The sequence below is a fragment of the Geobacter sp. FeAm09 genome, assembly GCF_008330225.1.
In the GTDB taxonomy this organism is placed as follows: Bacteria; Desulfobacterota; Desulfuromonadia; order Geobacterales; family Pseudopelobacteraceae; genus Oryzomonas.
Genome location: NZ_CP042466.1, coordinates 2,006,676 through 2,122,018 on the forward strand (window position 1 = coordinate 2,006,676; position 115,343 = coordinate 2,122,018).

Consider the following 115,343-nt stretch of genomic DNA (forward strand, 5'->3'; position numbering starts at 1 on the left):
GGAGGAGAGCGGGAAAAAGAGGCCGGACATGAAGATCAGCGGCATGATGAAGACCGCCTCGACCTTGCCGATGGTTTCGGGCTTGTCCATGACCGTGCCGCAGATCACGCCGGCGCAGGAGAACAGGGCCGAACCGGGTATCAGAAAGGCCAGGTACGCCAACAGGTGAAGCGGCGAGAAGCGGAACGGGGTGATGGCGAAGATCACAAGCCCCACGGCCAGCCCCTTGACCAGGCCGTGGGAGAAGCCGGACATGATCTTGGCGATCACGATCTCCGGGACCGCGATGGGGGTGACCCGGTAGGATTCGATGGTGAACTGTACCTTGCGATGGAACCAGAGGCTCCAGGTACTCTCGCTGTAGGCGGCGTTGACCGCGGTCATGGTGATCAGCCCCGGCGCGATGAACAGGCTGTAGGGCACGCCGTCCACCAGACCGATGTACCCCTTCATGCCGATGCCGAACGCCAGGTAGATGGTGAGCGGATAGGCCACCACCGCCACCATCTCGGAAAGGATGCTGCGGCGCAGGACCAGCATGTCGCGCCGCCAGATGGCAAAGGCCCCTTTGAACACTACTCCCTCACCTTTCCGCCGGTCAGGCTGATGAAAACATCCTCCAGGCTCCGTTCCCGCAGGGCGATGCGCCGCACCGGGGCACCGTTCAGGGCGGTAACCACCTCGGAGAGGCATTCCCAGCTATTAAGCCCCACGCAGACCGTGCGCCCGCTCACCTCGATCTCCCGCACACAGGCCATTGCCCTGAGAATGGCCCCGTACCGCCCGGCGTCTTCCCCGAATTCTATCAGGTAGAAGGTTCCTCCGGCCAGACGGTCCTTCAACTCCTGGGTGCTGCCCAGGGCGATCAGTTTGCCGTGATCCATGATGGCGATCCGGTCGCACAGTTGTTCAGCCTCTTCCAGGTAGTGGGTGGTCAGAAAGATGGTCATGCTGCCGGCGATGGATTTGACATAGTCCCACACCGCCCGCCGCGACTGGGGGTCGAGCCCGGTGGTCGGTTCGTCCAGAAACAGCACCCGCGGCTCGTGCAGGAGCGCTCGGGTCACCACCAGCCGGCGCTGCATGCCGCCCGAGTAGGTATCGGGAAAATCCTTCTGCCGGGCAGCCAGCCCCATCAGCTCCAGCAGTTCGTCGATCCGTTTCCGGTAGTGCCGCGGTTCCATACCGTGCAGCCGGGCGTGCAGTTCCAGGTTTTCCCGCGCCGTCAGGTAACGGTCCAGGCTGTTTTCCTGGGATACCACCCCGATCAGACGGCGGATTTCACGGCCGCTCGTGCGGGTGTCCAGCCCCTCGACAAAGGCCTCCCCCGAGGTCTGGCGCATCAAGGTCGTCAGGACGCGGATCAGGGTGGTTTTGCCGGCACCGTTCGGCCCCAGCAGGCCGAAGATCCCCCCTTGGGCCACCTCCAGGTCGAAGCTGTCCAGGGCGGTCAGATCGCCGTAACGTTTGGTGAGGCTATGGGTGGTTATGGCTGCGGGCATAATGATGGCCTTATATCAGGGGAAACGTGCCGGTGAGGCACCACTGTTCAACCGCGGGCCAGGGGCCATAGCCCGCCGCCTCGTTGATGTGTCCGGCTTCCGGGGCAATGGTGACCGTCTCCACACCCAGGGGCCGGCCATAGAATTGGGCGGCCTGTTCCGGACAGCAGGGGTCGTTGTCGGTGCATACCAGCAGAATCTCCCGGGCCGACCGTTTGAGGGGCGCGTTGTCCAGGGGGGGCGGAAAAAAACTCGCAACCTCCGGCACGCAGAGCGCCGGGCCCGGCGGCGCCACCAGAAGCAGACGGTCCACCGGCGCTGCGGCCGAGGCCGCGGCATGGTGCAGCCAGAGCAGCACCGCCAGGGAGTGGCAAACCACCACCCGCTCGTCCCTGCCGTCGAGCGCCGCCAGTTCCGTATGCAGCGTTGCCAGCCATTCATCCAGCCGCGGGGTGTGGAAGTCGGGCAGCACCGGATAACGGACCTGTTCTCCGGCGTCCCTCAACCGGTTCGCCAGCCAGGTTTGCCAATGATTCCGGCCTGAACCATGCCAGCCGTGGACAATGAGATACCCCCTCGTTACGTTCCCTGTACCCATGAAACCTCGCTGTATGTCAAAGTTGGCATATCAAAACAAACCCTTTAACGGCCCGTTGTTGGCCGCCAGTTCTTCAATCTTTCGTTCAACTTCAGGATCGTCCTCCAGCACCGGAGCGTGGAACGGCTTGGTCCGGGCGTCGATCACCAGCGATCCGCTGCATCCCCAGTGTTTCGCCCGCAGCGCAGCGCCGATGCCGTAGATGTCCGTGGCCGGGTTGGAGCGGGTAAAGGTCACCCAGAGGAAATTGTTGAGGGTTGCCGCCGCGAAGGAGCTGTCGTCGCAGATCACGATCAGGGGGAACCCGTCGAAACAGGCCCGCTCACCGTAAAAACGGCAGAACTCCTCGACGACAGGGTCGCTTTCCCCCCTCCCCTGCCCCGACCGTGGTCCCCCCACTGCCAGGACACCGGGCAGGCACACTGCGGCGGGGCCGAAACCGGACGGCAGTTCCAGGCCGGGCGGCACCTCGGCTGCCAAGGCGCGCCGCTTCGGTCCGGCGGCGGCGACCACCACCTTGGACCCTTCGTTCAGGCCGTTGCCGCTGTAATCCAGGGTATCGATGGTGGTGGCGGTCTGGAAGTGCAGATCGCTACGCCAATCGGCCCGCTCCAGCACATGGCGGAAAAAGGCGGCTACGTCGTGGGTATGGAGGCCGGGGGTATCTTCATGGGCTGCGATGAACAGGTATTTGGCCAGGGAAAGCTGCCCCTGGCCGAGGATAGCATTGGCGATGGTCAGAAGTTCCTGGGGCCGGCGCTCCGGGGCATAGGGGACGTACCGTTCGCTGGCCACGGCCAAAAGAAGCGGATGCACGCCGGCGGCGTCAACGGCGTGCACCTCTTGCACACCGTTGACCACGGAGGGTATCAGGGGACCGGTCAATTCGTGGATAAAGGCGCCGAAGCTGGTGTCCTCCTGGGGGGGCCGCCCCACGGTGGTGAAGGGCCAGATGGCGTCACGGCGGTGATAGACCGCCTCAACCTGGATAAAGGGAAAATCGTGGGCCAGACTGTAGTAGCCGAGATGGTCGCCAAAGGGGCCCTCCGGCAGGGTCTTTCCGGGGTCCACCACGCCGCAGATGCAGAAATCGGCCTCGGCCGAGACCGGCAGGTGCCCCGGCAGCGGGGTCATGGGGATGCGATGCCCCCCCAGAAGCCCGGCAAAGGAAAGTTCCGGCATCCCCTCCGGCAACGGCATGACCGCCGCCACGGTCATGGCGGGGGCTCCCCCCACAAAGACGTTCACCCGCAGCAGGTCGCCCCGTTCGATGGCCGCGGCGTGGTGCGCCCCGATGCCCCGCTGGATCTGGTAGTGCAGGCCGGCCTGCCGGTCCGGGACATAGCTGTTGCCGGAGACCTGCACCCGGTACATCCCCAGGTTGGACGCGCCGAAGCCCGGTTTGGCCGGATTTTCGGTGTAGACCTGCGGCAGGGTGATGAAGGCCCCGCCATCGTTGGGCCAGGATACGACCTGGGGCAGCCGGGACAGGGTGGTGCGGCATTCCAGCACCGGCGCCCGGGAGACGGTCTTGGGCAGGAGCCGGTATGCGGCAAAGGGGGTTTTCAGGGCATCCAGGGGATGCTTGATCAGGGAAAACGGGTTGATCTTGGCGTCAACAAGGCGACGGATGCCGGCCAGGCTGTCGCGGAAGATGAAGCGGGTACGCTCCAGAGTCCCGAACAGGTTGCCCAGCAGGGGGAAATCACAGTTGAGCGGGTTGGTGAAGAGCAGCGCCGGCCCGCCGGCCTGGTAGACGCGTCGTTGGACCGCCCCGATTTCGAGGCGCGGGTCGAGTGGCACCTCGATGCGCAGCAGCATGCCGCGGCGTTCCAGGTCGGTGACGCATTCCTGCAGATTACGGTATCCCATCGGCCACCCGCCTACTGAAGCTTTTTGATGATCATTTCGGTCTGGCGCAGCTTCTCCTGCATCGCCAGGATCTCCTGGCGCGACGGCTCATCCGTGATCCGCTCCAGTCCCTGGCTAAGCAGGCTCTGCGCTTCGTCGAAGTGGCCGGCCTTGTGGCGCATCCGCGCCAACGCCACAAGGTACTGGGCGTTCCCCGGATCAAGGGCCACCGATTTGCGCAACGAAACCTCGGCCTCTTCCCCCTTGTCGTTTTGGGCATCCTTCAACGCCTTTTTGAAATACACCAGGGCGATGACATCGTTTATTTCCTTGCGGTCGGCCGGTTCCTCCAGCTTGCCTGCCGCCTGTTCGAGAAAACCAACCGCCTCACCGTAACGGCCGCTGCGGATATACACCGCCATCACGGTATGAATGATCTCCTTGCTCTGGGGGTTGAGTTGATAGGCCTGCATCAATGTCTTCAGCGCCCCTTCATACTCCCCCTGGGTAAGCAGCATGCGCCCGTCCTGGGTCAGCGCGCTGATGCGCAGCCGGGTAAGCGCCGTCTTGAGGGATTCGTCGGAGATGGTGGAAATCCGTTTGTCGTAGAGCTCATTGAACTCCTTGGCGCGGCCGAGCTTGGCGTAGCAGTTGGTGACCCCCCTGATGAAGTGGGTAAGCCCGGGAGCCCCCGGCGCGAAAACCGAATCGGCCAGACCGAGGGCCTTCTCGAAGAGGGGGAGCGCCTCCTCGCAACTGCCGTTCTGGGTAAGGGAAAAGGCCTGGTAAAGCGTGGTCTGGGCTTCGAACAGGTTGGACAGCCGTTGGAGACCGGCTTGTGCGCTGTTCTTGTCATCCACGAGGTTCAGCGTCAGGCGTCCGAGATCGAAGGTGCAGTGATTGACCGTGGTGGCGCCGTTCAGCTCACCGATGAGCGTCACGCCGGAGCGGGTCAGGGAGATGGGGTTTCCGCTGCCTGTCTGGCCGGGATAGGTGACCCTCAGATGGGCCAGATCCGAACCGACAACCGTACCGATAAAAACCCCTTCGCTTTCCAGGTAGCCACTCAGCCCCCCCTGGCCCCCCTCTTCGGTTATCACAAAGGTAGCGGGGTGTTTTCCCAAAACCCCCTCGCAGGACTTGCTGGGGGCGGTCACCGCCTCCATGGTCCCACGGTAAAGCTGTGTTCCCGAAAAGGCGGGCACAGCGGCCACCAGCGCGAGAACAAGGGATAACATCGGGACACCGACAAATTTCATGACTCCAGCACCTCTCACCTCAAAAAATAGAACACATTTGGGTAACTCAGATTATCATTGTAATCAAACAAACACAATCAGGATTGCTGCGACTGAACCCCATATGCTGCGTCAACAAGCGCCTTCACTTCACCCAGCGGCCCGGAGACCCCGCGAAACAACGGCTGGTATGCGCCGCCCAACAAACGGCGTTCCCGGTGACAATGCCCCCGTGCAGCAGCATGAAGAGAATGCTGACCCATCATCCATCGGACAGGCTTTTGCCGCCATCCCCATTGGTGTATCCCACCAGACAAACAAAACATTCAATGCAACACTAATATTGCATTCATCCCAACCTATGGTATACTGACTACATGAAAATAAAACGCCATATCACATATGGGCAAACATCCATGAGGCCCGTATGTTAACCCCACGAGCACAAGGAGGTTGAGTATGTTCGGAAAGATTCAGGCGACAGCGCTGGCCCTGATCCTGGCATTACCGATGGCAGCACAGGCCGCCAAGGTAAAAATCGGTTTCGTCAACTCGATCACCGGCCCCGAAGCCCCCATCGGAGAGAACCTGACAAACGGCGTTACGTTGGCCCTGGAGGATCTGAAGAAAAAGGGGATCGATGTGGAACTGGTCAAGGAGGACGACACCGGCAAGCCGGAGAAATCCATGGCTGCCTTTGAAAAAATGGCCACCCGCGACAAGGTGGCCGGCATCGTGGGGCCCTACAGCTCCAAATGCGCCAACGCCATAGCCAAGCTGGCCGAGAAGTATAAAACCCCCTTGCTCATCCCGGTGGCGTCGAAAGAGGAGATTACCCGGCAGAGCCTGAAGTGGACCTTCCGCCTGAGCGCCACCACCTACGATTACGCCACGATCCTGCTCGACATGGCGACCAGCCTGGGCAAGCCCAAGACCATCGCCATCATCAACGAGAACACCGATTTCGGCACGTCGGGAGCCAAATCGGCCAAGGATTATGCCGGCAAAAAAGGCATCAGGGTCGTGGCTGAAGAAGCCTATGCGCCGGGATCCCCCGACTACCGCTCCACCCTGACCAAGATCAAATCGAAAAAACCGGACCTGGTGTTCATGGTCTCCTACGTGGCTGACGCCATCCTGCTCATGCGCCAGTCCCGGGAAATCGGCATCACGCCCCAGGCCTTCCTCGGCGCCGGGGCCGGCTTCGCCACCGTGTCGTTCGCCAAGGAAAAAGCCATCTCCAACAACGTCTTCTCCAGCACCCAGTGGACCGGCGACGTGAACTGGCCGGGCGCCAAGGATTTCAACGCGCGCTATATCGCCAAATTCGGCAAGGAGCCGACCTACCACGCCGCTACCGCCTACGAGTCCATGATGATCATGGCCGAAACGGCGGCCAAGGCCGGCGGCAACCAGGAAAAAATCCGCGGCGCGTTGAAGGGTGGCAAGTGGAACGGCATCATGGGCGAGGTGAAATTCGCCGATTACGAGGGCTACACCAACCAGAACAAGCACCAGATGCTGGTGGAGCAGATCCAGAACGGGATACACCAGACGGTCTATCCGCCCAAATATGTTTCCAAGAAACCGGTCTACCCGTTCCCGGGCTGGAAGTAACCGCTTGAGAAACCCGTGGGGGGCGGGCTTGCCCCGCCCCCGCACCCATTCGGAGACTCGCCCATGACCATCTTCCTGCAATCCCTGATCAGCGGCATCCTGGTCGGCGGCGTCTACGCCCTGATCGGCATCGGCCTGACCATCATCTTCGGCGTCATGCGGGTGATCAACTTCGCCCACGGCGACCTCTTGATGGTCGGCATGTACGGAACCTTCTACCTGTTCACGCTGTTCAATATCGATCCCTTCATCTCGATCGTCATAACCATGCCGCTCATGTTCCTCTACGGCGGCTTCCTGCAAAAGGTGTTCATCAACCGCATCATAGGCTCCCTGCCCCAGAACCAGATCCTGCTGACCATCGGCATGGGGCTGGTCATGAGCAACGGCATCATGCTGGCCTTCACGTCGGACTACAAGATCCTTTCCACCACCTATTCCTCCAGCAGCTTCGACATCCTGGGCATATCCATCTCCACTCCGCTGTTGATCTCATTCGCCATCACGGCAGGCATCACGGCCGTCCTGTACTGGTTCCTGCTGAAAACCGATACCGGCCAGGCCATCCGGGCCACGGCCCAGGACCGGGAAGCGGCCCAATTGATGGGAATCAACGTCAAGCGCATGTCCATCATCGCCTTCGGCCTCGGCGCCTCCCTGGCCGGCACCGCGGGCGCCCTGATCTCGCCCACCTACTACATCTTTCCCCAGGTGGGGAGCACCTTCACCCTCAAGGCCTTTGTCATCACGGTCCTGGGGGGCATGGGGAGCATTGTCGGCGCCACCCTGGGCGGCATCCTGATCGGCGTTGCCGAGTCCATCGGCGGGGTCTACTTCGGCTCCGGCTGGAAAGAGGTGGTGGTGTTCGTGCTGTTCCTGCTGGTGCTGCTGTTCAAGCCCTCCGGTCTGATGGGCAAATCCAACGCGTGACGGGGGCCGATACGACCATGAAACCACTCTTCGGAAATACCAGGGGCATCGGCGCGCTGTCGGCCATAGCGGGCCTGGCGGTGATTACCCTGCTCTTCCTCTTCCCCCGCTTTGTGGAGAGCACCTATGCGCTGCACATCATGATCCTGATCTTCATCAGCATCGTCATGGGATCAAGCTGGAATCTCCTGGGCGGCTACACCGGCCAGTACTCGGTCGGCCACTCCGCCTATTTCGGCATGGGGGCCTATACCACCATGATACTGATGCAGTTCCGCCAGGTCCCGCCCTGGCTCGGCATCTGGTGCGGCATGGCCGCAGCCCTGGTGGTGGCGCTGGTCATCGGCAGCATCTGTTTCCGCCTGCGGGGGCCGTACTTTGTCCTGGCATCCATTGCCGTGGCCGAGATATTCCGGGTATCGGCCCTGAACCTGAAAAACGTCACCAACGGCGCCGAAGGCATCCTGACCACGGAGGTCCCGCCGCTGAAGATCGGCGCGACCCTCATCACCGACTTTTCCTCCAAGGTGCCGTTCTACTACACCGGCCTGGCGTTCGTGCTGCTCGTCATCCTGGTCACCTGGCTGATACAGAACTCGAAACTGGGATACTACTTCCAGGCCATCCGCGAAGATCAGGATGCAGCCCATTCCCTGGGCATCAGCCTGACCTTCTATAAAAACGTCGCCCTCTCCCTGTCGGCGGTGCTCACCTCACTGGCCGGCAGCCTGTACGCCGTCTACGTCGGCTTTATCGATCCGTCCACGGTCCTGGCGCTGGACCTGTCGGTACAGATCGTCCTGATCTGCATCATCGGCGGTATCGGCACCATTTTCGGGCCGGTGATCGGCGCGCTGGTGCTGGTGCCGCTCTCGGAGGCCCTGCGCAGCAACATGATCGGTGGCTTTCTGATCAGTTCGGGCATCGTCAAGGCCGATTCGGCGTTCGGCAGTTTTCTGACCGAAAACCTGTCCCATGCCCATGTCCTGATCTACGGCATCCTGGTGGTGGTGGTGATCCTCTTCATGCCCGACGGCGTGCTGGGGTTCGCCAAGGCAGTGGCGGCCAGAAAACGGAAGGAGGTCGCCTGATGGCCATCCTTGAGATCAAGCATGTCAGCAAGTTCTTCGGCGGCCTGTCGGCCAACTCCGACGTTTCCTTCGAGATGCAGCAGGGGATGATCATGGGCCTGATCGGGCCCAACGGCGCGGGAAAAACGACGCTGTTCAACTGCATCACCGGCTACTACCCGCCCTCCAAGGGGGATGTGGTCTTCGACGGGCGCAGCATGCACGGCCTCCAACCGGACAAGGTCTGCAAGCTGGGCATGGCCCGGACCTGGCAGAAGGTGCGGCCGCTGGCCAAGATGAGCGTGGTGGACAACGTCATGGTTGGCGCCCTCTGCCGGACCGGTTCGTTGAAAAAAGCCCGCGGCATGGCCATGGAGCAGATCAGGGTGGTGGGCCTGGAGCACCGTTCCAACTTCCTGGCCGGCGGTCTGCCCATCGGCGAGCGTAAGAAGCTGGAGGTGGCCCGCGTCCTGGCAACCCAGCCCAAACTGCTGCTTCTGGACGAAGTCATGGGCGGCCTCAATCCGGCGGAAAGCGAAGATATCATTCAACTGATCCTCGCGATCAAGGGACTGGGCATCACCCAGATGGTCATCGAGCACGACATGAAGGCCATCATGCGCATCTCCGACCGGATCGTCGTTTTGAACTCGGGGGAAAAGTTGGCCGAGGGGTCTCCCCAGGAGGTCGTCAGCAACCCCGACGTGGTCGCGGCCTACCTGGGCAGTGAGTAGTAACAAAACAACAAACATCTGCCACTGAGGCGCACAGACGCAGAGATCCACAGAGAAAAACAAAACATTTTTGAGGTAAACCTGAAAATGAGCCGTTGTTCTCCGTTTGCCTTCCTCCCGTCTTTCTCCGTGTCTCTGCGTCTCTGTGGCAGATGTTAAAAAGAGGTCCCATGCTCACCATCGACAAGCTCAATTTCAGCTACGGCGACCTGAAAGTCCTCTGGGACATCGACCTGGAGGTCCATGAGGGAGAGATCGTCACCGTGGTCGGCGCCAACGGCGCCGGCAAATCCACCACCCTCAAGAACATCTCCCGCTTGGTGAAGCCGACCTCGGGCAGTATCACCTTCCAGGGAGAGGATCTCGAAAAACTCGAATCCCACCAGGTGGTGGAACGGGGCATCGTTCAGGTCCCCGAAGGACGGAAGATCTTTCCCGAGATGTCGGTCCTGGAGAATTTGCGCATGGGATCGTACATAAAGAGCGCCAGAAAGGAACGCGAGGCGAATGTGGAACGGGTGTTCGGCATGTTCCCCCGCTTGAAGGAGCGCGAGAAACAACTGGGGGGCACCATGTCGGGCGGCGAACAGCAGATGTTGGCCATAGCCCGCGGCCTGATGGCCAATCCGAAGCTGCTCCTGATGGATGAACCGTCCCTGGGCCTTTCACCGCTGTTTGTCAAAATCATCTTCGAAATCATCCTGGAGATCAACCGGCAGGGGGTCACCATCCTGCTGGTGGAACAGAACGTCTTCCAGTCCCTGAAGATCGCCCACCGCGCCTATGTCCTGGAAACCGGCAGGGTGGTACTGACCGGCGAGGGAAAAGACCTGCTCGATAACGAGCACGTAAAAAAGGCATTTCTGGGGATGTGACCTGTCAACTGGATACGAAAGGAAATCGCCATGCAAACCGTCGAACAATGGATGACTCCCAACCCGATCACCATCGAGGAAAGCGCCTCCATAATCGAGGCGATCCACCTGCTGAAGGAAAAGGACATTCGCCGCCTGCCGGTTACCTGCAAAGGCAAATTCTGCGGCCTGATCACCGACCGGATGATCAAGGAATATGCACCCGGCAAGTCAACCCCCCTGGATACGTGGGAGGTGCACTACGTGCTCTCCAAGGCCACGGTGCGGGATGCCATGAACCCGACCCCCTATACCATCCAGCCCGATGCCCCCCTCTGCCAGGCCGCACAACTGGTCCACGACAAAAAACTCTACGGCCTGTGCGTAACCGACAAGAACGGCGACCTGGTGGGGCTTTTGACCACCACCAACTTCATGGAAGCCCTGATTGCCATATGCACGATGGCGTGACGTCCCGGTGCGTGATGAAGCGGAAACGGATTTTCCAGGAAAAACATCGGCACCGCCAGAACGGGTGCCGCAGTATGCCGACGTCGTTGCGAGACGGGGGGTACGGTTGCGGGTCATGACTCCCGGAGCCGTGTTTGCATCTGGCCGGGAAGCGGTTCCCCCGCGCGCTCCTCAACCATCTTCAGCAAAAACGTCTCGGTCTCCCTGATTACCCCCATATCCTCGAAGATGCGGGGACCCAACCGGCAGATCATATCCCTGGCAAAAGCGCGGTATGCCTCGTCGGTTCCCAACCGCACGGCGATGGACACGTACTCCCGCGGCGAGTCGGCCACGCAATCCATAAACCCCATCCTCCGATACCAGGCATAGGTCAGCCGCCCTCGCAGATAGGGCGAAGGAAGCGTCACGATCGGCACCCCGACGGCAAACGCCTCGGCAGAGGAGTTGCCCCCACCGAAATGGATGGGGTCCAGCAGGACGTCGCTTACGGCGATCAGGTTCAGGTAGTCCTCTTCGCCCATGCGGGGCACGAAGATAATCCGCTCGTCCTGATCCGGGATGAGCCGCGCGAGGCGTTGCCGCAGCAGGTGTTCATGCTCCGGGATGCTTCCCTGGATGAACACGATATGCCCCTTCGGATCGCCCGCCAGGATGCCGGCCACAATGGCGTCAAATTCCGGGTGAATTTTGTAGATGGACTGCGGGCATGCGTAGACATGGCCATCTGCGGGGAGGCGAAAATCCGCGCGCCCCTTGTTCATGATCGGCAGCATGGGGCGGTAGTAATATGCCAGGGCGCGGTCGCGGCCGAGACAGAACAGGCGTTCGGTATACTGCTCCCGGGGGCTCCCCATCTCGCAGAGTTCATGGGATATGAAACAGTCCACGGCCGGTATGCCGGTGGTCACGGGGTGCCCCCAGGTCGCGCACTGGAACGGCGCGAGCCGGGCAAAGGCGAGAAAGTAGGTGAGCGGTTCCATGCCGATGTCCGTATAGTAGACGACATCCGGTGCCCACGAGGCGATGGTGCCCCTCAGTGTCGCCAGATCCCCCGTGCAGCAGGTGAAATGATCGGCGCTGCGCTCGATGAGGTCGCTCATCCAGTCCCGTGGTCCCAGGTGAAAGACATGTACCTCGAAATGCCGTCGGGAGAGATGCTCGATGAGCCCCCGGTTCAGCTTGGCAATGGTGTGGTTATGGAAAAAGCGTGAGACAAAGGCGATCCGCACCCTGCCATCCCCTGCCCGCGCCCGCCGTGTGGCGCAGTGGGGCGCGACCCAGGCCAGATCGGGGTAGGCCTGCAGGTAGAGAGCGGCCAGCCGCTCCTGGAACTGCCGGTCGTTATAGCCGTGGTAGGCGAGATAGAAGAATACCCGGCCATGGTGCAGAGGGTTGCCGGCCGACCATTGCGCCGGGTCGATCCCTTGGAGGTTGCGCAGGATGTCCGCCCTGGCGGCCTCTATTTCGTCGCCGCCCGCGGGAATGACCGGAAGGAGCGTGGCGGCCTGCACGGCGCTGCCGAAGTCCCGGGAGCGTTCCAGGGCCTGGCCGTAGGCGCGGCGGGCCTCGGCAAGCTGCCCCCGGTCCTCGTGGATCTCGGCGCAGCGCAGATGGGGCTCGGCCAGGTCCGGAGCCATCCCCATGACGTGCCGGAAGCAGGAAAGCGCCAGGTCGTACTGTTTGGTCCGCTTGAGCAGGTTACCGAGTTCCAGCCAGGCGTCCGTGAGCCCCGGCTCCTCTTCGAGAAGCGCGGCATAACAGGCCACGGCATCGCCGTGCCGGTTTACCTGGGAGGACAGCAGGCGGGCCTCTTCCAGTCGGCTGGCCGGATTACGGGGGGGCGTGGCCGGTAAGGGGCCGCTGCCGGGTGTCATGGTCAATGGGCCTTTCTCACCGATGTGGCGATGCTCTTCGGGAATTGGGGGGCGAATCCGCGGATCACCGTTTGATGCGGGGGTCCAGGGCGTCCCTGATCCCCTCTCCCAGCAGGTTGTAGGCCAAAACGGTCACCAGGATTGCCAGGCCGGGAAACAGGGAGAGCCACCAGGCGAATTCGATGTAATCCTTGCCGGAGGTGAGGATGTTGCCCCAACTGGGGGTCGGCGGCTGGACGCCGATGCCGAGGAACGAGAGGGCCGATTCGGTCAGAATGGCGCCCGCTATCCCCAGGGTGGCGGCCACCAGGGCCGGCGAGACGGCATTGGGCAGGATATGGCGGAAGATGATGCGCTGGTCGGAGCAGCCGATGCAGCGGGCGGCCATGATGTAGTCCATCTCGCGGATGGAAAGGGTCTCGGCCCGCACCAGTCGGGCAACCCCCATCCAGCCGGTCAGGCCGATGACGATCATGATGTACCAGATGGAGGGGCGCAGGAAGGTAATGACCGCCAGGATCAGGAAAAAGGTCGGAAAGCAGAACATGATGTCAACGACCCGCATGAGGCAGTTGTCGATCCAGCCGCCATAGAACCCGGCCACGAGCCCCAGGATGGTGCCGATCACCACGGCGATCCCGGCCGCCGCAAAACCGACCAGCAGAGAAATCCGCGCCCCGTAGACGATCCGGCTGAACACGTCGCGTCCCAGGTCGTCGGTGCCGAACCAGTGTTTCAGCGAAGGAGGTTCCAAAACGGCCCAGGCGTTGATCTCGTTGGGGCCGAAGCGCACGATCAGGGGGGCCAGGAGGGCGACCGCCAGCATCGCCAGCACCACCATGGCGCCGGCCACGGCAAACCTGTTGCGCATGAGGCGGGGCCAGAAAACGGCACGAACATAGGAGTGCGGTCCGATCACTGCGCGCCCCTCCCCTCTCTGATGCGCGGATCGGCCACGGCGTAGCAGACGTCGGCCACCAGATTGCCGATCAGGGTCAAAAGGGCGCCGATGATCACGATTCCCATGACCACCGGGTAGTCACGGGCCATGACCGCCTGGTAGAAGAGCTGCCCCATGCCGGGAATGGCGTAGATGGTCTCGAAGATGACGCTCCCGCCGATCAGGCCAGGAATGGCCAGGCCCGCCTGGGTGATCAGGGGCAGAAGGGCGTTGCGCAGGGCATGCTTGTAGATGACGACCCGCTCCGAAAGCCCCTTGGCCCGGGCGGTGGTGATGTAATCCTGGCCGATCACGTTCAGCATGGAGGAGCGCATGTAGCGTGACAGCCCCGCCAGGCTGCCGAAGGAGGCCACCAGGATCGGCATGCACAGGTGCCGGGCCATGTCCCCCACATAGCGCAACAGGCCGTAGCTGTCACTCCCCAGGGTATGCAGGCCCGAGATGGGGAGCCAGTTCAGCTTGACGCCGAACAGGTACATCAGAAGCAGCGCCAGCCAGAAGGTCGGCACGGCAAAGCCGACGAAGACAAAGACCGTGATCCCCTTGTCCAGCCAGGTATCCCGGTGGGTGGCGGCCATAATGCCGATGGGGATCGCCAGGCCGAACTCCAGCACCAGGGCGATGATGTTGAGTGCAAGGGTAATGGGGAGGCGCTCGGCGATCTTGTCTTTCACCGGCCGGTTGTCGGAGGAAAAGGAACGCCCCAGGTCCAGCCGCGCCAGCTTGCCGACCCAGGTGACATACTGCTCGGCCAGCGGCTTGTCCAGGCCGTAGAACTTGCGCAGCCGCTCCCGGGCCTCCTTGCCCACCTTGGGGTTCATGGCCATCTGCATCTCCACCGGTTCCCCCGGCGCCAGATGGACCACCGAAAAGGTGATCAGGGTTATGCCGACCATGAGCGGGATCAACATCAGGATGCGCTTTAAAAGATAACGGGTCATATCAGTATACCTGCTCGGCCTTGGGCACGTACCACTGGATCTGGTTGTAGCCGATGCCGGCCGGGGCCGGCTTTACGCCGCGAATGCGGGCGCTGACCACCGGCAGGGCGTCCGGCACGTAGAGGAAGGTGTAGGGCTGCTCGTCGGCCATGATTTCCTGGATGCGGAAATACGCCTTCCTGCGCTGTTCCAGGTCAAAGGTGCTGCGCCCCTCCACCAGCAGGCGGTCCACCTCGGCGCTCTTGAAGCCGACGAAGTTCAGTTCGCCCGGATTAGTCTTGCTGGAGTGCCAGACATCGAACATGTCCGGGTCCGGGGTGGTGGTCCACCCCAGCATGACCGCCTCGAAGTTCCCCTTGTCCACGAACTCCTTGAGGAAGGTGGCCCACTCCACGATGCGGATCTTCACGTCGATCCCCACGTACCGGAGCCGTTGCTGAATGATCTGGGCCGTCAGAAGCCGCTGCTGGTTTCCCTGGTTGGTCAGGATGGTGAAACTGAACGGCTTGCCGTCCTTCATCAGGATGCCTGCACTGTTCTTTTCCCGCCATCCGGCCTGGGCCAGGAGTTCGGCCGCATGTTTGGGGTCGTAGGCGATATCCCTGACGTTGGGGTTGTAGGCCCAGCGGCCGGGAGGAATCGGCCCCACCGCCTTCTGTCCCATGCCGAACAGCACGCCGTGGATCAGTTCGTCCTTGTCAATGGCCGCGGTCAGGGCCTGGCGGATGCGTTTGTCCTTGAAAAGCGGGTGGCGCAGGTTGTAGCCCATATAGACATAACTCGACGAGGGATAACGGTATTTATTGAACTGCGAGGTAAAGCGGGTCCCGGTGGTCTGGCGGGCATACTGGACCGGCGTCAGCCCCATCATGTCGATGGCTCCTGCCTTGAGCTCCATGTACATGGTGGAGGTATCGGGGATGATACGGTAGATGTAGCGGTCGATCCACGGCCTGCCCTCGAAGTAGTCGTGGTTGGCTTCCAGCACGATCTTCTGGCCGGCGACCCATTCCTTGAAGCGGTACGGTCCGGTGCCGACCGGCGCCCGGGCCAGGGGGCTCTTGGTGATGTCCTTCCCCTCCAAAAGGTGCGCCGGCAGGATGGCGGTCCCCCACGAGGCCAGAGCCGGTGCAAAGGGGGCGCCGTAGGTCACCCGGACGGTGTAATCGTCGGGCGCGGCGATACCCTTGACCTGCTTGAAGTCCTCGGCATAAGCGGTGGGGGTCTTGGGGTCGATGACGACCCGGTAGGTGTAGAGCACGTCGCGGGCGGTAAAGGGGGCGCCGTCGTGCCATTTCACCCCCCGGTGCAGGTGGAAGGTAATGGTGAGCCCGTCGGGAGAGATTGTAAAGGACTCGGCCAGATCGCCGACGATCTTCAGGTCCTTGTCGTATTTCACCAGGCCGTTGTAGATCTGTCCGGCCACGGCATGGGACGAGGTGTCGGTTGCCAGGAGCGGGATCAGGGTGGAGGCGTCGCCGATGGTACCCTCCACCAGGGCGTCGCCATAGGCGGGCTTGACGTCGCCGGCGCCCCGGGGGGGCGCCGGCGATTGGGTGCATGCGGTAACGGCGAGGAGCAGGGCCGGGAAGAGCAGCCTGAGACGGCGCGGCCCGCTCATCGATCGCCCGGCTCCCCTTTGAGTTTGCGCAGCTTGTTCGCCAACTCCTTGCGCTCCGGCTCGATCTTCAGCGCACGTTTGTAAAGCTTCAACGCCTTGTGGTATTCCCTCTTGGCGTAGTAAGCGTCCCCCAGGTGCTCGGCAATGGTGGAGTCCTCCTCCACCAGGCGGTTGGCCTGTTCCAGGTAATTCACCGCATCGTCGTACTTCTTCATCTTGAAGTAGACCCAGCCGAGACTGTCCAGGAAGAAACCGTCATTGGGGCGGATGGCAACGGCCAGTTTGAGGTACTCCAGCGCCTGCTCCAGGTTGATGCCCAGTTCCGCATAGGTGTAGCCCAGAAAGTTGAGCGCCTGGGCATCCTTGGGATTGATGGCGAGCACCTTTTTCATCTGTTCGATGGACTCGCTCTTTTTGCCCTGCTTGTCGTACAGAACGCCGATGCGGAAAAACAGGCGGGGCTCGTTCGCGAATTCCTTTTCCGCACCCTGCACCAGGCTCAGAGCGTCATCGGTCTTGCCGAGCGACTCGTAGAGCGTCGAGAGGTTGAGATAGAGATCGAGCTGGCCCGGATTGCCGGCAATGGCATCCTTGAGCATCCCCACCGCCTGGTCGGTCTTGCCTTTTTCCTTGAGGATGAAGGCGATGTGACCTATGGCGTCCAGGTAGACGGCCGAGGCGCGGGGTATCTTGACGTATTCGTCGTAGGCCCGGTCCATGTCCCCCTTCTCCTCGTAGGCCATTCCCAGATAGAAGCGGATCTGGTCGGCGCCCGGCTCCTTTTCGAGCATGCCGTTGAAGACCTTGATGGCGTCGTCGTACTGTTCCAGTTCCAGATGGAGCAGCCCGATCTTGCGCATGGTTTCCGGGCCGGAAAGCCCGGAATCCGCCGCCCGCTTCAGGAGTTCGAGGGCATCCTCGAAGCGCCGCTGCTGGATGAGAAGCTGTATCAGGCGCTGCAGGACCGCAACCTTGCTGTCATCGTCGTCGAGGATGCTCCGGTAGATCTCGATCGCCTGGGAATAGTCGCCCAGGGCCTCATAGGAGGCGGCCATGTCGAGGGTGGCCTGCTCGAATTCGGGGCGCAGCTCAAGTGCCTTCTGGAAGTACCCCACCGCTTCACGGTACAGTTTCATCTGGCTGTAGGATCTGCCGAGATAGTAGTATCCCAGCATGGAGTCGGGATTGATCTTGATCAGCGACTTGAGGGTGGCAACGGTCTCCTCGTACTCGTTGAGCCGCGACAGGGCCAGAGCCAGGTGCAGATAGGCATCTTCCCTGGCGGGATCGAGCTTTACCGCCTTGCGCAGATAATCGAGCGCTTCCCGGTCCTTGCCGATGGACGACAGGGTCGTGCCGGCCATGATATAGGGCTCACGGTAGGCCGGATCGATCTTGATGGCCTTGTCGAAGTATTCCAGGGCTTCCTGTGCCTGGCCGATTTTCAGCTTGACCTCGGCAACGGCGTTGTTGAGGAAGGCGGAAGTCGGGTCCAGTTCAAGAGCATCCCTCAGAATGGAGAGGGCGGTGGGAAAATCGCCGTCATAGGCCGACAGACGGGCTCGGGAATAGAGATACAGGGCCCGGGACTGGTTGCCGTATGCCAGACGGGACGGCGCGGGCTCGATATGCGTCGGGGAACCGGTTGTCGCGCAGGAGGAGAGCAGAATGGCGGACAGTGCTATCAATAGAAAACAGGGCTTCACAGCGGCATTCCTCGTTGTCGGAAAGTGTGATAAAACCTAGCATGAAACCTAATCACCGTCAAATGAATATCAGACCGGCCAGCAGCTTGCGGAAGCGTTGTTTTAATGGTAGTATTTTTATCTAAGAGAGACAGCGCCATGCAACGTAATATATTAAAATCACTATTAAAATCAAGCGCCTATCCCGAGGCGGCCGATAGCGTCGAGCTGATTCAGACGCACGTTTCCTGGATATTCCTGGCAGGCGACATGGCCTACAAGGTCAAAAAGCCCGTGGATTTCGGGTTTCTCAACTTCTCGACCATTGACCGGCGCCGCTTTTACTGCCATGAGGAGGTGCGGCTCAACAGCCGCCTCTGTCCGGATATCTACCTGGGCGTCGTGGAAGTGCGGGAGGCCCCCGGCGGTGCCGCCTTTTTCGGGGACGGCCCGGTTATCGATTACGCCGTCAAGATGAAACGCCTCCCGGCGGAGCGGATGCTTGACCGCCTGGTGGCACGGGGGGAGGTGACCGCTGACGACATGCGGGCAGTGGCCCGGGTCATCGCCGCATTCCACCTCGCTGCCGCCACCTCGCCCGCCATCGGCGAATACGGCCGGCGGGAACGGATCATGGCCAACTGGCAGGAAAACTTCGCCCAGAGCACGGCCGGTTCCCGGACGCCGCTCTCACCCGACGAACTGGAGGTGATCCGGGAGTGGGTATCCTCGTTTGCCGAAAGCCGGGGTGAACTCTTTGAAAAGCGCGTTGCCCAGGGGTTCATCCGGGAATGCGATGGCGACATCCACTTGGAGAACATCTGCCTGAGCGACGGCAGGATTTGCATCTTCGACTGTATCGAGTTCAACGAGCGCTTCCGCTACTGCGACACCGCCGCCGACATCGCCTTTCTCCTCATGGATCTGGACTACCACCGCCGTCGCGACCTGGCGGAGGCGGTGCTCGACGCATACCTGGCAGCTTCGGGCGATGCCGGCCTCCCGGAGATCGTCGATTTCTACAAGCTGTACCGCGCCTTTGTGCGGGGCAAGGTGGAAAGTTTCCGCCAGAGCGACAACGGCATCGAAACGCAGGAACAGGAACGCGCCGGTGCACGGGCGGCCGGATATTTTCGCCTGGCGCGAGGCTACATCGAGCGGCAACGCCTGGGAACCACCCTGTTCATCACCTGCGGCCCGACGGGAAGCGGCAAAAGCACCCTGGCGGCACAGCTGGCCTTTGAACTCGGCATCGCAACCTTCAATTCGGATAGGGTGCGCAAACAGATGGCCGCCCTGCCGCCGGATACGGCCATGCGTGTGCCGTTCGAGACCGGGCTTTACTCGGCCGCCGCCAGCGAAGCCACCTACGCCGAGCTGCTGCGCCTGGCTGAAGCCGAACTCGGGGCGGGGCGTTCCGTCATCATCGATGCCTGCTTCATCAGCCGCGGGCAGCGCCGTCCCTTCAGCGACCTGGCCGAAAGGCTCGCGGTCCGCTGCGTCGTGCTGAATTGCGTCTGCCCGGAGGCGGAGCACCGTCGCCGTCTGGTCGCACGGGAAACGGCCGGGGAGAGCATTTCCGACGGCCGCCTGGAGATCCTCGAATTGCAGTGCGCCAACTTCCAGCCGCCGGATAAATCGGAAGGACTCGTGGTAAACGTTGCCACGTCTGCCGCGCCCGAGGCCCTCGCCAGCCCGATCTACGCGAGGCTCGCCCCATGACGAAGCACCTGCGCCACAAACTCCTGCGCCGACTCCAGTTCCGGGAGTCATGGGTCATTTTCTTCGTGGTGGGCTTCATCATGATGAATTTTCTCTTTTTGCACATCTTCAACAAACCAGGCACCATCTTCGGCTACCCGGTCATGTTTCTCTATTTTTACCTCGGCTGGGCGGCCTCCATCTTCATAATCTATCTCTTCACCCTGGCCGTAGGCACCCCTCCAGCCACCAAATCACCGGAGAACAGACCATCGTGAGCTCCGGCTTTGCCCACGCGGCCATCATATCGACCCTCTACACGGCACTGATCTTCCTGATCGCCTGGCATGCCCATCGCCGCATGGGGGCCGGCCGGAGCATCGTCGGCAATCCCTACGTCTACTCCCTGTCCATAGCGGTCTACTGCACGTCGTGGACCTTCTACGGCAGCGTCGGCAAAGCGGCCACCACCGGCCTGGACTTCCTGATGATCTATGTCGGGCCGTCGCTCACCGCCTTTTCCTGGTTTTTCCTCCTGCGCCGCATCGTCCAGATCAGCAAGGAGAACAACATCACCTCCATCGCCGACTTCATCAGCCTGCGCTACGGCAAGTCGCTCTGGCTGGGTGCCCTGGTGACCCTCATCTCCGCCTTGGGCGTCATGCCCTATATCGCCCTGCAGATAAAGGCGGTCTCCACCAGCTTCTACCTGATCAGCGGCTTCCGGGCCAACAGCATCCACCTCCCCCACGGCGGCGCGGATCTGGCGGTACCGACCGGCCTTTTGCTGACCATCATCCTGTCGATCTTCAGCATCATCTTCGGCGCCCGCAGGCTGGTATCGAGCGAGCGCCACGAGGGGCTGATCGCCGCCGTGGCCTTCGAATCGCTGGTCAAGCTGGTCAGCCTGCTCGGAGTGGGCATCTTTGTCACCTATTACCTCTTCGACGGCTTCGGCGATATTTTTACCCGTTTCCACGCCGCCCGGCCCGAACTGTTCGAACGGCTTTTCACCTTTGGCGGCGCCAGCAACGACCCGGATTACATCCCCTCCTTCACCATGCTCTTCATGTCCATGGCCGCCATCATGCTCCTGCCGCGCCAATTCCACGTCATGGTGATCGAAAACTCGAACGAAAACCACATCACCAAGGCCATGTGGCTCTTTCCCGCCTATCTCTTTCTGATCAACCTGTTCGTCATGCCCATCGCCCTGGGCGGCATCCTGACCACCGGCAGCAGCAACGGGGCCGATTTTTTCGTCATCAACGTCCCGCTCCTGCACGGAAACAGGACCATCGCCCTCTTGGCCTTTCTGGGAGGAGTGTCGGCCGCCGCCGGCATGGTGATGGTGGAATCGGTCGCCATATCCACCATGCTGCTCAACAACATCTTCATGCCGGTCATCGTTCGTTTCACCCCTCAACCCTGGTTCCCCTACCTGCTGATCAATCTGAAACGGCTCGGCATCTTCCTGGTGATCTTCCTGGGGTATTTCTACTACCGGATCGTGGGCGACTCCTACATGCTGGTCAACATGGGGCTGATCTCCTTCTCGGCCGCCTGCCAGTTCCTGCCGGCCATGCTGGGCGGCCTGTACTGGAAACGGGGCAACAAGTCCGGCGCCATTACCGGCATCCTGTTCGGCTTTCTCACCTGGACCTACACCCTGCTGTTCCCTTCGTTCAGCAAATCCGGCTGGCTTGGGATGGAACTGCTCACGAACGGTCCCTTCGGTATCGGGCTCCTCAAGCCGACCGAATTGTTCGGCCTCAGCAACATGGACCTGTGGAGCCATTCCCTGTTCTGGAGCATGCTGTTCAATGTGGGCGCCTATATCTTCTGTTCGATTCTGCTGCGCCAGGACGAACCGGAGCGTGAGCAGGTGCGGCGTTTCATCGGCACCTACGAGCAGGAGCGTTCCTACCATCAGGCCGAGACCAAGCGCCTCTCCAAACCGGTGACCATCGGCCAGTTCGTCAACCTGATGGCCAAGTTCATCGGGGAGGCGGATGCGCACCATGCCATCAGCAGTCACCTGGGCGACCGGGAGATGGATGCGGAGGGCAACGTCCCCGAGTTCGAACTGCCCAACCTGAAACGGTTCACCGAGAAAACCCTGGCCGGATCGGTCGGGGCCGCCGCCGCCGGGGCCATCGTGGACAGCTTCCTCTCCGACATGGGGTCGCGCATGGAATCGGTCTACGACATCTTCAGCTCCGTGCGCACCTCCCTCGACCAGAGCCGCGAAGCCCTCTACGTCCGCCTGAAGGCGTCAGAGATCATCAATCGCACCCTTGATCTCCAGATCATCATGGATGACCTGCTCAACCTGCTCCTGAAGGAATTCAAGCTGGATGTGGCCATCATCCAACTGCGCAACGACAACGGCACCCTTATGGTCAAAAGCTATCAGGGGAGCAACCGGCGCCCCATGAACCCGCAGCACTGGTTCACGGAAAGCGCCCCCTACCGGGATATGGCGCTCCTGGACCGCAAACCGCACTTCGTCAACGACACCAGCCAGATCGGAGGGACCGTCAACCTGGAACAGACCCTGGCGGAGGGGATCGTCTCCTGCGCCTATCTCCCCATCTTCCGCGAGGGCGAACCGTCCCTGGGGGTCCTATCGGTCTTTTCCAAGTCGATCACCGGCATCTTCACCGAGGAGTTCATCAGCCTGTTGTGCAGCCTGGCGGGCCAACTGGCCCAGGCGGTCACCATTGTCCGCGAGATGGAGGCCAAGGAGCGGGAACGCAACGAGAAGGAACTGGCGCTCCTGAAAAGTGCGCGGGTCACGCGGGACATGGAGATCGCCCAGCAGATCCAGATGTCGCTTTTGCCCGACACCGCCCCGGAAACCTTCGGGATCGACATGGCCGGGCGTTGCATCTCGGCCGCCCATGTGGGGGGGATTACTACGATTTTTTCAAGCGCGACGATCACACCATCGACCTTTTGATCGCCGACGTTTCAGGGCACAGCGTCGGCGCGGCCCTGATCATGGCCGAGGTGCGCACCCTGCTGCGCGCCCAGGTCAGTTCGGCCCACAGCGCCAGCGCCATCCTGCAAATCCTCAACAGCCAGCTGTACGACGACCTGACCCGCTCCGAACTGTTCATCACCATGTTCTACGCCAAGTACAACTCCGCCACCGGCCGCCTCTCTTTCGCCAACGCCGGCCACAACCGCCCCATGATCAGCCGTGACGGAGAGTACTCGTGTGTCGAGCTGGACGCGGAAGGCCTGATCCTCGGCGTCAAGACCTCGGTGATCTTCGAGGAGCGCAGTTTCGAGCTCAAGACGGGGGACGTACTGCTCTTTTATACGGACGGCCTGACCGAGGCGCGCAACGAACGGGACGAATTGTTCGGGACCGGACGGGTATGCTCTCTCCTGGGCACACTGCGTTACCTGCCGGCCAAGGAGATCATCGATGCATTCTACACGGCGGTAAGAGACTTCACCGCTTCGGAAACCTTCCAGGACGACATCTCCCTGGTTGTGCTCAAAATCCTGTAAAAACCACTACACCGTTCCCCGGCCATGGTGCTGCGGGGACACATGACGAAAGGAGTTGCCCATGCAGTTGAAAATCGAAGAGAACGGGGCCGTCAGGGTCATCTATGTGAAGGAGGAACGCCTTGACGCCCATAATTCCGACGAGCTCAAGGCCGAGTTGAACCGGCTGTTCGATGGCGGGACAAAAGACCTGGTGATCGACCTCAAGGAGGTGCGCTTCATCGACAGTTCCGGGTTGGGGGTCCTGGTGTCCGGGTTCAAGAACGCATCCGCGCGCCAGGGGAGCCTCAAGCTCTCCGCGCTCCAGAGCCAGGTCAAGTCGATGTTCGAACTGACCCGCCTGCACCGGGTTTTCGATATATTCACGACCGTGGACGACGCGCTGGAGAGCTACTGACCGAGCCTCATTCACGCACCAGCAGCTTCCTCACACGCGAGGTTGTCATGAAGAACACCATCGACATCGAGATCGTTGTTCCCAACCAGACCCGCTACCTGAGCATGATTGGCAAGATCGGCGAAAATGTGGTGCGGGAACTGGACCGCTTCACCGGGGACCGGGAGGCCTTGGCACATCACCTCAACGTGGTGCTGACCGAGGCCATGGTAAACGCCATCAAGCACGCCAATGCCGCCGACCCCAGCAAGGAGGTACTGATCCGTATCAGTGCCTCCGACCAGGAGATCTGCATCAAGGTCTATGACAGCGGGCAGGGTTTCGACCTCACGAGCGTCCCCGATCCCGACTTTGAAGTGGATCAGCTCGGCGAAAAGGGGCGCGGCATCTTCATCATCCGCTCATTGATGGATTCAGTGGAATACAAGAGGACAAACGGCGGAAATGTGCTGGAAATGAAAAAATCCCTCGTACCCCGTGCGGTTGGCCGCGAGAAGTAATGCCGCGATATTTTGCCCGATGCCGGGGCGCAACAACGCAGGCGCGGCAGGCCTTCATCAGGGAACCGCTACGGCGGCTGCGGCTACGAGAGTCGGAGCAAGCGCACGGGGCGCGCAGCTAGGCAGGGCACGTTTCGACCCCCCATTCACGCAATTCCGCCAGCACGTTGCCAATCATCTCCTCCAGCTTTTCGGCAACATTCCGGGAAAGTTCGGCCCCCATTTCGATATTGGCCGGTTGGACACCGATCAGCACCATTTCGCGGGGGGCGTGACCCAATAGCTCCGCCACGGCAAGAAGATCCTTGAGCCCCATCTGATGGGGCGAAACCTTGGTTTGCAGGGCAACCGGCAGCTCCCGGCCCGACAACCGCACCAGCGTTCCCGGCTTGCCCCCCGTTTCGACCGCATCCACCACCAAAAGCCGCCCGCCCCCCTCCAGTTTGTGCAGAAGATCCAGCCCCAGGGTGCCCCCGTCCATGATCTCCACATGGGGCGGGAAGCGGTAGCGTTTCTGGAGTTCCTGCACAACCCGCACCCCCGCCCCGTCGTCGCTCATCACCAGGTTGCCGATGCCGAGCACCAGGATGGAGGGGGCTATGCCCTCAGACGTAGTCATGGTCGCCCCGCTGTAAAAAAAGAGAGGCGCAGCCCTGTGCGGCCATTGTCGTGGCAGTGAACGGCATGGATCAATCCTCTTTCTTCACCGTGAACTTATAGCCGCAGAACATGCTGGAGATCTCGCTGCCGTGCTCCTTGATGTCCATCAGCCAGGCGCTGTAGATATGGTTGACGACAAAACCGGCGATCAGCCACATGCCGACATGATGGGTAAGGCGCATCCCCTGGTTGCTGAACAGGGCATACATGAAGCCTAAGGCCCGGTGCATCGGGGATCCGGGGGCATGTTCGGCGTACAGCGCAAAGCCGGTCAGGATCATGGTGGAGTAAATGCAGAACAGGGCGATATAGGCCGTGGTGGCCAGGGGGTTGTGCCCAACGGTTTCAGGCACATCCTTGTCGATCAGCAGATAGTAGCGCAGCATCCTGAGCAATTTGTGGCGGCCCCGGGCGGTGGCGAGCGGAAAGAACTCCTTCCACCCCGAATACTTGTTGCCGATGAATGACCAGAGAACCCGGGAGATCACGCTGACGGCAAACAGGTAGGCAGCGGTGAAATGGACGAAACGAATCCAGCCCATCGTAAAATCGGATGCGGAACGGCCGAACGAGAAAGGGGTGCCGATGAAAAAGCCGGTCATCGACAGCACGGCGATGCAGATCACGTTGATCCAGTGGCACCAGCGCACCGGCAGTTCCCATATGTAGTTTTTGAATTTGCACTGTTCACTCATAGCCGGCCCCCTTTCTAGGAAACCTTCACCCTGATCACTTCGTTTCCGGCCGCATCCGTCACATGAACGGCGCAGGCCAGGCACGGGTCAAAGGAATGGACGGTGCGCAGGATCTCCAGCGGCTTGGCGGGATCGGCCACCGGGGTTCCGACCAGGGATGCCTCGTAGGGGCCGCGCTGCCCCTTGGCATCCCGGGGGGAGGCGTTCCAGGTGGAGGGAACAACCGCCTGATAGTTGAGGATCTTCTGGTCCTTGATCCTGATCCAGTGCCCCAGGGCGCCGCGCGGCGCCTCGTGCCAACCATAGCCGCTGGCCTCGGCGGGCCATTCGCCGGGGTCCCACTTCTCGTTGGCGTGGATGCGGTAGTCCCCCTTGGCGATATTGGCGATCAGTTCGTCCAGCCATGCGGGGGTCTGGCGGGCGATGAGCAGACAATCGATGCCGCGGGCGCCGGTCCTCCCCAGGGTGGAAAAGAGCGCCTCGGGGCCAACCCCCAACTTGTTCAGCACCATATCCACCGCCCCCTTGGCCTCCTTGTGGCCGGAGGCGTACGCCACCAGCACCCTGGCCAGGGGGCCTACTTCCATGGCCTTTTCATCGTAGCGGGGGGCCTTGACCCAGGAGTATTTTTTGTCCGTATCCAGATGTTCGTAGGGCGGTTTGGGGCCGCTGTAGCGCGCCTCGGATTCGCCCTCCCAGGGATGGAGCCCCTTTTCCGGGCCGTTTTTATATTCGAACCAGGAGTGATCCACATACTCGGCCACCTTTTTCTGGTCCACCGGCAGCACCTTGGAGATATCCTTGCCCAGGATGGCCCCCTGGGGCAACCACTGGTTGCCGGCAGCATCGGGGAATTCGCCGTAGCAGAGGAAGTTGCCCACCCCGCCGCCGATGGCGGCCCAATCCTTGTAAAAAGAGGCAACCGCCAGGAGATCCGGGATATAGACCTTTTCCACGAAATCCTGTGCCTTCTTCAGCAGGCGCTTGATCTCCATCAGCTTGTCGGCGTTGAGGGCGTTCTGGGAGTCGGGATCGATGGGGATCGCCATGCCGCCCACCAGAAAGGTCTGGGGATGGGGATTCTTGCTCCCCAGGATGGCGTGGATCCTGATAACGTCCTTCTGCCATTCCAGGGCTTCCAGATAGTGGGCCGTCGCCATCAGGTTCGCCTCGGGGGGGAGTTTGTAGGCCGGATGCCCCCAATAGGCGTTGGCAAAGGGGCCGAGGCGCCCCGATGCCACGAAGGATTTGAGCCTGTCCTGCACCGACTTGAAGTAGGTCGGGGAGTTGTTGGGCCAGTCGGAAAGGGAGGCGGCCAGGGCAGAAGTCCCGGCCGGGTCGGCCTTGAGGGCCGAGGTCACGTCCACCCAGTCCAGGGCGTGCAGGTGATAGAAATGGATGACGTGATCCTGCACGTTCTGGATGCCGATGATGATGTTCCTGATCAACTGGGCATTGGGTGGGATCTTGATCTTGAGGGCATCCTCCACGGCCCGGATGGAGGCGATGGAATGCACGGTGGTGCAGACGCCGCAGAAACGCTGGGTCCAGAACCAGGCATCCCGGGGGTCGCGTCCCTTGAGGATCTTCTCGATGCCGCGGAACATGGTGCTGGAGCTCCAGGCATCGGTGATCCTGCCGTTGTCGATCTCGGCCTCGATGCGCAGGTGTCCTTCAATGCGGGTAATCGGGTCAACCACTATCTTGGCCATTGCCTATCCCTCCCTGGTCTCGTCGCTGGGTTCTTTATCTCTCCGAATGGCGTTCAGCGCACCGTGGACGGCAAAGGCCGCGGCGGCGCCGGCCGCCAGGCCGATGCCGATCTTGTCGACGGTGTGTTCAATGCCGAAGCCGGGCACATGGGGCAGGCGTTTGTACAGGGGGCCCATGGTATCCCAGAAGGCCGGTTCCGAGCAGCCGGCACAGCCGTGGCCGCTGCCCACCGGCCATCCGGTCTTTTCGTTGTAACGCTGGGTGGGACAATTGTGGAAGGTGGCCGGCCCCTTGCATCCCATCCGGTAAAGACAGAACCCCTTGCGGTGGCCGTCGTCGCCCCAATGCTCCACGTACTGGCCGGCATCGAAATGGGGACGGCGCTCGCAGTTGTCGTGGATGCGCTTGCCATAGGCAAACAGTGGCCGACCATGGCCGTCCAGGGCCGGGATCTTGCCGAACACCAGATAATGGACCACGGTGGCGGTCAGGTTGTCGGCATTGACCGGGCAGCCGGGCAGATTGATGACCGTTGCGCCGGGAACCGCTTCCTTGACGCCGACGGCGCCGGTTGGGTTGGGCACGGCCGCCGGGATGCCGCCAAAGGATGCGCAGGTGCCCACCGCAATGGTTGCCAGGGCGCCGCCACAGACCTGACGCGCCCGGTCCAGATGCGATTTGCCCCCCACACAGCCGTAGACGCCGCCGTCCTTCATGGGGATCGATCCTTCGACGACGCAGAGGTATTTGCCCCGGTAGTCGGCAATGGTTTTTTCCAGCGCCGCTTCGGCCTGATGCCCGGCGGCGGCCATGATGGTTTCATGGTAGTCGACCGAGAGGATGTCGAGGACGATCTCCCCCACGGTCGGGTTGGCGGAGCGCAGCAGCGCCTCCGTGTCCCCGGCGCAGTCCTGAAACTCCAGCCAGACCAGGGGTGGCCGCTTGACCTCGTCCAGGGCCTGGGCGACCTTGGGGGCAAAGGTGGCCGGCAAGGCCATGGCAGCGGTCATGGCGGAGCAGAATTTCAGGAAATCCCGCCGGGAAACCCCCCGTTCCCTGAGGATTTCGCCTACGGAGTATTCCCGACCAATGTAATCGCGTTCTATCATACCGTTTTCAGCGTCACCATTTTGATTATTCATTCGCAACCCCCTTTTGGTTGGAGTGACCTAACATCAATCATTATGGGTATATGAAAAAACGATTATTGCCATTTAGTATAATATAAAATTGTTTTATTGCAACAATTTTATAAAGATCAACCCGGAATGCCCCTCTCAGAGATAACGGCTGCCGAGGCAGCCGTTATCCGGGGGTATCTGGAAAAAATCAGGATTTTGCTTTGGTCTTTTTCTTTTGTTTGAGCGACTCCCTGAGACGCCGGGAAGCTTGTTCGATCATCAGGTGGTGGCTGCCATGGGGTGAGGATTCCCCGGTGGGCATGCGCTGGACATAGGTGCCGTCCGGGTGCATGTCCCAGACCGAGCATTGGTCGGCGAGATGTATGTCGAAGATGGTCCGTAACTCCCTGGTCAATTCCGGGGAGTCGATCGGGCAGAGGACTTCCACGCGAGCCTCCAGGTTGCGTTTCATGGCATCTGCCGAGGCGAGGTAGTACTCGTCGGCCCCGCCGTTTCTGAAATAGTAGAGGCGCGAATGCTCCAGGAAGCGTCCGACGACGCTCATGACCCGGATATTCTCGGAAAGCCCGGGGATACCGGGACGCAACCGGCAGGTATCGCGCACCACCAGGTCGATCTTCACCCCGGCCTGGGACGCCCGGTAGAGCGCCTTGACGATGTCGCCGTCTTCCAGGGCGTTCATCTTGAACTGGATCAGTCCGCCCCCCTTTTGGCGGTGCGACTCGATCTCCCGCTCGATCCCCGCCAGGAGCGCCTTCTTGAGCATGCGGGGCGCCGGCACGATCCTCTGGTAGTTGCGTTTCGCCATGAAGCCGGTGGTCAGGTAGTTGAACAGTTCCGTCACATCCTGGCCAATGGTCTGGTCGCAGGTCAACAGCCCCAGATCGCTGTAGACGCGTGCCGTTTCGGCGTGGTAGTTGCCGGTGCCGATATGGACGTACCGCCGCAGTCCGTTGTAGTCCTGGCGTACCACCAGAATGACCTTGCAGTGGGTCTTGAGGCCGACGACCCCGTAGGTCACATGGATGCCTGCCTCCTCCATCCGTTCCGCCAGGCGGATATTGGCCGCCTCGTCGAAACGTGCCTTGAGCTCCACCACCACCGCCACCTGCTTGCCGTTCTGGGCGGCCAGCACCAGGGAATCGATGATGCGCCCCTGGATCGAGGTGCGGTAGAGGGTCATCTTGATGCCGCGTACCTTGGGGTCGATGGCCGCTTCGCGCAGAAAGCGCTCCACCGACGTGGAGAAGGACTCGTAGGGGTGTTGCAGCAGGATGGAGCCGCAGTCGCGGATGATATGGAAAATATTGCGCGTCGCCTGCAACTGGGGGTGTTCGATAGGGTAATGGGGCGGATCGTGCAGCCGGGCATAATCGAGACCGGCCAATTCGAACAGGTCACGCATGGCCAGTAGCCCCGGCACCTCGAAAACGTCGTTTTCCTCGTCCAGTTCCAGCTCGGCCGCCAGCCGGCCCCGATGGACCGGGTCCATGCCGGTGCCGATCTCCAGACGCACGATCGGGGCGAACTTCCGCTCCTTCAACTCGGACTCGATCATGGCCATCAGATCGTCGGCCTCTTCCTCGTCCCGCTCGGTATTGGCATTGCGGGTCACGCGAAAGATCTCGCAACTCACGATATTCATGCCGGGAAAGAGCATGTCCAGGTTATTCATCATCACGTCTTCCAGGCAGACGAAATGGTCCCCCTTCCCCACCCGGATAAAACGGGGCGTCCCCAGGCCGACCGGCACCTTGACCCGCGCCAGGGACACCTCCCGCGCCCTGGGGTAGCGCAGGGTCACCAGCAGGTTGAGCGACAGGTTGGAAATGAACGGGAACGGATGGGCCGGGTCGATGGACTGGGGGGTCAACAGGGGAAAGATGTTGGTGTAGTAGTGTTCCCGGAGCGCTTTTTTCTCCTTGGCGGTAAGCTCGCCGTAGGACTCTATGGCGATGCCCTTCTCCTCCAGCAGGGAGCGGATTTGCCGGAAAAGCTGGTCCTTGCGCGCCTCAAGACTGCGAACGACGAGGTGGCATTCCTGCACCTGCTGGCGCGGCGTGCGGCCATCCAGGGTCAACTCCCGCATGCCGGCGCCGATCTGCTGCTTGAGGCCGCCGATCCGCTTCATGAAGAACTCGTCCAGATTGGAGCTGACAATGGCGATGAATTTCAGGCGTTCCAGCAGGGGGGGCCGGCTGTCCTCGGCCTCGTGCAGCACCCGCTGGTTGAACTCCAGCCAGGTCAGCTCCCGGTTGAGATACCATTCGCTGTCGCCCAGGTCGAACTCGGGCGCTGCCGGAGCCCCGTCCTCTCTGGCCTCGGACGGTTTCTGCTGCTTCGATGCCTTGGCCTTGGGGGCCTTTTCCGCTGTTGGGCCTGCCTTGTCCACCTTGCCTCGCTTGGTCTTAGTCCGGGATTGTTTTTTGATATGAGGGGTTGCTGTCACCATGGTCTCCAGGGTGCGATTTTGTTCTACCTTATAAATGTTACATTTTTTTTACACCGTAGCAACAAGCGTGAAACAGATTTGCGTCGTCAGCGCTGTTTGTGGTACACCTGAACACCTATGAAACGACTCAACACTCCGCAGCAGCAGGCGGTCAACCACACCGAAGGCGCCCTGCTGATCCTGGCCGGGGCCGGTTCCGGCAAGACCCAGGTCATTACAACCCGCATCGTTCATCTGCTCAAGGACAAACACATCTCCGCCGACAACATCCTGGCGGTGACCTTCACCAACAAGGCCGCCCGGGAGATGAAGGAGCGCGTCGGCGCCATGGCCGGCAGGATGGCGGACGGGATCATCATCTCCACCTTCCACTCCCTGGGGGTGCGCATCCTGCGCCGCGATATCCGGGCGCTGGGCTACAAGCCAAACTTCTCGATCTACTCCTCGTCGGACCAGGCCGGCGTGCTGCGTCAGGCCATGCGGGAACGGGACATCGACCCGAAGCAATGCGACCCGGACCTGATGCTCTGGAAGATCTCCGGCCTCAAGAACCGCCTGATCAGCCCCGCCGCATTCAAACCGGCCCACGACGACAAGCTCGAACTGGCCACGGCCGCCGTGTATCCCCGCTATCAGGAACTGCTCAAGGGGTTCAACGCCATCGACTTCGACGACATCATCATGCTCTCGGTCGGGCTGTTGCAGTCCAATGCCGCCATCCTGGGGCACTGGCAGGAGCGTTTCCGTTACATCATGGTGGACGAATACCAGGACACCAACGCCTCCCAATACCTGCTCATCTCGCTTCTGGCACAGAAGTCCGGCAACATCTGCGTGGTGGGGGACGACGACCAGTCCATCTATGGCTGGCGCGGGGCAGAGGTGCAGAACATCCTCAATTTCGAACAGGATTATCCCGGCTGCCGGGTGATCAAGCTGGAGCAGAACTACCGCTCCACCAGCTCGATCCTGGATGCGGCCAACAGCGTCATAAGGAACAACCCGGTCCGCACCGACAAGGCGCTCTGGACGGCCGGCGGCCAGGGGCGCGGGATCGACCTGTTCGTTGCGGCCGACGAGGAGGAAGAGGCCGCCCGGGTGGTTGACAGCATGATGCTGGAACAGTTCCGCGGCAAACTCCCATGGTCCGATTTTGCCGTGCTCTACCGCTCCAACGCCCAAAGCCGGGCCTTTGAGGAGAAAATGCGCCTGGAACGCATCCCGTACATCGTGGTGGGGGGACAGCAGTTCTACGAGCGCAAGGAGGTCAAGGACGCCGTGGCCTACCTGCGGGTCATCGACAATCCGGGTGACGAGGCATCCCTGCTGCGCATCATCAATTTCCCCCGCCGGGGCATCGGCGACAACACCCTGCTGCATCTCAACCAATGGTCCCTGGCGCACAACGTCCCGCTGTTCGAGACCCTGGGCCGGGTGGCGGAGATCGCCGACATTTCCGAGTCGTCGAAAAAGGCGGTAAACGCCTTCCACCGGATGATGACGGAAGTCATTGCCGGGTTCGGCCGCACCGATCTGGGCGCCCAGGTCAACGCCCTTTTCAACCGTCTGCGCATCGAGGACGAGCTGTACCGCACCTTGAACGACGCCTCCCAGGCCCGCAAACGGATCGAGAACATCGAGCAGGTGGTCAACTCCCTGGCCCTGTTCGAGGCCCAGACCCCCAGGGCCACCCTGTCGGCGTTTCTGGAACGGATATCGCTGATGGACGAGGAAAAATCGGAAGACGACAAGGAACACGGCCACAACGCCGTCACCCTCATGTCGCTGCATTCGAGCAAAGGGCTGGAATTCAATCATGTTTACCTGGTGGGGTTGGAGGAGGAACTGCTCCCCCACAAGCGATCCATGGAAGAAGACCCGACCTGTGCCGAGGAGCGGCGGTTGTGCTATGTGGGCATAACCCGCGCCCGCCAGCACCTGACCATATCCCGCTGCCGGACCCGCAGGAAGTACGGTGCCATCGAAGAGCGCAAGCCGAGCCGTTTTCTGGCGGAGATACCGGAGCACCTGTTGATCGACACGCCAGGCGATGGCGGCGAGGATGCACAAGGGGAACCGGTGGATCTGGCGGCGGCCTTCTTTGCGCAGATGCTGGGGGAGTAAGCTGAATCGGAACGGTCTCTCACTCGCTCGCTATAGTTCGCTCAAGCTCACAGAGGCACAGAGGACAACAAAAAAAATCACCACCCCTAACCCTTTAGGCCCCACTGGGCCGGGGTGGTTGATACCAAATAGTGTGTTTCCTCTGTGTCTCTGTGAGAGATAGCCTTTATCCCGCCATGATCACCAGGAACCGGTCATCGAAGTAACGTTCCAGGAGTGGGCGCACATCATGCCACGCCAGCCCCCCTCCCCCGCAACCGGGCCGCGGCACCACGACCGTTGCCCACCCCGCCCTGTCGGCCAGTGCGGCCAATTCACGGGCAGAGCGCTCGATCAGCCCCAGGTCGGGGACTTCATAGGGGGACTGTTCCACTGGAAAGCTCACCAGGTTATCGCCCAGGTGGTGGACATGGTTGCCGTCCTTGGCGATGCAGGCGCCGAGCCTTCCGGGAAACCAGGGAAACAGCCGGGCCGCCTGGGCAGCCACTCCCCGCCCCATGACGGCCTTGCCGCCTTTCGCCACCTGACCGTTGGTGGTGACGGCAACGACGGCGGTTTTCTGGTAGTCCCAGATATTGCCCTGAATCTCGCGCATCGTAAAATCACCTCGGAAAAAGCCCGCATCCGACGGCAACGCGGGCGGTGTAAGCCATCAATAGAGCTTGTGGATGAAGTTGGCGATCTCTTCGCCCTCGTCCGTGGCCTGGACCGGCATGACCCCCCTGATACGGCCCAATCCCCCCCCCTCGCCGCCGGAGCGGGTATCGCTGAAGGTTGCCAGTTCCTTGCCGGTTTTGGCATCGACCAGACGACCCGAGACCGAGATATTGGTCTTGCCGCTCTCCGGGGCCATCCACCCCAGGAAAAACTTGGCCGCGCCAATGCCGCCGTTGAATTTGGTGAACTTACCCTCGACGATTATGGCCTTGCCCTTCGGGGTGCCACCGGCGAGCACGTTCTTGAATTTGCCTTCTTTTTTCAGGTATTTGACGAGGCTCTCCTGCAGGTTCTTCACGATGGTCGGCTTGATTTCCTCCACGGTCTTCTTTTCCTCGTCGTCGAGATTGGCCATTTCAGCCCCCTCGGTGGCAAACGCCTTGACGACTATCGTGTCGTAGGCGGCCAGGCGCTCACTGGTAAAAATAGATTCCTTGCCCAGCACATCAGGACTGGGTAGCGTATCCCTGGCAAATACCGTGAATGCGCCGCACAGCAAAAAAATGACAAGCAAAGAAACTTTTTTCATAACCCCTCCCCATATAATTGTTACAATCAACTATAGCAACCGCCACGTCATTGTCAATAATAAAGTTTCATTATTTCGAATACTTATAAATGTGCGCCCATAATTCCCGCCCTGCACAGGAAAGGTACCCCATGGCAGACACAAGGCTTGACACCGCCGCATACATCGCCCGGCTCAGGGTTCTGGACAAGAGCGTCCTTCCGCCGGACGGCGGCCAGGGCTTCAATCGCCTGATCTTTGCCCGCAGCCCTTACCTGCTGCAACACGCCGAAAATCCGGTGGCTTGGTACGAATGGGGCGACGCGGCCTTTGAGAGAGCCCGCGACGGGAACCTGCCGATCCTGCTCTCCATCGGCTATGCCACCTGCCACTGGTGCCACGTCATGGCCCACGAGTCGTTCGAGGACGAACAGGTCGCCGCGCTGCTGAACAGTCATTTCGTCTGCATCAAGGTGGACCGGGAGGAACGCCCGGATATCGACGACTTCTACATGACCGTGTCCCAGGTGCTGACCGGCAGCGGCGGCTGGCCGTTAAACGTCTTCATGACGCCGGACAAGCGCCCCTTCATGGCCGTCACCTACCTCCCGCGGCAGGGGCACGCCGGCCGGAGCGGCCTGATGGAACTGCTCCCCAACATTGCAGCACTGTGGCATCAGCGCCCCGATCTGATCGAAAAAAACTGCCGCGGCATCATGGATGCCATGGGCAACCTCTCCCCTCAGGACACAACAAATACAAGCCTTAATTTACAAGAGCTTGCATACATATCGTTCAATCAGTTGAGCAGCATATACGACCCACTGCACGGCGGGTTCGGGACCGCTCCCAAGTTCCCCATGGCCATCAACCTGAGTTGGCTCATCAGGCAGGGGACGGCGGAGAACCACCGGGCGCTGGAGATGGCGCTCCACACCCTGAAAAAGATACGCGGGGGCGGGATATGGGACCAGGTGGGGGGCGGTGTGCACCGTTACGCCGTGGACCGGGAGTGGCTCGTGCCACATTTCGAAAAGATGCTCTACGATCAGGCCATGGTCGGGCTGGCGGCGCTGGAGGCGAACCAGGCGACGGGGGACGGCGCGTATCTGCACATGGCCGAAAACATCTTCGGCTTCGTCGCCCGCGAACTGACCTCGCCCGAAGGAGGTTTCTATGCAGCCCTGGATGCCGATTCGGAAGGCGTGGAAGGCAAATGCTACGTCTGGGACAAAGGAGAGATCGAGGAGTGCCTCGGCGAAGATGCCCCCCTGTTCTGCCGGTTTTACGGCGTGACCGACGGGGGTAATTTTGAAGGACGAACCATCCTGAACACGCCGCTCGGCCTGGAAGAATTCTGTATCCGGGAGGGACTGGAGCCGACCGAAGCCGGCCGACGGCTGGAACACGGCCGGGAGCTGGTGTTGGCGCAACGGGAACGGCGCATCGGACCCTTCAGGGACGAGAAGGTCATCACCGCCTGGAACGGCCTGATGATTGCCGCCCTGGCCCGCGGCGGAGCGGTGTCCGGCAATGCCGCGTTCCTTGATGCGGCCGGCCGCGCCGCATCGTTTTTGCGGGAGCGGTTGCGCCGCAGGGATGGGCGCCTCCTGCGCAGTTTTCTGGGGGATGCGGCCGATGTCCCTGGGTTTCTGGAGGATTACGCTTTCCTGGCGTTCGGCCTGCTGGAACTGTTCGAAGCGACCCTGGATACGGCCTGGCTGGAGCGGGCACTGCAACTCGCCGACCAGATGCTGGAAATCTTCCTGGACCCCGACAGCGGCCGCTTTTTGAAAACCGGCCGTGATGCCGAGCCCATGCCCCTGGCGGCAACCCAGGAACATGACGGGGTCATGCCGTCACCTTTCTCCCTGACCGCCCAGATATTTATCCGTCTGGCCCGCGCAGCCGCACGGCCCGATCTGCTGGATCACGCCCGCCGCTTGCTGGAAAGCCGTGCCGACGATGTGCAGCGCCAACCCTCGATCCACCTGGGAAGCCTGTATGCCATGACCCTCCTGGAGGAAGAGCCGTTCGAGGCCCACTTTTCCGGACAACGGCACCATCCCGCCATGCAGGGCCTGCTGCATGGCTTGAAAGCACGCTACTGCCTCAACTTGGCACTGTCCTTCGAAGCGACCGACAGTGCCCCCACCCTCACCATCTGTGCCCTGGGGACCTGTTACCCGGCCGTCCGCAACGCAAGCGAACTGGAACCCATCCTGGAACGCGCCGCGCCGCGCTTCAAACCTTCGATAACACTGGGCTAGTGCCGCCGAGACGCCCCGATCATCCCGGCATCGAGTACCAGCGCCGCCGGGATGAAGGTATCCAGTTCATTGACCGCCTCCCCCAGCAGCTTGCGGGTAAGTTCCCGAAACAGGAGCAGTTCCTGGGCGAACAGCTCCAGGAAAGGATGGCGGAGGTCCTCAAGTCGCCCCATATCCACACCGCGGAAATTCAGGGTGCACCACTCGTCCATCAGTGCCTCGCCCGAGGTATCCCAAAGCGGGATGCCGTTCAGACGACAGGTCATGGGGCGCTGTTCGTAGACCAGGCAACTCCCGTCTTCCGCCAGGAGCAGGCACGGGGTTTCATCCTCTTCCGGCATCAGCTCCTCCCATTCCTCTTCCGGGATATGGTTGAGAATCCACGGCTCGACAAAGGCGGGATTGCAGGCGGTCAGCGATGCCAGGCGGTCTGCCGCCTTCAGGCGCAGGGATTGCTGGACGGCTTCGGGCAGGGCGTCGATCCCGCTGCGCAGGTAGAGGGCGTCGAGAACCGTGATATCGAACAGTCCCCGGCAACAGGCCGAACAGCCCAGGTGGCAGGCAATCTGATCCCCATGGCGCTGGATGCAGCCGCCAAACCAGCGATCCACCTCCCGCAGCAATTCCCCATATCGTCCCAACAGTTCCTTCATGGCATTGCACCTCCCGGAGCGGATGAACTGGCCACCTTGTCGTTGTGGGCAAGAAGCCCGAAACGATATCCCCGCTCCTTAAGGAGCGGCACCAATTCCTTCAGAGCCGCCAAGGTAGCGTCATGGCCGGAACCATCGTGAAACAGCACAATGGCATGCCTACGCTGGCTCTTGGCCAGTTGCCCCAGCACCGCACGTACGATGAAGCCGCGGTTGTGGGCACCCCGTTTGGTGGAATCGTAGCTGTCGATATCCCAGGCAAAAATCTGGGCACCCTCGGCGGCCACCCGGGATACAAGGTTTCTGCCCGAAGCGCCGTAGGGGAGCCGCACCATGCGGCCATCGCCCCCCAGGCGGTCGATCAGGGAAGCGGTCCGGCCGATCTCGTTGGTACTCCCGGCAAACGAGGCCTTAAGCTTATGCAGGTTATGGGAAAAAGTGTGGCTGGCAACCCGGTGTCCCATGGCAACCAGCGTCGTCACAGCCTTTTCATGCCCCTGGACATTGCAGCCAAGCACGAAAAACGTGGCTCGTATGCCCTGGGATTTCAGGTAGGCGGCAATCGGCAGCGTCAGGCGCGAAGGGCCGTCGTCGAAGGTAAGGTAGATGATGCTGCGCGCCGGGCCGGTTCGCGGCTGTGCGCCCTGAAGTGACGGACTGCCCTTGAGCGGGCCGCTTGGGGGCACTGCTGCGCAGGGCGAAACCGCGGGGAAGGTTTCATTGTGGGGTTGGGGGGCGGTGGACCGGGCCTCCGAAGCCGCACCCTGAACGGCCTGCGCCGCTTGTTCGGCTACTGCTGCCGGAAAGTCTCCGGAAAGCTCGGAAGGGCTCTGTTGATCCTGTACGGCGGCGTCCAATGAAACCACACCGTCAGCCAGCGCCACGTCAGCGCCGTCCCGGCCGCTGCCGTCAGGGTCCACGCCCACGCCGGCCCCCTGCCGCAGCCGGGCAGCCAGGAGGGCACGGGACAGGAGACGGCTTTTCAGGCCGGCAAGGCGGTACAGGCTGTCGGCCTCCTCGATCATGCCGCCCCTGTAATAGCGGTCGGCAAGGTCAAGGGTGCGGCGCACCGTGTCGGTCTCTTCAGGTGCCGGGGAATCGGCGGCCGCGGCAAGGGCCGCATTGAAGCTGGCATAGGCGTCGCTGCGCCACTGCGGCGCCGTGGCGGCACAGCCCGAAAGCAGCAGGAGCACTCCCATCGCCAGGCACCCCCCGAAGCGAACCACATGGAGCGCGGCGCCGTCACCAGCTACATATACACCATGACTTTGATGTTGATGGCGCCGCTGACCGTGGTGAAGGGAATCGTCACCCCCTTGCACTGCACATTGATGCTGGAGCTTTCATTAAGGTCGGGCGGTTCGGAAATGGCGCGCAACTGGCCGGAAACCACCAGCGGCAGCCCCAGGGCCACGCTGCCGTACTGCTCGTGGTACTTGGTCTTGAACACACCGGCAATGTTGTTTGCCAGTTCGCCGACCGCATCCCGGATGCACTCGTCGTCGGCCTCCTCCACCATCAGCAGTTCCTTGGCGACGCACTGGGCCGTCTTCTTGTCGGTGGCAAAGATGATGTAGCCGACCCGGTCCCCGGCCACGCCCACGATGCCGGTCACATCAGAATCCACCGGATCCACCCTTTTTTCGACCTTGCCGGCCAACAGGTCGATATTCATGTAACTCTTGAAGGTGTCCTGGGTAGCGGACATGATGGTGAACATGATCTCTTCAAAGGATATTCCTGACAAAGTCTGTTACCTCCCACGTGTCGTTATGAATCTCTGACAGGTTTGACGCCTTCTCCGCGGCAGCTACTCCCACTCGATGGTTGCGGGCGGCTTCTGGCTGATGTCGTACACCACCCGGTTGACCCCTTTGACCTCATTGATGATGCGTGAAGAGATGGTGCCCAGAAGTTCATAGGGCAGCTTGACCCAGTCGGCGGTCATGCCGTCCAGGGAGTTGACCGCCCGGAGCGCCACGGTGAAATCATAGGTCCGGGCATCGCCCATGACACCCACCGTCCGTACCGGCAGGAGCACGGCGAAGGATTGCCATATGTCCCGGTACAGCCCGGCCTTGCGGATTTCTTCCAGCACGATGGCGTCCGCCTCGCGCAGGATCTCCAGCTTTTCGGCGGTGAGTTCGCCGATGCAGCGGATCGCCAGCCCCGGCCCAGGGAACGGCTGGCGGTGGACCACCTCGTCCGGCATCCCCAGTTCCTTGCCCAGCAGCCTGACCTCATCCTTGAAGAGTTCCCGCACCGGCTCAAGCAGCTTCAGGTTCATGCGCTCCGGCAGGCCGCCCACATTGTGGTGGCTCTTGATGACCGCCGACGGCCCCTTGGTGGAGACCGATTCGATCACGTCCGGGTAAAGCGTTCCCTGGGCCAGATAATCCACCTGCCCCAGTTTGACGGCCTCTTCCTCGAACAGGTAGATGAATTCGTTGCCGATGATCTTGCGCTTCTTTTCCGGGTCGCTCACACCCGCCAGTTTTTCCAGAAAGCGTGCCGAGGCATCCACGTAGTCCAGGTTGATCTTGAAATGCTTGGTAAAGAGGTTGACGACCTTCTCCGCCTCACCTTTGCGCAGCAGGCCGTTGTTGACGAAGATGCACTGTAGCTGGTCGCCGATAGCCTTGTGGATCAGTACCGCCACGACCGAGGAATCGACCCCGCCGGACAGGGCGCAGATCACCTTGCCCGTTCCGACCTTCTCCCTGATCGACGCGATCTCGGCCTCGATGAAGCCGGCCATGGTCCAGGTCGGCTTGCAGCCGCACACCGTAAAGATGAAGTTGCCCAACATCTCGTCGCCCCGGGGCGTATGCACCACCTCGGGATGGAACTGCACCCCGAAGAAGCGGCGTTGCGCGTCTTTCATGGCGGCAACCGGCGAATGGTCGGTGTGGGCGATGGTGCCGAAGCCCTTGGGCATCTCCTCGATGCGGTCGCCGTGGGACATCCACACCTCTTCATGGCCGCTGAAGCCGCTGAAGAGATCGCCATTGTCGTCGATCTGCAATTTGGAGCGGCCGTATTCCCGTTTGTCGGAGCGCTCCACCCGGCCGCCCAACTGCTGGGTCATGAGCTGCATGCCGTAGCAGATGCCCAAAACCGGGACCCCCAACTCAAAGATGCGCTGATCGGAGAGTGGCGCATCGGCGTCATAGACGCTGCACGGCCCGCCGGAGAGCACAATCCCCTGGGGATCGAACGACGTGATCTTTTCCAGGGGCATATTGAAGGGATGGATCTCGCAGTAGACGCTCTGCTCGCGGATGCGGCGGGCGATGAGTTGGGTGACCTGCGACCCGAAGTCGAGGATGAGGATCTTCTGGCTGTGGATATCGGTGGTCATTATAAAATCCTTCTTGCAAAGGGATGTGTATTCCAGAAAAACAGTTCACCACAAAGACATGAAAGGACATAAAGTCACACAAGTAATAATTTCAGCCAGTTACTTGACAACTTCATAATTGGCAGGACTCACCTTGCGGGTGAATACGCTTTGCGCCGTTCACCCTTTGAATCCTTTGTGCTCTTTGTGCCTTTGTGGTGAATAACCGCCGTCGTCTAATTACCGACCCGGTAGTTCGGAGCCTCTTTCGTGATCGTCACGTCATGCACATGGGACTCCTTGAGGCCCGCGCCGGTGATGCGGATGAAGCGGCTCCGCTCCTGCATATCCGGAATCGTGCCGCAGCCGGTATAGCCCATGCCCGACCGCAGGCCGCCCATCAGTTGGTGGATATTGGCCGAAAGCGGTCCGCGCAGCGGCACCATCCCCTCGATCCCCTCCGGGACCAGCTTCACATCCTCGCCCACATCGGACTGGAAATAGCGGTCCTTGCTCCCGTCCTTCATGGCGCCGATGGAACCCATGCCGCGATAGCTCTTGTAGGTCCTGCCCTGGTAGAGGATCGTATCGCCCGGCGATTCTTCGGTCCCGGCAAAGAGCGAACCGATCATGATGCTGTCGGCGCCCGCCGAAATCGCCTTGGGCAGGTCGCCGGAATACTTGATGCCGCCATCGGCGATGACCGGAACGCCGTGCTTGTGGGCAACGCGCGAACACTCGTGAATGGCGGTGATCTGCGGCACGCCCACGCCGGCCACCATACGGGTGGTGCAGATGGAGCCGGGGCCGATGCCGACCTTGATGGCGTCGGCGCCCGCCTTGATCAACGCTTCGGCCGCTTCGGCCGTGGCGATGTTGCCGGCGATGATCTCGACGCCGGGGAAGGTCGATTTGGCCCGGATCACGGCGTCGATAACCCCCTGGGAGTGGCCGTGCGCGGTATCGATGACGATGACATCGACCCCGGCCCTGATGAGGGCGTCCATCCGGGCTTCCATCTCGGCCGTGATCCCGACTGCCGCGCCGACCCGCAGGCGGCCCAGGCTGTCCTTGCAGGCGTTGGGATACTTCTTGACCTTTTCGATATCCTTGATGGTGATCAGCCCCTTGAGGTTGCGGTCGTCGTCAACCACCAGCAATTTTTCGACCCTGGTATGCTTGAGGTGTTCCTTGGCCTGTTCCAGGGTGGTGCCCACCGGCACCGTCACCAGATTGCGCTTGGTCATGCGGGCTGATATGAGGAGGTCGTAATCCGTTTCGAAACGCAGGTCGCGGTTGGTGAGAATCCCCACCAGCTTGCCGTTGGGCTTGGTGATCGGCACGCCGGAGATGCGGTAGCGCGACATGAGATCCAGCGCCTCGCTGATCTTCTGGTTGGGCCGCATGGTAATCGGGTCAACGATCATACCCGACTCGCTCTTCTTCACCTTGTCAACTTCCTGGGCCTGGGCCTCGATGCTGAGATTCTTGTGAACGATGCCGAGCCCCCCTTCACGGGCCATACAGATGGCGGTGCGGGCCTCGGTAACCGTATCCATGGCGGCGCTGACCAGCGGTATGTTCAGGGGAATGTTGCGGGACAGGCGGGTGGAGAGGTTGACATCGCGGGGCAAAACAAGAGAGTGGGCAGGCACAAGGAGGACGTCGTCAAAGGTAAGACCTTCCGTTAACTTGTCGTAGGGCATATACAAACTCCTCGCTTGATTAATTTTATAGAAGTTAGTACAGCGAATCGGGTAAGTCAAGCTAAAAGGCGAACGAAAAGGTATACTGAACAAAGGGATGGACAACCTGAGCAGGGCGCCGCTTGCGGCGCCCTGCTGCTTCATTGCCATGAGCGGGCAACGGCCGAAGTCATATGAGGTCGCGTTTCGGAATTTCCAGACATTATGCAGCAGCTATTGTTTGCCCCCTCTTCCGTTCATGAGACAACCTTCTCCCACGTTTCCTTTTCGAAGAAACTCCCGGGAACCTGAGATTCCATTTCACACAGGCGGCGGAAGGGGACCGTAAAGGTGAGTTTGCCTGATAGTCCTTGCCCTTTAAGGTTTTTGCGTGCGGAGATATCGGTGAGGCCAACAAGACAGCGTTGAAGCCCGGATGCCGCCTCGTTATACGACAGGATGCCGATGACCTGACACGCGGCAGCGTAGGGGATCGCCACGTTCTCCTGTCCCGGCCGATCATAGTTGGCAAGGATAACGAGCGCCGAAAGCTGATCCGGATTTACCAGGAATGACACCGAAACCGGCTTGTCCTTCTCTGGATCGACTTGTGAAAGAGGCTTCATGACAACATACGGCGTCGAAACATCCGCCATGGGAAGTTCATTCACGAACCGGTCGGCAAGCTCGGGTGTCTTTTTGTACCGTTCGCCGTGGAGGAACATCTCGACAAACGACCCGGGCACGCCTGCCGCTTTCATGCCCTCCCCAATCGCCTTTCCGGTTGGGGCGCTCTCATTGCCGCTGGACAGGAAGCGGCAGAAGCCGGGGACGCCGCCGGGAAATTGTTCGTACGTGTTGCCAAACCCAAGGCCAACTCCGCCGCCGAAACATCCAAAGGTCTTACGATCGAAAACGGCCACCTTCCCCTTGGCGGCGGATGCCAGCATGTACATCACACACGATGTTACCGTCCCGGGTGCGAACTGGGCTGCCCCCTCCGGTTTGGTCTCGGAGTATAGCAGGGCAACAGGCTCGGTCTCCAACTGTAGTGCTTTTGCAATGAGGCTTTCCATTTCATCTCCTTTTTCCATGGTCGCGTGATATTTTGTTGTTGACCGCTTCCTGCCTGGAATCGCCCGCCGCCTAAAACAGGGCGGCTGCTTCCCGGCTTTCCGCCAGAGCCCTGTTCATGAATTCCTCTGCTTTATGCGGCAGGGCGTCTACCCCCTCCACAACAACCGACCTGAAATCTTCAACCCCCATGAAGTTCATCACCGACTTCAGGTAAGGCACCGAGTGGTCATCACCGGTTCCGCAATGGAACCCGCCGCAGGAATGGATATGGAGACATTTCTTCCCCATGCCGCGTAAAAGCCCCACCGCTCCACGCTCCGTATAGGTAAAGGTCTTGCCGACCACACAGACGGTGTCGATGTACACCTTAAGCTCCGCCGGGAAGCCCAGGTTCCACATAGGCGTCACAAAGACATATTTGTCTGCGGCCACGAACTGGTCTGCGAGCTTTCCAATCCTGCCTATTTTGCGCAGTTCGTCATCTGACAGGGAATCAAGGGAGCCGCCATTACGCAATTTGTCCCAACCGTTCAAGACATCAGCATCAACACGCTGAATATGGTCACGGTAGAGATCCAGAAAGTCTATTCTGTCTTCCGGATGGCGTTCCGAGTAGTTCGTCAGAAACTCGCTCCCGATAGTGAGACTGTGCGATTGTTCGCGGGATTTAAGATTACAGGTGATGTAAAGTATGTTGGCCATGGTTGCCTCCTTATCGCAGTTTGTTTGATACAATGCGTTAAGCGTGCCAAACACGTATTATTGTAAAATCATATAGTTGCAACAACTGGCAATGGTATATATCGATATATCGACATCATGGTTGCGATATACCGATAGAGAGCATATAGTATCGATATATCGATATTGGAGGCCAATTTATGGATGTCAGGCCGGAAGAGTTTTTCCGCGAGGTAACGTTACGGTTTTGCAGCAGCCTGGATATCAACGTTGCCTTCCAGCGCAGTTTTCAGTACCTGCGAGAAGTTTTGCCGGTTGACGAAATATTCCTCGACATCCTCGACCCGCTATTGGGGGCCATTCGCCGCATTGCGCATGCGGCGAGCCAGGGAGGCTCGAAGTTGCCCGAGATCATGCCGCTTCCCAAGGAGATCTGGGCTTGGGTCCAGAGTGTCGACCGGCCAATAATCGTGGATTCGGAAAATGCAGATCCCATGGTGAGAAAATTTGCTGCACTCACCCATAACGATGGGAAATCGGACCTGTCACTGCCACTGTTCATCGAGGGGAAAAAGATAGGAACCATCATTTTAAGGGCTAATAGCAATGGGGTTTACCGCAAAGAACATGTCGATTTGATTCGAGTAGCTGCCGAGCCGATCGCTATCGCGCTGTCAAACGCCCTGGCCCACCAGGAGCTGCTGCACTTGCGCGACGTCCTCCTTGACGATAACCGTTTCCTGCAACGGGAACTCTCGCCAAGCCTGCAGGATGACATTGTGGGAGAAGGCAGTGGGCTGCGCAACGTAATGGAGCAGGTGCGGCAGGTTGCCCCACTGAACAACACCGTGCTGCTGCTTGGAGAAACCGGCACCGGCAAAGAAGTAATCGCAAACGCCATCCACTACGGATCGACGCGGTGCAACGGCCCCTTTGTCAAGGTCAACTGTGGTGCTATCTCGGACACGCTCATCGACAGCGAACTTTTCGGGCATGAGAAGGGGGCCTTCACCGGGGCGTTTACGGAAAAACGGGGACGCTTTGAGCGGGCTCACGGCGGGACGCTTTTTCTGGACGAGATCGGAGAGCTTCCCCCCCAGGCCCAAGTAAGGTTGTTGCGGGTGCTGCAAACCCGTGAGTTGGAGAGAGTTGGAGGGACCAAGCCCATTCCCATCGACATCAGGATCATCGCCGCAACCCACAGAAATCTTGAGCAAATGATCGCGGATGGCCGTTTCCGTGAGGACCTGTGGTTCCGAATAAACGTTTTCCCGATTTTTATCCCTCCTCTGAGGCAGCGCCGGGAGGATATCCCGGCATTGACACGGCACTTGGTGCAGGTAAAGTGCCGGGAACTCGGTCTGGCCGAGGTGCCGGCCATTGCCCTGGGGGCCTTGGAGCGCCTCATGAGTTACGATTGGCCCGGAAATGTGCGGGAACTGCAAAATATTGTGGAACGCGAACTGATCCGGTACAAGGGGGACTTTCTCACTTTTGAATCGCTTGCGGCCCTTCCCTCTGCCAGGAAAGAACAACCGCCACCACATATGGACCGGGAAGACTTGGAACCGGTAAGCCTCGACGAAGCCATGGCCCTGCATATCGGAAAAACCATTGAATTCACGAAGGGAAGGATTAACGGCAAGAATGGTGCGGCAGAGTTGCTGCGCATAAATCCCAGCACGCTGAGGAGCCGGATGGCAAAGCTCGGGGTGAATCGGGCAAACTATTGACCATTTCAGGGGATTAACCCGGCGAGTCGTCGGTATTTCATGCTTAATACATGAAAAGAAAGCACGAGGGAGAGCAGGGTTCCCCCCTGCTCTCCCTCGTCAAACAACACTTTAAATCCGCTCAAGCAGTACCTCTGCAACATTACAATCGGGCGGCGCTCTCTGCACCCCTGCGGCAACCGGGTGCGACAGATCAGCGCGGGATGAACTCCTCCCGCGACGTAATCCGTTCCAGCGTAGCCACGATGAGCTTGGCGGCATCCTCAAGATCCCCCAGGGAAACGGTTTCCACCGGAGTGTGCATGTAGCGGAGCGGAATCTTGACCAGGGCCGTGGCCACGCCGTTGCGGGAGACCTGCATGACGTTGGCGTCGGTGCCGGTGGCCCGGGGATTGGCGGTGTGCTGCACGTCGATCTTTTCCTTTTCGGCCGCCGTGGAGAGCAGGTCGAAGAGATGGGGGTTGATATTGGCCCCGCGGGTCAGGATCGGCCCCTTGCCCAGGGCGACTTCGCCGTTGTGTTTCTTTTCCACGTCCGGCTGATCGGTGGCAAAATCCACTTCGACGCAGATACCCACATCCGGGTTGACGGTATAACAACTGGTGGTGCCGCCCCGCAGGCCGATCTCCTCCTGGACGGATGAAACGCCGTAGAGATCCACGGCCAGCTTTTTCTTGCCGGCCGCCACCAGACGCAACACCTCGGCCACCACGAAGCAGCCGGCCTTGTCGTCGAAGCCGCGCGACGACACCCGATCACCCGCCAGCCGGGTGAAGGCGCTCTCGAAGGTTACCGCATCACCGACCCTGACCAGCTTCTGGGCCTCTTTCTTGTCCTTGGCCCCGATGTCGATGTACTGGGCCTCCAGCTTGACCACGGTTTCCCGGTCCTTGGCATCCATAAGATGGATCGGCTTCTTGCCGATGACACCGGCCAAAGGACCGCCCGCCGTATGGATATTGACCCGCTTGCCGGGGGTCAGATGGGCGTCCACTCCGCCCACGGCGGCAAAGTAGAGATATCCTTTGTCGTCGATGTACTTGACCTGCAGACCGATCTCGTCCGTATGCCCCACGATCATGACCCGTGGCAGGTCCTTCCCCTTGCCGGCGATACGGGCAAAAACATTGCCCATAACATCGGTGGTCAACTCGTCGCAGTAGGGGGCGACATAGTCGCGGAAGACCCGCTGCGCCGGCTGCTCATAGCCGGAAGGACTGGGGGCGTCGAGAAGTTTTTCCAGAAATGCCAATGATTCTTTGCGCATGATTCACACCTCGCTGATGTTGTAATTCAAATCTGTTACAATATTACCTCTAAAGCATTGCCCCAGGTATTCGACCGCAACTTCCTCAACTGAAAGGGAATTATCCGGATCAAGCCGAATCGGGACACCGGGCGGCCGCAGACGCGTCAGATTGCGCCGCTTCTGTCCGACCACATCCGAGAGCCGCGATGGATGGCAGGTTATCCCGAAAGGCGCATCACCGGGCAGAGCCGAAGCGATCTGCCTCACCAGGTCAAAATACAGCTCCGAACGCACCAACTGGCCAAGCGCCGGATGCCAGCAACCGGCCACGACCGTCGCGTCGTTCAACCCATCGCCGGCCTGGAGGCCGATGCGGATGACATCGATCCCGGACCGCAGGGCGCGATGCAGAAGCTGTTTGCAGAGCGCAATGCCCTGTTCCAGATCCAGGGGGCGATAGTCACCCGCCCGATAGCTTTGGGCCAGCGGCGTCCCCTCCAGCACGACGACGGGATAGAGCCGCACAAAATCGGCCCCGGCTACAATCACCCGTTCCAGCGACCCGAGGGCGCTCGTGGTGCTGTCGCCCGGCAAGCCGGGCATCAACTGCGCCCCGGCAACAAGCCCCTCTTCCTTGATGCAGCGCAGGGCGGCCACGGACGCGGCAGCACCATGTCCCCGGCCACTCAACGCCAGAACATCATCGTCCATGGATTGCACGCCGATCTCGACGACAGCGACACCTTGACCGGCCAGGCGACGTACCACGGCACCATCCAGGCAGTCCGGCCGGGTGGAAATCCGGACCGACCGGACAACGCCCTCCTCCAGAAAGGGCCGAACAGAGGCCAGCAGTTCATCCTGCACCCGCTCCGGCAGGGCGGTAAAGCTGCCGCCGAAAAAGGCCACCTCCAAGGGGCGGCCGGAGGCGGAGCGCCGCCAGGAGCCGATGGCGGCGCCTATCTGCTGGCGGTCCGGCAGGCTGCCGCAGGAGCCGGAAATGACGCGCTGGTCACAGAACACGCACGCGTGGGGGCACCCCTGGTGGCTGATGAAAAAGGGGACCGTGACCGTTGTCACGTCAGCATTCCCGCTTGGACGAAAGCCGTTCCAGAGCCTGTGCGGCCGCCGCCTGCTGGGCTGTCTTTTTCGATCTCCCCTCGCCCTCTCCCGTCACGTCGCCACCCACCAGCAACTGAAAATGGAACGACCGGTCATGGGGGGGGCCGGACTCTGCACTCAGCCGGTATTCCGGTGGCGGCAGCCCCCTGGCCGAGAGCAGCTCCTGCAATTCGCTCTTGGCATCCCGCCCCGCCTCCCGGCAACCGGGTGCGGCAAGCAGGTCGCCGAACAGACGGGACACCAGGGTACGGGCCGCCTCGAGTCCGCCGTCCTGATAGACGGCGGCAATGAGCGCCTCAAGGACGTCCGACAGGATCGATTCCTTGCTGCGCCCCAAGGTCTGCTCTTCGCCCCGTCCCAGACGGATAAAACTGCCCAAATCAAGGGAGCGTGCCAGGCCGGCCAGGGTCCCCTGCCCTGCCAAGTGCGCCCGGAAACGGGACAGGTCGCCTTCATTCCAATCGGGAAAACGGGAATAGAGCATCTCGGCCAGCACCATGCCCAGCACGGCATCACCCAGGAATTCCAGGCGCTGGTAATCGTCGCCGGCCACGCCGCTGCGCTCATGCTGCCAGGAGGGATGCGTCAAGGCGCGGCACGCCAGGCTGCGGTCCCGGAAAATGTATGTAAGCCGCTCTTCCAGTTGGGTGTAGTCTATCGTCACGTTGCGGTTCTCCTAATGCTGAAACTATAGCCATGCCGCCTGAGTTTGGCAACAGAAAGCATGGTGCCGGGCATACTTCGATTATGCACATGCGAATAGGAATTCAGTTGCGAATTCACGACAACTCGCCTATAATTCAGCATTTGCAGATAATCGGCACCAAGGGATGGGCGTGGGCTATTTCATCACATTCGAAGGCATCGAGGGGTGCGGCAAGACCACCCAGATCAGGCTGCTGGCCGAGCGCCTGAAAGCCGCCGGCCGGCATGTCACGCTGACGCGGGAACCGGGCGGCTGCGCCATTGCCGACCAGATCCGAAGCATCCTCCTGGATGCCGGCAATCGCGCCATGCTGCCCCACGCCGAGCTGCTGCTCTACGCCGCCGCCCGGGCCCAGCATGTGGGCGAGGTCGTCAAACCGGCCCTGGACGGGGGGAACGTGGTGCTGTGCGACCGCTTCACCGACGCCACCATCGCCTATCAGAGCAGCGGAAGGGGTATCGACCGGGGGACCGTTGACACACTGAACAGCCTGGCATGCGGAGGCGTACGCCCGGACCTGACCGTGCTGATCGACTGCGACCCTGCCCAGGGGCTGGAGCGCGCACGCCGCAGGATCGAGGCATCCAGCGGCCCCCGCGAAGAGCGTTTCGAACTGGAGGCCCTGGCCTTTCACCAGCGGGTCCGGGATGGTTATCTGGCCCTGGCGGCCGGAGAGCCGCACCGTTTTCTGATTGTGGACGGCAGCGGTTCGGTTGAGCGGATCGCCGCCGCCATCACCCCCCAGGTGTCTTCGCGCCTGGAGGAACTGCATCATGCCGTTCGCTGACATCGTGGGACATGAGCGGGTCGTGGAGGTATTCCGCCGGGCGCTTGCATCCGGGAAGACCTCCCACTCCTACCTGTTCGAGGGGCCGGCCGGCTGTGGCCGCAAGACGACCGCCCGCGCCCTGGTGCAGGCCATCTTCTGCACGGAACGGGAGGACGACGCCTGTGGCGCCTGCGCTTCGTGCCGCAAGGTGGCCGCCGGCTCCCATGCCGACATCCATTACATCGAGCCGGACGGCCAGTTCATCAAGATCGAACAGGTCAGGGAATTGCAGCGCGACCTCGCCCTGCGCCCCTACGAGGCGCCACGCAAGGCCTGCATCATCGAGTCGGCCGAACGCTTTAACCCGTCGGCCGGCAATTCGCTGCTCAAGACCCTGGAAGAGCCTCCCGGCAATGCCATCATCATCCTCTTAACCGAGAACGCCGGCATGCTGCTGCCGACCATCCGTTCCCGCTGCCAGTTGATTCGTTTTTCGGCCCTGTCTCCCGAGAACGTCCGGCTCTTGCTGGAACGACACGGCATGGCTCCCGAGACTGCCGAACTGCTGGCCCCCATGGCCGGGGGGAGCATCCAGCGCGCCATGGAGCTGGACAACGACGCCCTGGGCACCCGCAAGGATACCCTGCTGGCGCGTCTTTCGGGACTTGACCGGGACAGGATCGCCACCATTTTCGACGCTTCCGAGGAATTGGGCACCAGCCGGGACGAAACCTTGGAAACCCTGGACATGCTGATCTCGTTCATGCAGGACACCGCCCACCTGGCGGCCGGCAGCACCGCCATCGTCAACGCGGCGGCCCGCCCGGCGCTGGAGGGCTTTGCCGCCAAATGGCCCCTGCAGCGGACCCTGCAGATACTGGAAGATGTCATGGAAACCCGGCGGGCGGTCCAGCGCAACGCCAACAGCAAGCTCGCCCTGGACCGGCTGTTCATGCGGATCGCCGCCACGGCATATTAACAGCGCCATCACAACGGATCGGTCCGGGACGCGACATGGATTTATTACCCCGGGACCCGTCGCTTGGAATAAAAGGAGATATTTTGCCACGCATCGTAGCCATACAATTTTCAACAGCCGGCAAGTTGTACGATTTTGACGCCGGCAACCTCGATCTCGCCCCCGGCGACAAGGTCGTCGTGGAGACCGAACGGGGCCTGGGGATCGGCGCCGTTTTGCGGGAGCCGGTCGAACGCAGCGAAGGGGTGCCCGAAAACCTGGCCACCATCCGGCGCAAGGCAACGCCGGAGGACATGGCGACCCAGGAGCGCAACCGGCAACTGGAAAAAAACGCCTTCGACTTCTGCCTCAAACGGATCATGGAGCGTGCCATGCCGATGAAGCTGGTGCGGGTGGAATACCAGTTCGACAGCAGCAAGGCCGTATTCTATTTTACCGCCGACGGCCGTGTTGACTTCCGCGATCTGGTCAAGGACCTGGCCCACACCTTCCACACCCGCATCGAGATGCGCCAGATCGGCGTACGCGACGAATCCAAAATGATCGGCGGGATCGGCATCTGTGGCCGGGAACTGTGCTGCTGCTCGTTCCTGCGCGAGTTCCAGCCGGTGTCGGTCAAGATGGCCAAGGAGCAGAACCTGGCCCTGAACCCCAGCAAGATATCGGGGCAATGCGGCCGCCTGCTCTGCTGCCTGGACTACGAATACGAGACTTACTGCTGCCTGCGGAAGAATTTCCCCAAATGCGGAAAACGGGTGCGTACCCCCACCGCCGTCGGCGTCATCGACAAGATCAACATCCTGACCGGCAACATTACCCTCAGGCTCGACGACAACAAACAGATCACCATCAGGCGCGATGAAATCCTGAGCGACAGCGCCGCCGAGTCGCTTCCCGCCCCGCCTGCGGCCGCGGCGGCCCCGCAACCCGAGGCGCGCCGCGAGCAGCGTGAGCGCAAGCACCATCAGCGCCAGCCGTCATCCCCGCCTCCGGCTCCCCAGCAGAAGGAAGAGAAGCGGGAGGAGGGCAAGCGCGCCGGCGCTCCCCACCCAGCCATTGAGGCCAGCGGTGACGAGGTGCAGGATGGCCAGAAGAAACAGGACGGGCGCCGCAGAAACCGGCACCGCAAACACGGTCACCGCCGCAAACAGGGCGACAAGCCCGATGCCGGCACAACTCCAACGCCAACAACTCCGGGAGCATGACATGAAACCAACGTTCTACCTCACCACCCCCATATACTACGTCAACGACGTACCCCACATCGGCCACGCCTACACCACGGTGGCGGCCGACGTCCTGGCCCGCTACAAGCGCCTGATGGGATACGACGTCTACTTTCTGACCGGCAGCGACGAGCACGGCCAGAAGGTGGAAAAGGCCGCCACGACCGCCGGCGAAACGCCTCTGGAGCTGGCCGACCGGGTGGTGAAGCGTTTCCAGGCGCTCTGGGAACGTCTGGGGATCTCCAATAACGACTTCATCAGGACCACCCAGGAACGCCACAAAAAGGGCGTAAGCCATATCTTCAAGGATATCCTTGAAAAGGGGGACATCTACCTGGGCGAATACGAGGACTGGTACTGCACCCCCTGCGAAACCTTCTGGACCGAAACCCAACTGATCGACGGCCGCTGCCCCGACTGCAACCGGCCGGTGGAAAAGCTGAAGGAGGAGTCCTACTTCTTCCGTATGAGCAAGTACCAGGACCAGCTCCTGGCCCATATCGACTCCCATCCCGACTTCATCCAGCCCAAAAGCAAGCGCAACGAGATCATCTCCTTCGTCAAGGAGGGGCTGCGCGACCTCTCCGTGTCGCGCACCACCTTTACCTGGGGCATCCCGGTGCCGGGCAACGACAAGCATGTCATCTACGTCTGGTTCGATGCCCTCACCAACTACATCACGGCCCTGGGCTACCCCGAAGCGTCCGAGGACTACAAACGCTTCTGGCCGGTCAACGTGCACCTCATCGGCAAGGACATCCTGCGCTTCCACGCCGTGTACTGGCCCACCTTCCTGATGGCGGCCGGCCTGCCCCTGCCGGAAAAGGTTTTTGCCCACGGTTGGTGGACCATCGAAGGACAGAAGATGAGCAAGAGCCTGCAGAACGTGGTCGAACCCAACATGCTGATCGACAAGTACGGCGTGGACGCGGTCAGGTATTTCCTTTTGCGCGAGGTGCCTTTCGGCCTGGACGGGGACTTCTCCCACGCCGCCCTGGTCCAGCGGATCAATTCCGACCTGGCCAACGACCTGGGCAACCTGCTCAGCAGGTCAACGGCCATGGCGGTCAAGTACTTCGACGGCATCCTCCCCGCCCCGGAGGAGTTGAACGCCAGCGACGTGGCCCTGAAAAGGCGCACCGAAGAGATGATCGTCGCCGTGGATGCCTGCATGAACGACCTGGCTTTCAGCAAGGCGCTCCAGGCCATCTGGGAGGTAATCGCGGCGGGTAACAAGTACATCGACGAGTCGGCCCCCTGGACCCTGGCCAAGGACCCGGCCCTCAAGGAGCGGTTGACCACGGTCATGTACTGCCTGTTGGAATCCCAGCGCATCGTGCACATCATCCTGTCGGCCTTCCTGCCGGCCACGGCGGAGAAGGCCCTTGCCAGCCTGGGATGCGGGGAGGAAAAGGAATTGGTCGGTCTGTCCTGGGGAGGGCTGAAGGAAGGGACGGCGATTACCAAGGCCGAAGCCCTGTTCCCGAGGATCGAGGGATAAAACAACCTGAATGTTTGCCGCAGAGCCACAGGGACGCGGAGAATAAGATGAGAAAATCTATGAAATCTGCCACGGAGACACAGAGAAAATCAGGAGTAAGGCAAACAAGAAAACGATTTTTTACTTTTCTCTGTGAACCTCTGTGTCTCCGTGTCTCTGCGGCAGAATTGCCGATTTTAGTTTGCCCTTACTTCCGTTTGACCCGGAAGCCGGCCTTCTCCATGGCGCTGAGATCGAGGCCGTTTTTCGTTTTCGCCTCCTGCGCCGCCGCCGGTTTCGGGCTGCGCTGAGGCTGAGGCTTTGCCCCCCCGCCCGCCTCGGCCTCCTTGATGGAAAGCGCGATCCGCTTGCGCTGCGCATCCGCCGACAACACCTTGACCTTGACCACCTGCCCCACCGTGACCGCATCGTTCGGATCCTTGACATAGCGGCTTGCCAGGTGGCTGATATGCACCAGGCCGTCCTGATGAACCCCGATGTCCACAAAGGCGCCGAAGGCGGTCACGTTGGTCACCACCCCCTGCAGAATCATCCCTTCCTGAAGATCGGTTATCTCCCGGATGTCGTCCCGGAAACTGGCGGTCTGAAACTGGCTGCGCGGGTCGCGCCCCGGTTTTTTCAACTCCTCCATGATGTCCCGCAGCGTCGGCATGCCGACGCCGTCGCTCACGTAGCGGTTGAGGTCGATGCCGGCCACCAGTGCCGGGTCGGCGGCAAGCTGGGCCAGCGTTACCCCCTGATCCGCGGCCATGGCCTCCACCAACGCATAGCGTTCGGGATGCACGGCGGTATTGTCCAGGGGGTGAATGCCGTTGCGGATGCGCAGGAACCCGGCGGCCTGTTCGAAGGCCTTGGCGCCGAAGCGGGGCACCTCCATGAGCGCCTTGCGGGACGGGAAAGCCCCCTGCCGGTCGCGGTGCCCGACAATCGCCTTGGCCAGGGCCGGCCCCACACCGGAAACGTAGGACAAAAGCGCCCATGAGGCGGTGTTCAGATCCACCCCGACATAGTTGACGCACGACTCGACCACATCGTCCAGGGCCTTCTTCAGCATGGTCTGGTTCACATCGTGTTGGTATTGCCCCACGCCGATGCTCTTGGGGTCGATCTTGACCAGTTCGGCCAGCGGGTCCTGGAGCCTTCGGGCGATGGATATGGCACCCCGCACCGTCAGGTCCAGGTCCGGGAACTCCTCCCGGGCGATATCCGAGGCCGAATAGACACTGGCCCCCGCCTCGCTGACCATCACCACCGGCACGTGCCTGCCCGCCTCCGCCAGCGTTTCCTTGGCAAACAGCTCCATTTCCCGGCCGGCCGTGCCGTTGCCGATGGCGATCATCTCGATGGTGTGCGTTTCCACCAGGCGCAGCAGATCCTGTCTGGCCTGGGGCACCCGCGCCGCGCCGGTATGGGGGTAGATGGTGACATGTTCCAGAAAACGGCCGGTGCCGTCCACCGCCGCCAGCTTGGATCCGGTGCGCAGACCCGGGTCGATGCCCAGCACCCGCTTGCCGCCTGCCGGCGGGGCCAACAGCAGATTGCGCAGATTGCCGCCGAAAACCCGGATGGCCACCTCGTCGGCCAGATTCTTGGACTCCAGGCGCAGTTCCACCTCGATGGAGGGGGCTATCAGGCGCTTGTACGCGTCTTCGGCCACCCCTTCCAGAAGCGGGGTAAAGATACTGTCGGCATGGATCAGGCGGGACTTCAAACCGGCCAGGATCTGCTCCAGCGGTGCCGTGATGGCGAGGAAAAGCACCTCTTCCTTCTCGCCGCGCCGCATGGCCAGCATACGATGGGAAGGGATCGCCTTCAACGGCTCCTGATAGTCGTAGTACATCTCGAACTTGGTGACCTGATCCTTCTTGTCGGCAGCCACCCGCGAGTTGAACACCCCCTGTTCCCAGGTCAGGCGCCGCACCATGGCCCGGGCGTCGGCGTCGTCGGACAGCCGCTCGGCCAGGATATGTCCGGCACCTTCCAAGGCCGCGGCCGCATCCGGCACCCCCTTGTCCGGGTCAACATAGGCCTGGGCTGCATCCTCCGGCGTTCCGGCAGTCACCCCTTGGGCCGCCACGAGGTCGGCCAGCGGCTCCAGCCCCCGCTCGCGGGCGATGGTGGCCTTGGTGCGCCGCTTGGGCTTGTAGGGGAGGTAGAGATCCTCCAGCTCGGTCTTCTGGCGGGTGGCTTCGATCCGCTCCCGCAACTCCGGGGTCAGTTTTCCCTGTTCCTCGATGGATTTGAGGATCGTCTGCCTGCGTTCCTCGAGTTCGCAGAAATAGGCGAAGCGCTCTTCTATGGCACGGATCTGGACCTCATCCAGTTCATTGGTGTGTTCCTTGCGGTACCGGGCGATAAAGGGGACCGTTGCCCCCTCCTGCAAGAGTTCAACGGTATTTGCGACCTGCTGTGGGGTGAGTGAGGTTTCTTCGATGATTGCGCGAATGATCGTAGTGAGCTGTTCCTTGCTGACGGGCATGTTGTTTCCTGTTCATGTGTGTTTTTTGGGGCGTGCATACTACAACAGCGTGCGGAAAATGGGAAGGGGGCGGGCGAATACGGTTGAAGCAGCGGGGCCTGCGAAGTCAGGGCGCCATCGCGGCCCTATTTATCGTAGCGCCACTTGAAGTTGACGACCTTGCAGTCGGGCATTGCCCGGCGGAAGCTGTTCAGGCCTTCTTCGCTGATCTGGGTGCCGCTGCAGGTCAGCCATTTCAACCCCGGGAGGCTGGTCAGCTTGTGGAGCCCCTGGTCGCCGACCGCGGTGTGATAGATATAGACGCGTTGCAGTTCTCCGAGCGAAGCGAGTTGGGCCAGCCCCTCCTCGCTGATGGTGGTATTGGAGAGGCACAGCTCCTGAAGTCCCGTAAGGCGCGTGACATGCGGCAGGGCGCTGTCGCCGATGTCGTTCAGGAACAGGGCCTGAAGGTCCTCCGGCTGCATGCTGTCCAGAAAATCCAGCCCATTGCCGTCCACCCCCTTCACGTCCAGCCGCACCCCCTTGCCCAGGAACACCTCCTTGACGCCCCGCGCGCTGCCCAGCCATTGCCAATCGCGGTAGTCCGTGGAGCCGATGTTGCGGACATAGAGCGTGCCGTAACTCTTGTCGGCAGGAAAGCGGATGACCCGCGTTTTCACATGGGGGGAGTTTGCCGGCTCGGTCACGGCTTCCTCACCCCGCAGTACCGACAGCCGTTTGCGCAGGTGGGCGATGTCCTCGTCCGCCTTGGCAACCATCTCGGCCAAGAGATCGATGCCGTCGGCATGGGCCTCGTCCACCCGCAGCTTGAAGCGATAGATATCCGTCTGCTTCAACTCGTCGATCTGGAGGATGACGGCGTGGATGTTCTGCTGGAGCCGGGCGATCTGGCGGATGACCCGTATCAGTTCCGAGGCGACATCCTTGCCGGTGACGGTTCCGGTCCCGACCTCCCAGTCCCAGAACAGCTCTTCCAGGGACTTGCGGTCGCCCGATTCGTAGGCCTGGTTGGCGACGGCCATCAGCTCCTGGCGCCGCAGACGGTCCGCTTCGTCCGAGGCCAGGTCGGGGTGCACCGCCTTGGCAACCCCGCGATAGAGCGACTTGAGGCTCATGGAAGAGGTATCGGGCTGGCCATCCTCTTCATCGTCCAGCAGGTCGGTTGTGTGCTGAAAATGACTGAACGCCTGCTCATCCGGCGGCTGTTCCTGGCGGGGAGGCGTCTTTTCGGTACCGAGTATGCCGTTGAGCTGCCATTCCAGCTCTTCCAGCACGGTGATCCGCCCACCCACGGTATCCTCGTAGAGCTGTTCAAAGGTGCGGATCTCGGCCTTGAGACCGGAAAACATCCGTTCCCAGTCGTTCAGTTCCAGTTGATAACGCTTTGCTTCACGCTGCTTGCGTTCAAGCTCGACCTCTTCCGGGGTCTTCAGGCGATTATGAAAAGGAGGGGTCATGGGGTTCCCCCCTGCTCACCATCAGTTCGCGGGATTGGCGCGCCAAGGGCAGCGTTATGCGGCGCTGTTCGGCCATGGAAAGCCGGAACAGCGCCTCAAAGGTCTCGATCAGGGCGCCGACCTCACGGCTGGCGGTCATCAGGATATAATCGACCACATCGTCCGGCACCCGCACCTGGCGGTCATCGGCGATCTTTTTCAGGATCATGCGCCGGGAATGATCGTCGGAGGCGTCCACGCGGGCGACCAGACCCCACAAAAGGCGCGAGATCAGGTGGTCGTCCAGGTGGGGCAGTTCCCGCGGCGGCAGGAGGCCGGCCAGGGCCACTTTCCGGCCGCTGGAATAGAAATCGTTGAACACCTGCCACAGGGCGGCCCGCAGGGCGGCCTCGTCGGGGAGCAGGTGCAGGTCGTCCACCACCAGGGCCGGTGCGCCGTCGAAGCGGGCAACCAGATCCCGGGCGGAAAAGCTGTCGCGGCACGACAGGTAGCAGGTCGCTTCAGCGGGAGCGAGGGAATGGGCGATGGATCGGAGCAGATGCGTCTTGCCGGAACCGGCCGGACCGTGCAGGTAAAGCAGGTTTTCGGCATCGGCGCCGTCGGCGATGCGTCGGGCGAACTGGAGCGCCGCGGCATTGCCGTCACACGTGACGAAGCTGTCGAAGCTGTATGCGGGTGTTATGGGGAAATCGAAAAACTGCTGCATGGTCAGAACAGGTTCCCTTGGGGTGATTCAGGCGCCATGCGATCGAAGTGCAGATAGGCGGCGCGGGTGGCGACCCGGCCGCGCGGGGTGCGGTTCAGGAAGCCGTTCTGAATCAGAAACGGTTCGTACACATCCTCGATGGTGTCGCTCTCCTCACCGATGGCCGCGGCGATGGTGTCCAGCCCCACCGGGCCGCCGGCGAACTTGTCGATGATCGTCAGAAGGATCATGCGGTCCATCTGGTCGAAGCCCATCCCGTCGATCTCCAGCAGCGCGAGCGTATCCTGAACAACCGTACGGGTGATGACGCCGTTGGCCCGCACCTGGGCAAAATCCCGCACCCGCCGCAGGAGGCGGTTGGCGATACGGGGGGTGCCGCGACTGCGCCGGGCGAGTTCGATGGCGCCCTGGGGTTCGATATCCATCCCCAGGATATGGGAGGAGCGGCTGATGATGGTGGCCAGTTCCTGGTCGGTGTAGAATTCCAGGCGGGAGATCACGCCGAAGCGGTCGCGCAGCGGCGAGGAGAGCAGACCGGCCCTGGTGGTGGCCCCCACCAGGGTGAAACGCGGCAGATCGAGCTTGATGCTGCGGGCGCTCGGTCCCTGGCCGATGATGATGTCCAGTTGAAAATCCTCCATGGCCGGGTAAAGGATCTCCTCCACCACATGGGACAGCCGGTGGATCTCGTCGATGAAGAGCACATCGTGGGGTTCCAGGTTGGTCAGAATGGCCGCCAGGTCGCCGGGACGCTCGATGACCGGCCCGGAGGTGGACTTGATGTTGACCCCCATCTCGCAGGCCACGATATTGGCCAGGGTAGTCTTGCCAAGTCCCGGGGGGCCGTAGAGCAGGACATGGTCCAACGCCTCCCCCCTCCCCTTGGCGGCATCGATGAACAGCCGCAGGTTGCCCTTGATCTTTTCCTGGCCGATGTAGTCCGCCAGGGCACGGGGCCGCAGGGTGGCGTCGAACTGGAGATCGTCGTCGCTTTTTTCGGGGGTGATGGCACGCTGCTGCATTGCTGCTCCGCTGTTATCATACCGGTATGGACCGGTAGACTATGGCCTATTTTGCGGCAATTGTCAAAGGAGGAGTACCGCTTTTCAGGACGCGCTTTCGCCAATAAATGCATGGCATTTGCGATCGGCTATGCTAGTCTATAAAATAATGGCGCACGGTTAATGCTTTGCCTGTTCCGGGCTGGACAGGGAGGCGGTGCGCGAGGAGGTATACGCCATGAAAACAATTATTGCCGGCCTGTTGTTCCTGCTTGCCGCGGCAGCCGTTTCCGCCGACGATCCTCCGTTCATCGTGCCCATGGACAAGGATGGCGTCCAGCGGGTGGAGGTACTGGGAAGCGATTACTTCTTCAAACCGCGCCACATCGTGGTCAAGATCAATCAACCGGTGGAGATGCTGGTGCACAAGGACGGCTGGGTCATCCCCCATAACATCGTCATCGACGCCCCCGAGGCCAGCATCAGGGTCAACGAATCACTCTCCCGCGACCCGAAGGTCATCGCCTTCACCCCCACCAAGGTGGGCAGCTATCCGTTCTACTGCGACAAAAAGCCGCCTTTCCTTGCCAGCCACCGGGACAAGGGCATGGAAGGCATCCTGGAGGTCGTTGAGTGAAAGTAATCTTCATCCACCCCCACGGCAGCAACTTCATGCCGGGGGTGCAGGACATTACCACCATCTTCAATATCATGCCCCCCCTGGGGATCATGAGTATCGCCGCCTGGCTCGAGCGCCACGGCATCGAAGTCGAGATCATCGACTGCTACGCAACCCCTCTGGGGGTTGACGACCTGGCCGACGAGGTCATCCGCCGCAATCCCGATGCGGTGGGATTTTCCACCACCACCTCCGCTTTCCGGGAAGGGTACCGCATCGCCTGCGCCATCAAGGAGCGGGACGCCCGGATCGTCACGGTTTTCGGCGGCGCCCATCCCTGTACCATGGGCGCCCCGCTTTTGGACGACTTCCCGGCCATCGACTACCTGGTGATCGGCGAGGGGGAGCAAACCATGCTGGAACTGGCCCAAGCCGGTTTCAGGGAGGTGGAGTCCCTGCCCGGCATCGCTTTCCGCCGCGACGGCAAGGGGGTGTTCACCGGCCCCCGGGAGCTGATCGCCAACCTGGACGATCTCCCCTTCCCCGCCTATCACCTGCTGCCCGGCTTCCCCAAGCGCTACACCCTGCCGCTGTTCAGCTTTCCCACGGCCCCCAATACCAGCATCATCTCCAGCCGCGGCTGTCCCTATGCCTGCTCCTACTGCGACCGTTCGGTCTTCTCCCGCGGCTTCCGTTTCAACTCGCCCGAGTACATCGTGGAACATGTGGCCATGCTCAACCGCGACTACGGCATCCGCCACGTCTTTTTCTACGACGACCTGTTCACCTTCGACCGCAAGCGGGTTGCGGAATTCTGCGACTTGAAGGAGAAAAAGGGGCTCAAGGTCACCTACAACTGCATCGCCCGGCTGGAGCACATGGATGAGGAGCTCCTGGCCTTGCTCAAGCGTTCCGGCTGCTGGCAGGTCAACTTCGGCATCGAATCGGGCGACCCGGAGGTGCTCAAGAAACATCGCAAGTTCTACGGCCTGGGCGAAGTGGGCAGAAAGCTGCAGATGGTCAAAAAGGCGGGCATGCGGGTCAAGGGGCTCTTCATGATCGGTCTGCCGGGGGAGGACGAGGCCGCCATCCGCCGCACCATCGACTATGCCCTCTCCCTGCCGCTGGAAGAGATCAACGTCACCAAGTTCACCCCCTTCCCCGGTGCGCCGGTCTACAAGACCATCCGCCAACAGGGTGAGTTCGACGAGAATTGGGAATTGATGAACTGCATGAATTTCGTCTTCGTGCCCGCAGGGATGACCAAGGAACAGCTGGAAGGGCTCTACAACGAATTCATCCGCCGCTTCTACCACCGCACCCGCATTCACTGGGGCTACACGAAGATGCTCTGGAAATCGCCCCACAGCATCCTGGCTTTCCTGCGCAACCTGCCGGAGATATTGGCCTTTGAGCGGAAACAGAAGTGGTGACGGCAACATTTCGCATGCTGGGGCACCAAGAAAATCGAGCGGCGCCACCAGGCAGTTCGAATAGCATCTGAAGGGAACGGCAAGAGACCATGGCTACACCCGGCAAAGACATAGCGCACCTGGTCAAGGCGGCACTGCTCGTCTGCCTCCTGGTCGTCCTCTGCGGCCTCGTCTGGCGGGAACTGCCCTCACAATGGCTGGACTCCCGGTGGCTCGAAGCCTGGATCAAGAGCATGGGGATCCTGGCGCCCCCGGCCTATATCCTCCTCAGAACCGTTGCCATTGTGCTGACCGTTGTCCCCAACGCCCCTCTGGATGTGGCCGGCGGCGTGCTCTTCGGCCCGTTCTGGGGCACCGTCTATTCGCTCATCGGCTCCGAGGCCGGGGCCATCGCCTGCTTCCTCCTGGCCCATGCCCTGGGCAGGGAGGCGATAACACGGCTCCTGCACCGGGAAATCGCCTTCAGCAACGGCCATTACCCCCAGCGCCAGATGGCGTACATCGTCCTCTTCGCCCGGCTCGAACCGGTCTTCTCCTTCGCCCTGGTCAGTTACGGCGCCGGCCTGACCGGCATGTCGCTCCGTGCCTTTGCCCTGACCACGCTGCTTGGCATGACCCCCGGCACGGTCCTCCTCAACTACTACGGCAAGACTTTCTTCACCGGCGTTTCCCTAGTGCAGCAGATCATCCTGGGGCTTGCCCTGGTTGCCCTGCTGCTGGCCATCCCGGTCTGGATCAGGCACAACAGACCCGACTGGTGGCATGAGCGCACAAGGGAAACCGGACCGCCGGAAGGCGGGCCCCAGCCATGACGGGCACCCGACGCGACGACCACGGGCGGGTGAGCCGGCTCCTCGGCTTCATGGCCGCCGTTGTGCGGGATTTCCGGCGCAACCAGGGTTTTCTTTTGTCCGGCGCCGTGGCCTACTACACCCTGCTGTCGGTGGTGCCCATGTCGATCCTCGTCCTGACCGTGCTGTCCCATGTGATCGGCGAGGAGCGGCTGGTGGCCACCATGGCCACCTATCTGGAGATGGTGGTGCCCGGTTATACGGCGACCCTGCTGGAACAGGTGCGGGTATTTGTGGAGAACCGCCAGGTGATCGGCACCATCGGTTTTGTCGTCATGCTCTTTTTCAGTTCCATAGCCTTTACGGTCCTAGAAAATGCCATCTCGGTGATCTTCTTCCACCATGTGAAGCACGAACGTCGCGGCTTCCTCGTTTCCGCCCTGATCCCCTTCGTCTACATCTGCGCCCTTGCCCTGGGCATCGTCCTGGTATCGGTTGTGGTGGGTGCGGTCGAGACCCTTGAAAGCCGGCACCTGATCCTGTTCAACCGGAGCGTGAGCCTGGCCGGCACGGAGCGGGTTGCGCTGTATGTCCTGGGGATCGCCGGCGAGCTGCTCATGCTCACCTCCATCTACCTGGTGATGCCGGTGGTGCGGATCCCCTTTCGCCACGCCATGATCGGCGGGGTGGCGGCCACGCTGCTGTGGGAGATCACCCGCCGCGTACTGGTCTGGTATTACGCTTCCCTCTCCATGGTCAACATCATCTACGGCTCCATTGCCACGGTGGTGGTGACCCTGCTCAGTATCGAAGTGTCGGCCCTGATCCTGCTCCTGGGCGCCCAGATCATCGCCGAGCTCGAAACGACCTGTTCATCGGCCCCGGTCGAACCGCCGCCCGGTTTCGAGACATGATGCCGCACAGCCGTTACCACCACTCCACGACAGATCGGTGCCTCCTTTCATGACAAAAAGAACGTTCCTGACCATCCTTGCCCTCGCTGCCTGCCTCGCCCCGCTCTCGGTCCGGGCGGAAACCGCCGTCGCCACGGCCCAATCGGAATGCGCTCTGCTGACCGGCTACGGCATCACCCACCGCTATTTCGGCGCCACCCGCACCCAGGTGCAGACCTGGGACGTCATCGCCCGCTACGGCCGCTTCCTCTCCGATGAGGTCGGCAGGGGAAGCTGGTATCAGGGGCGACATGAACTGCTGGTGGAGGTGCCCTATCACCTGGCCGTGGACCATGACGCCAGGTCCATGGCGGGGGGGTATCTTTTGGGAAGCTGGAAATTTACCGGATTGGAGGGGATTGCCCCCTATGTCTTTGCCGGCGGGGGGATACTCTATGTGGATCTGGGGTTGCCTACCATGGGGACCAGGCTGGACTTTTCCTATCAGGGGGGAACGGGCATACAGTACTTCGTGCGCAAGGACACGGCACTCATGGCCGAGTACCGCTACCATCACATCTCCAACGCCGGAACCGCCGCGCCCAACGAGCCGCTCAACTCCAGCAAGTTCCTGCTGGGCGTGACGTTCTATCGTTGAGCCCTGTCAATCCACCCGGGAAAACCCTTTCAGGGCCATGGCCGCCGGCAGGGTAACCAGGCAAAAGAAGGTAATGAACCCTACCCCCAGGTTGGTGGCCCAGCCGATGGAAGACATGGCGCCATAGTCGGTCAGGGCCAGTGATCCGAACCCGACGATGGTGGTCATGGCCGAAAGAAAGACCGACCGGCCGATCTGCACATACTGCCGTTCCCGCTCTTCGGGCGTCTCCGCCGTGACCCGGAAGCGGATGTACAGGCCAAAATCGCTCCCCATCCCCACGATCGTCACCAACACCATGGCATTCATGAAGTTGAGCCCCATGCCGCTCAAAGCCATGGTCCCCAACATGCAACCAGAGGCGGCCACCACCGGAAACAGGGAATACAGCACCCCCGAGGGCATGGTGGCAAAATGGGCCAGCAAAAAGAACAGCACCAGCATCCCGCCCAGGAGGAAGGCGCCGGTAAAGCTGTTCCGTACGGCATCCCTCAACTGGTTGCTGATCAGGTCGATGCCGGTCATGCGGGCCGCAGGGTCCAGAGCAGCCAGCGCGGCCTGAAAGGCGGGCAGATCGAGCGAGGAGCCGGAATAGTGCAAATACGCCAGGGCGTGGTAACCGGAAGCGGTTTTAACCAGATGGCGATCGACAACCCCCTTGAGCGGCGAGGCCGAAAGGCGGGCCACCGCCTCTTCGGGACTCACCGGTACGGCTCGTTGCAGATGGCTCATCCCATCCAGAAACGGCTGGAACTGCTCCGAGGCAAAACCCTGCCGGTCGAGCGCCCCACGGACGGACTGCTCAAGGCGTGCGTCGCCAAAACGCTCCCGCAGCCGGAGAGACAACTCCCTTTGCGTCTTCGGGTCGTTGATCACCCGGCAGAGGGAAGACCACGCCACAATCTGGCCGCGCGCTTGGAGGGATGCCGCCAGTGCGTCCAGCCGCGAAACCCGCTCCAGAACATCGGGGAGATCACGCCCCTCCAACGCCACCAGTATCTGTTTCGGCGCAATACTCAAGTTCCGTTCGATTTTCTCCTGTGCCAGAAAAGCCTCGGAATGGCGTGGCTGCAGATTTTTGAGCTCGCCATCGAAGGTGATGGAAAAAGCCGCCCAGCAGAGTCCCGCCGCCATCAGCAGAGAGCCTGCGGCAACCGCCGCCGGATGCCGCAGCACGGCGCGCCAGAGGCGTGGCAGGCCGAGGCCGGGAATGGGGCGGTAGGTGATGGGAAAGCGACGCTCCATGAACAGCAGCAGAGGAGGCAGGAAAAACAGCGTGGCATAAAGGGAATAAATCACCCCCAGCCCCACCAGCAGGCCGAGTTCGTAGAGCGCGCGGACATCCGACACCATCAACGCCAGAAACGGGACCGCCGTGGTAATGGCGGCGGTGAAGACGCCGCGGCCGGTATCGAGAATCGCCAACTCCAACGCTTCCCGGGATGTTTTGCCGACAGCCCGCTCGCTGTGGAAGCGGTCGTAGATATGGATCGAATAATCGGTGCCGATGCCGGTGATGAGGGCGGTAAAGGCAAATGAAATGATATGGATGGATCTCAGGAACAGCCCGGCGGTCCCCAGGGCAAACAACACGCCGCACGCCAGGATCAGCGGGATGAGCAGGGTCGGCAACAAGCGCCGGTAGGCAAGGTAGAAAATGCCCAATACCACCAACAGAGAAATAACGATGCTCACGAGGACATTGGACTTCATCTCCACTTCATCGAGCACGGCGCTGATATGGGCACCGGCGCAGGAGATGGAGACCGGGGAACCACGGCGGGCATCGTTGATGGCCGCCACCAGTTTGCGGGCGAACGCCATGTCCTGGACCGGCCTGGCGGGTTCGGCGATCATGATCAGCACCGCTCCGTTGCGGGAGAGAAAATAAGGGGATGACGGGTCGAGGTCGAGGGCCTGGCCGCCGTTCTTGAGACGCGGCAGGATCAGGTCGCGCAGGGAAAGGGGGTCAACAATGGCCAAACCGCTGGCAAAACCGCCGAACTGTCCGGCCAGGTCGGCCTGGAGTTGCTGCAGTGCCGTGTTTGCCTGATCGGGAGCAAAACGGGCAACGAAACGGGGCAGATCATCCGGCTGAACGAAGAGTTGGGGGTGGATGACGGCATAGGCCATCAGTTCCTTGAAGGATGCCGCCTGGCTTTCGTCGTAGATCCGCCAGGTGACCCGCTTGAAGGCGGGTTGCCCATCGACGCGAGCCTGTTCGAGACGCTCGGCAAAACGTCCGGCCTCCGCAGGCAGGGACGGCGGGTCCCCCTCCAGCAGGAAGTAGGCTTCATTGGCGCTGCCGGTCCATTGAAGCGAGTCGAGCAACAACCTGAGGGCCGGCTGTCGGGACGGGAAAAGGCGAAAGATATCCGTCTCGAAATGGATGGAGGTGATCATGGCGACCGACAGAGCCACGGCGGCCGCAAACAGGGAGATGACGACCCGGGGACGCGTCGAGGCGGTACGGAAAACCCATCCCAGGTGACGGCGCGTGAGCGAGTCTCCAGCGGCGATGATACGCGAACACCACATGCGGAACATGGATCAGTGCTTTCCTTGCAGGGCGGACAACGGGTAGACGGTCAGGTTGTCCAGATGGAGGGTGAAGGCCTCGGGCGACAGCTCGGTATTGACCTCCGGCTCGGTGATCTTGATACGGAAGCGGCCGCCGTCGTGGCTGTACATGATGATCTCCGTGGCCAGGGGCACGCCGTTCACAACCTCGTAATCGTTGTAGTGGGCTTCGTCGCCGTTGGCCAGGCTTTTGGCTACCACCAGCCCGTTTTCGAAGGTCACGCGCTCCTTCAGGCCCATGCTGCCGGTCCGTTCCAGAGAACCGTCACGCAACGAACTGCCGGGGGCCGGCACCTCCATGACCCAGCGCGCCTGGCGCCAGGTATCCCCCTCCCTCTGCTGGGGAAGCTCGGCCAGCGCGCCGCGGAACGCCATCCCCTTGGAATTGTCCACAACCGTGACCTGATCGCCCGCCACAACGGTTTCCATCAGGGTGGTGCCGAAGGGGGAAAGAACCACCATCCGCATCCGGTCGGGACGCTGATAGAGCATAAAGCCGTTTGCGCCCATGCCCTGCTCTCCTTTGGTGACGGAGAGGGATACGGCAGCCGAGAGGGTATCCACCTGGACGCCGGGCCGGTACTCCAGGGGCGGTTTGGGAGTAAAGAGGGCGCAGCCGGCAACCTGGGACAGGGCTGCCATCAGGAACAAGAGGAATATATGGCGTTTCATCAAGGGTCCGATCGTTGTTGCAAGATTAAAAATAATAACCGCCTCTCACAAAGCTCACAAAGTCACGGAGAAAAATCTGTAACCCACTGCATTTCAAAATCAAATTACTTTGGATTCCACCAAAAACACTTTCTATCCTGCTTTTTGGGGATTCCCTCTGTGCCTTTGTGAGCTCTGTGAGAGACGAATTGTATCTTTATTTCTGGGTTTATCACTCCAGCCGGAAATCCCGGTCCGTCAGCCCCACGTTGCGGCGCACCTTCTTGAAGGTCATCACGGCGCGGTCACCGTTCTGTTCGACGATGACCAGCTTTCTGATCGTGCCGTCATCGAGAAAGGTAATGACCAGTTCCCTGACCTGCCCCTTGCCGCGGGGCGCGATGGTGACGGTGTAGACCGGGCCGGTCGCATCGGCGTGGACCCCCAGACCTTCCGGCAGGGTGGTGATCGGTGTGGCAAGCCGCGTGAACCAGCGTTTCAGCCCCTGTTCGGGAGGCAGGACGATCCGGTTTCGCCCCCCGCTCGCGCCCATGACCTGTTCGATGGTGTTGTCCCGCAGAACCATGCGGCTGGCATAGGGGGCGTTGAGTTCGAGATAGAACTGGTCAGGCTTGCGGAAGCGCACCGTGCCGTTCATGGTCATGGCCCGCTTCATCAACGAGAGACGTTTTTCCTGGCTGATCTCGGCCGTAAAGTCCGTGACCCCGGTAAAGGCCTTGCGCAGAACCTCAAGCCCTTCCACGGCGGGAATCTGACGGGCCTGGCAGGGAATGGCGCCCGCAAGGAACGCCAGCAGCGCGCCGCATGCAGCAAAGACCCGCCACCGGGCGGGGCCGTGAATGAAACGGGGACCTTGTCCTGACAACATCATAGTTTGCCAACTCCCAGGGTAAGTTGGGCCGTCACCAACGTGCGACCGTCGCAGGCCACCTCTCCCTCCACCATGAAGAGCCGGCCAAAGGCCTTGACCACCCGGACCGAAACCGAAAGCTCGTCACCGGCCCGGGGCACATCGGAGAATTCGGCCCGGTCAATGGCCGCCAGAAAGCCCCCTTCCCCCTCGTCCTGAATGGTGAGAATGCCGGCCAATTGGGCGATGCACTCCACCAGCAGCACCTGGGGAAGGCCGCGGCCCGACGTGACGGCCACCCGGGCGACCGCACGGACGCCGGTTTCCAGTTCCACGACCCGGTCAAGCAGCAGAAAGGGGTAACGGTGGGGGAGGTATGCCGCGGGATCAGCCTTAATGCGAAGCCCCTTTCGCATCGCCGGGGACAGGGGGCTGAGCGGGCGCGACTGCAGCGCCTCCCGTGAAGCGGATGGCATAGTAGGGGCCTTCGGGGGAGGCCGCCAGGTGCAATCCCTGCCGGCCGGCCTGAAGCTTGGCCAGCAGGGTAGCCATGGCCGTGCCCCCCATGGCCAGGGAACGCCCCAGGGTGCGGGCGGTGTCGATGGTGTCCCGGGCTCCGGCCCGCTGCATCAGAAGCGGAGTGTCACCGGCGGTGCCGGAAAGGGAGAGCAGATCGCAGCGCTCAACGCCGCTGAACAGGCGCTCCACCCCTTCCCGTTCACGACCGGCCGGGAGCAGGCCGATGGTGGCGACCGTCTCGACCGTCGCCTTGACCGGGGCATTGCGGCGGGCGGCGTGGGCGGCGCTTTCCAGCACCAGGATGCCGCTCCCCTCGCCGAAACAGGAGGCATAACGCCGCAGTTGGCCGGTGGCACTGAAGCCTGCGATCATCAGCGGCGTCAGGTCATCGGCCCCGCCGGTCAGCATGACGTCGGCCCGCCCTTCCGCAATGAAACGACAGGCCATGACAAAGGCCGATTCGGCCGAGCAGAAGCGTTGCACCAGCGTCACGTTGGGCCCCTTCAGGCCATGCCCGATGGAGGCGTTGCTGGCGGGCGCATTGGAAACCGTGTTGGGGAAGAGTACCGGCGCCAGCCCCTCGACACCGCTTTTGAAATAACCGCTGAGGAATTCGGCGGAATTTGCCACGCCGCCGAAACCGCACCCCAGGGCGATCCCGATCCGCTCGGGGTCCATACCCTTCAGGTCGATGCCGGCATCCTTGAGGGCCAGTCCTGACGCGCCGACGGCAAAGTGGCTGCATCGATCCATCTTGCGTGCCTTGAGCGGCGGCATGAAGTCCGAGGCCTTGAAGTCGAGCGCCTTGCCCCAGCGCTGCCCCGCCCCCCCGGGCACGTCTGCCGGCACGGGCGTCAGGGCGTCCCGACCCGACCCGAGGAGTTCCAGCACCGCTGCCATGCCGTTGCCTGCGGCGGTTACGGCCGAGAAGCCGCTGATGACGATATTGTCGAAGGAGTAGATCATGTGCCCAGCACCAGTGATGTGATGTTGCCCCCGAAGGCAAAGGAATTGGACATGGCGATGTCGGCTTCGCAGGGGCGCTTCCCTTCGTGGCAGTAGTCCAGGTCGCATTCCGGGTCGCGGCCGCGAAAATTCAGGGTTTGGGGAATGATGCGGAGGTTGAGGGCGATCACCGTGGCCAGGGCCTCGATGGCGCCGGCCGCCCCCAGACAGTGCCCGGTCATGGCCTTGGTGGAAATCAGCGGGACCGATTGAACCCGCTCGCCGAAGACCAGCTTCATGGCGTTGGACTCCACCACATCGTTGAGGGGGGTGCCGGTGCCATGGGCGTTGACCCACCCCACCCGGCCGCTGTCGATGCCGGCTGCCGCAATGGCATTGCGCATGACCCGCGCCGCCGTGGAGCCGGTCGGCTCCGGGGCGGTCATGTGATACGCCTCGCCGGCCAGGGCATAGCCGAGCACCGCACCATACACCCGGGCACCCCGGGCCAGGGCATCCTCTTCGCTCTCCAGCACCAGGAAGGCCGCCCCCTCTCCCAGGGAGATCCCCTGACGTCCCAGACTGAAGGGGGAACAGGGCTCGGGATCGACCACCTTCAGCGAGTTGAATCCGCCGAAGGTCAGAAGCGACAGGGTATCGGAACCACCGGCCACCATGGCCCGCTGTTGGCCGGTGGCAACCAGTTCGGCACCCCAGCCGATGGCGGTGGCCGACGAGGAACAGGCCGTGGTGACCGTCCCCTGGTAGCCGGCAAGATTGCAGGCCCGGGCTATCTCGGTGGCGGTCTTGTCGGGCAGGACGCCGCGCAATAGCACCGGCGGCGCGTTCTCTCCGGCCAAAAGCGCTTTCAGCCACTGCTCCGACTGGAACATGCCGGCGGCGCCCCCCCCCATGGAAATCCCCATGTCAAAAGGCGAATAATGACCGGCCAGCCCGCTGTCCGCCAGGGCCTCGGCGGCGGCGATCAGGCCGAACTGGTCGGCACGGGAAAGTTTCCGCGCCGTGGTGCGGTCGAAATGATCCAGCGGGTCATACCCCTTGACCTGGCAGCCGATATGGGAAGGAAAGGCCGACGCGTCGAACAGGTCCAGGGGGCCGATGCCGCTGATGCCGTTCAGCAGGGCGTCGCTGAATTGGGCCACATTCCTGCCCGCCCCGCAGAAGACCCCCACGCCGGTTATGACAACGCGTTTTCTCACCATATCACACCATATAGCAACAGGTTATCTCCATAATATGAAGTTAAACTTTAAAAAACAATGTCCGGAATTTGCGCCCGACGGCGCATCGCTGCCTAGACCGTGCCGCCATCCACGACCAGGATTTGACCCGTAATGTAGGAGGCCCGCCGGGAAGCCAGGAAAACGACCGCCTCGGCCACCTCCTCGGGGGTGCCGATCCTGCCGAGGGCCGAGCCCTTGACGATCCGTTCCACCACATCCTGCTTCAGGCCCGCGGTCATATCCGTTGCAATCAGGCCGGCCACGATGGCGTTGACCCGGATACCCATTCCCCCGACCTCCCGGGCCAGGGACTTGGTGAAACTGATGGCGGCTCCCTTGGAGGCCGCGTAATTGGTCTGGCCGGCGGTGCCGGTCAGGGCGGAAATGGAGGACACCGTCACGATGCTGCCGCTGCGGCGGGCCATCATCTTGCGCACCCCCCACTTGCAGCAGTGGAACAGGGGAGAAAGGTTGGTGCGCATGACCGCATCCCAATCCTCCTCCGCCATCATGGCCAGCCAGCCGTCGCGGATGATGCCGGCGTTATTGATCAGGACATCGATAGAGCCGCTCTCCCGTGAGGCCGCGTCGATCAACGCCTGGGCCCCTGCGGCCGTGCCCACGTCGGCCTTGATCACGCTGACCGTACCGGCCAGCCCCTGTGTTTCCGCCACCAGGGCTGCCGCCGCCTGGTCGTTGTTCAGGTAGGCGGCAAAGACGTGCGCCCCCTGGCGGGCGAACAGAAGCGAAACGGCCCGACCAATGCCGCGCGTGCCGCCGGTCACCACCACGATATGGTCTTTGAATTCCATCGAAACTCCGGTGAGCATATGATTACAGGAATTTTATTCTAACGTTTTCGCCGGAGCATGTCCAGAACTGACATCGACCGCCGTAATCAGGCACGGTCAGACGGTGCTGTCGTGCAGGCCATGCTGGCGCCGGCGCGGATCGATTCCGAACAAAGCCCCTTGACAGCATGGCCGGTACGCCGGTATGGTGGTTGCACTTATTCTCGGGGCGGGGTGAAATTCCCCACCGGCGGTATCCCGGCTTTGCCGGGGAGCCCGCGAGCGCCTCTTTCCTGCGGGGAGGAGGGTCAGCAGATCTGGTGAGACGCCAGAGCCGACGGTAACAGTCCGGATGAAAGAGGATAAGGCAGCGACCCACCTCATTGGTAACCGACACGCACCTTCGTGCGCGCCGGCATGTCCCGTCTGCCGTCCTGCCGCCCTGAGACCAATTCCCCTTGTTGAAGGAGTCGAATCATGTCTCAGGAACTGCTGGTTTCTTTTGGTACCCCTTTTGAACGTGTCGAGAACGCCCTGGCCGCATTGCGGGCCGGTGCCGGCGTATTGGTCACCGATGACGAGGAGCGGGAAAACGAGGGCGACCTCATCTTTGCCGCCGAGTCCCTGACCCCGGCCCAGATGGCGCTCATGATCCGGGAGTGCAGCGGGATCGTGTGCCTCTGCCTGACCTCCGAAAAGGTTGCCGCCCTCAAGCTGCCCATGATGGTGGCGGAGAACTCCAGCCGCTATCAAACAGCTTTCACGGTCACCATCGAGGCGGCGGAAGGCGTGACCACCGGGGTTTCAGCCCAGGACCGGGTGACCACCGTCCGGGCGGCCATTGCCGACCAGGCGCACTCCTCGGATTTGAACAGCCCCGGCCATGTGTTCCCCCTGCGGGCACGTCCCGGCGGCGTGCTTGAACGGGGGGACATACCGAAGCGACGGTTGACCTGATGCGTCTGGCCGGGCTCAAACCATGCGGCGTCCTGTGCGAATTGACCAACGAAGACGGTACCATGGCCCGGATGCCGGAAATCATCTCCTTTGCCCGGCAGCACAGCCTTCCGGTGGTTACCGTTGCCGACCTGATCGCCTATCGGCAGCAGGGCGGACACGTCTGAACGCGTTGAGGCGATCAAGGGGAAATAACGTGGCGAGTTCCGCCGCCCTACCGCTTCAATTCGCGGGGCGGGCATGACGGCGGAATCAACCACCTGCCAGAGATGATGTACAAGCCAAGAAACGGCGTCATCGGCGCGCCTTGCCGCAGATGTCCTCGATGCTGACCTTGAATACTCTGGTCTGCTCCCGCATCGCTTCGATGTAGTCCAGCCCCGCCGAACGAAAGGCGGCGGAATATTTGGCCAGGAGTCCTTCCAGGACCTGCTGCTTCTCCTCCTCGAAGGCCTCCGTCGCCCTGCCGGAGATGACGACACTTTCGTACCTGGTGGCAAACTGGTCGGGCAGGACCTCGGTCGTGCCGACCACACAGAACGATACCCTGCCGTCGGCGGCAATGTCGGTCAGCTTGTGCCCTTCCAGGGCGCAGTGGAAGTAGATGGCGTCGTTGCCGAGGCAGTAGCTGAGCGGGATGCCGTACGGCTGGCCATCCGGGTCGCAGGTTGAAAGGATTCCGTACTCGCCCCGTTCCAGGATCGCCCTCGCCTCCGGCTCCGTAAGGGCCCGCTCTTTGCGGCGCAGTTCATGGTGCATGTCAGCAACTCCTTGGTGGTATGGATTGGCAGGGCCTACCGGTTGATGATCGCCATCATGGCCGCCGGATAGCGCTCGCCGGAAGCCGCCCCCTTGGGCAGCATCCTGTCGATCTCGGCCATCTCGGCTGCGTCGATCGCCACCGTTGCAGCGGCCACATTCTCTTCCAGGTATTTTCTCCGCTTTGTCCCCGGTATGGGCACGATGTCGTTTCCCTGGGCCATCACCCAGGCCAGGGCCAGTTGGCCCGGCGTGCACCCTTTGCGCGCTGCAATAGCCTTGATCTGTTCCACCAGATGCAGGTTCCTGTCGAAGTTCTCACCCTGAAAACGGGGGGACAGGCGGCGGTAGTCGTCGGCATCGAAGTCCTCGAAACGGGTGATCTGCCCGGTCAGGAATCCCCGCCCCAGGGGACTGTAGGCCACAAGACCGATCCCCAGCTCCCGCAGGGTCGGCAGCACCTCGTCCTCCGGGTCACGGCTCCAGAGCGAGTATTCGCCTTGCAGCACACTGACGGGATGCTCGGCGTGGGCGCGGCGGATGGTGAGCGGACCGGCTTCGGACAGGCCAAGGAAACGGACCTTGCCGGCGGTCACCAGGTCGGCCATGGCGCCCACGGTTTCCTCGATGGGGACATCCGGGTCCACCCGATGCTGGTAATAGAGGTCGATATGGTCCACATCCAGCCGCTTCAGGGAGGCGTCGCAGGCCGAACGCACATAGTCGGGACGGCCGCACACGCCGCGATAGTTCGGGTCTTCGGTGCGGACTATGCCGAATTTCGTCGCCACGACCACATCGTTGCGCTTCCCCTTGATCGCCCTGCCGACCAACTCCTCGTTGGTAAACGGGCCATACATGTCGGAGGTATCCAGCAGGGTGACGCCCAATTCCAGGGCGCGGTGGATGGTGGCGATGGCTTCCGCCTCGTCCCGCTGGCCGTAGAAATCCGACATCCCCATACACCCCAGCCCTTGGGCCGAGACTACCAGTCCCTGTGTTCCCAGTGTTCTCTGTTCCATAGCCGACCTCCTTTGCCGGGTCAGTGAACGGGCCAGACCAGTTTTTCTCCTACCGTCATGTGCTTCATGGCCGGATGGGGGCCATCCTTGGGCAGGGCGGCCAGTTCCCGGGCGAATTGTTCCGGCGTGCCTTTCAGCAGCGGATTGGCACCGAAGTGCATCGGAACGACCAGGCCGGGATTGACCAGCCTGGCGGCCAGGGCGGCCCGTTGCGGCCCCATGGTGAAATGACCGCCGATGCAGGCCAGCATGATGTCGATCTTGTTCAGCGAACCGATCAGGGCCATGTCGGAGAAGAGATCCGTGTCGCCGGTATGGTAGATGGTCGGCCCGCCCTTGATGGCGATGACGAAACCGCCCGGGGTGCCGCCGTAGACCATCCTGCCGGGCAGCGGGCTGTCCGCCGCCCCCTCCACAACCGAGCTGTGCACGGCCGGCACCGGCAGGATACGGACCTCGCCGTCCAAAAGATTCAGCTCGCCGCCCGGAAAGCCCATGTGGCTCCGTTCGGCCAGCTTCTCAGGAAAACCGCCGTACTGCACCAGGGCCCGCCCCAGATCGTAGCTGGCCACCAGCCTGGCGCCGGTCTTTTTGGCGATCTCCACGCCGTTGCCGACATGGTCGCCATGGCCGTGGGTAATCAGGATCAGGTCCACCCTGGTGAGGGCGGCCAGGTCGGCGGCGCCGTTTTTGTTGAGCGGATTGACGACCCAGGGGTCGATCAGCAGCACCTTGCCGGACGGCGTCGTGATCTTGAAGGCGGACTGGCCGTACCAAGTCAGCTCCGTCGTAGCGGCGGCCAAAGCATTAACGGGCATGGCCAGCCCCACGGCGAGCATCAGCACACCTGCCATTTGCAGCAATCTGTTCATGTGTGACCTCCTTGGATGGAGAACTCATAACCTGCCGGCCGACAAAATCTCATCGAGGATCGTAAGGCAGGTGGCAATCTCCTCTTCGCTGACGTTCAGGGCCGGCATGAAGCGCAGGGTTTCGGGGCGCGCCGCGTTGATGATCAACCCTTTGTCCCTGGCCCGTTCCACGATGTCGTTTCCATTGGCATCCGGCAGACTCAGCGCCAGCAGCAGCCCCTCACCCCTGACCTCTCCCAGGACATGTTTTTGGGAAAGTGCCTGCAACCCCTGCCGCAACACTTCACCCATTGCCCGGACCTGCTCCAGGAAACCGGGGGCCAGCAGCTCCTGCATCACGGCGATGCCGGCCGCCGCCATGACCGGGTTGCCGTTATAGGTTCCCCCCTGGTCCCCCGGCTCGAAACAGCAGGCGTCCTCCTTTGCCAGCAGCGCGGCAAGGGGCACGCCGGCGCCGATCCCCTTGCCGAGGGTCATGATGTCCGGTTCCACCCCGGTCCGCTGATAGGAGAAGAGCGAACCGGTCCGCCCCATGCCGGTCTGCACCTCATCGAAGATGAGCAGCATCCCCTTTTCCCGGGTCAGCCGCCGCAGGCCGTGCAAAAACTCCCCTGAAGCCGGGATCACCCCCGCCTCCCCCTGGATGGGCTCAAGCATGACCGCCACCGTCCTATCGCTGATGGCCTGTGCCACCGCTTCCAGATCGTTCAGGGGCACCTTGACGAATCCCGGCACCTTTGGTTCGAACAGATCGCGCCATGGCGGTTTTCCCGAAGCGGACATGGTTGCCAGGGTGCGGCCGTGAAAACCGTTGACCATGGTGATGATCTCAAATGCGCCGTTGCGGTGGACGCTTCCCCACTTGCGGGCCAGTTTGATGGCGCCCTCATTGGCTTCTGCGCCGCAATTCGCAAAGAAGACCCGTTGGCAACAGCTATTGGCAACCAGGAGATCGGCGAGCTTGAGCGCCTGATCGTTATAGAATGCCGGGCTGGGGCTGATGAGACGGTAGGCCTGCCGGGCGATTGCGTCGGCAACGACCTTGGGGGAATGCCCCAGGCAGTTGACCGCCCACCCCTGGATGAAGTCCAGGTAAACTTTGCCATTCTGGTCGTAGAGCCATGATCCGCGACCCTCAACCATGGTGATGGGTGGCCGCTTGGTTATGAACATGAGCGACGAAAACGCCGTTTCGTCAACAAAGGGAGCATCTTCCTGACAATCTGCCATGGTTTTCTTTCCTTTCACGGTGTGGCCGCCGATCCGGGATGCATCAGGTCGGCCGGGGCCTCCGGGATGGTTGTTGCCACGTATCCCCGTTATGCCTGCGGGGGGCGTGAGAATTTCTTACCAGGATTAGCAGATGCCGCGCCATTTGACAACGTTTACGGTACCCCAATCGGCACGGGCTCGGCCCGCGCCACCGGAGGCATTACATTTCCGACGACAAGTTGCCGATAAATATACCATCTGCATAGGCGGGGAGCGGCATGGAACTGTCTCAGATCACAAAAGAACTCAACGTACCGTTGACGCGCCAGGAACGCAACCTGGTTTCCCGGTTGGGTACCGATGCGTCCGCTGTTGCCGGGGATCGCTGCAAACAGCAGATGAAAGAACTGGCCGCCGCGCGCGAGATGGAAAAACGACTGCCCGACAGGCGGACTTCGGAACGGCAGAACAAAATGGCGCGGGCCGCCATGCTGAAGGAACGCCTGAAGATGCTCCGTGATATGATACCGTTTCTCAGCCCCGCTGCGGCAAAATCGTTGAAGGCCGAGATGCGGCAGATAGCTGCCCAGGTTGCCTCTCTGGGTGGCGGGAGTGGTGGAACCGGCAGTGCCATGACAGCGGCCGAAACGCCTGCCACGGAATCGTCCGACTCCGGCGGCGAAGCGGTCCCCCCGCAGGATACCACGGCGCCGACAAGTGCAACGGACCAGCATGGGGATGAAGTTCAGGAGGGGCAAACCACCTCAACCGACGGTACGGCGCCGGGGCAGACGCAGAATGGCAGCGCCAGCACCTCGGATGACCGTCAATTGCATCAGGCGGTGGAAGAACTAAAAAGCCTGTATAAAGCGGTGATGGCGGCACTGAAACGCAAACAGCAGGCGGGACGGGGCGGCGGGCCGCCGGCGGATCCCGGCCCCACCCTTCGGGCCTACACCGCCCCCCGGACAGCACGGGCAGTATTGCCGTCAAAGCGTAAGACACCGCCTCTGGCACCATCACTCACCAGTTCCCGCGCCGACCGTGATCCGGCAATACAATCCCATTTTTGCGTATCTGTCCGTTATCTATCCGGACCGCCGGAATCCCCTTCCCTGCCCTCTACCCGCCTGCGCGACAGGATCAACACGCCGGCCAGCACCGCAATACCCCCCAGGACCACGTTGGACAGCAGAAAGGCGTGCCGCGCTCCACGGTGTTCCAGCGCACCCCACATGCTCCCGGCCAACAGGCTGCCCATCCCCTGCCCGGCCACCCGGGCGATGGAAAGCAGACCCGAGGCGACCGCCCCGGTCTCGGGCGGCGCCTGGGAGAGCACGGCGGCGTTGTTGGCGGCCTGAAACAGCGCCCGGCCGAGACCGATACCGGCCAGGCCGGGCACAACCCGGCCACTGACGCCCTGAATCCAGGAGGCCAGGGCCAGCACGGCGCTGCCGAGCCAGCTGACCCGTTCATAGCCGACCCGGTCCGAGAGCCGTCCCGCCATCGGGCCGAGGACCATCAGCAACACCGGGGGGAGCAGCATGGCGAGCCCGACCCGGCTGGGGCTCATGCCGCCCGCCTCCAGGTAAAAGGGCCAGAGCAGGTTGCTGCCGAAGGATTGGGCAAAGAAACAGACCGTGGCCAGGAGCGCCAGGAGGAAACGGGGAGCGCGGATGGCACGGCGCAGCCCCTCCCTGAGCCCCACGCCGCGCAGCTCGGTCAGGCGCCCCGAGAGTAGAAAGGCCGCCAGGCCGAAGGGCAGGTTGATGAAAAAGATGCTGCGCCAGCCAAACCAGTCCACCATGAAACCACCCAGGGGAGGCCCCATCATGGTGCCGGCAGCGACCGCACCCGCCACCATCCCCAGAGCCCAGCCGCGGCGTTCGGGAAAGGTGGCGGCGGTCATGCCCGGCACCAGGCCGACGATGCCGGCTCCGGCAACCCCTTGCAGAAAGCGCAGGAGGTACAGTACCGCCAGGTTGGGAGAGAGCGCCAGAAGGAGCGAGATCATGCTGAAACCGATCAGCGAGGCGCGGTAAACCCGCACCGTGCCGGCCCTGCCGGCCAGACCGGACAGGGGAAGAAAGGCGAGTGCCGAACCGAGCAGATAGAGGGTGGAGGCCCATTGGACGTCGCCGGCATGGCTGTGAAAATGGGCCGCCAGGGACGGCAGCGCCAGATTGAGGGCGCTGGAATCCACCGTGGAAAGGGTTACGCCGATCAGGAGCGCCAGCAGGCGCAGGTCGATGCGTCCGGCGGACGGGCCGGAGGTGGGGATCACGGGAACCACCGGGGCGTCACAGCGGCCTGATGCGGCTTCTGCCCAGGCGCTTCATCAGCTTCCAGAGCGGTCCCTTGACCGGGAACATGCGCAGGGCCTCCAGCATGGCGTCGCTGATATTCACCTCCAGACCGGGCACGACCCAGTTTTTGCGTTTGATCGCCTCCGCTGTGACCAGTTCGGTCAACTCCTCCCGGACGGCGGGCGAGATGTAAAAGACCGGTTCCAGCAGGTCGGTGGCGCCATCGATGACCCCTTCCGCCAGGGCGGTCCGGTGCAACGGGGTACCGGGGAAGATGCGGATGCCGGTCATGGCGATGATCGCGGTCGGCTCCAACTCGTCCATCAGGCGAAAGCTTTCCAGGATGGTCTCCCGCGTCTCCCCCGGCCCGCCGAAGAGGATGTAATGGGCGAAATCCACCTGCCGCTCGCGGCAGAGGCGCGACCCCTCCCGGACGTCGGCCACCGTGAAGGCCTTGCCCAGATTCCTGAGCATGACCGGCGAACCTGACTCGGTGCCGTACTCCACGGCGTCGCACCCTGCGGCCAGCATGACATCCAGCAGCCCGGGAGGCATGAAGGCGGGATTGATGAAGGCCGACCAGTTGATTTCCAGCCGTTCCTCCGTCATGGCCCGGCAGAGCTGTTCGGCGAAGTCGGTCGGATAATTGAAGATGTCGTCCACAAAGTAGATGTAGCTGACCCCGTGATCAACCACCAGGGCGCGTATTTCAGCGATGATGTCCCGGATCGGCCGCAGGCGCATCCTGCGCCCCTCCAGCAGCGGATAGGTGCAGTAGATGCAGGCAAAGGGACAGCCGCGCTTGGTCTGCACATTGGCCATGCCCCCCTGGCGCTGGTAGCGCGCCACGTCGAACAGGTTCCGGTCCGGGGTGGCGAGCCGCTCCACCGGCAGCGGCGGCAGGAATTCATCGACACCCCGCACCAGCACCCCCGGCAGGCCGGACGTGCCGCCCCCTTGCCCGATGGCTTCCACGAGGCGGGGCAGGACTTCCTCCCCCTCCCCCACCACGCCAAAATCGGCCCCCACATGGGCCAGGATCTCCTGGGGCATGAGGGAAAAGCCGGAACCGCCCACCACGACCCGGGCACTCCTGCGGCAGACGGAGACCACGTCCCGCACCCCGGCAAGATAGGAGCGGCAGCCGGGCCAGGTCACGTTGTCGATGTTGCGCAGGGAGACCACCACCAGGGCCGGCGAGAACGAGGCGAGCCGTTCCGCCAGAGCCGTTTCCGGTTCCTGTTCGAAACAGAGATCGAGCACGGCAAGTTCATGGCCGGCAGCGGCCAGGGGCGCCGCCAGGTAGGAGAGGCCGATGGGGAACACCGGGTAGGGGGAATGTTCGCGATTGGCCGAAACCAGGAGAATCTTCATGCCGCCTCCAGCCAGGCCTTCATGCGCTCAACCCGTTCGGCAACCGCAGGGGGCATCTGGAATTGCAGGACGCCGTCCAGGTCGGTCAGGGCGTGGCGGGTCAGGCCGGTGGCCAGTTTTTTGCCTTCGGGGTCCAGTATGACGCTTTCAAATACCAGGGTGGCCGTCTCGCTCGGCGTCAGGGTGGTGCGGACGGTCAGCACGTCGTTGTAGCGGGCGGGGCGCAGGTATTTTATCTCCAGGGCGACCACCGGTCCCAGATAGCCCAGCGCCCCCAACTGGAAGGCATCCAGCCCGAATTTGCCGGCCAGTTCGCCGCGGCCGATCTCCATCCAGGCGACGTAATGCCCGTGCCAGGCCACCTGGTAAGCGTCCACCTCGTTGAAGCGCACGGTTATGGAGGTTTCATGGTAGTTCATAGCCTGCTCTCGATCCAGCGGTTATATTTTTTGAGCGAATCCCCCGCCCCCACCTCCACGAAACGGGTGGCGCCGGCCCGCTTCAGGGCGCGATAGGTCTGTTCCCAGTGGACCGTCTCCGTCAGTTCCCGCATCAGGAAAGGGGGGATCTCGGCAGCGGTGAGGAACTCCTGGTCAATGTGGTTCATGAGCGGGATGGCCGGTTCCCGGTAGCGGTAATCCCGGAAGATGGTCGTCAGCTCTTCCTCCGCCTCGGCCAGGAGCGGTGTGTGCAATGGGGCGTCGCAGGGGAAGAGTTTGGCCGAAAAGGCACCCGTCGCCAGCGCTTCGCCCAGGGTCGCCTCCATGTCGTGGCGCCGGCCGGCCAGCAGTAAATGGTGCGAAGTATTGTGATTGGCCAGGAATACCGTGCCTTCGGCGGCCAGTACCGCCAGCTTCTCCGCCGAAAGTCCCACCAGGCATCCCAGGGCATAGTCGCGCCCGCTGAAGCGCTGCTCCATGCAGGAACCGACCCGAAAGGCGATCTCCAGCACCTCTCCCTCGCCGACCGAGCCGCAGGCCGCCAGGGCGGCGTAGATGCCCATGCTGTGCTCGGCCGCCACCGCCGGCTTCACCCCCTCCAGCCGCAGGCGGCGCTGGCGGTAGAGGCTCGCGGCCACCCCGTAGACCTGGAGGGCCACCTGCTCCGTATGCGTCCCCGCCGCCCAGGTAAAGGTGGACAGGTCCAGGCCGGTATGGGCGCGGGCCAACGCGGCAACCTCGTTAAAATCGGCGTCGTCGGGAAATGCGGCATCGTGGGCCAGGGGCTGACCGGGAAACATGAAACAGATCATTTTTTGCCTTCACAAGGGGATTGCGGGGCACGGCAGCAACTCGCGCGGTGTTCCCGCAGATATTCCGCCGGCTTCATCATGCGCTGGGTACGCAGCAAAACCCGGATGATATAGGGTATCTGGGAGGGCCGCACCTGGCGGACCCAGTCCATGAGGCTCTTGGTGCCGGCGGTATTGAGGATGGAGCGCCGCCAGGTTTCGGCATACAGCTCGAAGAAACGCTCTGCCCCCAGGCGCGGCTCCCACAGCAGGTGGTGCATGTCGAAATTGGCCCAGGGCTGCCCGGCGGTGCGGGCCAGTTCGCTTTGATAGTAGTCGGTCCCCGGCAGGGGGGTCAGGATGGTGAACCCGGCCCGCTGCAGGCCGTGACGTTCCACGAACGCCCACAACTCCCTGAACTGTGCCTCGTTCCAATCCGGGTCCACCAGGAAGTTGCCGTTGATGCCGTAGCGCAACTCCCGGGCGATGCGCACCGCCTCGATGCTGTCGCCGATGCCGGCATCCTTGGCCAAGCCGGCCAGGCCGTCGTCGCTGGCCGCCTCCAGCCCCAGAAAGATGTCGAAGTCCTTGGCCAGGGGGCGCCAGGCGGCCATCAACTCGCCGCTGCGGCGGATCAGGTCGGTGCGGGTCTGGACCAGGATCCAGCGCTTGTACACCCCCCGCCGCTTGAGGGCAGAGGCCAGTTCGAGGCTGCGCTCGGGATTATACCAGAACAGGTCGTCGGCCACAAAGACGGCATCGCCGCAGGTGGCGAAATCCTCCACCACCGCCGCAATGGAGCGTTCCCGGCAGGTGCGGCCGTAGAGTTGCCACACCGAGCAGAACGAGCAGTGGTGGGGGCAGCCCCGGGCGGTTTCGATCAGCCAGACCGGCTTGAACAACAGGCAGTGATAGCCGTTGCGATGCCGCTGCACCAGGTCGCGAGCCGGCAGGGGGACCAGGTCGAGGGGGGTGCGTTCCTCCAGGGGCGGGGTCGAGATCCAGCCATCGGTCGTCCTGAGCCGCAGGGCCGGCACCCGGGCCAGTTGTTCTCCCCGCTCCAGGCAATCTGCCAGGCGGACGATTGCCTCTTCGCCGTCATCCACCATGATGGCGTCGATCAGGTCATGTTCAAGGGGGGCCGGGAAGGCGGCGGCGGCATGCCCCCCCACCACGATGAAGGCCTCCGGCGCGGCCAGGCGGACCTCCCGGGCGGTTGCCAGCACCCGGTCGAATTCCAGGGAGTGCAGGCAACTGATGCCCACCAGGCGGGGGCGCGTACGGCGCACCCAGGTAGTGGCCCCTGGCCGGAAGCGCAGGTCGGCGATGGTGACGTGGTGCCCTGCGCCCAGCAGGGCGGCACCGAGGTATTCGAGCCCCAGAGGCTCGACCCGGAAGAAGGGACCAAGCCCGAAATGGTCGTTGCCGGGATGGGGGCGGAGCAACAGGATGTTCATGGTTTCATTCCATCGCTGGCGTCAGGCGCAGCAGGGGCCGGGTACACGACTTCCTCGTCCCCGTACACCCCTCCCCGCCGCAGGACATTATAGGCCAGATTGATGAGCTTGCCGTTTCCCTGCATGACCCGCGAGATGACCGAGGGCCAGCGGTAGACCTCGCGCCGCGCGGCCCGCCATCCCTTGTACAACTGTTCCGGCGTCATCAGCTTGGGACGGAAGACCACCTGATTATGGTCATAGTGCTGCCATTCCTTATGGAGCATGCGCCCCTCCCGGTCAAACTGCTCGAACAGCGCCGTGCCGGGATAGGGGGTCAGGATGTGAAAGGTCGGGATACTGGGCGCGCACTCCTCCAGATACCGGACCGTGGTTTCGAAAACGCTTTCGTCATGGTCATCGAAGCCGAAGATCATGGAGGCCTCCAGCACGATACCGGTGTCACGCACCCGCTTGATCAGGTCCGCCTGGCTGAATCTGCTGCCGGTCTTGGGGTGGTTGGCCTGGGGGCCTGCTACCGATTCGATGCCGACAAAGATGCCGATGCAGCCGGATTTTGCCAAGAGGCTCACCAATTCGGGATCTTCGGCGAAACGGAGGTTGGCCTGCCCCCCCCAGCGCAGCCCGAGACCGGCCATGCCGCGCAGGATCGGCTTGGCCCGCTCCGGGTCGCCCAGGATATTGTCGTCGAGAAACACCGTCAGCTTGCGGTCGAAGGAGCGCAGTTCCGCCAGGATGTCGTCGGGGTCGCGGTAGCGAAAGGTACGGCCGAAATAGGGGGTGACCGTACAGAACGGACAGTCGTAGGGGCACCCGCGGCTGGCCTGGATGGTCTGGGTGGTGAGGTAGGTGCGGCCACCCAGGAAGTCTCGCCGTGACCAGGGGATATCCAGGAGGTTCCCCTGGGGGATGCTGCGGTAGAGCGGCGCCATGCGCCCGGCCCGCAGGTCGCTCAGAAGTTGCGGCCAGACCGGTTCCGCCTCGCCGATCACCACCGCATCGGCATGCTGGAGCGCCTCATCGGGGAGCACCGTGGGATGGATGCCGCCCAAAACCACCGGAATGCCCCGTTGCCGGAAACGGTCGGCGATCTCATAGGCCCGGACCGCCTGATGGGTCATGGCGGTAATCCCGACCAGGTCGAACGTGCCGTCAAAAGGGATATCTTCATGGATCTCGTCGGCCAGCAGCACCTCCCACTCGGGCGGCGTGGCCGCAGCGACCTGTTTCAGGGAGAGGGACGGGAGTTGAAAACGGCGCACCCATCCCAGCTTTTGGGTGGCGGGATAGACCAGCAGCAGTCTCGGAGCGGCAGTCATCACAACGATACCGCCCCCGGGCGGCGTGACGGGAACATGACGCCCTCGCCTGTCGAAGAACCAACGGCCCGATTCGTCACGCCGTCACCTTCCGGCGTTTCAGGGCCGAGCGGAAACCGAAATTCATCGGCCCGAAGACCTGTACCGAGCGGTGCAGCTTGAAGATACGGCGGTACATGGACGAAAAGGAGTAGAACGAACGGCACAGTTCCTCATAGCCCTGCTGGAGCTGTTCGGCGCTCATGCCGAGCGGTCGGAAGGTGACGTGCTCCATGTCATAGTCGCGCCAGTTGTTGGAGAAGATGCGCCCCTCGGCCTCGAGGCGGCGGCGGACGCTGGTGCCGGGATACGGGGTCAGGATGGGGAAGATGGCCGCCTCGATGCGGGCATCCTCGCAGAACCGGAGCGTCTGTTCGAAGATGGCCGGGGTATCGCCATCGTACCCCATGACAAAGGAGCCCAGAATGCCGATGCCGTTGTCGCGAAACGCCTGGGCGTCCTCCAGATAGGAACGGGCCCGGTTGGTCACCTTGCCCATGGCCGACAGGGAATCCTGGTTCAGGGACTCGAAGCCCACGAACATCCCCACGCAGCCCGATTCTCCGGCCGCCTTCATCAACTCCCGGTCGGCGGCAAAATCGATGGGGGAATGGGAGAGCCACTTGAAATCCATGCCCTTCATGCCGGCAAACAACTCCAGGGCGTACTTCCGGTCGGCAACGATGTTGTCGTCCACGAAAAAGAGAAACGAATTGGCCGTGCGGAGCTGCTCAAGCTCCCGCAGGATGTTGTCCACCGGCCGCTTGCGGTATTTGCGGCCGTAGAAAGCGGTCACCGAGCAGAATTCGCAGTCAAAGGGACAGCCGCGGGTCGTCTGGATGGTGTTGGTGAGGAGATAGCGCTTACCCGCGAAGATCTCGCGGCGGGCGCGGGGGATGTTGGCCATCTCCATCTGGGAACCGGATTGATAGAGACGCTTGAGGCTCCCCTGGCGATGATCGGACAAAAGCTGCGGCCAGACCAGTTCCCCCTCCCCCACCACCACGGCATCCGCGTGGCCGAGCGCCTCGTCCGGCAGGTTGCTGGCATGGAAGCCTCCCATGACCACCGTCGTGCCCCGGCGGCGGAATTCGTCGGCTATCTCGTAGGCGCGGGGCGCCTGGGGGGTCATGGCGGTCAGGGCCACAAGGTCGGCAGTGCCGGAATAGTCGATGGTTTCGAAATTGTCGTCAACAAAGGCGACGTCCCACTCCGGAGGGGTAACGGCGGCAATCGATGCCAGGGACAGGGTGGGGAATTTAAAGGCCAACTCGCCCCACAGACGCCCCTTTTCCCAGCCGGGTGAGACGAAAAGCACCTTCATTTTTTATGTTCCGCGATGTAATCCGCCATGCTGCGCACCGAGGCAAAGACCTTCGTGCCGGTGGCCGCATCGGGCACCACCACGCCGAAATCCTTTTCCATGGCCACCACCAGTTGCAGGGCATCTATGGAGTCGAGCCCCAGGCCTTCGCCGAACAGGGGTGCGTCGGTTTCGATTTCGTCCGGCGACATCCCTTCGATGCGCAGACTTTCGATGATCATCTGTTTCACCTTTGGAATCAACTCTTCACTCATTCACACGTCCTCTCACAAATATAGTGCTTCGCACATGCCGTGCATCGGCATTTTTCTAATGCCTGCCGGGTTCCGGTGCGGGATGCTCCCCGCCCCAGAAGTCGAAGAAGTTATACCACTGGTCGGGATACCGTCCAATATACCGTTCGAACACCGCAGCCAACCGCTCCATGCCGCTCCGGATCGCCTCGGTATGCCCCCCGTGCCCCCCCGTGAAGTAGATCGGTTCGTCCATCAGCGTGGCGTACCGGTTCCCCTCCAGCGGCACGAAAACCGGGATGACCGGCGCTCCGCTGGCCAGGGAGAGATAGGCCGCCCCCACGGGAAAGGGGGTGGGCTTCCCGAAAAAGTCGATGACCGTGGTGTGGGAGGACCCGTCGCGCTCCCCCAGGAGACAGAGCACCTCGTTGCGCCGCAGGGCGTTGACCGCCTCGATGATCGCCAGGGGCGAGGTATCGTCCCGATCCACGTAAATGAAGCCGACGCCGCGCGCGCCGCGCACCTTTTCCCGCAGTTCGTTCACCTTCTCATCCGGCTCCCGGAAGGTGAGCACGTTGATCTTGTATCCCAGGTCGGCCAGCCCGAGCCCCCCCAGTTCCCAGTTGCCGAAATGGGGCGAAACCAGGATGGCGCCGGTTCCCGCGGCCAGGGCGTCATCCAGCGGTTTCTGGGAGCTGCGTCGGCCGATGAGGGCCTGCAGCCGGGGGCCGGTCAGGCGCATCATCAGCATCACGTCGCACCAGTTGCGGGCGTACTTGTAGTAGGCCGAAACCACCAGCCGCTCCACCCTTCTGCGGCCGGTGACGGTACGCATGTTCGCCCGGAAGCCGCGGCGTTTCTCCCCCAGGAAGAGGTAGAACAGCATCACGCAGCAGAAGGCGGCCGGGGGAAAGAGCCGGCGCGGCACCACGATGGTGAACAGGTTGATCAGGAACAGGTTGATACCGCTGTAGAGTGCCATCTCAGGTATGCGACACCTTGCCCGTTTTGACCGGGTGGTCCTTGAATTCCGCCTCCCACGCCTCGTCGGCGATCTCGCCGTAGCGGCGCGAATAGTCGTCCATGCTGTCCGCCAGACCGGTAAAGATCTCGTCCGCCCCTTCGTGGGTGGCGTAGGCCCCCTCCGAGGCGAACAGTTCCCGCCCCGCATCGGGATGGTCGATCAGCATGCAGGGGCGCAGCAGGTTGTCGTGTTCTCCCTGTTTCCGGCGGATCTTGCGGAACAACGGCGACGCCAGGGCATCGCGCAGCGAGGTGCGCCGGATGTTGTCCGCGGCAAAGTGGCAGAAGACGCACGGCTCGATATCGCCGTTGGCATTGATGTGGAAGTATTTTCTCCCTCCGGCCAGGCACCCGGAGATCATCGGCCCATCGTTCCAGAAATCGATGAACAGCATCGGTTTGGTGGCCCGGTAACCGACCACCGTCCGGCGCAGGAGGTCGCGCTGCTCGGGGGTCGGCATCAGTTCGGGATCGGGCTTGCGGCCCACCGGCACATAGGAGAAGAGCCACATGGCGAAAACGCCCTTGTCCAGGAGCATGTCGATGTAGCGGGGATTGGTGATGATATCCGTATTCTTGCGGGAGTGGGTGAACGAACCGCAGAAGGAGAGCCCCCCCTCCCGCAGCAGGTCCATGGCCCGCATGACCTTTTTGAAATGTCCCGCACCGCGGCGTTCGTCGGTCTCCTGTTCATACCCCTCCAGCGAAAAGGCCGGCATGACGTTGCCCACCTCGGTCAACCGCTCCACCATCTGCTCGTCGATCAGGCCGCCGTGGGTAAAAACCAGAAAGGCCATGTCGCTGTGTTTCCTGAATATCTCGAAGATCCCCTTCATGTAGAACGGCTCGCCGCCGGAGATGACCGCAAAATAGATCCCCATCTCCTTGAGCTGGTTCAGCACCGAATCCAGTTCGTCCAGGGAGAGCTCCAGGGATTTCTTGTAATCGCCGGCGTAGCAGCCGTAGCAGGAGAGGTTGCACCGCATGGTCGGGCTGATAACCACCGTGGAGGGGGGATAAAAACCGTTTTGGTCGGCCCACTCCTTGCGTTTGTTGGTGCCGTTCAGCAGGTGGTTGATGGCCAGGTTGCTGATCCACTTGTCCCGCTGGTTGGGGTGCAGGTCGCGCAAAATGCGGCGGGGAAACTCGATGCTGGGGTGTTTGTCGCGGATCAGGCCGCGAATCCAGCGGATGCGCTCCTTGTAGTAATCCTTCTTGGGGATAAGTTCCATCAGATGCGTCATCTTGATCAGCGTGTCATCCGATGAATTGGTCGCCATGGACAGGAGGTACGAGAGCACTTTCTCCCTGGTATAGTTTTTCAGTGTCTGGATCATGCTTTCAACTCCACTCGCCTGAATCTGTTCTGATAGTACGCAGGTGTTTTCCCCATGACGCCTTACATGTAGCGCAGGAACGTCATGCAGATATTCCAGGTATCCCGCACCGGACGGAAATGACTCGTGGCGCGGCCATCGGCCACCCGCGCCGGCACCGCAAGGCAACCTATGGAAAATCCGCCGCGCCAGGCCTTCATGAGTATCTCCATCTCCAGGTCATAGCCGTCGGCGGCAAGCGCCACCGAGCTAAGCAGTCGCCCGGAATAGCAACGGAATCCGGACTGGCTGTCGTTGATCTCGAAGCCGGTCCGCCGGCGCATGCACCAGACGCCGAAACGGTTCCAGATCTTGCGCAGGCCGCCCATTTCCTGGAACTGGCTGAAACGGGAGGCGATCAGGATATCGAAACCCCCCTCCCGGGCGGCAGCTACCACCCGGGGAACAGAGGATACATCATGCTGGCCGTCGGCATCAAGAGTTACGACGGCAGCGCAGTCATGCTCCAGCGCCCAGGCGAAACCGGTTCTGAGCGCCCTGCCTTTGCCCCGGTTGCGATTATGGCGCAGCAAAAGCGCCCCATGCCGCGCGGCGATGCTTGCCGTGGCGTCGGTGGACCCGTCGTCCACCACCACGACCGGACACCCCAGGCCGGCGCACTCGTCCAGGACCGCGGCCAGGGTCTTGGCGGCGTTGAACGCCGGGATCAGGATGCAGGCTGCCATGAATCGACCATGTCCCGCAAGGTGGTAAACGTGTAGCTGGCCAAGAGCCTCCGCAGCCGCGGCAGCGCATCCCGCCGCGTCCCGTAGGAGGCGAAGCGTTTCACGAGCGGCAGCTTGAGACGCGGCCCCCGGGGATCAACCTCCCGGGGATGCAGATAGAGCACTGCCGGCCGGTCGGCCCGGCCATACCTCTCGACCGTTGCCGCAATCATCCTGAAGGGGAACAGGCGGAACCCCCACCCGCCGCCGGTGGGCAGATTCCCCAAGGGCGACCCCGACACCATGGGCGGTATCTCCCACAACGCTCCGTGCGCCGTCTCTATCCGGTACGGATGGCGTGTGGCATTTCGATCCCCGACAAAGGGGAGCGGGTTGCGGCTGGAATCGTAGCGATAGCCGCGCTGCGCCAGGATGTCATCAAACCAGGGGATATGGGCCGTTACCGACCACTGGGGCGCACGAAATCCGACCGGCAGGCTGCCGGTGATCCCCATGATGGCCTCTTCGGTTTTTTGCAATTCATCATTGAACTCCGCCGGGCCGAGTTCGTGAACCAGGCGGTGCGAATAGCCGTGGGAGGCGATTTCGTGTCCCTGCTGATGGATGCTGCGCACCAAGTCCGGATCGGCCTCCGCCACACAACCAAGGACAAAGAAGGTTGTTTTTACCTTGAACTCTGCGAACAGGCCAAGCAATACCTCCGTGGCTCTACGGACACGCCAGTCATCCGGCGGAATGCACGGCTGCTCTTTGAGGCCGCAGACGTGGAACCAATCCTCCAGATCAACCGACATGCTATGTACGACAGGCTTTGCCACATTCCCCCAGAATTTTCAAAAATACCTTAATTATAATTTTTCGTCAATTATACCGGGTGCCCTGCAAAGTTGCGAGTTAAAACCGAACCTCTCACCACGCCAACCGGTACTGTCCCATCCCGTAGGAGGCGCCCTTGCCCAGGTGCAGGTACTCCCCCAGCGCCAGAAACGGCATGAGGTCGTTGAAATCGCCGCTCAGGACGCCATCCCCCATGACACCGGACAGCGCCATGGCGCGAAGGCCGGCGTCGGCGTAGAAAAAATTGTCTTCGAGGAGTTCGAGACGGTTGGCCGCATGGGCATATTCCCGAAAATTATCCCGCATCTCGAAACCGCAATAGTAGTAGGCCAGGGCGGAAACCCGACGCATCAGGGAACGGACAAACTGCCCGGCATCGAAAAAATTCATGATCCTGCCGGTCTTGGCCAACTTCAGGGGGGTCATGAAGGTAACGCCGACGGCGTCGGTCGGGCGGCAACGGCTGTCAACTATGCCCTGGGCGTCGAGGGTGACCAGATTTCCCAGGTCCGGCGCCGCATTACCTGCCGCCACAGCGGTTGGATTCCCGTGGAAGTCCAGAGATTCCACGAGAGTAATCGTCGCCGCAGCGAAGTGTCCCGCCTCGTGCCCATTTGCGAGCAGGGAACGGAAGGCGCTCATGAACTCCGTTGTATGGTTGAGTGCCTTGCCCACCAGAACCAGCGTGCAGACGAAATCATCGGCCTGCCGCGGGACGGAACCGTGGGGGGGAAACGAAAAGATGAACGGCAAGGGTGGCTTCTGATGACACCTCACCGCAGAAGGGTCGGCGCCGAGCTGCTGACTGAACAACACCCCATAGGGGCACCCCGAACAAGCGGAGTTCTTTGAACATACGGAGGTTTTGCCGGTGCAGACGAGCTTTCTGAACGCCTCGGCAAAGTCCGGGCCGCTGCGGTACAGATACGAAACCACACGGGAAACGTCACGAGCCTGGATGGTAAAACGCAGGTGAACGAAACTGAAATCCAAGTAAAGTCCTCATTTTCGACAAAAAAATCGGGGCGTCCCGCAGGATGCCCCGATTGTAACACATATTGCCGTAAAACGTATCAGAATTAGGCGAACTGCGCCTTGAGAAACTCCCGGTTCATGCGGGCGATGAACTTGACGTTGATCCCCTTGGGACAGGCGGCCTGGCACTCGTAATGGTTGGTGCAGTTACCGAAACCGCATTCGGCCATGGCCTTGGTCATGGCGGTGACGCGCGCGGCAGCCTCAGCCTTGCCCTGGGGCAGGAGCGCCAGTTGGGACACCTTGGCGCCGGTGAAGAGCATGGCGGCGCCGTTGGGGCAACCGGCCACGCAGGCCCCGCAGCCGATGCATTCGGCGGCATCCATGGCCTCGTCGGCCACCGGCTTGGGGATCAGGATGGCGTTGCCGTCGGCCACGCCGCCGGTGTGGCAGGAGGTATACCCCCCGGCCTGGATAACGGTATCCAGGGCGGAACGGTCAACGATCAGATCCTTGATGATCGGGAAGGCGCGCGCCCTCCAGGGCTCGATATAGATGGTATCGCCGTCCTTGAATTTGCGCATGTGGAGCTGGCAGACGGTGGTGCGCTCCTGGCCGCCGTGGGGGGCGCCGTTGATCACCTGGGAACACATGCCGCAAATACCCTCGCGGCAGTCGTGGTCAAACACGATCGGCTCTTTCCCATCGTGGATCAGATCTTCGTTGACGCAGTCGAGCATCTCCAGAAAGGAGTGGTGTTCGGTGATGTCCCTGGCGGTATAGGTTTCGAATTTGCCGGGATCGCTGGCATTTTTCTGGCGCCACACGATCAGTGTCAGTGTCATGGTCTTGTGATCGCTCATTATTTGTAGCTCCTTACGGCGAGATGTACGTTATCGAATTTCAACGGCTCCTTGTGCAGCTCGGGTTCGGCGCCCACGCCCTTGAACTCCCAGGCGCCCACATAGCAGAAGTTGACGTCGTCACGCTTGGCCTCGCCGTCGTCGTACTGGTATTCCGAGCGGAAATGGCCGCCGCAGGACTCGTTGCGGTGCAGTGCGTCGCGGCACAGAAGTTCGGCGAACTCCAGGAAATCGGCGGTGCGGCCGGCGTTCTCCAGTTGCTGATTGAGATCGGCGCCGCTGCCGGTGACCTTGACGTTCTTCCAGAACTCCTCGCGCAGGGCCGGAATCTTCTTGATGTTTGCCTCAAGGGACTCCTTGGTGCGTGCCATGCCGCAGTTTTCCCACATCATGGTGCCCAGTTCGCGCATGAAATCGGTAACGGTGCGTTTGCCGTTGATGGAGAGGAACTTTTCGGTGTTCTTGTTCACATCCTCCGTGGATTTTTTGAATTCCGCGTGGTCTTCCTTGACCTGACCCGGCTTGATCGTAGCCAGATAACCGCCGATGGTGTAGGGAATGACGAAGTAGCCGTCGGCCAGCCCCTGCATCAGGGCCGACGCCCCCAGGCGGTTGGCGCCGTGGACCGAGAAGTTGGCCTCGCCCAGCACGAACAGGCCGGGGACGTTGCTCATCAGGTTGTAATCGACCCAGAGGCCGCCCATGGAATAATGGGGTGCGGGATAGATGCGCATCGGCGACTTGTAGGCGTTCTCGTCGGTGATCTTCTCGTACATTTCGAACAGGTTGCCGTAACGTTCGCGGATGGTGTCCTCGCCCAGACGATTGATGGAAGCGGCAAAATCCAGGTACACGCCGCGACCGCCCGGTCCCACCCCGCGCCCCTCGTCGCACTGTTCCTTGGCGGCACGGGAGGCGATGTCACGCGGAGCCAGGTTGCCGAAGCTCGGGTACTTGCGCTCCAGGTAGTAATCGCGCTCTTCCTCGGGGATCTGGTTGGGCGGACGGGTGTCTCCCTTTTTCTTGGGCGCCCAGCAGCGGCCGTCGTTGCGCAGCGATTCCGACATGAGGGTCAGCTTGGACTGGTAATCGCCGGCCTGGGGGATACAGGTCGGATGGATCTGGGTGTAACAGGGGTTGGCGAACAGGGCGCCTTTTTTGTGGGCCTTCCAGTTGGCCGTAACCGAGCACCCCATGGCATTGGTGGAGAGATAGAATACGTTGACGTAGCCACCGGTGCAGAGGCAGACGGCATCGGCGGCGTAGCTTTCCAGCGCGCCGGTCACCAGGTTGCGCACGGTGATGCCGCGGGCCACGCCGTCCACCACGACCAGGTCGAGCATCTCGCGGCGGTTGTACATCGTGACCGTCCCGGCCTTGATCTGGCGCGACAGGGCCGAGTAGGCGCCCAGGAGGAGCTGCTGGCCCGTCTGGCCGCGGGCGTAGAAGGTGCGGGAGACCTGGGCGCCGCCGAAGGAGCGGTTGTCCAGGTAGCCGGCGTAGTCGCGGGCAAAGGGGATGCCCTGGGCCACGCACTGGTCGATGATGTTGTTGGACACCTGGGCCAGACGCCAGACGTCGGCCTCGCGGGCGCGGAAGTCGCCCCCCTTGATGGTGTCGTAGAAGAGACGGTAGATGGAGTCGCCGTCATTGGGGTAGTTCTTGGCAGCGTTGATGCCGCCCTGGGCAGCGATGGAGTGGGCGCGGCGCGGGCTGTCCTGATAGCAGAACGCCTGCACATTGTAGCCCAATTCCCCCAGGGAAGCCGCGGCGGCGCCGCCGGCCAGGCCGGTGCCGACCACGATGACGTTGTATTTGCGTTTATTGGCGGGATTGACCAGTTTCAGGTCAAAGCGGTGCTTGTCCCAGGTTTGTTCAATCGGTCCGGTTGGACATTTGCCATCAAGTATCACGGTAACCTCCTTAACCTTTCAGAATTCCAGCAAAGATAGACAACGGAACGGCGACGTACCCCAGGAACAAAATCAGCGCGACCAGGGTGCCGGCCTTGACATAGATCGGCAGCGTCCTGTTGTTGCTCCACCCCATCGTCTGGAAAAAGCTCTGTATGCCGTGTGACAGATGCAGAAACAGGGTTACCATGGCAGCTACATAGATAAAGGCCACGAAAAAGTTCTGAAAGCTGGAAACAACCATGGTAAAGACGTTGATCGCCCCTTCGGCATCGGGCACCAGGGCCATGCCGGGGACCGCCTTCACGGTGAAATGCAGCAGGTGGTAAACAATGAAGCAGAAAAGGAGCGCCCCGGTCCAGATCATGTTCTCACTGGCGAACGTGGCCTTGCGGGTCGCTTTGACGGCATACTGTTGCGGCCGGCCGCCACGGTTCTCGATGGTCAACTGGATGCCGTACCAGATGTGAATGGAAACGGTAGCCAGCATGACAAGCCGGAATGCCCATACCAGCGGAGGGAACGCATGGAGGTGGTGGGCATAGGCGTTGATGCCGCCGCTGATCCAGCCAAAAATGGTCGTATTGCCGATCAGATGGACCACGACAAACAAGATCATGAGTAGTCCCGTGATCGCCATCACGATCTTTCTGCCGATAGACGATGATAGTAGTTGCATAGAGTTCCTTCCTTTTCAAGATGGTAATAACGCTCGAAGCATCAATGGAAACAAAGCACGGGGATAGCGAGATGAAAAGGGAAAGGCGGGGGGCCACGCCAACACGACCTTGAGACGACCTGCATTCTATCCTCCTCGAGTATATATTGATGCGACAGTCATACCAGTTAAACGCCATGCCATTTCCTCTGAAAATCCAGACAGGGCATAGTAAACACCGTTATAAAAAATTGCAAGGGTTTTGTGTATACAGAATGCAAGCGCGCCCCCCTCCAAGCGCCAGACATCAGCGGGATTGCATTTGGCTTGACATTCTGATAGTAAGCTACACGCTATCGTAAGCGATTGTGTTACGAACAGATGGTATGATTCACACCTGTACCTCTCCGTGACGCGGTCACCGTAGCTACGATGCGAACAAATTTTAGAACAGAATTGATAACGAGGGACCGGATGTTATTCCAATTAATCAAAAAAGACAAGCATTGCGCCGCCCGACTGGGCCTCGTCACCACCTCGCGGGGCGAGATCCCCACGCCGATTTTCATGCCGGTGGCTACCCACGGCGCCATGAAACCGCTCACCCCCGCCCAGATAGAGGAAACCGGAGCCCGGATCATCCTCAGCAACACCTACCACCTGCACCTGCAACCGGGCGAAGGGCTGGTGAAAAAGGCGGGCGGCCTGCACAAGTTCATGGCCTGGGACAAACCGATCCTCACCGATTCGGGCGGCTTCCAGGTCTTTTCGCTGCCCAACAAGCGGATCACCGAAGATGGCGTTTTCTTCAAACATGAGGTGACCGGCGAGGAGATCTACCTCGACCCGGCCAGCGCCACCCGTATCCAGCAGGATCTGGGCGCCGACATCATCATGGCCTTCGACGAGTGCATCCCCTACCCCTGCGACAAGGCGTACGCCGAGCGCTCCACGAAAAAGACCATCCGCTGGCTCAAGGAGTGCCGGAACGCCATGACCGATAACGGTCAGGCCCTGTTCGGCATCGTTCAGGGAAGCGTTTATGAGGATCTGCGGGCCATGTGCGCCCGGGAGATGCGCAAGCTGGACCTGCCCGGTTATGCCATCGGCGGCGTCAGCGTCGGGGAAGGGCTGGAACTGCTCAAAAAGGTGGTGGGTTGGACGGCGCCGCATCTGCCGGACGACAAACCGCGCTACCTGATGGGGGTCGGCCTCCCGGAGGATATCCTGGAGAGCGTCGAGCGGGGCATCGACATGTTCGACTGCGTCATCCCCACCCGCTACGCCCGCAGCGCCACGCTCTTCACCCGGAGGGGGAAGATCCGCTTGACCAACAAGAACTACAAGCGGGACTTCTTTCCCATCGACCCCAGTTGCGACTGCTACACCTGCCGCCATTTCACCCGTGCCTACCTTCACCACCTGTTTGTGGCCAACGAGGTGCTTTCGGCGATTTTGTCCGCCCTGCACAACATTCACTTCTACCTGACCATGATGGCAGAGATCAGGGAAGCGATCGCCAATGACCGGTTCATGGAATACAAAGGGGCGTTTCTGGGGGACTATCTGGGGAGCGAGCGAAAAAAAAGGACCAACTGACCCCCTTTCTTTCCTCTATTCAAAAGGAAGGGGTATCAGCTGGTCCTCACCGGAAAGTTTCCTGGATGGGCCAGTCTAAAACTGGCTGCTGAGGGCGAAGTTGACCATTGCTTCCCGGGGGTAGCTGTTCCCCTTGTAGGTACCGCTATCGGGTGAGGCGCCGCCGTCCACCTCGAAAGAGAACACAGGGGTTCCCAGGGTGAACCCTGCCGTCAACAATGCCGTATCCCCGCCGTTGATATTGGTGCTTGCCCCGAGGCGCACCTTCAGCCAATCGAGAGGCGTCATTTCAAGCCCGCCCCCCAGACTCTGCCGCTTGACCCCCGGCAGGGCCGTTTCGTTTTTGGTCAGGTCGAGATCGGCCGCCAGGGAGAGCCAGGAGAGCACTTCGGCGGAAAAGCCGCTTCTCACCAGGGGCCTGACGCGGTAACCGGCACTATCCCCCAGGTCGGTCATGGAAAATGACGGGGAGTTCAGGTTTTTTGCCACCACTCCTACGTTCAGCATCTTATATTTCCAGACAGCTCCCACATCCACGCCCCAGGTCAGACTGTCCTGATAGGTGCCGGTCATCTTCTTCACAATGTCGCTGGAGTTGCTGTTGAATATCTTGACCGTGGAGAGGTAGGCGCGCCCCTGCATGAGCTTTACCGCCCCGCCGATGCCCACCGTCCCGTAATAGCCGAAATCGATGGGATAGCCGTAGGCCAGGGGGTATTCCAGAAGGGCCAGGGCCCTGCTGCGGATTGCGGATGTATTCTGGTCGAGCGTTCCGGCCGTGGAACCGGCAGCCATGGAGTTGCCCAGCTTGACAAGGGAATCGGTAGCCGACTGGGCGGAGATGTTGGTGACATTGGAGGCCACAAGCTGCTTCTCGATCGTGTAGGCTATGTCCTGGCCGCTGGTCCCGCCGCCAAAAGCGGCGGTAATGGCGCTGATCTGTGCGGCCGTAAAAAAGGCCGTGCCGCGGGTCACCGTGCCGGTGGCGCCGATGGAGGCGGCCAGCGCCGCATAGGAGGTCACCCCGCTGAAGGCGATATTGGTCAGGTCGGGTTCGGGGAGCGCGCCCCCCTCGAACGTCCCGAACACGCCGAACCCGAAGTGCCTGATCTGGACGCCGAGCATGGCGTTGCCGCCAAGGGTGAGGGTACCTTTTTTGTCATTGCCGATCTCGTTCAACAGGCCGATGACCTGAACCGCATCCCCCACCCTCTGGAGATTCGTCGTGGTGCTGCCTCCGGAGATGTCGAGGCTGCCGGTGGTAGGATCGCTGAGCCGGGAGAGCCGGTCCACGTTATTGGCGAGGGAACCGCCGATTTGGGCCCCTGCGCCGGCACCGAGCTTGATCGATACATCTTTGCTGAAGGCGAGTCCGGCGGGGTTCCAGTAGGCGGCATAGGCACCGGTGGTGTTGGCGACACCGGCCCCGCCCATGCCGACCGCCGTGCCGATGGGATGAAATTCCAACCCGTGGGCGGAACAGACGGTGCTTGCCAGGGCGGCTGCAACCAACAACGGTTTCTTCATGCGACCTCCGAAATGGAATTTAATGCCCCCCTTAGCAAATACGTCGGGATGAGGGCCTTGTTCAGCGTTTGATCTTCTGCTCCAGTTCAAGGTCCAGATTCTTCAGACGCTCGAGACTCTGGCGCAGGTCCTTGTTATCGCGGGTGAGGGACAGATTGCGCTCCCGCAACGTTCTCAGTTCGCGCTGACTGTCGCGAAGAGCGCCCACTCCCGCCAGATAGGCAGCCAAAGGCGCCGCCTGCCGGGTCCAGATACTGCGGGGGTACTCCTTCTTCAGCCGCATCAGCAGGGCATGGGCATGGGTGTCGCCCTTTCCTCCATCGTCGCGCAGGTTAAGCAGGGCCAGCCGGAAAAGCGCTTCATCCGTTACCCCGGCCAACGCCTGGCCGGCAACGACCTGCTCCAGCAATCCCTGCGCCTCCCGCTCTTTTCCCTGCACCAGATAGTGCAAAGCGCCGGCAAAGCGGCGCTCCTGCTCAGCGACCGGGCTGTCCTCGGAAAGCGCCCTGCCTTTCAACAGGCTGCATCCCCCGGAAAACGCCACCAGCACCAGCAGTGTGAGTGCAATGACTGCCCGTTCAGGCATCGCAGTTTCCCGCCTCTCTCACGATGATATAGTTGCTGCCCGACGATTCCTTGACGTGGTCCTTGACCTCGGCCGCCGCCGTGGCGATCTCGGCTGCGGTGGCATAATCGCCCGGCTCGCAGACGAGCACGGCAATGGACATGGATATGAGCGGAAACACCCGGGGCACGCCATAGCGGTCAACCCCTGAGAATGAGCCGGCAGCACGGTCCTCCTCCGAATAAAAGAACGGGATCATGGCGTCGAACTCCTGGATGATCGTCTGGCAGGCCGACTTGGCCAGTTCCGCGCTGATGATGACGACAAAATCGTCGCCGCCGATGTGTCCGACAAAGGCTTCGGGGTCATTCAGGCGCTTGACGGCATTATGGATCAACTCGCCGGTCTCGCGCAGGATCTCGCTGGCCTTGATGTAGCCGTAACGATCGTTGTAGGATTTGAAATTGTCAAGGTCCAGGTAGCACATGGCAAACGGCAGCCGTTCGCGCAAGCGCCGGTTGATGGAGCGTTCGATGGCGATGTTTCCCGGCAGGCGGGTCAGGGGGCTGGCGTCGAGGCTGATCTGCTCCAACTCCTTGAGCCTGGCCGCCATACGCGTGAAATCGAGGGCCAGGGTGCCGATCTCGTCCCCCGGCGGAATACCCGGGTTATGGTCGAAGTCTCCGGCGGCAATGCGGTGGGTGGCGGTCTGCAGTTTGCCGATGGAGGTGGCAAAGGTATAGATCAGGTAGACCGCCACCAAAAAGGCGGACAGCACCCCGACAAAGGCCAGGCCAATGGAGCGGGTGACGGTCTGGGCCTCCTTTTCATCGGATATTTTCAGTTTGTTCGCCAGGGACTCCTTCTGCTCCACCCGGATCTGCTCGATAATGCTTTCCACCCGTGCCGTAGCCTGCTTCATGACCGCGGCCTCGACCCCCTTGCCGCTGAACACCAGTTTGGCGAGGTATGTGTAGGCCGCGTACGCGGCGACAAGCCTGTCGCCGCCCCTCCCCTTGTAGACACGCTGCAAAGAAGCCAGATCCGAGCGGAACTTTTCCGCATTCTGGTCGTAAAGTTCACGGAATTCCGCCTGCCGCAGGATCTGAAACTTGCCGACATAGCGTTCCTGCGTCAGCATCATCTCCCGCAGGGTAATGGTGATGGTGGCCGCGGCCAGGTCGTTTCTGGCTATTTCCTCCTCCATGCGATGCATCGTCCCCAGGCCGGAAACGGCATATATCAGCGCAGCCATCATGCATACGCCGCAGAGGGCAAAACTGATGATCATCTTCTGGATCAGGCTCAAGCGAAAACGTCCGGGGAATGGCATGGCATCAGCCTCTGGTACATAGACTCTGCGGTGATACGGGCATCAGATACGATCTGCCTATGGTAGTACAGAAGCGGGGGAAAATGCAATTCATTGTCGCCGCATGCACGGCAACATGGCAAAAGACGTTGCATTGTGCCCTGCGCAGAGCTATAAAAACCGTGCGCACTTCCGCCATAACAACCAACAGAAAAGGATGCATCGATCATGCTCGAAAGACGACGCCCATCGGCCGGGACAATATGTGTGCTGGCCTCCCTGGTCCTGCTCTTCTCCGCCGGCGCACAGGCAGAGGAAAATGTCTGCGGTCCTACCACGCCAAGCGAGGAGCGGTTGTTCAATCTCCAGTTGGAGAACGAAGGGCTCAAACTCAAAATCAAGCAGCTTGAGGCGGTCAAGACCATATCCGCCGAGCGCCTGCGCCAGAAAAAGGTTCAGCGTCTCCGGGAGATCGCCGCCCAAGTCAAGGTCCAGCGTCAAACCACCAGCGATTTTCAGGGCTTCGTCACATGGATGAGCACCAATCTGGCCGGCTACAACCGCTACATCCAGGCTGGTTCCTATGCGGCTGTTGCCGCCAGAATGCTTCCGATCCCCTATGCCGGCCAGGCTTCGATCTTCACCAAGTTCATCGCCCAGTTTACGGTGGCGCTCAACAACGCCTCCGTTTCGGTCACCAATTATCTGAACTCGTCTCAACGCTTCATCGCCCAAGTCGAGGCCATGGACCCGGCAAAACCGCTCGATGACAAGGCAATAACCGAAACATCCCTGTTTGCCGACCAGAAACTGCTGAAAGACATGAACGATGCCCAGGCAAAGCTGGCCACGGTCGCCGACCTCTCGTCCGGCGCCCTCTCCTTCCTGGAAAGCGTCAACCACTATGCAAGCGGAACGGACGAATACTGGAACAAGGTCAAGGGGCTGGTGAAAAAGGACATCGACCCCAAGGAAAAGAGTTTCCTGTCGGAAAGTACCAGCAACCTTAAGACCCAGGCCAACCGCTTCAACGGCAAACTGAGATCCTTCGAAGACATCACCACAAAACAAGCGGCAAGCGTAAAATCCCTGGCGGTCTACGATGAACTGGCCGCAGATCTTGTGGCCGCGAAATGAGCGGCGAAACCGCCATGACCGCCAATCAGAACACCTTCGATGACCTGGTGAATATCATGCGCCGTCTGCGCGGGCCCGGCGGCTGTCCCTGGGACGCCGAACAGACCCACGAAAGCCTGACGCGCTACCTGCTGGAAGAAACCTACGAGGTCATCGAGGCCATCGATGCCAAATCCCCGGAGCATCTGAAGGAGGAGTTGGGCGACCTGTTGCTGCAACCGGTCTTTCATGCCGCAATTGCCGAAGAGGCGGGCGCTTTCGACATGGCCGACGTCATCCAGGCGCTCTGCGACAAACTCGTCAGACGCCACCCCCACGTATTCGGCGACATGCAGATCAGCGACAGCGAGGCACAGATCGAGAACTGGGAGCGCATCAAGAAGGCGGAAAAGGGACAGGAGCGGCCATCGGCCCTGTCCGGCGTGCCCCCGCATCTGCCGGCGCTGCTCAAGGCGCAGAAGATCACCGAGAAGGCCTCGCGGGTCGGCTTTGACTGGGAACATGCCGATCAGGTTTTTGCCAAGGTCATGGAAGAGTTGCACGAGTTCGAAGAGGCGTGGGAAGGGGGCAATGAAACCCGCATGGAAGACGAACTGGGCGACCTGCTCTTCGCCATCGTCAACCTGGGACGCTTCCTGTCGCTCAATCCCGAGGAGGCGCTGCGCAAAACCATCAATCGCTTTCAACGGCGGTTCCGCTATGTGGAGGAAAACCTCCGGGACCAGGGAAAGAAGATGAATGAGACCCCGCTTGCCGACATGGATATTCTGTGGGAAGAGGCTAAAAAGCTCGAATGACCAAGCTGCCAGGGGGGCAAGTTACAGGAATGTGACGCCTTTTGCCGTCAGGTTTCAGCTTATCCACAAAAATTGTGGATAAGCTGTGGACAACGGTGTTGATGAAATACAAAAGTTATATTTTTACAAGTGATTTTTACACTTTGCCTTTTTTTTACACAAACATATTTCAAAATAATTTCAACAAGTTATACTTGTATCCTTGAATTTTGGATAGTTAGCCGGTTGGCGGCAGCCTGGATACAACAAATAAATTTCATGCCAAGTCAGCCTGTTCATAACTTCATTTTTTCAGAAAAATTCGTTGCCCTTTAAATTCAACGTGTTCCACCCGCAAAAGATATTCTTTACTGGCAATGCCGCCGGGAGCGCTGAAGCCGGTAAGCCTGCCATCGCCTGCTACGACGCGATGGCAGGGGATGATCACCGGTATGGGATTGGCGGCCATGGCGCCGCCGACTGCCCGTGCCGCCCCCGGGACCCCGGCCGCTTTGGCAACCTGGCCGTAGGTCCACACTTCGCCGAAGGGAACGGCGCGAATGAGTTCCAGCATCCGTCTTCTGAAAGGAGTGACGGCCGACAGATCAACCGGAATGTCATCGAATGCTTGCCGCTCCCCCTTGAAGTAGAGCTTTAACATTTCGGCCACCCGTTGCGTCAGGGCCGACGAGGGCACATCCCCGAACTCTCTCAGATATGAGCCGTCGGACACCGGCAGGTGCACCCGGCAGACGCCAAGCCCGTTGGCCTGGACCACGCCTATCCCCAGCCCGCTCTCAAATAGCGACGCACAATTCAAGATGCGCCCCCTTTCCGTCCCAGCTTCCTCTTGAGCAACGCCAGTGCCTCCAGCGCCTCCTCCGACCGCAGCAACCGGACGCAGAGAGCGTAGATGACGACGCCTGCCGCTATGGCAGCGCCAAGCACCAGGGCCTTGCCTGTTTTATGGCCAGCCAGCGACCAGTCGGTACAGCCACACAGGTAGCGGACCGTGATGGCCATCGGTACGGCTGCTGCCAGGGATTTCAGGCCACAAGCGACAATTCCCCGCCCCCCGAAGGGGCCGATCTTGCGCCGCAGGAACCAGAGCAGCATCAGCATGTTGCCCAAGGCCGAAATGGTGGTGGCCAGTGCCAACCCGCCATGTTTGAGGGGCCCCATCAGGGCCAGGCTGAAACCAAAATTGACCAGGAAGGCGCACAAGGCGGTCCAGACCGGCGTCTTGGTATCCTTGAGGGCATAGAAAGCCGGAGCGAGGACCCGCGTCATGGCCACGAACGACAGTCCGAGGGAGTAATACAGGAGTGCCTGGGCGGAATTGACCGCCTTGGCGTAGTCGAACGCCCCCCCCATGAAGATCAGGCTGAAGATGGGGGTCGAACAGACCATCAGGCCGGCCATGGCCGGAATGGTGATGAAAAGGGTCAGGCGCAGGCCAAAGGAGAGTGACTCCTTCATGCCGATCATGTCCCCTTCGGCCGCCTGCCGGCTCATGGAGGGGAGGACGGCCTGGGCCACGGAAACCGTGAAGATGCCTTGGGGAAATTCGAACAGCCGCTGGGCATAGTAAAGATACGATACGCTCCCCTCGGGCAACAGCGAGGCCAATATGGCGCTGACGGTGATATTGAGATAGTAGACCCCCACGCCAAAGATGGACGGCAGCATGAGGAGCGCAATACGACGCACTTGGGGATGATCGAAGCGGAAACGGGGCCGGATCGGAAACCCCTTGCTCCACAGCACCGGCAGTTGCAGGAGCAGTTGCACGACGCCGCCGATCAGCACGCCTGTTGCCAGGGCCGTAATGGGCACCTGGAAAAAGCCCCGCAGAGAGAGGGCTGCCGCGATCATGGAGATATTGAGGAAGACCGTGGAGATGGCGGGAGTGAAAAAATGGCGGACAGTGTTGAGAATCCCCATGCAGAGCGCCACAAGGCTGATGAAGAAGATGTAGGGGAACATCACCCGGTTGAGAAGCACGGTCAGTTCGAACTTGCCCGGCACCGAGTGGAAGCCGGGAAACATCAGGCCGACGATGGCGGGAGAAAAGAGCATGCCGGCCAGGGTTACGCCGGCCATGACAATGGTCAAGAGGCTGAAACAGGCATTGGCCAGCTCACGTGCCTCATGTTCGCCCCGCTTCTTGAGAGTCTCGGAGAAAATGGGCACAAAGGCCGAGGTCAGAGCCCCCTCGGCAAAAAAACGCCGCAGCATGTTGGGGATCTGGAACGCGGCAAAAAACGCGTCGCTCGCAAATCCGGCGCCGAACAGGCGCGACACCACCATGTCGCGCACCATGCCCATGACCCGCGACAAAATGGTTGCCGAACCGAGGACTCCGGCTGCCCGCGCTATATTGCCCTTTTCAGACATGGTCAGCGTTCATCCCCTTCGACCATTTCCGGCATGTCCAGAAGCCCGGCGGCCTCCCCCTGGGGCAGTTCCTGTACGTCCCGCAACTTGCGTTCTATGGCACGGGTGCGGATGGCGGCCTGATCGATATGATTGCCCGCCTCCTGCAACTTCTTGCTCGTCTTTTCCAGCACCACCCCGAACTTGGAGAATTCGGTGCGCACCGCGCCGAGCAGGGTCCAGACCTCGGCCGAACGCTTCTCGATGGCCAAGGTGCGAAAACCCATCTGCAGACTGTTCAAGAGCGCCGCCAGGGTGGTCGGCCCGGCCGCCAGCACCTTGTATTCCCGCTGCAGCGTCTCGGCAAGACCGGGCCGCCGCAGGACCTCGGCATACAATCCCTCGGTAGGCAGAAACATGATGCCGAAATCGGTGGTATGCGGGGGGTCCAGATATTTGTCGCGGATGGCCCTGGCCATCTCCTTGACCGCTCGTTCCAGTTGCCGGGCCGCCTCCTCGGCGGCAGCGGCATCGGCGTTTTCCTGTGCCTCCACCAGACGCAGGTAGTCTTCCTGGGGAAACTTGGCGTCCAGCGGCAGCCACACCATCCCCTCCGCCGTACCGTCCCGGCCGGGCAGGCGCAGGGCGAACTCAACCCGCTGGCCGCTCCCCTTCTTTGATTCAACGTTGGTCTCGTACTGTCCCGACGCCAGGATCTGCTCCAGCAGGCTGGCCAGTTGCACCTCGCCGAAGGTGCCGCGGGTCTTGACGTTCGTCAGCACCTTTTTCAAATCCCCGACGCCGCTGGCCAGGGACTGCATCTCTCCCAAGCCGCGCTGGACCAGCTCCAATCGTTCGCTGACCAGCTTGAAGGATTCGCCCAAGCGCTTTTCCAGGGTATCGTGCAGTTTTTCATCCACCGTTGCCCGCATCTGCTCCAGCTTCCGGGCGTTATCCTCCTGGATCAGCCGCAGACGGTCCTCAACGGTCTCCCGCAACTTGTCCAGCCGTCCCTCGTTGCTTGCGGTCAGGTTTTTCAACTGGCCGGCGAAGATGTCCAGTTGGTTCTTCTGCAAGCCGGCGATCTCGCTCATCCGTTTCAGGAGCGAATCCCCCAGGGAATTCACGAGCAAGGTTTCCTCTTCGCGCGCCTGGCGTGCCGAAAGCTGGGCTTCCTCCCGGCCCCTGGCAAGTTCGTCGCGCAGCATGCGCTCCATGCGTTCCAGTTGACGCTCCAGTGCGTCGATTCTCGCGTCGAGCGATGCGCCTGAAGCGATGCGCGAAAGCCGTGCCAACACCAGTGCCACGAGTATCAGTGACATTAGCGACACTATCAGGAGCAGGTAAAACAATGGTGCTGTCATGGCTGTTGTTCCATTTCGCGCTTGGTTGGAATAATGCTGTTCTTCATGCCACATCCTTATTGTGCTTAGCAACTAGTTTTTGCAGTCGGCCACTCTGTAGTTAACCATTTTTTTGCTCATTTATTTTCTTGATTTATTAAGGTATTTCGTGATAACCCGTAGTTTAAGTAAAATATATATAAAGGAGGACATATGACAGCAACTCTTGTTGAACTGACTGCGGGTATTGTTTCTTCTCATGCGGCCGGTACGGAGATGAGCAGTGAAGATCTTATCCAGGAAATCAACCGGGTCTTCACGACCCTGAAAAAACTGGAAACCGAAGGAGCCACGGCGGCAGAAGGCGCCGCGGCACCGGGCGCGCCCGCCATGCCGATCAAAAAAGCGTTCCAGAACGATCAGGTCTGCTGCCTGATCTGCGGCAAAACGGGCTTCAAGACCCTCACCCGTCACCTTAAACAGGCCCACGACATGAAACCGGGCCAGTACCGCAAACAGTTCAATATCCCCGCGTCCCAGTCCCTGACCGCCAAGAATTACTCCGAGGCCCGCCGCAAGGCTGCCAACGAAAACAATCTGGCTGCCAACCTGGAAAAGGCCCGCGCCGTGCGCGCCGCCAAAAAGGACGCCGCCAAACCGGCAAAACCGGCAAAGGCCGCCGCCGCGAAACCGGCTAAGGCTGCCAAAGCCGTCGCCGCCAAGGCCGTCAAGACGAAACCGGCCAAGGCCAAAGCGTAACCATTTCTCCCCATTGCCACAACAAAAAAACCGCTGAGAGGCGGTTTTTTTGTTGTGCATTTCCTTCTGTCCCCGGCAGGTTTCAGCGCCCCTGTGCTTGAAGAAGAGTCAGGCTCCGGGAAAGCGCAGCAAACTCTTCCATGGAAAGTGTCTCGCCGCGACGTTTTCCATCGATCCCGCACCGTTCCAGAATCCCGCTCAATTCATCCGGAGAGGCGAGTTCGGCCGCCTTCAGACAGTTGGACAAGGTTTTGCGGCGCATGGCAAAGGCCCCTTTGACCACCTTTCGGAAAACCGCCTCGTCGCCGACCTCGACCCGGGGCCGCACCAGCGGTACGAAGCTCAGTACGGCCGACTCCACCTTGGGGCGGGGATGGAAGCAGGTCGGCGGCACAATGAATTCCCGGCGGATATCGAACCACAACCCCAACAGCAGCGTCGTGACGCCGTAATCGGCACAATCCGGCGAGGCCACCAGCCTTTCGCCGACCTCCCGCTGCAACATCAGCACCAGCCGCGAGAAAAGGCCGCGCAATTCCAGCAGGCGAAACAGTATGGGCGTGGAGATATTGTACGGCAGGTTGGCCACCACCTTCCAGGCCGCCGGTTCCGTGCCCAGCACCCCGGCAAGGTCAAGCGCCAGGACATCGCCGTCGATCACCGTGACCCGGTCATTTTCTGCATAACGTTCTTTGAGGGCGGCAGCCAGGGCGTGATCATACTCCACAAGCGCCAGCCTGCGGCCATGCTGCACCAGCAGGTCGCTCAGCGCGCCACGGCCGGGTCCGATCTCCAGGATGCTCTCCTCGGGGGTCAACTCGGCGGCGCGGATGATCTTGGCAATGATGTTGCCGTCCACGAGAAAATTCTGGCCAAGGGCCTTGAGGGGGCGACGCAAAGCTGTCATGAGAACATTTCCTTGATACGGTCCATCTCCCAGGTGGCGGTAACGTCTAGGGACAGCGGGGACGGGTGGCCGTTGCACAGATAATAATTGCCGGCAACCGCCAGCATGGCGGCGTTATCGCCGCACAACGCCGGCTTGGGGATATGCAGTTCCACCCCGAGCTCGGCCGCCATGCGGGTCATACGGGCGCGCAGCCCGCTGTTGCAGGCCACCCCACCCGCCACCACCAGACGTTGCGCCCCGCTCTGCCGGAGGGCCGCCTCGGTCTTGAACGCCAGGACATCGCAGACCGCCTCCTGAAACGAGGCGCACAGGTCGCTGGCCTCCTGGCTCGGCAGGGTCACGGGATGCTTGTTGATCCATTGGAGCATGGCCGTCTTCAGGCCGCTGAAGCTGAAATTGAGGCTGCCGTCATTGATCAGCGGGCGCGGCAGGCGCACCGCCCGGCAGTCTCCCGTCCGCGCCAGGGCATCGATGCGGGCGCCGCCTGGATATTCGAGCCCCATGATCTTGGCGGACTTGTCGAAGGCCTCGCCGGCGGCATCATCGATGGTTCTGCCGAGGGTCGTGTAGCGTCCGAAACCCTCCACGAGATAGAGATGGGTATGGCCCCCCGACACGACCAGCGCCAGAAAGGGAAACTCCACCGGCTGTTCAAGACAGGTGGCAAAGATATGCCCTTCGATGTGATGCACCCCAACAAAGGGGACGGCCTGGGCAAAGGCAATCGCCTTGGCGGCCGAGAGTCCCACCAAAAGTGCCCCGGCCAGACCCGGCCCGCGCGTAACCGCCACCCCCTGGATATCCCCCATGGCCAGGCCGGCCTCGCGAAGCGCCTGGCTCACCACCGGCGTAATCATTTCCAGGTGCTTGCGCGAGGCGATCTCCGGCACCACGCCGCCATATTCGGCATGGATGGCGATCTGCGACGACACCACCGACGAGAGCGTTTCCCGGCCGTCGCGCACGACCGCGGCTGCGGTTTCATCGCAGGATGATTCAATGGCAAGTACCAGCACGTTATCGTTCCCAGATCTCTTTCTTGTCCTTGCCCAGGTAAGCCCGTTTGACCTCGGCATTCTCCAGCAGTTCGGCCGACGGCCCTTCCAGGATGACCTTGCCGGTCTCCAGCACATAGCCGCGGTCGGCCAGTTTCAGGGCGGCCTTGGCATTCTGCTCCACCAGCAGGATGGTGACGCCGCTCTCCCGGCGCAGCCGTTCCAGCACCCGGAAGATCTCCTGCACCACCAGGGGCGCCAGCCCCATGGAAGGTTCGTCCAGCAGCAGGAGTTTGGGATTTGCCATCAGGGCGCGGCCGATGGCCAGCATCTGCTGTTCCCCGCCCGACATGGTGCCGGCCAGTTGCCGACGCCGTTCCTCCAGCCGGGGGAACAGGGAGAATACCTGGGCCATGTCCCTGCGGATAGCCGATCGGTCCTCACGGCCACGGTAACGCAGATAGGCGCCCAACTCCAGGTTGTCCTCGACCGTGAGCGGCTTGAACACCTGGCGCCCCTCGGGCACCTGGGAGATGCCGTATTTGACGATCCGGTCCGGCGACAGGGCCGTGACCGGCTCCTTGCGAAACAACACTTCCCCGCTGCCGGCCGGCGTTACCCCGGAAATGGTGTTGAGGATCGTGGTCTTGCCGGCCCCGTTGGCGCCGATCAGGGTCACGATCTCCCCTTCCCCCAGGTGCAGGGAAACGTTCTTGAGGGCGTGAACCTTGCCGTAGTAGGTATTTATATTCTTAAGTCGCAGCATATAACCAGCCAATAACAAAATAAAATTCTCTCACTCGCTCACTATCGTTCGCTAAAGCTCACAGAGGCACGGAGAAAATCGGAAAAACAAGCGTTTTGGGGTAAACCAGAATTCTGTGTGGTTTCCTTTGTGCCTTTGTGTACTCCGTGAGAGATCGCCTTTAATCAGCCTTCCCCAAGGTACGCCGCAATTACGTCCGGATTCTCCTGGACCTCCCGCGGCGTCCCCTCGGCCAGTTTTTTCCCCAGATTGAGCACCACGATCCGGTCGCACACATCCATTACCAGCTCCATGTCATGTTCCACCAGCACCACGGTGATGCCCATCCCGCGGATCTTTTCTATCAGCCGGGCCAGGCCGTAGGTTTCCTGGCTATTGAGTCCGGCGGCCGGTTCGTCCATCAGGATGATGCGGGGCTCCACGGCCAGGGCGCGCGCAATCTCCAGCAAACGCCCCTTGCCGAACGGGAGGTTGCCGGCGGTATCGTTTGCCAGCCCGGTTATACCGGTAAACTCGAGCCACTGCCTGGCGGTTTCCCGGATGCGCCGTTCTTCGGCAATGCTCCAGGGCATCATCAGGGAACAGGCCAACAACCCGCTGGAGCTCTTGGTATGGAGCCCGACCATGACGTTTTCCAGCACGCTCATGGCACCGAACAACTCGATGTTCTGGAACGTCCGCACCATGCCGAGGCGAGCCAGTTGTTCCGGCTGGAACCCCGAAATGTCCCTGCCGTCCAGTTTCACGCTGCCGGAGGTCCGGCTGTAGATGCCGGTAATGATGTTGAACAGGGTCGTCTTCCCTGCGCCGTTGGGGCCGATGACGCCGGTAATGGAACCCTGCCCGATGGTAAAGGAGACATCATCCAGGGCCGTGACGCCGCCGAATATGCGGGTGATGCCGGAAACCTCAAGCATTGCCGGCGCCCTCCCCTCTTCCGGCCAGTTTCCTGAAAAGGTCGGGGATGCCCCGCACCAGGCCGCCCGGCAGGAACATGACCATGACCATCAACAGGCCACCGTAGATGAGGATGTCGTAATCCTGGGCGCCTCGCAGGAGTTCGGGCAAAAGCGTCAGGAGCGCCGCCCCCAGAAACGAGCCGTAGATGCTGCCCAGGCCGCCGATCACCACCATGGTGAGCAATTCCACCGAGAAGTTGAAGCCGAACGAAGCCGGGGAAACGAAGGTCATGGTATGGGCGTAGAGGCTGCCGGCCAAAGAAGAGATGACGGCAGACAGGGCAAAAACCTGCACCTTGAGGATGCGGGCATTGACCCCCATGACCCGGGCCGCGACCTCGGAGTCGTGGACCGCCCGCAGGGCGCGGCCCACCCGGGAGCGGGCCAGATTGAGGCAGAACAGCACCACCGCCAGGGTGAATGCCCAAATCAGATAGTAGTTCTTGAGGTCGTTGTCGAAGACCAGGGACCCGATGGCGAGGTTGGGGATGCCCGAAAAGCCGGACGGGCCGCCGGTAAGATCGACGGTCTCGTTGAACACGATATAGATGATGATCCCCAGCCCCAGGGTGGCCATGGCCAGGTAATGTCCCTTGAGTTTGAGGATCGGAAAGCCGATCAGCCCGGCCAGCATGCCGACTGCGAGCGCCGCCAGCGGCATGGCGAGCCACGCATTCCAACCGTAGGTGGCGGTCAGTATCCCGGAGAGGTAGGCGCCGAGACCGAAAAAACCCGCATGGCCGAGGGAGATCTGGCCGGCATACCCCAACAGCAGGTTGAGCGCCACCGCCAGCATGGTGTTGATGCCGGCGAACACCAGCACGTTCATCAGGTAGCCGCCCTTGAAGGCCAGCGGTGCGACGAGGATCGCCACGGCAAATAGCAGAAATTTGAGCAGATCGCGTCTCATGCCGTCACACCCGCTCCGATTCGGCCTTGCCGAACAGCCCCTGGGGCCTGACGAACAGGATCAGCAGCAGGATGACGAAGGCAATGGCATCCTTGTAGCCGGAGGAAATCAATCCCGCACCCAGCGATTCGAGCACCCCCAGAATCAGCCCCCCCACCACGGTGGCGACGCCGCTGCTCATCCCGCCGATGATGGCGGCGCAAAACCCTTTCAAGCCCAGCATGATCCCCACATCGTAGGCGGTCATGGTGAGGGGTGCCACGATGATGCCGGCCAGGGACCCCAGGACCGAACTGATGATAAAGGAGAGCAGTACCATGCGGCGCACATCGATGCCCACAAGGCCGGCGGCGCGGCGATTGTACGAACAGGCCCGCATGGCCTTGCCGCTGATGGTGTGGTAGAAGAAAAACTTGTTCACGGCGATGACCAGCAGGGTGATGGCGAGTATCCAGAGGTGCTGGGGCAGGACGGTCGCGCCGGCGATGGAAATCGGCTGATCCCCCGAAAACGGCGGGATGGCATGAGTATCCTTGCCCCACAGCAGCATGGCCAGGCCGCGGATCAGGATGCTGCCCGCAATGGTGATGATCACCAGATTGAGGGGGGTCGGCCGGCGCAGCGGCCTGATGGCAAGACGCTCGAACAACATCCCCGCCAGGGCGGACACCGCCACGGCGCACGGAATAGCGGCCCAGAGCGGCAACTGCAGCACTTCCAGAAAAAAGAGCGTCAGCATTCCCCCCAGCATGACGAATTCGCCCTGGGCGAAATTGATGATGCCGGTGGCATTGAAGATGATGGAAAAACCGATGCCGATCAAGGCGTAGATCGCCCCTGTCGACAGGCCGGAAAACGAATATTGAAGGATCTGTTCAAGCTGCATTGGTGTCCGTTTCTTACACAGAAAACTCCCGCCCCTTCATGGGGAGGGAGTTTCCGTTCATGGTGTGGCGTCTGCTACTTGACGATAGTCCAGTCCCTCTTTTTCACCTCTACCAGCACAAAGGCGTCCTTGTTCAAACCGGCATGGTCCTGGGCGGAGTAGCTGAACACCCCCCCGATGCCGGCAAACCCGTGCGTCTTTTCCAGCTGGTCCCGAATCGTGGCGCGCGTGTCGCCGCCACGTTCGATGGCGTTTTTCAGCAGCATGACCGCATCCCAGGCATGGCCGCCGAAATGGTCCCCCTCGGCCCGGTAATGCCGCTGGTAGTCCTTGACAAAGGCCAGCAGGGGATTCTTCTGGTGATCCGAACCGGGGAGCAGGTCCGCCACGATCACCTTGCCGGAAGGGAGCTTGATCCCTTCGGCCGCATCACCGGCCAGTTCGATGAATTTCTTGGAAGACACGCCGTGGCTCATGAACAGGGGCGTTTTGATGCCCAACTGGCGGGCGTTTTTGGCAATGACCGCCGGACCGGGGTTGGTGCCCCAGCAGATGATCGCCTGGGCCTGGGAGCCCCTGATCTTGGTCAGTTGGGCGGTCATGTCCGTATCCTTGGGACCGTAGGTATCGTCGGACACGATGGTGATGCCGTATTTACGGGCCTGGGCCTTGAGCTGCTCCCGCCCCGAGGCGCCAAAGCCGTCGGAAACGGTCAGGATGGCGACCTTGGACTGCTTATGCCGCTGCAGGTATTCGTAGATCTTGCCGACCGCAAGGGTATCGTTCTGGGCGGTCTTGAAGACCCACTTCTTGACCGGTTCGGTAATTTTGATGCCGGCGGAACACGAGATAAGAGGCACCTTTTCCCGCTCGGCCACCGGGATTACCGCCATGGATTCGCCGGTGGTGCTGGGGCCGATGATGGCCGCCACATGGTCGTCCCGGACCAGTTTTGTGGCGAGCTGCACCGCCTTGGTGGCATCGCCGGAGGTATCATAGACCACCAGTTCCAGCTTGTGCCCCTTGACTCCGCCCGCCTTGTTGATTTCATCCACCACCATCTTGGCCGTATTGCGCTCCGGTTCCCCCAGAAAGGCCGCCGGCCCGGTCACGGCAAACAGCCCGCCGATCTTGATGGGAGCGGCGGCGAACGCGACACCCGCCGAAAGCGTGGTAACAATTGCAACGAGAAACGACACACATCGAAGACCCATGACACCCTCCGCGCAGTTTTATGAAATTTTGGGAACTACTTGACCAGCGCCCAGTCGCCCTTCGTGATCCTCACCATCTCAAAGGCCGATAGGTCGAGACCGTTGTGATCCTTGGGGGACATGGTGAAGACACCGGAAACGCTGACCAGCTTACTGGCCTGTTCGATGCCGTTCCTGATCTGCTCCGCGCCTGGTCCTGCCTTCTTCAGGGCGCCGGTAATGAGCAGGAAGGCATCATAGGCATAACCGCCAAAGGTGGAGGCCTCACTGCCGAAGCTCTTCCTGTAGGCCTGGTCGTACTCCCTGAGGAGCTTTACCTGGGGATCGTTCTTGGGCAGCACGTCATAGATGGCGAGCTTGCCGGCCGGCAGCATGACCCCCTCGGCGCTATCCGCGCCGGCCAGCTCGATATATTTCTTTGAGGCCACGCCGTGGCTCATGTAGAGCGGCGTCTTGATGCCGAGCTGCTTCACATTTTTGGTGATGACCGCCGGACCGGGATTGGTGCCCCAACAGATGATGGCGTCCGGTTTGATGCCGCGGATCTTAGTCAACTGGGCGGTCATATCGGTATCCTTGGGGCCATAGACCTCGTCGGCCACGATCCTGAACCCCTTCCTGGCTGCCAGCGCCTTGAGCTGTTCGCGGCCCGAGGAGCCGAACCCGTCGGTCACCGTCAGAAGGGCGATTTTGTTCTGCCGCTGCTTCGCCATCTGATTGAGGATCTTTTCGGCTGCCACATGGTCGTTGGCGGGGGTCTTGAAGACCCATTTCCTGGCCGGATCGGTGATCTTGATGCCGGCGGCGCAGGAGATCAGCGGAATCTTCTCCTTTTCCACCACCGGGATGACCGCCATGGATTCGCCGGTGGTGCTGGGGCCGACGATGACGGCGACCCTGTCGTCCCTGATCAGCCTGGTCGCCAATTGGACCGCCTTGGTGGCATCGCCGCCGGTATCGTAGATGACCGCCTCCAGCTTGACGCCGTTGATTCCCCCCTTGGCGTTGGCCTGATTGACCAGCATCTCAAGGGTTCTCTTTTCCGGTTCCCCGAGGAAGGCCGCCGGCCCGGTCACGGCGAACAGGCCGCCGATCTTCACCGTTCCCGCGGCATGGAGCGCCGTGGCGGACAAAAGGCTGATACCCATGCAGCAGACCGCGATCAGCTTTTTCATGCTTCCCCCTTTACGGAACCGCATTTACATGCTGTAGAGACGCTCCCCCGCCAGCACGCTGAAATTGTTGGCCTTGAGCACATCGATGGCCTTGTCGGTTTCATCGAAACGGAAGATGATCACCGCATTGCCGCCGCAGCGCTCGACAAAGGCGTACATGTACTCTACGTTGATCTGCTCAGTATCCAGGGTCTGGAGTATGGCCCCCAACCCGCCGGGACGGTCGGGCACCTCGACGGCGACCACCTCGGTCTTGTTGACGGTGAACCCTTTTTCCTTGAGCACCCGGTTGGCCGTCTCCACATCATTCACGATCAGGCGCAGGATGCCGAAGTCCGAGGTATCGGCCAGGGACAACGCCCTGATGTTGATGCCGCTCTCGCCCAGGATGCGGGTGATTTCGGCCAGACGACCCGATTTGTTCTCGATGAAGATGGATATCTGCTCGACTTTCATATTGACCTCCCTGTGGGAAAGACCTAACACCCGCCACAGAGACACAGAGAACTTCAAAACCATCCCCCAAACAATTCATATATTGGGCTTTACCTAAGAATGATTTTGCCTTTTCTCCTGTTTTTCCTCTGTGTCTCTGTGTCTCCGTGGCAGGTTTTGATCCGTGGCAAATGGTTGATGTTAGAATCTCCGTTTGTCGATGACCCGTACCGCCTTGCCTTCGCTGCGTTGAATGGACTTGGGCTCCACCAGTTTGGCGGTGCAGGTGATCCCCAGCACATCCTTGATCTCTTTCTCGATCCGCTTCGCCAAAAGCTGCAGCATCTTGATCTCGTCGGAGAAGAGCCCTTCGTCAACCTCCACATGAACTTCCAGGGTATCCAGATTGTCCTTGCGGTCCACTATCAGCAGGTAATGGGGCTCGACCCCTTCGATGCCCACCAGGATCGATTCGATCTGGGAGGGGAAGACGTTGACCCCGCGGATGATCAGCATGTCGTCGGAGCGGCCGCTCATGCGGCTCATGCGGGCATGGGTCCGGCCGCACACGCAGGGCTCGTAGGAGATGCTGGTAATGTCGCGGGTGCGGTAACGGATCAGGGGGATTCCCTGCTTGGTGATGGTGGTGATGACCAGTTCGCCCCGCTCTCCCTCGGGCAGGCGCTGGCCGGTCGCGGGATCAATGATCTCGGGGATGAAGTGGTCCTCCCAGATGTGCAATCCCTTCTTGGCCTCGATGCATTCGATGGCCACCCCCGGCCCCATGATCTCGGACAGGCCGTAGATATCGATGGCCGACAGGTTCAGTTTCGCCTCGATCTCGCCCCTCATGGCCTCGGACCAGGGTTCGGCCCCGAAGATGCCGACCCGCAGCTTGAGCTTTTTGAAATCGATCCCTTCGGCCCTGGCCTCCTCGGCCATGAAGAGCGAATAGGACGGGGTGCAGGTCAGTACCGTGGAGCCGAAATCCTGCATGATCATGATCTGGCGCTTGGTGTTGCCGCCCGAGATGGGGATGACCGACGCTCCCAGCCGTTCGGCGCCGTAATGGGCCCCCAGGCCGCCGGTAAAGAGCCCGTAGCCGTAGGCATTGTGGATGATATCGCCCCGGTGGGCGCCGGCCGCCATAAATGAGCGGGCCATCAATTCGCTCCAGGTCTCGATATCTTTGTGGGTATAGCCGACCACGGTCGGTTTGCCGGTGGTGCCGGAGGAAGCGTGGATGCGGACGACCTCTTCCAGGGGCGCGGCAAACAGGCCGTAGGGATAGGAGTCGCGCATGTCCTGCTTGGTGGTGAAGGGAAAACGTTGCAGATCGTCCAGGCTGCGCACGTCGGCGGGCCTGAGCCCGGCCTTGTCGAAAGAAGCCTTGTAAAATGGGACATTGGCATACACCCTTTCAACCACGGCTTGCAGCCGTTTGAGCTGCAACGCCTCCAGCGCCGGGCGGGGCAGGGTCTCAAACTCTTCGTTAAAATACATGCGTCTTACCTCGTTAAAGTATATGGGCAGCAAAACTCTCCTGGGTATAACCGTCCACAACCACGTCCAGATGGCCGTCGTCGGGGCAGAACAGCAGGCCGTGTATCGGCACGTCCTTGGGGATCAGCGGGTTGTGGCGGATGACCTTGACCACCCGCTCCACGTTTTCCAGCGGATGGTTGAAGATCCCCAGCCATTGTTTCAGGTCGGGCACGTGGATATCGATGACATCGGGAGAAATGCCCCGTCTGATCATGTCGCTCTTGACCGATTCGGCATCCAGTTCGGCCATGCCGCAATCCCGGTGCCCGATGACGAAGACCTCTTCGACCCCCAGCATGAAGATGCCGGCCACCAGACTGCGGATGACCGCCCCAGCCATGGGGTCCACGATGATGTTGCCGGCGTTCTTGATAACCTTGGCGTCGCCGCGTTTCAGCCCCATGGCCGGTTCGAGGAAGTCCACCAGACGGGTATCCATGCAGGTGAAGATGGCCAATTGCTTCTTGGGCGATTTGGGCAGCGGCGGAAAAGCGTTCGGTTTGGTAAAGCGCCGGTTGGCGGTGATGATCGCCTCAAGCTGGGTCATAGCGTGCTCCCCCCGGAGGAACGGCCCAGGAGGAAGGCTTTTTTATTCACCTCCAGCGCCTTCTTCGGCACCATCCTTTCGATAGCCTGCAGCCAGTATTGCTCATCGATATCCAGCCGCCGGGATACGGCCCCCAAAAGCACCGTATTGGCGGCCCGGACATTGCCCGCCTCGCTGGCCAGTTTCTGGCCGTCCAGCAGCAGGAAGTCGGGAAAATGCTCCCTGATCCGCTCCGTGATCCCTTCCGGGTAGGCTTCCCGGCCCATGAGCACCGAAGGCGGCGCGATGCGCAGGTCGTTGGCCACCACGGTCCCCCCCTGCTTGAGCAGTGGCAGGGAACGGCAGGTCTCCATCAGCTCGAAACCGAACAGGATGTCCCCCTCCCCTTCCGGCACCGTGGGGGAAAAGACCTCGCTGCCGTAGCGCACATGGGAGACCACGCTGCCGCCGCGTTGGGACAT

Annotated in this window: 104 protein-coding genes, 1 pseudogene and 1 riboswitch (2 of these 106 cut by a window edge); of the genes and pseudogenes, 29 read left to right on the forward strand and 76 right to left on the reverse strand. The window is 61.4% G+C overall.

The features are described from left to right. The 5 genes in view from FO488_RS09480 to FO488_RS09500 are tightly spaced (at most 30 nt apart) and all read right to left on the reverse strand, a layout consistent with a single transcriptional unit that may run on beyond the window. Positions 1-576, reverse strand: partial view of an ABC transporter permease gene (locus FO488_RS09480; protein ID WP_149210340.1) — the 5' portion only. 180 nt of this gene lie to the left of the window's left edge; 576 of the gene's 756 nt are visible here — the first part of the coding sequence; its start codon is at positions 574-576; its stop codon lies beyond the left edge, outside the window. Beyond that, a complete protein-coding gene (locus FO488_RS09485; RefSeq protein ID WP_149210341.1) occupies positions 576-1,502 on the reverse strand; it encodes an ATP-binding cassette domain-containing protein in 927 nt (308 codons plus the stop codon). The genes FO488_RS09480 and FO488_RS09485 overlap by 1 nt, the downstream gene beginning before the upstream one ends. 10 nt (positions 1,503-1,512) lie before the next feature. After that, positions 1,513-2,100, reverse strand: a complete 588-nt coding sequence (locus FO488_RS09490) for an alpha/beta hydrolase (protein WP_149210342.1) — start codon at positions 2,098-2,100, stop codon at positions 1,513-1,515. 30 nt (positions 2,101-2,130) lie between these two features. Beyond that, complete coding sequence (locus FO488_RS09495; protein ID WP_149210343.1) at positions 2,131-3,972, reverse strand: UbiD family decarboxylase; 1,842 nt, start codon at positions 3,970-3,972, stop codon at positions 2,131-2,133. Positions 3,973-3,983: 11 nt separating this feature from the next. Continuing rightward, on the reverse strand, positions 3,984-5,210 hold the full coding sequence (locus FO488_RS09500; protein WP_149210344.1) for a lipopolysaccharide assembly protein LapB: 1,227 nt from the start codon (positions 5,208-5,210) through the stop codon (positions 3,984-3,986). A 438-nt stretch (positions 5,211-5,648) separates the two neighbouring features. Between FO488_RS09500 and FO488_RS09505 the strand changes: the two genes are divergently transcribed. The 6 genes from FO488_RS09505 (at position 5,649) to FO488_RS09530 (ending at position 10,865) form a co-directional block, all read left to right on the forward strand. Continuing rightward, positions 5,649-6,806, forward strand: a complete 1,158-nt coding sequence (locus FO488_RS09505; protein WP_149210345.1) for an ABC transporter substrate-binding protein — start codon at positions 5,649-5,651, stop codon at positions 6,804-6,806. A gap of 63 nt (positions 6,807-6,869) precedes the next feature. Beyond that, a complete protein-coding gene (locus tag FO488_RS09510; protein WP_149210346.1) occupies positions 6,870-7,736 on the forward strand; it encodes a branched-chain amino acid ABC transporter permease in 867 nt (288 codons plus the stop codon). 17 nt (positions 7,737-7,753) lie between these two features. Further along, entirely contained in the window at positions 7,754-8,827 is a 1,074-nt protein-coding gene (locus tag FO488_RS09515) for a branched-chain amino acid ABC transporter permease (protein ID WP_149210347.1), read from the forward strand. Further along, positions 8,827-9,540, forward strand: a complete 714-nt coding sequence (locus FO488_RS09520; protein ID WP_149210348.1) for an ABC transporter ATP-binding protein — start codon at positions 8,827-8,829, stop codon at positions 9,538-9,540. Before FO488_RS09515 ends, FO488_RS09520 begins: the two co-directional genes overlap by 1 nt. A gap of 170 nt (positions 9,541-9,710) precedes the next feature. Then, positions 9,711-10,415 carry an ABC transporter ATP-binding protein gene (locus FO488_RS09525; protein WP_149210349.1) on the forward strand — a complete coding sequence of 235 codons (705 nt, stop codon included), beginning with the start codon at positions 9,711-9,713 and terminating at the stop codon, positions 10,413-10,415. A 30-nt stretch (positions 10,416-10,445) separates the two neighbouring features. Continuing rightward, a complete protein-coding gene (locus FO488_RS09530) occupies positions 10,446-10,865 on the forward strand; it encodes a CBS domain-containing protein (protein ID WP_149210350.1) in 420 nt (139 codons plus the stop codon). 113 nt (positions 10,866-10,978) lie between these two features. Here FO488_RS09530 and FO488_RS09535 read toward each other — a convergent pair whose 3' ends face one another. From FO488_RS09535 to FO488_RS09555, 5 genes are all read right to left on the reverse strand, one after another. Further along, a complete protein-coding gene (locus FO488_RS09535; RefSeq protein WP_149210351.1) occupies positions 10,979-12,742 on the reverse strand; it encodes a hypothetical protein in 1,764 nt (587 codons plus the stop codon). A gap of 64 nt (positions 12,743-12,806) precedes the next feature. Continuing rightward, positions 12,807-13,661: an oligopeptide ABC transporter permease gene (gene opp4C / locus FO488_RS09540; RefSeq protein WP_255516551.1), complete on the reverse strand. Its 855-nt coding sequence runs from the start codon at positions 13,659-13,661 to the stop codon at positions 12,807-12,809. Then, positions 13,658-14,644 (reverse strand): ABC transporter permease, encoded by a 987-nt coding sequence (locus FO488_RS09545; protein WP_149210352.1) that lies wholly within the window; start codon positions 14,642-14,644, stop codon positions 13,658-13,660. Before FO488_RS09545 ends, opp4C begins: the two co-directional genes overlap by 4 nt. Position 14,645: 1 nt before the next feature. Next, the gene (locus FO488_RS09550; RefSeq protein ID WP_149210353.1) at positions 14,646-16,265 is read right to left on the reverse strand and encodes a peptide-binding protein; all 1,620 of its coding nucleotides are present in this window, start codon (positions 16,263-16,265) and stop codon (positions 14,646-14,648) included. Beyond that, a complete protein-coding gene (locus FO488_RS09555) occupies positions 16,262-17,971 on the reverse strand; it encodes a tetratricopeptide repeat protein (protein ID WP_168205962.1) in 1,710 nt (569 codons plus the stop codon). Before FO488_RS09555 ends, FO488_RS09550 begins: the two co-directional genes overlap by 4 nt. 138 nt (positions 17,972-18,109) lie before the next feature. Between FO488_RS09555 and FO488_RS09560 the strand changes: the two genes are divergently transcribed. The 6 genes from FO488_RS09560 (at position 18,110) to FO488_RS09580 (ending at position 24,070) form a co-directional block, all read left to right on the forward strand. Then, on the forward strand, positions 18,110-19,672 hold the full coding sequence (locus tag FO488_RS09560; RefSeq protein ID WP_149210354.1) for a bifunctional aminoglycoside phosphotransferase/ATP-binding protein: 1,563 nt from the start codon (positions 18,110-18,112) through the stop codon (positions 19,670-19,672). Then, positions 19,669-19,929 (forward strand): hypothetical protein, encoded by a 261-nt coding sequence (locus FO488_RS09565; RefSeq protein ID WP_149210355.1) that lies wholly within the window; start codon positions 19,669-19,671, stop codon positions 19,927-19,929. Before FO488_RS09560 ends, FO488_RS09565 begins: the two co-directional genes overlap by 4 nt. Further along, positions 19,926-22,613, forward strand: coding sequence for a GAF domain-containing protein (locus FO488_RS09570; RefSeq protein ID WP_304598780.1), 2,688 nt, complete (start codon positions 19,926-19,928; stop codon positions 22,611-22,613). The genes FO488_RS09565 and FO488_RS09570 overlap by 4 nt, the downstream gene beginning before the upstream one ends. Next, on the forward strand, positions 22,610-23,173 hold the full coding sequence (locus FO488_RS20425) for a PP2C family protein-serine/threonine phosphatase (protein ID WP_304598781.1): 564 nt from the start codon (positions 22,610-22,612) through the stop codon (positions 23,171-23,173). The genes FO488_RS09570 and FO488_RS20425 overlap by 4 nt, the downstream gene beginning before the upstream one ends. Before the next feature lie 61 nt (positions 23,174-23,234). Next, complete coding sequence (locus FO488_RS09575) at positions 23,235-23,570, forward strand: STAS domain-containing protein (RefSeq protein ID WP_149210356.1); 336 nt, start codon at positions 23,235-23,237, stop codon at positions 23,568-23,570. 47 nt (positions 23,571-23,617) lie between these two features. After that, positions 23,618-24,070 carry an ATP-binding protein gene (locus FO488_RS09580; protein ID WP_149210357.1) on the forward strand — a complete coding sequence of 151 codons (453 nt, stop codon included), beginning with the start codon at positions 23,618-23,620 and terminating at the stop codon, positions 24,068-24,070. 118 nt (positions 24,071-24,188) lie between these two features. Here the strand turns inward: FO488_RS09580 and FO488_RS09585 are convergent, their stop codons facing one another. The 5 genes from FO488_RS09585 to ppk1 all read right to left on the reverse strand — a co-directional run bounded on the left by FO488_RS09585 (position 24,189) and on the right by ppk1 (position 30,732). Beyond that, entirely contained in the window at positions 24,189-24,689 is a 501-nt protein-coding gene (locus FO488_RS09585; protein ID WP_149210358.1) for a HyaD/HybD family hydrogenase maturation endopeptidase, read from the reverse strand. A gap of 70 nt (positions 24,690-24,759) precedes the next feature. Beyond that, positions 24,760-25,425, reverse strand: a complete 666-nt coding sequence (gene cybH / locus FO488_RS09590; protein ID WP_149210359.1) for a Ni/Fe-hydrogenase, b-type cytochrome subunit — start codon at positions 25,423-25,425, stop codon at positions 24,760-24,762. 14 nt (positions 25,426-25,439) lie between these two features. Then, entirely contained in the window at positions 25,440-27,137 is a 1,698-nt protein-coding gene (locus tag FO488_RS09595) for a nickel-dependent hydrogenase large subunit (RefSeq protein ID WP_149210360.1), read from the reverse strand. Between the two features lie 3 nt (positions 27,138-27,140). Next, the gene (locus tag FO488_RS09600; RefSeq protein ID WP_149210361.1) at positions 27,141-28,247 is read right to left on the reverse strand and encodes a hydrogenase small subunit; all 1,107 of its coding nucleotides are present in this window, start codon (positions 28,245-28,247) and stop codon (positions 27,141-27,143) included. A 220-nt stretch (positions 28,248-28,467) separates the two neighbouring features. Beyond that, positions 28,468-30,732, reverse strand: coding sequence for a polyphosphate kinase 1 (ppk1, locus tag FO488_RS09605; RefSeq protein WP_149210362.1), 2,265 nt, complete (start codon positions 30,730-30,732; stop codon positions 28,468-28,470). Between the two features lie 117 nt (positions 30,733-30,849). Here ppk1 and FO488_RS09610 point away from each other — a divergent pair, with 117 nt between their 5' ends. Further along, positions 30,850-32,856, forward strand: a complete 2,007-nt coding sequence (locus tag FO488_RS09610) for an ATP-dependent helicase (RefSeq protein WP_149210363.1) — start codon at positions 30,850-30,852, stop codon at positions 32,854-32,856. A 166-nt stretch (positions 32,857-33,022) separates the two neighbouring features. Here the strand turns inward: FO488_RS09610 and FO488_RS09615 are convergent, their stop codons facing one another. Both FO488_RS09615 and FO488_RS09620 read right to left on the reverse strand, forming a co-directional pair. Next, positions 33,023-33,451: a macro domain-containing protein gene (locus FO488_RS09615; RefSeq protein WP_149210364.1), complete on the reverse strand. Its 429-nt coding sequence runs from the start codon at positions 33,449-33,451 to the stop codon at positions 33,023-33,025. Positions 33,452-33,508: 57 nt separating this feature from the next. Next, positions 33,509-34,102: a DUF4410 domain-containing protein gene (locus tag FO488_RS09620; protein ID WP_149210365.1), complete on the reverse strand. Its 594-nt coding sequence runs from the start codon at positions 34,100-34,102 to the stop codon at positions 33,509-33,511. 131 nt (positions 34,103-34,233) lie between these two features. Between FO488_RS09620 and FO488_RS09625 the strand changes: the two genes are divergently transcribed. Next, positions 34,234-36,351 (forward strand): thioredoxin domain-containing protein, encoded by a 2,118-nt coding sequence (locus FO488_RS09625; protein ID WP_149210366.1) that lies wholly within the window; start codon positions 34,234-34,236, stop codon positions 36,349-36,351. Here FO488_RS09625 and FO488_RS09630 read toward each other — a convergent pair. The 7 genes from FO488_RS09630 to FO488_RS09660 all read right to left on the reverse strand — a co-directional run bounded on the left by FO488_RS09630 (position 36,348) and on the right by FO488_RS09660 (position 43,808). Next, positions 36,348-37,004: a YkgJ family cysteine cluster protein gene (locus FO488_RS09630; RefSeq protein WP_149210367.1), complete on the reverse strand. Its 657-nt coding sequence runs from the start codon at positions 37,002-37,004 to the stop codon at positions 36,348-36,350. The genes FO488_RS09625 and FO488_RS09630 overlap by 4 nt on opposite strands. Further along, on the reverse strand, positions 37,001-38,203 hold the full coding sequence (locus FO488_RS09635) for a polysaccharide deacetylase family protein (protein ID WP_149210368.1): 1,203 nt from the start codon (positions 38,201-38,203) through the stop codon (positions 37,001-37,003). The genes FO488_RS09630 and FO488_RS09635 overlap by 4 nt, the downstream gene beginning before the upstream one ends. 50 nt (positions 38,204-38,253) lie before the next feature. Then, positions 38,254-38,724: a chemotaxis protein CheX gene (locus FO488_RS09640; protein ID WP_240732236.1), complete on the reverse strand. Its 471-nt coding sequence runs from the start codon at positions 38,722-38,724 to the stop codon at positions 38,254-38,256. Between the two features lie 90 nt (positions 38,725-38,814). Continuing rightward, on the reverse strand, positions 38,815-40,365 hold the full coding sequence (guaA, locus tag FO488_RS09645) for a glutamine-hydrolyzing GMP synthase (protein WP_149210370.1): 1,551 nt from the start codon (positions 40,363-40,365) through the stop codon (positions 38,815-38,817). A 215-nt stretch (positions 40,366-40,580) separates the two neighbouring features. Continuing rightward, complete coding sequence (guaB, locus tag FO488_RS09650; protein ID WP_149210371.1) at positions 40,581-42,050, reverse strand: IMP dehydrogenase; 1,470 nt, start codon at positions 42,048-42,050, stop codon at positions 40,581-40,583. Positions 42,051-42,286: 236 nt separating this feature from the next. After that, entirely contained in the window at positions 42,287-43,123 is an 837-nt protein-coding gene (locus FO488_RS09655; protein WP_240732237.1) for a DUF169 domain-containing protein, read from the reverse strand. Positions 43,124-43,175: 52 nt separating this feature from the next. Next, a complete protein-coding gene (locus FO488_RS09660) occupies positions 43,176-43,808 on the reverse strand; it encodes an FMN-dependent NADH-azoreductase (RefSeq protein WP_149210372.1) in 633 nt (210 codons plus the stop codon). Positions 43,809-43,987: 179 nt separating this feature from the next. Here FO488_RS09660 and FO488_RS09665 point away from each other — a divergent pair, with 179 nt between their 5' ends. After that, positions 43,988-45,520: a sigma 54-interacting transcriptional regulator gene (locus FO488_RS09665; protein WP_149210373.1), complete on the forward strand. Its 1,533-nt coding sequence runs from the start codon at positions 43,988-43,990 to the stop codon at positions 45,518-45,520. A 193-nt stretch (positions 45,521-45,713) separates the two neighbouring features. Here the strand turns inward: FO488_RS09665 and FO488_RS09670 are convergent, their stop codons facing one another. Genes FO488_RS09670 through rnc form a run of 3 tightly spaced genes read right to left on the reverse strand, consistent with a single transcriptional unit; the run spans position 45,714 to position 48,555 of the window. Then, positions 45,714-46,787, reverse strand: a complete 1,074-nt coding sequence (locus FO488_RS09670) for a M42 family metallopeptidase (protein ID WP_149210374.1) — start codon at positions 46,785-46,787, stop codon at positions 45,714-45,716. Positions 46,788-46,790: 3 nt separating this feature from the next. Continuing rightward, a complete protein-coding gene (locus FO488_RS09675) occupies positions 46,791-47,849 on the reverse strand; it encodes an elongator complex protein 3 (RefSeq protein ID WP_149210375.1) in 1,059 nt (352 codons plus the stop codon). A gap of 1 nt (position 47,850) precedes the next feature. Beyond that, positions 47,851-48,555 (reverse strand): ribonuclease III, encoded by a 705-nt coding sequence (gene rnc / locus FO488_RS09680; RefSeq protein ID WP_149210376.1) that lies wholly within the window; start codon positions 48,553-48,555, stop codon positions 47,851-47,853. A 172-nt stretch (positions 48,556-48,727) separates the two neighbouring features. Here rnc and tmk point away from each other — a divergent pair, with 172 nt between their 5' ends. The 4 genes from tmk (at position 48,728) to metG (ending at position 53,072) form a co-directional block, all read left to right on the forward strand. After that, entirely contained in the window at positions 48,728-49,384 is a 657-nt protein-coding gene (gene tmk / locus FO488_RS09685) for a dTMP kinase (protein WP_149210377.1), read from the forward strand. Next, positions 49,371-50,345 (forward strand): DNA polymerase III subunit delta', encoded by a 975-nt coding sequence (gene holB, locus FO488_RS09690; protein ID WP_149210378.1) that lies wholly within the window; start codon positions 49,371-49,373, stop codon positions 50,343-50,345. Before tmk ends, holB begins: the two co-directional genes overlap by 14 nt. Positions 50,346-50,428: 83 nt before the next feature. Continuing rightward, on the forward strand, positions 50,429-51,550 hold the full coding sequence (locus FO488_RS09695) for a stage 0 sporulation family protein (protein ID WP_149210379.1): 1,122 nt from the start codon (positions 50,429-50,431) through the stop codon (positions 51,548-51,550). Between the two features lies 1 nt (position 51,551). After that, positions 51,552-53,072 (forward strand): methionine--tRNA ligase, encoded by a 1,521-nt coding sequence (gene metG, locus FO488_RS09700; protein ID WP_240731839.1) that lies wholly within the window; start codon positions 51,552-51,554, stop codon positions 53,070-53,072. A 187-nt stretch (positions 53,073-53,259) separates the two neighbouring features. Here the strand turns inward: metG and FO488_RS09705 are convergent, their stop codons facing one another. The 4 genes from FO488_RS09705 to ruvB form a co-directional block, all read right to left on the reverse strand. Beyond that, positions 53,260-55,551, reverse strand: a complete 2,292-nt coding sequence (locus FO488_RS09705; protein ID WP_149210381.1) for a Tex family protein — start codon at positions 55,549-55,551, stop codon at positions 53,260-53,262. A gap of 125 nt (positions 55,552-55,676) precedes the next feature. Then, entirely contained in the window at positions 55,677-57,008 is a 1,332-nt protein-coding gene (locus tag FO488_RS09710; protein ID WP_149210382.1) for a hypothetical protein, read from the reverse strand. Continuing rightward, on the reverse strand, positions 56,989-57,714 hold the full coding sequence (locus FO488_RS09715) for a DnaA ATPase domain-containing protein (RefSeq protein WP_149210383.1): 726 nt from the start codon (positions 57,712-57,714) through the stop codon (positions 56,989-56,991). The genes FO488_RS09710 and FO488_RS09715 overlap by 20 nt, the downstream gene beginning before the upstream one ends. Positions 57,715-57,716: 2 nt before the next feature. Further along, a complete protein-coding gene (gene ruvB / locus FO488_RS09720) occupies positions 57,717-58,736 on the reverse strand; it encodes a Holliday junction branch migration DNA helicase RuvB (RefSeq protein WP_149210384.1) in 1,020 nt (339 codons plus the stop codon). A gap of 217 nt (positions 58,737-58,953) precedes the next feature. On the opposite strand from ruvB, the gene FO488_RS09725 reads away from it, so the two are divergent. The 5 genes from FO488_RS09725 (at position 58,954) to FO488_RS09745 (ending at position 63,109) form a co-directional block, all read left to right on the forward strand. Beyond that, positions 58,954-59,352: a cupredoxin domain-containing protein gene (locus tag FO488_RS09725; protein WP_149210385.1), complete on the forward strand. Its 399-nt coding sequence runs from the start codon at positions 58,954-58,956 to the stop codon at positions 59,350-59,352. Next, positions 59,349-60,767 (forward strand): B12-binding domain-containing radical SAM protein, encoded by a 1,419-nt coding sequence (locus FO488_RS09730; RefSeq protein ID WP_149210386.1) that lies wholly within the window; start codon positions 59,349-59,351, stop codon positions 60,765-60,767. Before FO488_RS09725 ends, FO488_RS09730 begins: the two co-directional genes overlap by 4 nt. An 89-nt stretch (positions 60,768-60,856) precedes the next feature. After that, complete coding sequence (locus FO488_RS09735; protein ID WP_149210387.1) at positions 60,857-61,579, forward strand: TVP38/TMEM64 family protein; 723 nt, start codon at positions 60,857-60,859, stop codon at positions 61,577-61,579. Beyond that, positions 61,576-62,472, forward strand: coding sequence for a YihY/virulence factor BrkB family protein (locus tag FO488_RS09740; protein WP_149210388.1), 897 nt, complete (start codon positions 61,576-61,578; stop codon positions 62,470-62,472). The genes FO488_RS09735 and FO488_RS09740 overlap by 4 nt, the downstream gene beginning before the upstream one ends. A 49-nt stretch (positions 62,473-62,521) precedes the next feature. Next, a complete protein-coding gene (locus FO488_RS09745; RefSeq protein ID WP_149210389.1) occupies positions 62,522-63,109 on the forward strand; it encodes an acyloxyacyl hydrolase in 588 nt (195 codons plus the stop codon). 6 nt (positions 63,110-63,115) lie between these two features. Here the strand turns inward: FO488_RS09745 and FO488_RS09750 are convergent, their stop codons facing one another. The 7 genes from FO488_RS09750 to fabG form a co-directional block, all read right to left on the reverse strand. Next, the gene (locus tag FO488_RS09750) at positions 63,116-65,656 is read right to left on the reverse strand and encodes an MMPL family transporter (protein WP_240731840.1); all 2,541 of its coding nucleotides are present in this window, start codon (positions 65,654-65,656) and stop codon (positions 63,116-63,118) included. Between the two features lie 3 nt (positions 65,657-65,659). Next, complete coding sequence (locus FO488_RS09755; RefSeq protein ID WP_149210390.1) at positions 65,660-66,361, reverse strand: lipoprotein insertase outer membrane protein LolB; 702 nt, start codon at positions 66,359-66,361, stop codon at positions 65,660-65,662. Between the two features lie 211 nt (positions 66,362-66,572). Further along, positions 66,573-67,232 carry an outer membrane lipoprotein carrier protein LolA gene (locus FO488_RS09760; protein WP_240731841.1) on the reverse strand — a complete coding sequence of 220 codons (660 nt, stop codon included), beginning with the start codon at positions 67,230-67,232 and terminating at the stop codon, positions 66,573-66,575. Then, positions 67,229-67,627: a hydroxymyristoyl-ACP dehydratase gene (locus FO488_RS09765; protein ID WP_149210391.1), complete on the reverse strand. Its 399-nt coding sequence runs from the start codon at positions 67,625-67,627 to the stop codon at positions 67,229-67,231. Before FO488_RS09765 ends, FO488_RS09760 begins: the two co-directional genes overlap by 4 nt. Next, on the reverse strand, positions 67,605-68,696 hold the full coding sequence (locus tag FO488_RS09770; RefSeq protein ID WP_149210392.1) for a beta-ketoacyl synthase N-terminal-like domain-containing protein: 1,092 nt from the start codon (positions 68,694-68,696) through the stop codon (positions 67,605-67,607). Before FO488_RS09770 ends, FO488_RS09765 begins: the two co-directional genes overlap by 23 nt. Then, positions 68,693-69,898, reverse strand: a complete 1,206-nt coding sequence (locus FO488_RS09775; RefSeq protein ID WP_149210393.1) for a beta-ketoacyl synthase — start codon at positions 69,896-69,898, stop codon at positions 68,693-68,695. Before FO488_RS09775 ends, FO488_RS09770 begins: the two co-directional genes overlap by 4 nt. A gap of 92 nt (positions 69,899-69,990) precedes the next feature. Further along, positions 69,991-70,731, reverse strand: coding sequence for a 3-oxoacyl-ACP reductase FabG (gene fabG, locus FO488_RS09780; protein WP_149210394.1), 741 nt, complete (start codon positions 70,729-70,731; stop codon positions 69,991-69,993). Positions 70,732-70,926: 195 nt separating this feature from the next. After that, a riboswitch (FMN riboswitch) is annotated at positions 70,927-71,078 on the forward strand. Between the two features lie 109 nt (positions 71,079-71,187). Here fabG and ribB point away from each other — a divergent pair. Continuing rightward, a pseudogene (gene ribB / locus FO488_RS09785) lies at positions 71,188-71,834 on the forward strand (3,4-dihydroxy-2-butanone-4-phosphate synthase). 127 nt (positions 71,835-71,961) lie between these two features. Here the strand turns inward: ribB and FO488_RS09790 are convergent. The 20 genes from FO488_RS09790 to FO488_RS09885 form a co-directional block, all read right to left on the reverse strand. Continuing rightward, positions 71,962-72,426 (reverse strand): pyridoxamine 5'-phosphate oxidase family protein, encoded by a 465-nt coding sequence (locus FO488_RS09790; RefSeq protein ID WP_149210395.1) that lies wholly within the window; start codon positions 72,424-72,426, stop codon positions 71,962-71,964. Between the two features lie 35 nt (positions 72,427-72,461). Continuing rightward, a complete protein-coding gene (locus tag FO488_RS09795; protein WP_149210396.1) occupies positions 72,462-73,448 on the reverse strand; it encodes an aldo/keto reductase in 987 nt (328 codons plus the stop codon). A gap of 20 nt (positions 73,449-73,468) precedes the next feature. Continuing rightward, positions 73,469-74,320: a metal-dependent hydrolase gene (locus tag FO488_RS09800; RefSeq protein ID WP_149210397.1), complete on the reverse strand. Its 852-nt coding sequence runs from the start codon at positions 74,318-74,320 to the stop codon at positions 73,469-73,471. Between the two features lie 24 nt (positions 74,321-74,344). Beyond that, positions 74,345-75,550, reverse strand: coding sequence for an acetylornithine transaminase (locus tag FO488_RS09805; RefSeq protein WP_149210398.1), 1,206 nt, complete (start codon positions 75,548-75,550; stop codon positions 74,345-74,347). A 1,066-nt stretch (positions 75,551-76,616) separates the two neighbouring features. Further along, positions 76,617-77,825, reverse strand: coding sequence for an MFS transporter (locus FO488_RS09810; RefSeq protein ID WP_240731842.1), 1,209 nt, complete (start codon positions 77,823-77,825; stop codon positions 76,617-76,619). Between the two features lie 7 nt (positions 77,826-77,832). Further along, entirely contained in the window at positions 77,833-79,212 is a 1,380-nt protein-coding gene (locus FO488_RS09815) for a lipid biosynthesis B12-binding/radical SAM protein (RefSeq protein ID WP_149210399.1), read from the reverse strand. Next, positions 79,209-79,631, reverse strand: a complete 423-nt coding sequence (locus FO488_RS09820; RefSeq protein WP_149210400.1) for an acyl-CoA thioesterase — start codon at positions 79,629-79,631, stop codon at positions 79,209-79,211. The genes FO488_RS09815 and FO488_RS09820 overlap by 4 nt, the downstream gene beginning before the upstream one ends. Continuing rightward, positions 79,628-80,452: an ACP S-malonyltransferase gene (locus FO488_RS09825; protein WP_240731843.1), complete on the reverse strand. Its 825-nt coding sequence runs from the start codon at positions 80,450-80,452 to the stop codon at positions 79,628-79,630. The genes FO488_RS09820 and FO488_RS09825 overlap by 4 nt, the downstream gene beginning before the upstream one ends. A gap of 8 nt (positions 80,453-80,460) precedes the next feature. Further along, complete coding sequence (locus tag FO488_RS09830) at positions 80,461-81,900, reverse strand: B12-binding domain-containing radical SAM protein (RefSeq protein WP_149210402.1); 1,440 nt, start codon at positions 81,898-81,900, stop codon at positions 80,461-80,463. Then, the gene (locus FO488_RS09835) at positions 81,897-83,219 is read right to left on the reverse strand and encodes a B12-binding domain-containing radical SAM protein (RefSeq protein WP_149210403.1); all 1,323 of its coding nucleotides are present in this window, start codon (positions 83,217-83,219) and stop codon (positions 81,897-81,899) included. The genes FO488_RS09830 and FO488_RS09835 overlap by 4 nt, the downstream gene beginning before the upstream one ends. Positions 83,220-83,295: 76 nt before the next feature. Next, positions 83,296-84,582 carry a B12-binding domain-containing radical SAM protein gene (locus FO488_RS09840; RefSeq protein ID WP_149210404.1) on the reverse strand — a complete coding sequence of 429 codons (1,287 nt, stop codon included), beginning with the start codon at positions 84,580-84,582 and terminating at the stop codon, positions 83,296-83,298. Beyond that, a complete protein-coding gene (locus tag FO488_RS09845; RefSeq protein WP_149210405.1) occupies positions 84,579-84,836 on the reverse strand; it encodes a phosphopantetheine-binding protein in 258 nt (85 codons plus the stop codon). The genes FO488_RS09840 and FO488_RS09845 overlap by 4 nt, the downstream gene beginning before the upstream one ends. 55 nt (positions 84,837-84,891) lie before the next feature. After that, positions 84,892-85,797, reverse strand: a complete 906-nt coding sequence (locus FO488_RS09850; protein WP_149210406.1) for a lysophospholipid acyltransferase family protein — start codon at positions 85,795-85,797, stop codon at positions 84,892-84,894. 1 nt (position 85,798) lies between these two features. Next, a complete protein-coding gene (locus tag FO488_RS09855; protein WP_149210407.1) occupies positions 85,799-87,175 on the reverse strand; it encodes a radical SAM protein in 1,377 nt (458 codons plus the stop codon). Positions 87,176-87,237: 62 nt separating this feature from the next. Then, a complete protein-coding gene (locus FO488_RS09860; RefSeq protein ID WP_149210408.1) occupies positions 87,238-87,900 on the reverse strand; it encodes a glycosyltransferase family 2 protein in 663 nt (220 codons plus the stop codon). Next, positions 87,882-88,694, reverse strand: a complete 813-nt coding sequence (locus FO488_RS09865; RefSeq protein ID WP_149210409.1) for a polysaccharide deacetylase family protein — start codon at positions 88,692-88,694, stop codon at positions 87,882-87,884. Before FO488_RS09865 ends, FO488_RS09860 begins: the two co-directional genes overlap by 19 nt. Positions 88,695-88,809: 115 nt before the next feature. After that, positions 88,810-89,730 (reverse strand): CRISPR system precrRNA processing endoribonuclease RAMP protein Cas6, encoded by a 921-nt coding sequence (gene cas6, locus FO488_RS09870; protein ID WP_205743251.1) that lies wholly within the window; start codon positions 89,728-89,730, stop codon positions 88,810-88,812. An 86-nt stretch (positions 89,731-89,816) separates the two neighbouring features. Beyond that, the gene (locus tag FO488_RS09875) at positions 89,817-90,575 is read right to left on the reverse strand and encodes a succinate dehydrogenase/fumarate reductase iron-sulfur subunit (RefSeq protein WP_149210411.1); all 759 of its coding nucleotides are present in this window, start codon (positions 90,573-90,575) and stop codon (positions 89,817-89,819) included. Further along, the gene (locus FO488_RS09880; RefSeq protein ID WP_149210412.1) at positions 90,575-92,488 is read right to left on the reverse strand and encodes a fumarate reductase/succinate dehydrogenase flavoprotein subunit; all 1,914 of its coding nucleotides are present in this window, start codon (positions 92,486-92,488) and stop codon (positions 90,575-90,577) included. Before FO488_RS09880 ends, FO488_RS09875 begins: the two co-directional genes overlap by 1 nt. Before the next feature lie 10 nt (positions 92,489-92,498). Further along, complete coding sequence (locus tag FO488_RS09885; RefSeq protein ID WP_149210413.1) at positions 92,499-93,167, reverse strand: succinate dehydrogenase cytochrome b subunit; 669 nt, start codon at positions 93,165-93,167, stop codon at positions 92,499-92,501. 453 nt (positions 93,168-93,620) lie between these two features. On the opposite strand from FO488_RS09885, the gene tgt reads away from it, so the two are divergent. Further along, positions 93,621-94,745 carry a tRNA guanosine(34) transglycosylase Tgt gene (gene tgt, locus FO488_RS09890; protein WP_149210414.1) on the forward strand — a complete coding sequence of 375 codons (1,125 nt, stop codon included), beginning with the start codon at positions 93,621-93,623 and terminating at the stop codon, positions 94,743-94,745. Between the two features lie 75 nt (positions 94,746-94,820). Here tgt and traF read toward each other — a convergent pair whose 3' ends face one another. The 3 genes from traF to FO488_RS09905 form a co-directional block, all read right to left on the reverse strand. After that, positions 94,821-96,272, reverse strand: coding sequence for a conjugal transfer protein TraF (gene traF / locus FO488_RS09895; protein WP_149210415.1), 1,452 nt, complete (start codon positions 96,270-96,272; stop codon positions 94,821-94,823). Positions 96,273-96,333: 61 nt separating this feature from the next. Beyond that, positions 96,334-96,858 carry a hypothetical protein gene (locus FO488_RS09900; protein WP_149210416.1) on the reverse strand — a complete coding sequence of 175 codons (525 nt, stop codon included), beginning with the start codon at positions 96,856-96,858 and terminating at the stop codon, positions 96,334-96,336. Then, positions 96,851-98,170 (reverse strand): diguanylate cyclase, encoded by a 1,320-nt coding sequence (locus FO488_RS09905; RefSeq protein WP_149210417.1) that lies wholly within the window; start codon positions 98,168-98,170, stop codon positions 96,851-96,853. Before FO488_RS09905 ends, FO488_RS09900 begins: the two co-directional genes overlap by 8 nt. A 207-nt stretch (positions 98,171-98,377) precedes the next feature. Between FO488_RS09905 and FO488_RS09910 the strand changes: the two genes are divergently transcribed. Both FO488_RS09910 and mazG read left to right on the forward strand, forming a co-directional pair. Then, complete coding sequence (locus FO488_RS09910; protein WP_149210418.1) at positions 98,378-99,286, forward strand: hypothetical protein; 909 nt, start codon at positions 98,378-98,380, stop codon at positions 99,284-99,286. 14 nt (positions 99,287-99,300) lie between these two features. Next, complete coding sequence (mazG, locus tag FO488_RS09915) at positions 99,301-100,083, forward strand: nucleoside triphosphate pyrophosphohydrolase (RefSeq protein ID WP_149212144.1); 783 nt, start codon at positions 99,301-99,303, stop codon at positions 100,081-100,083. Between the two features lie 283 nt (positions 100,084-100,366). On the opposite strand, the gene FO488_RS09920 is transcribed toward mazG, so the two are convergent. From FO488_RS09920 to rmuC, 3 genes are read right to left on the reverse strand one after another with little or no spacing between them, the layout of a single operon-like run. Continuing rightward, positions 100,367-100,882 (reverse strand): methylated-DNA--[protein]-cysteine S-methyltransferase, encoded by a 516-nt coding sequence (locus tag FO488_RS09920; RefSeq protein ID WP_240731847.1) that lies wholly within the window; start codon positions 100,880-100,882, stop codon positions 100,367-100,369. Continuing rightward, on the reverse strand, positions 100,879-102,459 hold the full coding sequence (murJ, locus tag FO488_RS09925) for a murein biosynthesis integral membrane protein MurJ (RefSeq protein ID WP_149210420.1): 1,581 nt from the start codon (positions 102,457-102,459) through the stop codon (positions 100,879-100,881). Before murJ ends, FO488_RS09920 begins: the two co-directional genes overlap by 4 nt. Positions 102,460-102,461: 2 nt before the next feature. Then, positions 102,462-103,802, reverse strand: a complete 1,341-nt coding sequence (rmuC, locus tag FO488_RS09930) for a DNA recombination protein RmuC (RefSeq protein WP_149210421.1) — start codon at positions 103,800-103,802, stop codon at positions 102,462-102,464. 192 nt (positions 103,803-103,994) lie between these two features. On the opposite strand from rmuC, the gene FO488_RS09935 reads away from it, so the two are divergent. Further along, positions 103,995-104,540 carry a MucR family transcriptional regulator gene (locus tag FO488_RS09935; RefSeq protein ID WP_149210422.1) on the forward strand — a complete coding sequence of 182 codons (546 nt, stop codon included), beginning with the start codon at positions 103,995-103,997 and terminating at the stop codon, positions 104,538-104,540. A gap of 82 nt (positions 104,541-104,622) precedes the next feature. Here FO488_RS09935 and rsmA read toward each other — a convergent pair whose 3' ends face one another. The 12 genes from rsmA to FO488_RS09995 all read right to left on the reverse strand — a co-directional run. Then, positions 104,623-105,447, reverse strand: a complete 825-nt coding sequence (gene rsmA, locus FO488_RS09940) for a 16S rRNA (adenine(1518)-N(6)/adenine(1519)-N(6))-dimethyltransferase RsmA (RefSeq protein ID WP_149210423.1) — start codon at positions 105,445-105,447, stop codon at positions 104,623-104,625. Continuing rightward, positions 105,444-106,466, reverse strand: coding sequence for a tRNA (adenosine(37)-N6)-threonylcarbamoyltransferase complex transferase subunit TsaD (gene tsaD / locus FO488_RS09945; RefSeq protein ID WP_149210424.1), 1,023 nt, complete (start codon positions 106,464-106,466; stop codon positions 105,444-105,446). The genes rsmA and tsaD overlap by 4 nt, the downstream gene beginning before the upstream one ends. Position 106,467: 1 nt before the next feature. Then, the gene (locus tag FO488_RS09950) at positions 106,468-107,211 is read right to left on the reverse strand and encodes an ABC transporter ATP-binding protein (RefSeq protein ID WP_149210425.1); all 744 of its coding nucleotides are present in this window, start codon (positions 107,209-107,211) and stop codon (positions 106,468-106,470) included. A gap of 164 nt (positions 107,212-107,375) precedes the next feature. Continuing rightward, the gene (locus tag FO488_RS09955) at positions 107,376-108,128 is read right to left on the reverse strand and encodes an ABC transporter ATP-binding protein (protein ID WP_149210426.1); all 753 of its coding nucleotides are present in this window, start codon (positions 108,126-108,128) and stop codon (positions 107,376-107,378) included. Continuing rightward, positions 108,121-109,080: a branched-chain amino acid ABC transporter permease gene (locus FO488_RS09960; protein WP_149210427.1), complete on the reverse strand. Its 960-nt coding sequence runs from the start codon at positions 109,078-109,080 to the stop codon at positions 108,121-108,123. The genes FO488_RS09955 and FO488_RS09960 overlap by 8 nt, the downstream gene beginning before the upstream one ends. Positions 109,081-109,084: 4 nt before the next feature. Next, positions 109,085-109,966: a branched-chain amino acid ABC transporter permease gene (locus FO488_RS09965; RefSeq protein ID WP_149210428.1), complete on the reverse strand. Its 882-nt coding sequence runs from the start codon at positions 109,964-109,966 to the stop codon at positions 109,085-109,087. A gap of 74 nt (positions 109,967-110,040) precedes the next feature. After that, positions 110,041-111,180, reverse strand: a complete 1,140-nt coding sequence (locus tag FO488_RS09970) for an ABC transporter substrate-binding protein (protein ID WP_149210429.1) — start codon at positions 111,178-111,180, stop codon at positions 110,041-110,043. Between the two features lie 35 nt (positions 111,181-111,215). After that, positions 111,216-112,355, reverse strand: a complete 1,140-nt coding sequence (locus FO488_RS09975) for an ABC transporter substrate-binding protein (RefSeq protein ID WP_149210430.1) — start codon at positions 112,353-112,355, stop codon at positions 111,216-111,218. Between the two features lie 24 nt (positions 112,356-112,379). Continuing rightward, positions 112,380-112,811 carry an ACT domain-containing protein gene (locus FO488_RS09980; RefSeq protein ID WP_149210431.1) on the reverse strand — a complete coding sequence of 144 codons (432 nt, stop codon included), beginning with the start codon at positions 112,809-112,811 and terminating at the stop codon, positions 112,380-112,382. A gap of 180 nt (positions 112,812-112,991) precedes the next feature. After that, a complete protein-coding gene (locus FO488_RS09985; RefSeq protein ID WP_149210432.1) occupies positions 112,992-114,293 on the reverse strand; it encodes a phenylacetate--CoA ligase family protein in 1,302 nt (433 codons plus the stop codon). A 13-nt stretch (positions 114,294-114,306) separates the two neighbouring features. Further along, complete coding sequence (locus tag FO488_RS09990; protein WP_149210433.1) at positions 114,307-114,882, reverse strand: carbonic anhydrase; 576 nt, start codon at positions 114,880-114,882, stop codon at positions 114,307-114,309. Then, on the reverse strand, positions 114,879-115,343 hold the 3' portion of the coding sequence (locus FO488_RS09995) for an indolepyruvate oxidoreductase subunit beta (RefSeq protein ID WP_149210434.1). 129 nt of this gene lie beyond the right edge of the window; only the last 465 of its 594 coding nucleotides appear in the window; its start codon lies beyond the right edge, outside the window; the stop codon is at positions 114,879-114,881. The genes FO488_RS09990 and FO488_RS09995 overlap by 4 nt, the downstream gene beginning before the upstream one ends.

Coding starts and splice junctions, on each gene's coding strand:
- ruvB (WP_149210384.1), bottom strand. CDS start 58,736: ATGCAGCAGCGTGCCATCACCCCCGAAAAAAGCGACGACGATCTCCAG.
- FO488_RS09865 (WP_149210409.1), bottom strand. CDS start 88,694: ATGTCGGTTGATCTGGAGGATTGGTTCCACGTCTGCGGCCTCAAAGAG.
- FO488_RS09820 (WP_149210400.1), bottom strand. CDS start 79,631: ATGAACTACCATGAAACCTCCATAACCGTGCGCTTCAACGAGGTGGAC.
- mazG (WP_149212144.1), top strand. CDS start 99,301: ATGACCGCCAATCAGAACACCTTCGATGACCTGGTGAATATCATGCGC.
- FO488_RS09670 (WP_149210374.1), bottom strand. CDS start 46,787: ATGCGCAAAGAATCATTGGCATTTCTGGAAAAACTTCTCGACGCCCCC.
- FO488_RS09835 (WP_149210403.1), bottom strand. CDS start 83,219: ATGACTGCCGCTCCGAGACTGCTGCTGGTCTATCCCGCCACCCAAAAG.
- FO488_RS09510 (WP_149210346.1), top strand. CDS start 6,870: ATGACCATCTTCCTGCAATCCCTGATCAGCGGCATCCTGGTCGGCGGC.
- FO488_RS09495 (WP_149210343.1), bottom strand. CDS start 3,972: ATGGGATACCGTAATCTGCAGGAATGCGTCACCGACCTGGAACGCCGC.
- FO488_RS09800 (WP_149210397.1), bottom strand. CDS start 74,320: ATGAACAGATTGCTGCAAATGGCAGGTGTGCTGATGCTCGCCGTGGGG.
- FO488_RS09525 (WP_149210349.1), top strand. CDS start 9,711: ATGCTCACCATCGACAAGCTCAATTTCAGCTACGGCGACCTGAAAGTC.
- FO488_RS09935 (WP_149210422.1), top strand. CDS start 103,995: ATGACAGCAACTCTTGTTGAACTGACTGCGGGTATTGTTTCTTCTCAT.
- FO488_RS09965 (WP_149210428.1), bottom strand. CDS start 109,966: ATGCAGCTTGAACAGATCCTTCAATATTCGTTTTCCGGCCTGTCGACA.
- FO488_RS09710 (WP_149210382.1), bottom strand. CDS start 57,008: ATGACCCCTCCTTTTCATAATCGCCTGAAGACCCCGGAAGAGGTCGAG.
- FO488_RS09625 (WP_149210366.1), top strand. CDS start 34,234: ATGGCAGACACAAGGCTTGACACCGCCGCATACATCGCCCGGCTCAGG.
- FO488_RS09970 (WP_149210429.1), bottom strand. CDS start 111,180: ATGGGTCTTCGATGTGTGTCGTTTCTCGTTGCAATTGTTACCACGCTT.
- FO488_RS09530 (WP_149210350.1), top strand. CDS start 10,446: ATGCAAACCGTCGAACAATGGATGACTCCCAACCCGATCACCATCGAG.
- FO488_RS09790 (WP_149210395.1), bottom strand. CDS start 72,426: ATGCACCATGAACTGCGCCGCAAAGAGCGGGCCCTTACGGAGCCGGAG.
- fabG (WP_149210394.1), bottom strand. CDS start 70,731: ATGGAATTCAAAGACCATATCGTGGTGGTGACCGGCGGCACGCGCGGC.
- guaB (WP_149210371.1), bottom strand. CDS start 42,050: ATGCCCTACGACAAGTTAACGGAAGGTCTTACCTTTGACGACGTCCTC.
- FO488_RS09595 (WP_149210360.1), bottom strand. CDS start 27,137: ATGGCCAAGATAGTGGTTGACCCGATTACCCGCATTGAAGGACACCTG.
- FO488_RS09640 (WP_240732236.1), bottom strand. CDS start 38,724: ATGTTCACCATCATGTCCGCTACCCAGGACACCTTCAAGAGTTACATG.
- FO488_RS09745 (WP_149210389.1), top strand. CDS start 62,522: ATGACAAAAAGAACGTTCCTGACCATCCTTGCCCTCGCTGCCTGCCTC.
- FO488_RS09505 (WP_149210345.1), top strand. CDS start 5,649: ATGTTCGGAAAGATTCAGGCGACAGCGCTGGCCCTGATCCTGGCATTA.
- FO488_RS09885 (WP_149210413.1), bottom strand. CDS start 93,167: ATGCAACTACTATCATCGTCTATCGGCAGAAAGATCGTGATGGCGATC.
- FO488_RS09545 (WP_149210352.1), bottom strand. CDS start 14,644: ATGACCCGTTATCTTTTAAAGCGCATCCTGATGTTGATCCCGCTCATG.
- cybH (WP_149210359.1), bottom strand. CDS start 25,425: ATGAGTGAACAGTGCAAATTCAAAAACTACATATGGGAACTGCCGGTG.
- FO488_RS09615 (WP_149210364.1), bottom strand. CDS start 33,451: ATGCGCGAGATTCAGGGCAATATCTGGGACTACCAGAAAACCGCCGTC.
- FO488_RS09585 (WP_149210358.1), bottom strand. CDS start 24,689: ATGACTACGTCTGAGGGCATAGCCCCCTCCATCCTGGTGCTCGGCATC.
- rsmA (WP_149210423.1), bottom strand. CDS start 105,447: ATGACAGCTTTGCGTCGCCCCCTCAAGGCCCTTGGCCAGAATTTTCTC.
- holB (WP_149210378.1), top strand. CDS start 49,371: ATGCCGTTCGCTGACATCGTGGGACATGAGCGGGTCGTGGAGGTATTC.
- FO488_RS09535 (WP_149210351.1), bottom strand. CDS start 12,742: ATGACACCCGGCAGCGGCCCCTTACCGGCCACGCCCCCCCGTAATCCG.
- FO488_RS09950 (WP_149210425.1), bottom strand. CDS start 107,211: ATGCTGCGACTTAAGAATATAAATACCTACTACGGCAAGGTTCACGCC.
- FO488_RS09725 (WP_149210385.1), top strand. CDS start 58,954: ATGAAAACAATTATTGCCGGCCTGTTGTTCCTGCTTGCCGCGGCAGCC.
- FO488_RS09905 (WP_149210417.1), bottom strand. CDS start 98,170: ATGCCATTCCCCGGACGTTTTCGCTTGAGCCTGATCCAGAAGATGATC.
- FO488_RS09735 (WP_149210387.1), top strand. CDS start 60,857: ATGGCTACACCCGGCAAAGACATAGCGCACCTGGTCAAGGCGGCACTG.
- FO488_RS09975 (WP_149210430.1), bottom strand. CDS start 112,355: ATGAAAAAGCTGATCGCGGTCTGCTGCATGGGTATCAGCCTTTTGTCC.
- FO488_RS09795 (WP_149210396.1), bottom strand. CDS start 73,448: ATGGAACAGAGAACACTGGGAACACAGGGACTGGTAGTCTCGGCCCAA.
- FO488_RS09980 (WP_149210431.1), bottom strand. CDS start 112,811: ATGAAAGTCGAGCAGATATCCATCTTCATCGAGAACAAATCGGGTCGT.
- FO488_RS09660 (WP_149210372.1), bottom strand. CDS start 43,808: ATGGCCAACATACTTTACATCACCTGTAATCTTAAATCCCGCGAACAA.
- FO488_RS09815 (WP_149210399.1), bottom strand. CDS start 79,212: ATGAAGATTCTCCTGGTTTCGGCCAATCGCGAACATTCCCCCTACCCG.
- FO488_RS09765 (WP_149210391.1), bottom strand. CDS start 67,627: ATGCGAAAGGGGCTTCGCATTAAGGCTGATCCCGCGGCATACCTCCCC.
- FO488_RS09860 (WP_149210408.1), bottom strand. CDS start 87,900: ATGGCAGCCTGCATCCTGATCCCGGCGTTCAACGCCGCCAAGACCCTG.
- guaA (WP_149210370.1), bottom strand. CDS start 40,365: ATGACCACCGATATCCACAGCCAGAAGATCCTCATCCTCGACTTCGGG.
- FO488_RS09955 (WP_149210426.1), bottom strand. CDS start 108,128: ATGCTTGAGGTTTCCGGCATCACCCGCATATTCGGCGGCGTCACGGCC.
- FO488_RS09490 (WP_149210342.1), bottom strand. CDS start 2,100: ATGGGTACAGGGAACGTAACGAGGGGGTATCTCATTGTCCACGGCTGG.
- FO488_RS09600 (WP_149210361.1), bottom strand. CDS start 28,247: ATGATAGAACGCGATTACATTGGTCGGGAATACTCCGTAGGCGAAATC.
- FO488_RS09635 (WP_149210368.1), bottom strand. CDS start 38,203: ATGGGAGTGCTCCTGCTGCTTTCGGGCTGTGCCGCCACGGCGCCGCAG.
- FO488_RS09990 (WP_149210433.1), bottom strand. CDS start 114,882: ATGACCCAGCTTGAGGCGATCATCACCGCCAACCGGCGCTTTACCAAA.
- ppk1 (WP_149210362.1), bottom strand. CDS start 30,732: ATGGTGACAGCAACCCCTCATATCAAAAAACAATCCCGGACTAAGACC.
- FO488_RS09620 (WP_149210365.1), bottom strand. CDS start 34,102: ATGAAAAAAGTTTCTTTGCTTGTCATTTTTTTGCTGTGCGGCGCATTC.
- metG (WP_240731839.1), top strand. CDS start 51,552: ATGAAACCAACGTTCTACCTCACCACCCCCATATACTACGTCAACGAC.
- FO488_RS09580 (WP_149210357.1), top strand. CDS start 23,618: ATGAAGAACACCATCGACATCGAGATCGTTGTTCCCAACCAGACCCGC.
- FO488_RS09845 (WP_149210405.1), bottom strand. CDS start 84,836: ATGAGTGAAGAGTTGATTCCAAAGGTGAAACAGATGATCATCGAAAGT.
- traF (WP_149210415.1), bottom strand. CDS start 96,272: ATGAAGAAACCGTTGTTGGTTGCAGCCGCCCTGGCAAGCACCGTCTGT.
- FO488_RS09550 (WP_149210353.1), bottom strand. CDS start 16,265: ATGAGCGGGCCGCGCCGTCTCAGGCTGCTCTTCCCGGCCCTGCTCCTC.
- FO488_RS09705 (WP_149210381.1), bottom strand. CDS start 55,551: ATGCCCGTCAGCAAGGAACAGCTCACTACGATCATTCGCGCAATCATC.
- FO488_RS09485 (WP_149210341.1), bottom strand. CDS start 1,502: ATGCCCGCAGCCATAACCACCCATAGCCTCACCAAACGTTACGGCGAT.
- FO488_RS09755 (WP_149210390.1), bottom strand. CDS start 66,361: ATGAAACGCCATATATTCCTCTTGTTCCTGATGGCAGCCCTGTCCCAG.
- FO488_RS09985 (WP_149210432.1), bottom strand. CDS start 114,293: ATGTATTTTAACGAAGAGTTTGAGACCCTGCCCCGCCCGGCGCTGGAG.
- FO488_RS09805 (WP_149210398.1), bottom strand. CDS start 75,550: ATGGCAGATTGTCAGGAAGATGCTCCCTTTGTTGACGAAACGGCGTTT.
- FO488_RS09565 (WP_149210355.1), top strand. CDS start 19,669: ATGACGAAGCACCTGCGCCACAAACTCCTGCGCCGACTCCAGTTCCGG.
- FO488_RS09900 (WP_149210416.1), bottom strand. CDS start 96,858: ATGCCTGAACGGGCAGTCATTGCACTCACACTGCTGGTGCTGGTGGCG.
- FO488_RS09855 (WP_149210407.1), bottom strand. CDS start 87,175: ATGATCCAGACACTGAAAAACTATACCAGGGAGAAAGTGCTCTCGTAC.
- tgt (WP_149210414.1), top strand. CDS start 93,621: ATGTTATTCCAATTAATCAAAAAAGACAAGCATTGCGCCGCCCGACTG.
- FO488_RS09960 (WP_149210427.1), bottom strand. CDS start 109,080: ATGAGACGCGATCTGCTCAAATTTCTGCTATTTGCCGTGGCGATCCTC.
- FO488_RS09610 (WP_149210363.1), top strand. CDS start 30,850: ATGAAACGACTCAACACTCCGCAGCAGCAGGCGGTCAACCACACCGAA.
- FO488_RS09775 (WP_149210393.1), bottom strand. CDS start 69,898: ATGGTGAGAAAACGCGTTGTCATAACCGGCGTGGGGGTCTTCTGCGGG.
- FO488_RS09575 (WP_149210356.1), top strand. CDS start 23,235: ATGCAGTTGAAAATCGAAGAGAACGGGGCCGTCAGGGTCATCTATGTG.
- FO488_RS09825 (WP_240731843.1), bottom strand. CDS start 80,452: ATGTTTCCCGGTCAGCCCCTGGCCCACGATGCCGCATTTCCCGACGAC.
- FO488_RS09630 (WP_149210367.1), bottom strand. CDS start 37,004: ATGAAGGAACTGTTGGGACGATATGGGGAATTGCTGCGGGAGGTGGAT.
- FO488_RS09830 (WP_149210402.1), bottom strand. CDS start 81,900: ATGAACATCCTGTTGCTCCGCCCCCATCCCGGCAACGACCATTTCGGG.
- rmuC (WP_149210421.1), bottom strand. CDS start 103,802: ATGACAGCACCATTGTTTTACCTGCTCCTGATAGTGTCGCTAATGTCA.
- FO488_RS09770 (WP_149210392.1), bottom strand. CDS start 68,696: ATGATCTACTCCTTCGACAATATCGTCATCAGCGGCTTCTCGGCCGTA.
- FO488_RS09560 (WP_149210354.1), top strand. CDS start 18,110: ATGCAACGTAATATATTAAAATCACTATTAAAATCAAGCGCCTATCCC.
- FO488_RS09740 (WP_149210388.1), top strand. CDS start 61,576: ATGACGGGCACCCGACGCGACGACCACGGGCGGGTGAGCCGGCTCCTC.
- FO488_RS09840 (WP_149210404.1), bottom strand. CDS start 84,582: ATGAAGGTGCTTTTCGTCTCACCCGGCTGGGAAAAGGGGCGTCTGTGG.
- FO488_RS09515 (WP_149210347.1), top strand. CDS start 7,754: ATGAAACCACTCTTCGGAAATACCAGGGGCATCGGCGCGCTGTCGGCC.
- FO488_RS09655 (WP_240732237.1), bottom strand. CDS start 43,123: ATGGAAAAAGGAGATGAAATGGAAAGCCTCATTGCAAAAGCACTACAG.
- FO488_RS09850 (WP_149210406.1), bottom strand. CDS start 85,797: ATGGCACTCTACAGCGGTATCAACCTGTTCCTGATCAACCTGTTCACC.
- FO488_RS09520 (WP_149210348.1), top strand. CDS start 8,827: ATGGCCATCCTTGAGATCAAGCATGTCAGCAAGTTCTTCGGCGGCCTG.
- FO488_RS09760 (WP_240731841.1), bottom strand. CDS start 67,232: ATGATGTTGTCAGGACAAGGTCCCCGTTTCATTCACGGCCCCGCCCGG.
- FO488_RS09750 (WP_240731840.1), bottom strand. CDS start 65,656: ATGTTCCGCATGTGGTGTTCGCGTATCATCGCCGCTGGAGACTCGCTC.
- FO488_RS09875 (WP_149210411.1), bottom strand. CDS start 90,575: ATGAGCGATCACAAGACCATGACACTGACACTGATCGTGTGGCGCCAG.
- murJ (WP_149210420.1), bottom strand. CDS start 102,459: ATGTCTGAAAAGGGCAATATAGCGCGGGCAGCCGGAGTCCTCGGTTCG.
- FO488_RS09715 (WP_149210383.1), bottom strand. CDS start 57,714: ATGCAGCAGTTTTTCGATTTCCCCATAACACCCGCATACAGCTTCGAC.
- FO488_RS09500 (WP_149210344.1), bottom strand. CDS start 5,210: ATGAAATTTGTCGGTGTCCCGATGTTATCCCTTGTTCTCGCGCTGGTG.
- FO488_RS09910 (WP_149210418.1), top strand. CDS start 98,378: ATGCTCGAAAGACGACGCCCATCGGCCGGGACAATATGTGTGCTGGCC.
- FO488_RS09665 (WP_149210373.1), top strand. CDS start 43,988: ATGGATGTCAGGCCGGAAGAGTTTTTCCGCGAGGTAACGTTACGGTTT.